A 114549-nucleotide genomic window follows, 5' to 3' on the forward strand; every position below is an offset into this window, starting at 1 on the left:
CTGACGGTCACTGATCCGGCCGCGCTCGCCCGCACCTTCGACCTCGGAACCGTGCGCGGCTCCCTGAACGGCCTGGGCACCGACGGCATCGCCGTCACCCGCGACGAGGCCGACCGGCGGGGCCTGACGGCGGGGGACCGGACACGGCTCACCTTCACCGACGGCACCACGAGCACCTTCACCGTCCGCGCGGTCTACGGCCGGTCGGAACTCGCCGGCGACTACGTCGTCAGCCGCTCCGCCTGGGCCCCGCACCGCACACAGGACTCCGACCGGCTCGTCGCCGTGTCCCTCCGGCCCGGCGTGAGCGCCGAGGCGGGCAAGGCAGCCGTCGAACGGGTCGCCGCCCGGTACGGCGACCCGCAGGTGCAGACCCGCGACGAGTACGCGCAGTCCTCCGCGGGCGCGATCGACATGATGCTGACGCTCGTCTACGCGCTGCTCGCCCTCGCGGTGCTCATCGCGCTCCTCGGCATCGCCAACACCCTCACCCTGGCGATCCACGAGCGGACCCGCGAACTGGGTCTGCTCAGGGCCGTCGGCCAGACCCGGTCCCAACTGCGGGCCATGGTCCGCTGGGAATCGGTCCTGGTCGCCGCGTTCGGCACGGCGGGCGGGCTCGCCCTGGGCGCCTTCCTCGGCTGGGTGCTGGTGAAGGCCTCCGACGGCGAGAGCGGCACCGCGTTCGCCTTCGCGCTGCCACCGGCGCCCCTGCTCGTGGTGGCCCTGGTGGGGATCGCCGCGGGAGCACTCGCGGGACTGCGCCCGGCTCGACGCGCGGCCCGACTGGACGTCCTGCACGCCATCGCCACCGAGTGAACCGACTCCCGCAGGCCACCGGGGGCGGTGGCCGGGTCGCCCCCCGGTCACCGCCCGCTGCCCGCCACGCCCCGGCCGCCGCCAGGTCGGCTGGGGCGTGGCGGACGTCCGCTCGGCCGAGCGCGGCAGACGAGGCCGACGCCGTCAGCCGACGACGGCGGACCCGGCCGGAGCGTGAACGGGCCGGATGCCCTCGAGCGCGGAGGCGGCCTCGGCCAGGCGGCGCGCGGCCTGGTCCGCGGTCACGAGCGCCGGCACCCGGGCAGGCACCGCTATCGAGGGGGCGGCGGTCGGCAGGGTGAACCAGACGACCTTGCCCTGCTCACCGTCCGGCCGCGCGCCCCAGCTCTCGCTCATCGCGGCCACCATCGCCAGCCCCCGGCCCTCGGTGGCCAGCGGCGCGATGGCACCCATGTCCTCCATCACCGGAAGGCGCGGGTCGTGGTCGCGCACGGAGACCGTGAGCCGCTCGAGCAGCAGTTCGAGCTCCACGGTGCACAGCTTGTCGGGCCGGGCGTGCTGGTGGACGTTGGTCAACAGCTCCGTCACACCGAGCGCGGCCCGGTCTATCAAAGGGTCCAGATGCCAGTAGCGCAGGTGCGCCGATACGATTCTGCGGACCTGGCCGATCCGCGACGGCAGGGCTTGGAGCTCCACCGTGCAGTGCCTGCTTGGGTGACTGATCACGGCTGCGACTCCCCGACGTTGAGGTCCGGAAGAACACGAGGTTTCGGATGCAGCAGGACGCCTGCGTGACATTGCCGCCTGCTGTCTGGCCGGCGGGCTGGTTCGCAGCGTTATCGCCGGTAAACCCTGAGTGACGTGAGACCAGCGTGACCCACGGGGTGGGGTCACGCAACTCGCCTCGCTCAGCCGCCGCGCCGGGCCGCCCGGCGGACGGCCTCGACGAACCGGCGGGCCGCGGGCGGCCCCGTCTCGCCCGGTGCGGGGTCGTGGTCGCCCAGGGTCAGCAGGTACCGGTTGCCGCCCAGGTCGGCCAGTGCCCGGTCGTCCGGGGCGTACCAGGGCTGGGACGCGCGCACCGACCGCACCGGCGCGCTGTCGATCTCACTGCCGTAGCTGGTCAGCAGCTCCAGTCTGCCGTCGCGGATCCGGACCAGTCCGGCCCGGGTGAGTGAGCGCAGGCGCTTGTCGATCCGTACGCCCGTGGCCGTGAACTCCGGTTCGGCCATCTCCCCGCCCCTTCGTGCGTGTCGCCGGCTCCCGCTCCGCCCGGTCCGTCCCCGAGCCGGCCCGGCTCGTTCGAGATCGCTGGGGGTCCCTTCGAGGTTCCTTCGAGATCTCACGGGCCCCGTCGGGTACTTCGTCCCGCCGTGGTGCAGTCTGCACGCCATCGGCACGGAGCACCAGTGCGTGGGGAGCAGTCGCGGGCGGCACCCGGCGCACTCGCGCGAACGCGCCCCCGACCCGTACGCCCCCGCGCTGCGGCCCGCTTCGGCGTGGTGCGTTCCCAAGCCTCTCCTTGAGCCGCTCAAAGATGCGTTTATGCAGGTGAGAAGCGTGTTGAAGGTGTCTATCATCGAGGGCGTCCGGCCGCGCGGGACGCCGCCGGCGCAACAGCGTAAGGAGCCCGCCGTGAGCACCACCGAGCAGCGCCGGACCGGCGACACCCTCGACGTCGACCGCAGCGACAGCGGATACCGGGACTGGCTGAAAGAAGCCGTCCGCAAGGTGCAGGCGGACGCCAACCGCTCGGCCGACACCCACCTGCTGCGCTTCCCGCTGCCCGAGGAGTGGGGCGTCGACCTGTACCTGAAGGACGAGTCGACGCATCCGACCGGCAGCCTCAAGCACCGGCTGGCGCGGTCGCTGTTCCTGTACGGCCTGTGCAATGGCTGGATCCGCCCGGACCGCCCGGTCATCGAGGCCTCCAGCGGCTCGACGGCCGTCTCGGAGGCGTACTTCGCGAAGCTGATCGGCGTGCCCTTCATCGCGGTCATGCCGCGCACGACCAGCGCCGAGAAGTGCCGCCTGATCGAGTTCCACGGCGGGCGGTGCCACTTCGTGGACGACCCGCGCACGATGTACGAGGCCTCCGCCGCCCTCGCGGCCGAGACCGGAGGCCACTACATGGACCAGTTCACCTACGCCGAGCGGGCCACGGACTGGCGCGGGAACAACAACATCGCCGAATCGATCTTCCGGCAGTTGGAGTTGGAGCGCTTTCCGGAGCCGGCGTGGATCGTCGCCACCGCGGGCACCGGCGGCACCTCCGCGACCATCGCGCGCTACGTCCACTACATGCAGTACGACACCCGTGTCTGCGTCGCCGACCCGGACAACTCCTGCTTCTTCGAGGGCTGGACCACCGGCGATCCCGACGTCACCTGCGACAGCGGCTCGCGCATCGAGGGCATCGGGCGGCCGCGCATGGAACCGAGCTTCGTGCCCGGGGTCGTCGACCGCATGATGAAGGTGCCGGACGCCGCCGCCGTGGCCGCCGTACGGACCCTGGAGCGGGCCATCGGCCGCAAGGCGGGCGGCTCCACCGGGACGGGCCTGTGGAGCGCTCTGAAGATCGTCGCGGAGATGCTTCGGGAGGGCCGCCGGGGCAGCGTCGTGACCCTCCTGTGCGACCCGGGTGACCGCTACCTCGACAAGTACTACTCCGACGCCTGGCTGGCCGAACAGGGCCTCGACAGCACCCCGTACACGCGGACGCTGGAGTCGTTCCTGACGACCGGGGCGTGGCCGGCCTGAGAGGGTACGGACGGCCGGACGGTCCGGGGCGGCCGGGCACGCCGGGTTCCCGCCGACGGCTCCCTCAGCCGTCCGCCTCGTCCCCGGGCTCGCCCGCCACCACCAGCCGCAGGTGCTCCGAGACCTCTGCGCGGGCCTCCGCGGGCAGCCCCGCGTCCGTCACCAGTGTGTCGACCCGGTCCAGCGCGGCGAACGAACTCAGGCCCACCACACCCCACTTGGTGTGGTCGGCGACCACCACCACCCGGCGCGCCGACTGCACGAGGCGCCGGTTGGTCTCGGCCTCCGCCAGGTTCGGCGTGGACAGGCCCGCCTCGGCCGATATCCCGTGCACACCCAGGAACAGCACGTCGAAGTGGAGCGCCGCGATCGCCTGGTCGGCCACCGGACCCACCAGTGAGTCGGACGGGGTGCGGACCCCGCCGGTCAGCACGACCGTCGCCGCGCCCTGCCGCTGACCGGAGGTGCGCTGCGCCGAGTGGAAGACGTCGGCGACCCGGACCGAGTTGGTGACCACCGTCAGATCGGGCACGTCGAGCAGGTGCTGGGCCAGCGCGTACGTCGTCGTACCGCCCGAGAGGGCGATCGCCGTGCCCGGCACGACCAGACGTGCCGCCGCCCGCGCGATGTCCTCCTTGGCGGTCGGTTCCAGACCCGACTTGGCCTCGAAGCCCGGCTCGTGCGTACTGGCCTCCACCACCGGAACCGCGCCGCCGTGCACCTTCTCCAGCACGCCCTGCCGGGCCAGCGCGTCCAGATCGCGGCGCACCGTCATGTCCGACACGCCGAGCTTCCGGGTCAGCTCGTTCACCCGGACACCGCCGCGGCGCCGGACCTCGTCCAGGATCAGGGCCCGCCGCTGCTCCGCGAGGAGGTTCTGATTCTCACTCACGTGTGCTCCGGTTCCTTTCGCCTCAAGCCGTCCGACCCGCCCCGCGCACCCGCCGACGACGGGAAGGTCCGCCCTGCCCCGGTACGCGGACGTCCCATCCTTTCACGGGGCGGTCCCCGCCGCGCCGGCACCCGACCGACGCGAACATGCCACCTTTGTCCTCCCTGTGCGCGGCTCCGGTCACCCGGATCGGGGAGATTCGGTGACGAGGGATGTGCCGCGTGCCACGGGAGGCGATCCTGGTGTCCGCACGCACACAGACCGACATGGACACAGACCGACGGACGCGGTACGGGGGAAGTGCGAACAGTGGAACGTGCGCAGCGGCATCCGCGGACCGCCGGGGCGGACGGCCCCGCCGCACCCGACGAGCCGGCCGAGTGCGCCCTCGAACTCCTGGTCCACGGCGTCGGCGGCACCACGCCCGAGAAGATGCTCGACGCCGCGCGCACGGTGCGGATCACCGGCGACGACACCGCGGCCGTCTTCCGGCGCGCCGAGGACGTCGACGCCGAGGACCGGCCGGAGGAGCAGCGCGGCACGCCGGTGCCCGAGGCGTACGTCTGGTGCAACCTCACCTCGGGCAACGGAGCCCGCGCCCTGTGGCTGTTGCTGCTGCCGTTCATGGTCGTCAACCTCGCCCACTGGATGCGCCCCGGCGCCCCGGGCCGCCCGCGCGCCGTGAGCCTGTACGGACTGCTCGTGCGGCTGGCCGGCCTGACCCTGACGGTGCTGCTCGTCGCCGCGGCCTGCGAGGTCGCCCTCGACCTCACAGCCTGGCAGTGCGCGGGCACGCACGCGTGTGCCGCACGGCACTCCTGGCTGGGCTTCCTGTCGCCCGCGGCCGGCGGCTGGTGGAGCGCCCCCGGCCGCCGCCTCGCCCTGGCCGCCGTGGTACCCGCCGCGCTCACCGGGCTGCTGTGGTACCTGGCGCACCGCACCTGGAGCGCCTACGAGTCCACACAGCCGATCTCCCGCGACCCGGAGCCGAAGGACGACACCGGCAGCGGATCCCTGAGCCGTCCCGGCTTCTGGTACGGGCGCCGCCTGGTCGCCCGGCTGCGCGCCGCGCACACCGCCGCGGGCCTGCTGACGGTCACCGCCACGATCGCCGTGCCCACGGCGGCCCTCGACCGCGGCCCCGGCGGTTCCCCGGCCCTCGACACGGCGGGCCGACTCCTGCTCACCGCGCTGCTCGCCGGTTCCGCCGCCGTCGTCTGGGTCGTCTGCCGCCGCGGCCGCACCGAGCACCTGCTCGACCGGCAGCTGGACCGCCATCTCGTGCGGCGGCTGCCGCTCGGCGCCCTCCTGCTGCTCCTGCTCACCGCCGTGTACGCCGGATGGTCGCGCCCTGGCTGGGAGTCGACCGGCCGGCTGGCGGGCGACACCGCCTTCGGCGGCATCATGCTGGGCCAGGGCCTCCTGGTCGTCGCCCTCGCCGCCGTCGCCCACGAGCTGTACCGCACCCGCCCCGACCCCCGGGCCGCGCTGCGGGGCCTGGGCGGACCCGCGGTCGCGATGCTGGCCTGTGCGCTCGCCGGCGTGATGTCCGGCGGGGTCTGCCAGCGCGTGGCCGACTGGCTGGACGGCACCGGCACGTCGATCCCGGGCCCACCGGTCCTGCTCACCTGGCAGGCGTCCGTCATCCCGCCGCTGCTCGTCGTGCTGCTGTTGCTCTGCGGCCGACTGGCCCGGCGCGCCCGACGGCTGGCCCGCGCCCAGCGTCCCGCGGTGGAACGCGACCATCCCGGCGAGCCGTCCGACCCGGAGCGCACCCGCCGGATCGCCCGCACCCGGGCGATGGCCACGCTCACCGACGACGGGCCCCTCCTGGTCGGCGCGACCTCGGCCGTCACCCTCCTCCTGGGCGCCGGCGCGCTCGTCGGCGCCCTCGGCACCGACCGGACACCGGCCGGGGCCGCGGCGGGAACCCACCCCGTCCTGCACGGCGCGGCCCAGATCGCGCAGGCGCTGGGCTCCTGGCTCATCGGACTGGGCTTCATACTCTTCGTCACCTGGGGCCGGCGCGCCTACAAGGACGCCTCCGCCCGGCGCACCATCGGCATCCTGTGGGACGTCGGCACCTTCTGGCCGCGCGCCGCGCACCCCTTCGCCCCGCCCTGCTACGCCGAACGTGCCGTGCCCGACCTCACCTGGCGGATGGCGACCTGGACCCGGGCCACCGGCGGACGGCTTGTGCTGTCGGGGCACTCCCAGGGCAGTGTGCTGGCCGCCGCCGCGGCCTGGCAGCTCACCCCGTCGGTCCGCAAGCGGGTCGCCCTGCTGACCTACGGATCCCCGCTGGAACGGCTCTACGGGCGCTGGTTCCCGGCCCACTTCGGCCCGGCCGCGCTCGGTGCCCTGCACCGGGACGTGGACTGCTGGCGCAACCTGTACCGGCTCACCGACCCCATCGGCGGCCCGGTCCGGCTGCCCGGCGACTGCGGCCCCGAGGTGGACCGCGCCCTGCTCAAGGACCCGCTCGCCTACGGCCGCACCGCGCGCCATCCGCTGCCCGCCCCGATCCTGGGCCACTCCGACTACCAGGCGGACCCGGCCTTCGACGAGGAACGACGGTGGCTGCTGGCCCGGTTGCGCCCGGACCTGCCGGCGCCCCGCCACGGCCGGCCCGGCGTCCCGGCCGGTGAACCGCACACCGGTCCGGAGGCGCCGGGCGGACCCGGTGCTCAGGGCAGCGCGGGCAGGTCCTCGGCGTAGAGCAGCGTCAGATCGTCCGTGCTCGGTTCGGCGAGCTGGGCGACCCGGCCGGCGTGCCGCTCCACCATGGCCTCGAAGGTCTGCCGCGCCGTGCGTCCGTTGCCGAACGCGGGGCCCTTGGGGATCGCGGTGAAGTAGGCCACCAGGGCCTCGGCCGTGTCCGGAGCGAGCCGGTACTCGTTCTCCTCCGCCTGCTGCTCCACGATCCGCAGCAGTTCGTCGGGCCCGTAGTCGCTGAAGGTGATGGTGCGGGAGAAACGGGAGGCCACACCCGGGTTGACGGACAGGAAGCGCTCCATCTCCGCCGTGTAGCCGGCGACGATCACCACCACCGCGTCCCGCTGGTCCTCCATCAGCTTCACCAGCGTGTCGATGGCCTCCTTGCCGAAGTCGCGCCCGGCGTCCTCCGGGGAGAGCGCGTACGCCTCGTCGATGAACAGCACGCCGCCGCGGGCCCGTCCGAACGCCTCCTGGGTGCGGATCGCGGTGGATCCGATGTGCTCGCCGACCAGGTCGACGCGGGACACCTCGACGAGATGACCCTTCTCCAGGACACCGAGGGAGGCCAGGATCTCGCCGTACAGACGGGCGACCGTGGTCTTGCCGGTACCGGGGGAGCCGGTGAACACCAGATGCCGCTTGACCGAGGCGGCCTTCAGCCCGGCCTGCCGGCGGCGCCGGCCCACCTCGATCATGTCCGTCAGCGCGCGCACCTCCCGCTTGACGCTGTCCAGGCCGACCAGCGTGTCGAGTTCGCCGAGGACGTCCTTGGCGGACCGCGCGGGCGCCTCCGGCTCAGCGGTCACCAGCGGCTCCTGCTCGGTGGTGCGCTGCCCGGGGATCGCGCCCAGCAGCCCCGAGGCCGGGGGCGCGGTCTGCACGGCCGTCTCCCGGGCCACGAGCGGACGCACACCGCCGCTCTCGTCGCTGGTGCAGTCCTCGACCACGGGGCCCGACCCGGTCCCGGCGTCCGGCCCGCCGTCCGCGAACTCGTAACCCCCGCGGGCGCACCGCTCCGTACGGCACTTCTTCAGCGTCGTACGGCAGCCGTCGATCACATGGAAGCCGTAGCCTCCGCTGCCCGTCACCCGGCAGTCCAGGAAGCTGCCGCGACCCCCGGCGGAGACGTAGAAACCGGCCTCGGCGGGGGAGGCGACCGTGCACCGCTCGATGGTGGGGTCGGCGCCCTTGGTGACGATCACTCCCGTCTGGATGTCGTCCACGGTGCAGTTGTTGAGGGTGCCGCCGCTGCCGTGGTCGCGGAACCAGGCACCCGTGGCCGCGTCCTTGATCCGGCAGTCGTCGAGCTGCGCGGTGGCGCCGTCGCTCACCGACACCGCCGTGTTGCGCACCTGGGACAGGTCGCTGTCCACGACGTCCGCACGGGACCCGCGGTCCAGCACGAACAGCGCGTCGGGCACGTCGTGCACCCGGCAGGAGTCGAGCACCGCGGTGGCGCCGTCGCTGACCCACACCGCGGGGTAGTCGCCGGTGCTGTCGAAGATCTCGCACTGGTTGGCGTCCACGCGCGTGCCCGGATCCCACACCGACAGGCCGTTGCGCCCGAACTGACGCACCGTCGTCCGCGTCAGCGTCAGCACGGACCGGGAACGCAGGTCCACCGCGTTCTCCGGGATGTCGTGGATACGGCAGTCGGCCAGCGTCAGCACGGCGTCGGTCTCGAGCGTGACCCCGTCCGAGGCGGTGCGGTGCACATCGCAGTCGGTGAGGTGCCCGGTGGCCCGGCCGCTGATCTGGACGCCGCTGCCCCGGACCTCGTAGACCTCGCAACCCACCGCTTCCAGGGCGGAGTTGTCGCCGGTCGCCGTCAGACCCACGCCGGAGGTGTGGTGGATGCGGCAGTTCTCAAGCCGGGGGTGGGCACCACCGCGGACCGCCACGCCCGACTGCCCGGCCGCGACGACCTCGCACTCCTCGAACACCCCACCGCCGCCGTCGAGCACGGCGATGCCGATGCCCGCCGGGTTGTCGATCGTGCAGCGCCGCACGGTGGGCCGGGCGCCGCCGCGCACCTCGATGCCGGCCGCGGACCGGGTCACGATCCGCACGTCCCTGAGCTCCGGCGCGCCCTCCTCCACCAACAGGGCGGGCGCGGTGGCGTCCTGGCCCTCGACGTGCAGGTCCTGGACGACCGCGGAGGCGCGCACGGTCAGGGGCACGCCCTCCGTGGGGGCGATGCGCACCGAACCGGGGGCGCCCTCGGGTCCGCGCAGGGTCACCGCCCGCTGTACGACGAGGTTCTCCCGGTAGGTGCCCGGGGCGACGGTGAGCACGTCACCGTCGGCCGCGGCCTCCAGGGCGGCGGCGAGCGATGTGTACTCACCCGTGCGGCGCCGCCACCGCGATGTGCCGGTGTGCGTCACCTGGACCGTGCCCTGTGCCATGGCGCTGCTGTGCCCCCACCTCGTCGTACGCGGGTTGGTTGATGCCGAGTGCGTCGGCCGGTCCACCGTAGCGTGCGCGCGGACGCTCGGTTGACCGGATCCCTTGAGCGCAAGCCCCGTCCTTCAGGACGGGGTCAGCTCATCCTTGGCGCGGAGCCGCGCAGCGGCGGAGTTCTCTGCCGCTGTCGGTGGCGTGCTCTATGTTGATCGCACCAGTCGAAGGGGGTGTTCTCATGCTGTCCGGTCGCCGCTACCTGCTCGATCTCTCGCCCGAACAAGAAGAGATGTGCGAGGAGTTCGGCGGCATCTGCCGGTCGGTGTGGAACACAGCTTTGGAGCAGCGTCGGGAATATCGGCGGCGCGGGGCGTGGATGAACTACGTGCCGCAGTGTGCCGAGTTGGCCGACGCCAAGTGTGAGCATCCGTGGTTGAAGGCGGCGCCGTCGCACGCGTTGCAGCAGACGCTCAAGGATCTGGACCGGGCCTGCCGGGATCACGGCACGTTCAGGGTGCGGTGGCGGTCGAAGGCACGTTGGTCGCCGTCGTTCCGGTTCCCCGACGCCCGGCAGATCAGCGTGGAGCGGCTGGGGCGCAAGTGGGGCCGGGTCAAGCTGCCGAAGCTGGGCCGGGTCCGCTTCCGCTGGTCCCGCCCCCTGGGTGGTGAGATCCGTTCCGCGACCGTGTCCCGCAAGGGCGGCCGGTGGTTTGTGTCGTTCCTCGTGGACGACCGCGCGGCCACTTGCGAGCGGCACGCCATGCCCGGTACCGCCGTGGGCATCGACCGGGGGGTCAAGACCGCCGTGGTCACCTCGGACGGCGACTTTTACGGCCGGCCGTTCATCACGGCCGGCGAGATCGTCCGGTACCGGCGTCTGCAACAGCGCCTCACCCGGTCCAAGCGCGGCAGCGCGAACCGGCACAAGACGATCAGGGCCATGGGCCGCATCATGTCCCGGGTGTCGGACCGGCGTGGGGACTTCTGCGCGCAGACCGCGGCCCGGATCGTCGCGAAGAACGCCCTGGTGGTCCTCGAAGACCTGCGGATCAAGAACATGTCCGCCGGCGCGTTTGGCACCGTGGCCGAGCCCGGCCATAACGTCCGCCAGAAGGCCGGGCTCAACCGGGCCATCCTGGACAAGGGGTGGCACCGCCTCGAACTCGCCCTTGCCGACGCCGCCCGGTACACGGGCACGCGCGTGGTGAAAGTCAACCCCGCGTACACGTCGCAGCGGTGCTCCGTCTGCGGCTTCGTCACGGAAGGAAACCGTGAGAGCCAAGCGGTCTTCCGGTGCAAAGCCGCAGGCTGCGGATACCGCGACCATGCCGACGTGAACGCCGCGAAGAACATCAAGGCCGCAGGACATGCGGTCTCAGCCTGTGGAGACCTTGGCACCAGCCGGTCCGTGAAGCAGGAACCCGTAAGCCGGGCGACCGGCCGAACCCCCTCATAGGGGAATCCCCGAGCTTCAGCCCGGGGAGGAAGTCAACAGAGCCCAAAGGCCGTCAGCTGCCGGTGCCGGTACGGCCCCAGTCCGGACCCGCGCGGTCCCAGGCCTGGTCCCAGCGCGCGTACCTGCGGCGGACCAAGCGCCAGACGATCAGCCGGCGTATCCCCTCCACCAGGCCCGCGGCCAGCGCGGCCGCGCCGCATCCGGCCAGCACGGCGTGGGTCGTGGCCGTCGCGGAGTCCAGGGGGCGGGTCACCGCGTCGCCGTGCGCGTCCGTCCACAGCGTGAAGTGGTCGCCGGGGTGGGGGGAGCCCAGGCCCGTCGTGACGGGGCCGTGCCGCCGGGTGCCGTCGGGGGCAGTCCACTGGGCGAGGACACGGCTGCGCAGGTCCCGTGCCGGGGATATCTCCGGGTCGGGATCCAGCCGGCTGAGTCCGCGCACCACCGTGGCCGTCACCGGGTGCCGGGCATGGAGCTGTTCGCGCACGGACCGCTGAAGGGCGTCCTGCGCCACGGAACCGACGAGGCAGCCGATCACGGGTGCGCCGACCAGGACGAGCAGCAGCGCCACCAGGGCCACCCAGGCCTCGACGAGGTCGGTCCCGCGACGCAGCGGGTTGTGCCGCCAGCGCCAGAGTCCGCTGATCGCTCGCACCGTCTGCCACACCCCCCTTCCCCTCCGTGATAACCCCGCCCCGGACCGATTCGCCCTCTTGTCGGCCGAAGAGAGAGGGAAATCACCTCGGGCCGTGAAGTCTCACGAACTCCTCACGGTGGTCCAACGACCGTTTCCCGTACCGGGGTTCCCACCGGTGGCCGGGGGTCGGCGGAGGTCATTCGAGGATGGTGACCGGGTCGCCGAGCCGGATGGCGCCGGTGGACTCGGGCACCAGGTTCTGACCGAAGATCAGTTCGCCGCCGAAGCGGCGGTGGCGGCCGAGGGTGCGCAGCGGCTCCTTGCCGTGGGCGCCGGTGGCCTGGTCGGTGGTGGTCACCACGCACCGTCCGCACATCTTGACCACCCGGAAGGAGACGTCCCCGATCGCGATGCGCGTCCAGTCGTCCTCGGCCCAGGCGGGGGTGCCCGCCACCACCACGTTGGGCCGGAAGCGGTTCATGGGCAGCGGGCCCTCGTCCGCGTGATCCCCCTCGGCGATCAGGGAGTTGAGGGAGGCGAGGGAGGAGAGCGTGGTGAGCAGCAGCGGGAAGCCGTCGGCGAAGCTCACCGTCTCGCCCGGCAGGGCGTAGTCCGGGTCGACGGGCCGCCGTGTGGCGGGGTCGTCGAGGTGGACCAGGCGGACGTCCTCCCCGGCGAGGCCGCTGCACCAGGCGTGGGCCGCCTCGTCCGCCGGGACGGCCTCCACCTTCTCGCCGAAGATGTCCACGGTCACCGTGTCGCCCGGCGGGGGGACGGGCACCACGACCGGGGTGCGCCCGGGCGCGGAAAGGCGGAGGCCGTCGCCGGGCCCGGGCTCGGCGACGGCCAACGCGAGGTGTGGCTGCTGGCGTTGGGTGACGACCTTTCCCCCGTCGTCGATCAGCGCCCAGCGCCGGTCCCCGGCCAGCCCCCAGGGCTGGACGACGGCTTCCACGAGCGTGACGGCTCGCAGCGCCTTGACCGGGTGGATGTGTATCGCGTGCAGTTCCGCGTTCCCCATGACCTCATCCTGCCAGTCGGCACGGACGGCCGGGGAGCGGATCAGTAACCGCGGTACTGCTGGTTCCCGTACGGGTCCGGGTAGGGCCCGGGCGCCGGGGCCGGAGCCGGGCGCGGGGTGGCGGGACGCATGGCCTCGTAGCCGGTGCCGGGCGCCATCGGGCGCGGTGGCTGCGGCTGCTGCTGGCCGGGGTACCCGCGCGGCGCGGAGGCCTGCTGCGGGATGTAGGCCGTGGGCGCCGGCTGCGGCGGGACCGGCTGCGGCGCCTGCGGATAGCCGTAGGAGTGCTGGGACGGGGCCGCCGGCAGTGCTGGGAGCGCGGAGGGCAGCGCGGGCAGATGGCTGCCGGTGCTCATGGGGCTGCTCGTGGGCAGGTGGCTGCCCGCGTCGTAGGGCCCTGGAACACGGATGGGGGCGATCTGCGGGGTTCCTCGCTCGGCCACGAGCGAGTCGTAGATCGGGGTGTCCGGGAAGGAGGCGGAGTAGTAGCCGCCGCCATAACTGGAGCGGGGGGAGGTCATGGCCATAAGTAAAGCCCACGATGTGCTGGTTGGGGAGACCGATAAGAAGGTTGTTTTCCGTGTCGGCGGTGACGTGAGGTCCTCAATATGAGCGAACTTGGCCAAAAAGGGGCAGCAGGCGAGGTTTGGATGATGTATAAGCCGACCTCCGGGCCGGGGTTACCGGTGGTCGGCCAGGGTGTTCCGGTGCTTCGCATGGGAGTTCCGCGTCACCGGGCTTAGGTTGGTCGGGTAGTGAGCCGACGGGGACCGCCGGGGCACGGCCGGTCCGACACGTGATGGGGGCGAAGATGTCGATGTCCATGCCGAAGGGGTCGAACACGCCGGTGCCCGCCGGCGCCCTGCGCGTCGAGGTGGGCTGGCGCGGCGGGCCGGGCGTCCCCGACGCCGACGTCTCGGCGCTGCTGCTGGTGGGCGGAAAGGTCCGTTCCGACGCGGACTTCGTCTTCTACAACCAGCCGGCCCATCCCTCCGGCGCGGTCCGGCACGAGGGCAAGAACACCCTCGGCGGCCAGGTGACCGACACCCTGCTCGTCGACCTCGGGCGGGTGGAGCCCACGGTCGAGAAGGTGGTGCTGGCCGCCTCCGCGGACGGCGGCACCTTCGCCCAGGTGCCCGGCCTCTACATCGAGGTCCGGGACACCGCTCGGGGCACGGTGGCCGCGCGGTTCGACAGCACCGGGGCGAGCGTCGAGACGGCGTTCGTCCTCGGCGAGTTCTACCGCCGCCAGGGCGCCTGGAAGTTCCGGGCCGTGGGCCAGGGCTACGGCAGCGGACTCGCGGGCCTGGCCACGGACTTCGGTATCACCGTGGACGAGCCGCAGCACACGCCGCCGCCCCCGGCACCGGCCCCGCCGCCACCCGGCACGCGGGCACCCGGGATGGCGCCACCACCCGCGCCGGCCCCCTACCCGGCCGCGCCCCCGCCGCCGGTCGGACCGCCCGTTCCCCTGCCGCCGCCGGTCGCACCCCCCGTCACCCCGCAGCGGCCCGGCACACCCGCCTCCCCGTCCGGCGCACCCGCGCCCACCGTGCCCGCGTTCGCCACACCCGCGTCCGCCGCGGCCCCGGTCCGCCTGAGCAAGGTGACGCTCACCAAGGCGGCCCCCTCGGTGTCGCTGACCAAGCAGGGCGGAACCGGGGGCGCCATGCGGGTGAACCTCAACTGGCAGACGCGCAAACAGTTCTCCGGCTGGGGCGGCAAGCGCGGCCGGGCGGTGGCCACCCACAGCGACATCGACCTCGACCTGTGCGCCCTCTACGAGCTGTCGGACGGCCGCAAGGGCGTCGTCCAGGCCCTCGGCAACGCCTTCGGATCGCTGCACCGGCCGCCGTACATCCACCTCGACGGCGACGACCGCACCGGCGCCGTCACCGACGGCGAGAACCTCACCATCAACCTCGACCACCGCGGCGACTTCCGCCGCATCCTCGTCTTCGTGACCATCTACGAAGGCGCCCGCTCCTTCGCCGACCTGCACGCCACGGTCACCCTCCAGCCGCAGCACGGCGCCCCCGTCGACTTCTCCCTCGACGAGTGCACGGTGCCCTCGACGGTGTGCGCACTCGCCCTGATCAGCAACATCGGCGGCGATCTCGTGGTCCAGCGGGAGGCCCGCTACCTGGTGCCCGAACGCGGAGTGAGCCCGCAGCGCACCATCGACCGCGCCTACGGCTGGGGCATGAACTGGACCCCGGGCCGCAAGTGAGCCGTCCCTGCTCACCCCTCGTCGGGCAGGGCGTCCGGACGCGCGTACGTGCGGCCCTTCCAGGCCGCACCGCGGCCCCGGTAGTGCTGCACCGCCGAGTCGACCGTCATCAGCAGATAGAGGAACGCGGTGAACGGCAGCAGGGGAGCGAGCCACAGGGGCTGCCGGTAGTAACGCAGCATCGGCACGTACGTCGCCGTCATCACCAGCCAGGCCGCACCGCCGGCGAGCGCCGCCACCGCGTCGCCCACCGTCAGGCCGGCGGCAAGCGCCACCGGCGGCACCAGGTACACCAGCGCCAGCCCGGCGACCGTGCCGAGCAGCAGCAACGGGTTGTGGCGCAGCTGCGCGTAGGCGCTGCGCGAGACCATCCGCCACAGGTCGCGCAGCCGCGGATAGGGGCGCACGCTGTCCACCCGCTCCGCGAGCCCCAGCCAGACGCGGCCGCCGCCGGCCTTGACGGCCCGGGCGAGCGCCACGTCGTCGATCACCGCCTGCCGGATCGCGTCCGGGATCCGCACCCGTTCGGCGGCCTCGGCGCGCAGCAGCACGCAGCCGCCCGCGGCCGCCGCCGTCCGCGACCCCGGGCGGCCGATCCGGCGGAAGGGGTACAGCTGCGCGAAGAAGTAGACGAAGGCCGGCACGACGAGCCGCTCCCACAGGCTCCGCACGCGCAGCCGCGCCATCTGCGAGACGACGTCGAAGCCCCCGGTGCGCGCCGCCGCCACCAGCAGGCGCAGGCTGTCCGGGGCATGGGCGATGTCGGCGTCCGTCAGCAGCAGGTAGGCGGGGCCACGCGCGCGTGCCAGGCCGATGCCGTGCCGCACGGCCCACAGCTTGCCTGTCCAGCCGGCGGGCGGGTCACCCGGTGAGGCCACGGTCAGCGGCAGTCCGCCGTGCCGCCGCGCCAGTTCGCGGGCCAGCTCCCCGGTGCCGTCGCGGCTGCCGTCGTCGATCAGGAAGACCTCCGCCCGTCCCGGATAGTCCTGGGCGAGCAGCGAGGGAAGGCTCTCCGGCAGGACGGCTGCCTCGTCCCGCGCGGGAACGACGACGCACACGGACGGCCAGTCGTCCGGGGCCGGATCCGCGGAGGGTGGAAGTCTGACGTCCGTACGCCAGAAGAAGCCCTGGCCGAGCAGCAGCCAGAGCCAGGCGGCGAGTGATCCGACGGCACTCCACTCGATCACGCTCACCCGCGCAGTCTGCCCCACCCGGGCGGCCGGTACGAGGGGATCGACTATCGTGGCCGGGTGAAGATCGCGCTCATGGACTCCGGAATCGGGCTGCTGGCGGCCGCGGCCGCGGTACGGCGGCTGCGTCCCGACGCGGAACTCGTGCTCTCCCTGGACCCCGCGGGCATGCCGTGGGGCGCGCGCACGCCGGAGAACCTGACCGAGCGCGCCCTGGCCGTCGCCGAGGCCGCTGCCGCGCACCGCCCGGACGCCCTGATCGTCGGCTGCAACACCGCGACCGTGCACGCGCTCACCGCCCTGCGCGCCGCCCTGGAACCGGATCTGCCGGTCATCGGCACGGTGCCGGCGATCAAACCGGCCGCGGCCGGCGGTGGGCCCGTCGCCATCTGGGCGACGCCCGCCACCACCGGCAGCCTCTACCAGCGGAACCTCATCCGCGACTTCGCCGACGGCGTGCCCGTCACCGAGGTGCCTTGCTGGGGCCTCGCCGAGGCCGTGGAGCACGCGGACGAGTCGGCGATCGACGAGGCCGTCGCCGCGGCCGCCGCGCTCACCCCCGCGGAGGTGACGACCGTCGTCCTGGGCTGCACCCACTACGAACTGGTCGCCGACCGCATCCGGGCCGCGGTCCGGCGACCGGACGGCCCGCCGCCGGCCCTGCACGGCTCGGCGGGCGCCGTCGTCGCCCAGGCGCTGCGCCGGATCGGCGCCCGGCCCGAGCCGGAGGCCGCGGCCGAGGGCAGCGTGACCGTGCTGCTGAACGGCCGGGAGGGCGACCTGCCCCTGCCGGCCCTGACCTACGCGGAGGGCCGTCTCCTCCAGCAGATCGCGCCGGCCCGCTGAGGTCGGGCCGACCGCCGGACGAGTCCCGTCCGGGTGTGGCCGCCCGGTCCCGTCACCCTGTGCGACGCAACGCTACCCGCGCGGCGAAACCTGAGTAACCTCGTGGGTATGAGGGACCACCCCCACCCCGAGAACACTCCCCATCCCGAGGTGTGGACCGGACGGGCCACCAACCGGATGCAATGGGTGCTGGCGCTCGTCGGCGCCGCCTGCTTGGCGCTGGGCGTCGAGCTGGCCGTCGACTCCGCCTGGACCTCCGGCGTCGCCCCGCTGGTGATGTCGGTCGTCGGGTGCATCGCGGCCGGGCTGTTGGTTCTCTTCGGCACCCTCGCCTTCGTGCACGTCGCCGTGCGGGTCGACCACGAGTGTCTGGAGGTGCGCTGCGGGCACATCGGCCTGCCGCGCCGCCGTATCCCGCTCGCCCATGTCGCGGGCGCCGAGTTCGTCCCCCACGTCACCCCGCGTCACTGGGGCGGCTGGGGCTACCGGTGGCGGCCCGAGAAGGGCACTGCGGTCGTCGTCCGGCGGGGCGAGGGCCTGGTGCTGCGCCTGTGGGACGGTCATACGTTCACGATCACCATCGACAACGCCGAGACGGCGGTGCACGTGATCAGGGCCCGCCTTCACCCGTCGGCCCCTCGGTCATGACTGGCCTGACCTGCCGTGGAGGACGACCGGCCTGATCGGTCCGGCGCGGATGACCGGCCGTAGACTCCCGGAATGACCGTCACCGCAACTTCCGTCGACGAGTCGGACCGGCTCGACCCGCGGGCCGCCCCCGCGCCCTGGAGGGCGAGGCTCCTCCGGCTCCTGCCCGCCGCCGCGGCGGCCCTGTCGGGCTTCCTTCTCTACCTCAGCTTCCCCCCGCGCCCCCTGTGGTGGCTGGCCCTGCCCGCCTTCGCGGTCTTCGGCGGGGTGCTGCGCGGCCGCACCTGGAAGGCAGGCCTCGGCCTCGGCTACCTCTTCGGCCTCGGCTTCCTGCTGCCGCTGCTGGTGTGGACGGGAGTCGAGGTCGGCCCTGGTCCGTGGCTGGCGCTCGTCGCCGTGGAGGCGGTCTTCGTCGCACTGGTGGGCGCGGGTGTCGCGGCGGTGTCCCGACTGCCCGTCTGGCCGCTGTGGGCGGCGGCCGTGTGGATCGCCGGCGAAGCGGTACGCGCACGCGTGCCGTTCCACGGCTTCCCCTGGGGCAAGATCGCCTTCGGGCAGGCCGACGGGGTGTTCCTGCCGCTGGCCGCGGTGGGCGGCACCCCGGTGCTGGGCTTCGCGGTCGTCCTGTGCGGCTTCGGCCTGTGCGAGGCCGTCCGCCTGGCGGTGCGGGGGCGGCGCCGGGGAGCGGTACGGCGTCCGGCCGCGGCCGCGGCCCTGCTGAGCGTTGCCGTACCGGTGGTGGGCGCGGTGGCCGCGCGGCCCCTGGTCAGCGACAAGGCCGAGGACGGCACCGCGACCGTCGCCCTCGTCCAGGGCAACGTGCCCCGGGCGGGCCTGGAGTTCAACGCCCAGCGGCGTGCGGTCCTCGACTACCACGCGCGCGAGACGGAGCGGCTGGCCCAGGCGGTGAAGGCGGGCAAGGCCGCCAAGCCGGACTTCGTGCTCTGGCCGGAGAACTCCTCCGACATCGACCCCTTCGTCAACCCCGACGCGCGGGCCGTGATCGGCATGGCCGTCAGGGCGGTCGGGGTGCCGGTGTCCGTCGGCGGCGTCGTGGAGCGGCACGGCGCACTGTTCAACGAGCAGATCCTGTGGGACCCGGTCCAGGGGCCCACCCAGACGTACGACAAACGGCAGATCCAGCCGTTCGGCGAGTACCTTCCGCTGCGCTCGCTGCTCGGAACGGTCAACAAGGACTGGACGTCGATGGTCCGGCAGGACTTCAGCCGCGGCGACAAGCCGGGCGTGTTCACCATCGACGGCACGAAGGTGGGCCTGGCCACCTGCTACGAGGCGGCCTTCGACTGGGCCGTGCGCGACACGGTCACCGCCGGCGCGCAGATGATCTCCGTACCGAGCAACAACGCGACCTTCGACCGCAGCGAGATGACCTACCAGCAGCTTGCCATGTCCCGGATCCGCGCCGTCGAGCACAGCCGTACCGTCACCGTCCCGGTGACCAGCGGCGTCAGCGCGATCATCATGCCCGACGGGCGGATCACGCAGAAGACCGGCATGTTCGTGCCCGGCTACCTGGTCCAGAAGGTGCCGCTGCGCTCCTCCGAGACGCCCGCCACCCGGCTGGGCACCCTGCCGGAGGCCGCCCTGGTACTGGTCGCCGCCGGCGGCCTGGGCTGGGCCGTCGGCGCCGGACTGCGCGGGCGGCGCGCCCGGGGCGTGTGACCGTACGCCGGACGTGCGCCCCGCGGGCGCCTCGCGGGATGCCGTGGTCCCGGGTGCCCGCCCGCTAGGGTCGGCTCCATGGCCACTCCCGACTTCATCCATACGATCAGGGCCTCGGCCGGCACCCAGCTGCTGTGGCTGCCCGGAGTCACCGCCATCGTCTTCGACGACGACGGCAGAGTGCTGCTGGGGCGCCGCTCCGACACCGGCAGGTGGTCGGTGATCGGCGGGATCCCGGACCCGGGCGAGCAGCCGGCCGCCTGCGCCGTACGGGAGGTCCACGAGGAGACCGCGGTGCACTGCGTCCCCGAGCGGGTGGTCCTCGTCCAGGCGCTGAAACCGGTCACCTACGGCAACGGCGACATCTGCCAGTACATGGACATCACCTTCCGCTGCCGTGCGGTGGGCGGCGAGGCGCGGGTCAACGACGACGAGTCGCTGGAGGTGGGCTGGTTCGCGGTGGACGCGCTGCCCGGACTGGACGAGTTCGGCCTGTTCCGGATCAAGCAAGCCATGTCCGACGCACCCACGTGGTTCAACCCCACGGAATGGAACTGAAGTATGGGCCGTGCCCATATGTGGCGCGGCGGGCGGCCTGCCTAGGGTCACCCCATGACCTCGCCGCTTCCCGCTCCGCACACTCCCTCGCTCGACCTCGGCGGCCGCATCGCGCTCGTCACCGGCGCCGCCGGCGGCATCGGCCGCGCCTGCGCGCTGCGGCTGGCCGCCGCCGGAGCGAGGGTCAGAGCCGTCGACCGGGACGCGTCGGGACTGGACGCGCTCGCCGAACGGGCGGGCGCGCTGGCCGACTCCCTCGAACTCCTGGCGCTCGACCTCACCGACCTCGACGCCGCCGAGCGGGCGGCCGCCGGCACCGACGTGCTCGTCAACAACGCCGGGCTGCAACTGGTGCGCCCCATCGAGGAGTTCCCGCCCGAGGTCTTCCACACCGTGCTCACCGTGATGCTGGAGGCGCCCTTCCGGCTCGTCCGCGGCGCCCTGCCGCACATGTACGGGCAGCGCTGGGGCCGGATCGTCAACATCTCCTCGGTGCACGGGCTGCGCGCCTCCGCCTACAAGTCGGCCTACGTGGCCGCCAAGCACGGCCTGGAGGGACTGTCCAAGACCACCGCCCTCGAAGGCGCCCCGCACGGCGTCACCTCCAACTGCGTCAACCCCGGCTACGTGCGCACGCCCCTGGTCGAGACGCAGCTCACCGACCAGGCGCGGGCCCACGGCATCTCCGAGGAGCGCGTGCTGTCCGAGGTGCTGCTCAAGGACAGCGCGGTCAAACGGCTGCTCGAACCGGAGGAGGTCGCCGAGGCCGTGGCCTACCTGTGCGGCCCGCAGGCCTCCTTCGTCACCGGCACCTCGCTGGTCCTGGACGGCGGCTGGACCGCGCACTGACCGACCGCCCCGGTCCCCCTCCGCATCCGGGTTTTCCACAGGCTCCACGAGAGGACCGGCCGATGGGCGATCCTGTGGGCATGTCCAGCGATCACGTGCAGTCCACCCGGCGCCCCGCCGCCAGGACTCCAGCCGGCAGCGCCGAGACCCCCTTCCTCGAACTGCTGGCCCGGGGCGCGCCCACCGCCGCCTACGAACAGCCGGTGCTGCTCGCCCGCGCCGAGGGCCGGCCGGCCGAGTCGATCGACGCGCTCGAACAAGCCAGACTGCTCGCCCTGCGCGTCCGCGCGGAACTGGAGGGCCGGCGGCGCCGCGAGGCGGAGCTGTCGGCGCTGTTCGAGACCGCCCACGACCTGGCCGGCCTGCGCGACGTGGACGCGGTGCTCCAGGCCATCGTGCAGCGCGCCCGCTCGCTGCTCGGCACGGACGTGGCCTACCTCACCCTCAACGACCCCGCCCACGGCGACACCTACATGCGCGTCACTGCCGGCTCGGTGGCCGCCCGCTTCCAGCAACTGCGCCTGGGCATGGGGGAGGGGCTGGGCGGCCTCGTCGCGCAGACGGCCCGCCCCTACGTCACCGACGACTACTTCAAGGACGCCCGCTTCCAGCACACCGGAACCATCGACGGGGGCGTGCAGGACGAGGGCCTGGTCGCGATCCTCGGTGTGCCGCTTATGCTCGGAGCGCAGGTGATCGGCGTCCTGTTCGCGGCCGACCGGCGGGCCCGCGTCTTCGAACGGGAGCAGATCGCCCTCCTCGGCTCCTTCGCCGCCCTCGCCGCGGCGGCCATCGACAGCGCCAACCTGCTCACCGAGACCCGCTCGGCACTTGCCGGCCTGGAGCGGGCCAACGAGATCATCCGCGACCGCAGCGGTGTCATCGAGCGCGCCTCCGACGTCCATGACCGGCTCGCCGAACTCGTCCTGCGCGGCGGCCAAGTGCACGACGTGGCCGCCGCTGTCTCCCAGGTGCTCGACGGCACCGTCGAGTTCACCGAGGCCACCGCCGTAACCGCCGACGCCCTGGAGGCCTCCCGGGCCGAGGGACACGCGGTGCCGCACGGCCCGGACTGGATCGCCGCCGTCGCCGCGGGCGGTGAACTGCTCGGCGCGCTCGTGCTGCGCGGCCACCCCGGCCTCGACCCCGTCGACCAGCGCACGCTGGAGCGGGCCGCGATGGTCACCTCGCTGCTCCTGCTCGCCAGACGGTCCGCCGCCGAGGCCGAACAGCGCGTCCGCGGCGAACTGCTCGACGACCTCCTGGACGCCCGCGACCGCGACCCCCGCCTGCTGCGCGAGCGCGCCGTCAGACTGCACGCGGACCTCGACGCCACGCACGTCGTGCTCGCCGCCCGCCTCGACACCCCGTCCGCCGACGCCGAGCAGGAGGCCGCCGCCCGCCGCCGCCTGTGGTCCGCGGCCTTCCACCTGGCCGCCACCCGGCACGGCCTGGCCGCCGCCCGCGACGGCGGCACGGTCCTGCTGCTGCCGCTGCGCCGCGGGGACAGCGCGACCCAACTGGCCCGCCGCACCGCCCGTCACCTCGGCACCGCGGTGCGCGAGGCGGTCACCGTGGGTGCCTCCGCCCCCGTCGAGAACCTGGCCGCCCACCCCGAAACCGTCGCCGCCGCCTACGAGGAGGCGCGGCGCTGCCTCGACGCCCTGCGGCTCCTGGGCCGCACGGGCGACGGCGCCGCCGGCCAGGACTTCGGCTTCCTCGGCCTGCTCCTTGCCGGTGACCGGGACATCGCCGGCTTCGTCGACCGCACCGTCGGCCCGGTCGTGGCCTACGACGAGCGGCGCGGCACGGAGTTGATACGCACCCTGGAGGCGTACTTCGCCTGCGGCGCGAGCCCGGCCCGCACCAAGGACGCACTGCACGTCCATGTGAACACCGTCGCCCAGCGCCTGGAGCGCGTGGGCCGGCTGCTCGGGCAGGACTGGCAGACCCCGGCCCGCGCCCTGGAGATCCAACTGGCCCTGCGCCTGCACCGCTTGTCGGCACCGGCGCAGAGCTGACCCCCGTACGCGAGCGGACGCACGGGGGCCGGCCGGACCAGGGGGAGCGGGCGGGGGCAGAGCGCGGGCTGGGGTCAGACGGTGCGCGCGCCGGCGGCGCGGGCGGACGTGGTGCCGGCGTCCGCGGAGGCGTCGACGTCGGCGAGGTCGCGGTGCCGGGTCTCCTTGGCCACTCCCACGGCGATCAGCGTCAGCACGGCCGCCGCGATCACGTACAGGGCGATCGGGGTGGAGCTGCCGTAGTCGGCCAGCAGCGCGGTCGCGATCAGCGGGGCGGGCGCGCCGGCGGCGACGGAGGCGAACTGGGCGCCGATGGAGGCGCCGGAGTAGCGCATCCGGGTCGCGAACATCTCGGCGAAGAAGGCCGCCTGCGGGGCGTACATGGCCCCATGCAGCACCAGGCCTACGGTCACCGCGAGGACGAGCGGGCCGAAGCCGCCGGTGTCGATGAGCCAGAAGAACGGGAACATCCACAGGCCGACCCCGGCGGCGCCCAGCAGGTACACCGGGCGGCGCCCGACCCGGTCCGACAGGGCACCCCAGGCCGGGATCACCGCGAAGTGCACCGCGGACGCGATCAGCACGGCGTTCAGCGCGGTCTGCTTGGAGACGCCGGCGGAGGTGGTGGCGTAGACGAGGATGAACGCGGTGATCACGTAGTAGCTGATGTTCTCCGCCATCCGCGCCCCCATCGCCACCAGCACATCACGCCAGTGATGCCGCAGCACGGACACCAGCGGCGCCTTCTCGGTCCGGTCCTCGGCCGCCTGCGCCGCCCTGCGGGTCTCGGCCTGCGCCAACGCCTGCTGGAACACGGGCGATTCATCGACGGAGAGCCGAATCCACAGACCGACGACGACGAGTACACCGGAGAGCAGGAACGGAATGCGCCATCCCCAGGTCCCGAAGGCGCTGTCGGAGAGCACCGCGGTCAGCAGCGACAGCACACCGGTGGCGAGCAACTGCCCCGCGGGCGCGCCGGTCTGCGGCCAGGAGGCCCAGAACCCGCGCCGCCGGGCGTCCCCGTGCTCGGACACCAGCAGCACGGCCCCGCCCCACTCACCGCCCAGCGCGAACCCCTGGACCAGACGCAGCACGGTGAGCAGCACCGGTGCCGCCGAGCCCACCGTCGCGTGGGTGGGCAGCAACCCGATCGCGAAGGTGGCCCCGCCCATCATGAGCAGGCTCAGCACGAGCAGCTTCTTGCGTCCCAGCCGGTCACCGTAGTGCCCGAACACCAGCGCGCCCAGCGGTCGCGCCGCGAACCCGACCGCATAGGTCAGGAACGACAGCAGCGTCCCCACCAGCGGATCCGAGTCCGGGAAGAACAGCTTGTTGAACACGAGCGCGGCGGCCGAGCCGTACAGGAAGAAGTCGTACCACTCGATGGTGGTGCCGATGAGGCTCGCGGCGACGATGCGGGGGAGGTTGGCCGGCTGCGTCGGGGGAGCGGGCGGTGGGGAGGCCATGGGTGCCACTTCCTCGTATGCGGTGGGGACGGGTAGGTGTCGGCACACGGTAGGAAGGGGCACGTCAGGCGCACATGTGGCGAGCCAACATAGTCTGGCGGCTGGCTATGCGTGCGGCCACCATGCCCGTCCGCGGAGCGGCGGTCAGGGGCTCGAGGAGGGCCGGATCGAGGGACGTCCGCGTTCTGCGATGCGGCCGTTGAAGAAGGTTTCTTCGGCATCGAGTTCATCGATCAGCTTCAGTAACGACGCGACGCGTTGGGCATACGGGCCGGCCAGTGCGGTCCGCTCCATCGGGGCTCGGCCGTCGATGCCGAACAGGCCGGAAGCCGGGGTCAGTATGCTGGCCTTGGCCAGCACGGCGCGCACCTGGGCCTTCAGACCGGACCGCAGTGCGACGAGCTTGGCCCGGTAGCGCACCAGCTCCCGCAGCTCGCGTACCTGGGGGGCGATCCAGGCTTCCGGCAGCCGCCCCATGCGCAGCAAGTCCGCCAGGTCCGCGGCGTCGCGGATGTCGTTCTTCACCCGCCGGTAGGCGAACCCTTTCACGCCCAGCGGGTGTGCCAGGTGCACGCGTGCCCCGGCAGCCTGCAGGACATCGGCCGCCCAGTACCAGCCGGAAGTGGCCTCCAAGACCACGTCCGGATCGTGTCCGGCCTGTTCGATCTGCAGACCGAGCCCACCGGATCGTTGAGGATGCGCACCGCACTCAGTTGCACGCCGTCCTCGGTCTGACGCACGATCACGGACCTCCTGCGGTGCAGGTCGACACCGACGTACTGATGTCCGTTGTACTCGCTCACCTGAGGGCCTCCTTCGCCGTCACGCAGTAGGTAACCGGGACCTACCCAGGCACCCGCGGCGGGCGGGGACTTCGCCCCTTCATCGCATCAAGGCAGGCTCATCCGGGCCGTGTTACGGATCTGTTGGTGCGTCCCCGGTCGGCGAGGATCTCGAGGGCGGCGGCGTTGGCCGCTTCGGCCGTCTTGAGTTGGAGCCAGTCGGATGACTCGAGCAAGGTGTCCGGACGCCACGGCTGCCCCAGGGTGACGGTTCGGAAGAGGCACCATTCGCGCAGGCGCCGGGTCAGGAAGGGATAGCGCGTCGTGGCCTGGGTCATCTTCTCGGCCCAGGGTTCGTAGGCGGAGCTGGAGTGGAGGTCGGTAGCCCGGCGGTCCAGGTGCCTTAGGACGGCGGACTGGGCCATCGTCTGGTCCGGATCTGTGAGAACCTCGCTGACTAGTGCCGCGGCGGGCAACGTTTGCCCGTCAAGGAGCGGCGTCCGGTGCGTGCTCTCGGTGTGCCGGCCGGAAGTCCTCGTACTGGATGTACTCGGGCTTTCGGCCGGTGCGGCGAGAGGGCGTGCCGGGCGTCGCGACGGGGCAAACGTTGCCTGTCGCGGCACTAGGTCGACCTCGTCGGCCTCCGTTACCTGCTCCAGCTTGCTCAGGTAGGCCCAGAAGCGGAGGTGCTCGGCCGGCTCCTCCTCCTGCGGGGCGTCATGGTGATGCATGCGGCCTCCTCCTGTCCGCTCGGGCCGGACCAGCCCGCTGGCGGCCGCGGCGACGGCGGCGGGTGGCCTTCTCCGCGTCGATGAACGCGTAGCGCACGGCCACTTCGTCGACTCCCTCGCGAAGAAGGCTGCGGCCTTTTTCGCGAGGGAGTCGATCGTCTGCTGCTGCTCTCGGTTCTCCCGCCGCAGACGGCGCAGTTCTTCCTTCTCTTCGCTGGTCAGAGCACTCGCGGCCCCCTGGCCCCGATCCGCCCTGTCCTGGTTCACCCAGTTCCGCAGGCCCTCCGGGCTCACCCCGATCTCCCGGGCGACCTCGGTGACCGTCTTCCCCGACGAATGGACCAGCGCGACCGCGTCCCGCTTGAACTCGGCCGTGTACCGCTTGCTCGTGTTGCTCACTACCTGGAACTGCTTCCTGCGGGACCGACCGTCCCAGTATCAGGCTGTCCAGCCCCACGGGGGAACTTCAATGGACGGAGCTGTAGCTGGCTGGCGGGAGAAAAAGCAGCGACGGCAGGCGGGGGCATAGGCTTCAAGGAGGAGCGTACGTGCAGGAAGAGGCGTGCGTGGAGGCGTAGTGGGGGCCCCAGAACTCCGGTGACCGATTGTGCGCCCTCAACACGCCCGCAGGAGGTACGCCATGGATCATGAACCCTTGCCCTCCCCAGACCATGCTGAGGTCCGCATCATCGCAGCAACGCCAGAGGTCGCCCGTCGCGTCGCACACGTACTGCGCTGGTGCTTCTCCTCGACCGAACAACGCAGCTACCCAGCCGGCCGCGGAGGAGCGACCCGCCTCCACCTCACCATTGACACCGCTCATACCGCGCAGCCCGCACGCTCCTGGCTGGCCTCGAGCACATCATCCTTCGCGGAACGCGATCCCAGCGACGAGGTGTGACCGGACGGTGAGAACGCGAAGCCGCCACCGCATCATCGCCTGCACCGTCGGCCACAAGCCCTGGAGCGACAGTCATGACGACACTCCGTGAACGCAAGGCCTACCGCAAAGCGGTTCTCCGATCTCTGTACGGGGCCGTCGAATGCAATCGCACCGAGGTCAGTGGAGCGACACTCCGCGACGAGCTCCACGTGCCCGACGAAGATCTCACCGCGGCCTGCGCCTTCCTTGTCGGCGAAGGACTGCTCACCGTCGAATGGACATCGCACAACACCCCCGCCACCGTCTCGCTGACGCACGACGGCATCCGCATCATGGAGGAGGAAGAAGAGTCAGAATCGACTACTCAGGGTGACCGGTAAAGGGATCGTCCTCGAATGTTTGGCTGCCGCTGGCCATCCGCCCTCGTCCAGATCAGGCTTCGCCAGACGGGCGAGGGAGCGCAGGCGGCAAACGGCCGCCCCGGATCCCACGGCGTCGGTGTCCGCCCACTCAGCGGAGTCTCCGTCCCGGGGCGGTCTACTCGCTTGCATCGCCGGACGTTGAGGATGAGCGAGCAGCTTTACAGCGGGATCCGCAAGGCCCGGCAGGCCCTGTGTCGATCACGTGGGACCTGATGCGGCAGGGTGAGGTGCTGCGGTAGGTGGTGCTGCGTCTCTGACCGCCCCGTTCCTCCTGTTTCTGGCAACGATTGACAATCGCTTCCATGTCGGAACGGTATAACCCAGGCAAACGGATCGCCTTCGATTCGATGGCGGAAGAGAGTCGGCGACGGAAACGTTCGGGACCGCCCGGAGAACCCCCGGTGATGATCTCCGCACCTGCCCTGAAATGGCCGGTTAGTGGTCAGGGTGCGCGGCGCCCGAGTCGACCTCACACGTCTCGTGAGTAGCGTGATCGTGCGTATTGACATGCCCCGTTCCACATGTGAGCGTTCTGCGACTGTCCCGATCCATCTGGACAGATAACGTCGATCCCAGGGGGGGGACGCCATGAACTGGTATGTCGAGGTCCTCAAGAAGTACGCGGTGTTCAACGGGCGGGCGCGCCGCCAGGAGTACTGGATGTTCACGCTGTTCACCGTGATCATCTCCATCGTGCTCGCCATTGTGGACGCCGTCATCGGAACCCAGGCACTGGACTGGATCTACACCGTCGCGGTCCTGCTGCCGACTCTCGCTGTGACGGTTCGCCGCCTGCACGACACCGACCGCTCCGGCTGGTGGGTCCTCATTGGGCTCATCCCTCTCGTCGGCTTCATCGTGATGCTGGTGTTCCTGGCCACCGAGGGCACTCCGAGGGAGAACAAGTACGGCGCGAACCCGAAGGAGCCCTTGGCGCACATCTGATGTCAGTCGCGCTGGAACAGGTCAGCGGAACCGGCGCGCACAGCAGAGCCCCGGCCTCGGCCGGGGCTCTTTCGCGGTTGCTGCCGGCCCCGCAGACGGCCCGGAGCACAGGCAGCCCACTTCCAGCAGGCTCCGTTCACCTACTGTGACCCGCGCCTTCTCAAGAGCCGAGCGCTGTCGGGGGACGTCTGGAGGAATCAGCCTCTGCTCCACGCACAGACGCGCGAAAGGCCCGCCGGAGCAGGTTCGGCAGGCCTTCGCCGACGCTGTAGTTCAGCCAGCGTCCCGCTCACGTGATCGGCGCCGCTTCGGTCGAGGGCGGATGTGGTCGAGGACCGCGCCTGCAGTCGTCACCACGACAATCACCAACATGAGGGTGGAACCGATCCTTAGCAGCCCCTCGCCATATAGGGCCTGGTAGCCGAACCAAGCCATGGCGAGGCAGGTCATCAGGCCGTTGCCAAGTCTCCTAAGGCGCGGGTCCATGCGCACTCCCGAGTCAGGTACGCCCGCGAACCGGGGCTCCTGAGTGTGGCATGGACCTTCCCCCTGGCTTTGACTAGCTCAGATGCCGTGCACTTCCGTCGTTGTCGGTCGGCGTTGGTCATTAATGGCCACCTCGGGACGGCCCACAGACGGCCCCGTCCCAACAGCCGAGGGCCTCGCCCCTGGACGAGGCGCCTCAAGCCGGCAGGACCGAGTCGGTGGATTTACAGTGCTCTCAAGATGAGCGAGCTGCACACCCGCTGACCTGGACAAACTCAAGGACTCGCGCCCAGACGCCTACGTGCCGTCCACACGTCGTCCGTAGCCCCAACGGCCCGCACCTGCGCCTCGAACATGGCGGGTGAGCTCCCTACCTGCTCCAAGCCTCTAGCGTGCCCGACGGGTCGGCCCAGTCCCTGCGACTCTCCCGGCTACGCTGGCGCGGGAGCGCCCCGCAGCGCGTGGCTGCGGGGCGCCTTGTGGGGTTCAGTCGATGAGATACCGCCCGTTGTACGTACCGCCCTTGCAGGTGAAGTTGTTAAGGTCGAGCGTTCCGCCGCCCTCCCTGCACTGAGTACCGCTGACGGGGTTTGGACCCTGTGCGGTGGCGGTGGCGGCGCCTGTGAGGCTGAGTCCGGCGAGGGCTGCCGTAGCGATGACGGCGGCGAGGATTCGTCGACTGCGCATTTGGTTCCCCTTTCACGGATTGCCTCGGCTGGGCCACTAGCCAGCTTGATCTCCACCCATGTGGGTGGCACGTCATGTTGCGCCATTCGGGTGACAGTGCTGGCGGGTGCGGGGCCGGTGACGCGACCCGTCGGACAGGCCCTAGAACGAAGAGACCACCCCGGCCGGATGGGTGGTCTAAGCCAGACGACAAGCGACGCGACAAGCCACTAGCGGCTCAGGGCGCCAATCCCGTGACCTCGCTGCGGAACTCGTGCCACTCGGCCGGCTTGTCGCGGAGGAAGAGGCGTAGGTCGGGAACGACCTCACGCGATCGAGGACGGCCCAGCGCAGACCAGTAGCCGAGCGGTCGTTGTTGGTCGTCCTTGGTCGCTGTGGGCCGCCCTTCGACGGCCCACAGACGGCCCCGCAGGGCGACCCGTCAGATTTACAGGGGGCTCCCCTCAACCTCTCTCACCTGCGGCTTCTCCATCACTGGAGGTCGCTGGGGCACACCTGGGGGCAGAGACCCCGAGAACACCGCTTTAGGAGAGTGCGGCTGCCGATCCTGGCCGAGCTGGTAGAACGCTGACCTGCCCTTCCTCGCGCCCTCGACCGTGGCTCCCCGTGGTTGCCCGAGTCTTCCCGTCCGATCTGGCACGGCTGTGGCACGCAAGACGATGTTCGGCTCTGCCGGGCACAGCTCATGTCGAGCGGGGAACTCAAAAGACCCAGGGTCATGCGCCGTCCCGTACGCCCGCTAACCTCTCGGCGTGACGAGAGAGCAAGGCCCCGAGACTGTCCCGATTGGCCGTCGAGCGTGGGTTGTGGTCGTCTCCGTCGCATTGCGTGCTCTGCTCGGCCTTGCTGTCTGGGGAGTCGTGACTCTGGCGCTTTGGCACTTCGAAGACGGGGTCGATAGAACGCTCGCCTTCGCGGTCCAGGTGTTCGCCGCTGCCCCGATGCTCGGGCTCTACATTGCCGAGCCACCGCGCCGGCGTGTTGGATGTGCCGTCGCTCTGGTGGCCGTGCTCGTGATGGCAGTGCTCGGCTTTGCAGTGCAGGCGTGGCTCTCCCCCACGCTCCATGTGGGGTTCCAGGTAGGCGAGATTGTCGGGGTACCCGTTGGTGCAGCCCTGTTCGCCTTGCTCGTCAGCCGGGCTAAGGCTGCCTGATCGCCCACCTGGGCTGCCGACCGCCCGGTACCCCGCTCTAGTCACCTCGGTTACGGCGGGTCTACCGGTCGGACTTCGATCCAGGCTCTGCGCGGCCTGCTGTTCCCCGGCGGCTGGATAGGCGCTCAAGCTCTGCAACTCGGTCCCGCAAGTCCCCGAGTTCCTGATCGAGGCGCGGCGAGACGAAACGGCCGAATCTCGAGATCTTGGGGTCTCCGGGGCGACGCTCCCCACCTGGCGCATAGGTGAGACCGAGTGCCGTGGTGAGCCGTCTCCACATGGAAGGCTTCGATGCAGTCACGGGCAACAACTTAGCGGGAAGACATCAGGTTGGCGTAGCTAGTTTGGAAGACCGCGTACGCGGATGGTCGCTGGCCTGGCAAGTTGCTGACCTGCCCGTTCGAGCGCAGATCGCCGTGAGACATCTGGCCGTGAATTCGGCCGGAACCATACAGTTTGCTGGTTGATGGTGGGGGCGGACGATGAAGTTCTGGAGCAGCAAGAAGAAGCTGCCGACACCGACCGAGGATGCTGCCACGGCGGCTCGACTCGTTGAGCGCTGGTTTCGCAGCATGGATCCTGTCGGCGACGGCTGAATGTGGGTTCTGGATCACTTTTGGTGCCAGAGCCACGGAGGGTCACCAACTCCGCGATCATGAACGGTCGTGACCGACGACCTCCTCCAGGACCTTTGGCTCCACCAGACCACCGACGTCGAAGTCAGCGACGTCACCATCAGCGCCAACCGCGTCACCGTCCACGCCGCCACGACCAGGTTCATGCCGCGTGGAGGACGCGTTTGCGGAGCAGGTCGAAGTTGGCGCGGCCGAACATCTGACGCTTGATCATTTTGATCTTGTTGTTGTGGCGCTCGACCGCGCCGGAGCTGTAGCGCAGAGTCAGCCCGGCGACGAACGCGTCGAGGTCCTGCAGGAGGCCGGTGGCGAAGGTCTGCAAGGCGGGGACTTCGTCCTGTTGGACGCGGGTGATTCAGTCTTTGAGTTGGTGGCCGCGGCGGTTGTTCATGAGCTCGGCGAATGCTCTGACGTGCTCGGCGGTGCGGGCGAGCGCCGGGACGCGCGCGAGGATCTCCTTGAGCTGCTGGGCGTCGTCGGCGGCCAGCCGGTCGGGGTGGCGGGTGATCCACCTGGTCACGTCCCGAACGGAGGGTTTGCGGCGGGGCGGGTCCTGGTGCGGGAACGCATCCCGCAGCCGCCGCACGTAGACGCGGACGATCTGCTCCTGGCCTGGGTAGCCGCGCTGCCGGATCTCCTCGAACAGGCGGCGGGCGACGGTGCAGCCCTCGGCATACCGCTGGTTGAGGTGGGGCTTGTAGGGGTCGAGGATGCTGGTGCGCCCGGTCCAGCGGCCGACCAACAGTTCGTCCGGGTCCGAGGCGTGGGCCAGGCGGCGGACGGTGCCGCGGGCCAGTCCCAGTCGCCGGCCGATGGCGCGCAGGCTGACGCCCTCACGGATCAGGGTGTGGACGCCCGCGTGCTGTTCGCGGACGCGGTCCGACAGGCGTCCGGTCCGGCGGGGCTCAGCAGTGGCGGACGGCAGGGACACGTGCTGGGTGGGACCTGCCGGTGGTGGAGGTTCGGGAAGCAGAGTGCGGTTCTGGAGCACGGTCTTCTCGACGGCGTCGGCGAGGTTCTGCCAGAGGTGGGAAGCGGTCGGCGACGTGGATGGCGTCCGGAGCGCCCAGCCGTGCGGCCTCGGCGTAGGAGGCGGAGCGGTCGCGGCAGATCACCTGCACTCCGGGGTGGGCGGCCAGCCAGGAGCGGACTGTCTCGACGGTGCGGTCTGGCAGCAGGTCAACGGGACGACGGGTCTCGATGTCGACCAGGATGGTCGCGTAGACGTGGCCCTTGCGCAGGGCGAACTCGTCCATCCCCAGCACTCGCGGCGCCGGCGGCGCAGGCTCGGGGAGGGCACGTATCAGCCTGAGCAGGGTGGAGCGGCTGACCGGGACGGCGAAGGCCTCGGCCAGGCGGGAGCCGGCCCGGCCGGCGAGCATGAGCCCGAGCCGTTGCAGCGCAGCCTGGAGCTGTTGGCTTCGTCGTCCGTACCGGAAGCTGACGCCCTCGACCTGCTCGACGAAAGTCTCCTGCTTGCAGGCTTGTTGGCGGCAGCGAAACCGGCGGACCCGTAACTCGATCACGACGCGACGCTGGGCCGTCGCGCTGTCGTCGAGCCGGCGCACGTAGCTGCTGTGAACGCGGCTCGAGGGCGTCCCGCACGACGGACACTCCGCACCCGCTCTGGTCGTGGCGGCGTGGACGGTGACGCGGTTGGCGCTGATGGTGACGTCGCTGACTTCGACGTCGGTGGTCTGGTGGAGCCAAAGGTCCTGGAGGAGGTCGTCGGTCACGACCGTTCATGATCGCGGAGTTGGTGACCCTCCGTGGCTCTGGCACCAAAAGTGATCCAGAACCAGCGTTCGGCCGTCGTCGAGACCAAGCCCCCTCCAACCGGGTGTGGGGCGACGGCGGACGCGGAGCGCAGCCGGCTTGATGAAGTACGCAGCCTCGCCCGCCACCTCTAAATTCGATTGCCGCCTGCCCACGGTCTGCGCTGATACTTCGACATGAGCAGAATCGCACAGGTCATCGTGTTGGCGCCTAACGCGGACGAGGTGATGGAACCGTTGACCCGGCCGGATGACTCGCGCAGTTGGAAGGGCCACTTCGAGCCGCTCGAGCTGTTCATTGGTGGATGGGTGATCGAGTTCAACCGGGTACGTCCGCGGTCGGGGCTGCTCCGACATCTGGAGTCCCTTGCGTGGCCGGACCCGGCGAGCGTGCAGGTGCTGATCCATGACGAGGAAGACGACTGCTTCGGGCTGTGGATGATGCGGGACGGCGTGCTGGCCGAGGTGCCGATCCCCGGCCATAGACGCCTGCACCCTCCAGCGCCGATGACCCATGAGTTCCCGCCCGACCCGGGCCTGCTGTGGCGGACAGAGACGGCCGTGCCAACCGGTTTCTCGACAGAGCGCCAGGACCAGCGTCCCGCCTGGTAGGGCCACTCAGCTACTGAAGATTGAGTGATGTCTGGGTCTGGCCGACCCCGGAGAGTAGGCCGACATCACGAGTTCAAGTTCAGTAGCCCACTTCCAGCGGGCTCCGTATGTCTGCTGCGGTCTGCGGGTTTCCTTCGCCCTGGCGCTACGGGGGGACACATGGGGGAGACTCGCTGTGGCGCCTCGCAGAGGGTCTGTCGCCCACGGGGGATTTACAGACCGCGCGGCCCCTCGCGCTGTGCTGGTCGTTCCCGCCCCACAGGTGCCCCACGATGCGCCTGGAAGCGTCGCAAGATGACCGGAGGAACGGTCCCCCTCCACGGCGGAACGGAGAGTGCTCCGCGGATGGGACCGAAGACGACTCGCGGCCGGTGAGTACGCCCCCGGTGGCAAGCTCCCGGACGATGCTCAGAACTTGCTCAAGAACCGTGCTGATCTGCGGGTTCAGTGGAATCGTGATCGCTCCAACCAGCGGCATGGTTGATCGTTCTACGAGAGGTGGGGGCCATGTTCATCGGGAAACACAAGCGAGCATTACATGTCCTTGCGGGGCTGGCCCTGGCCGGGGTGCTTACTGGTTGCAGCTCGACGACGGACGGCAGTTCCTCAACGTCGCAAGGGGTCTCCGTGACCGTGATCAACGACGGGCACGAAGACATACAGCTCTTCGGCTGCCTGCTCTGCACGGACAAGGGTGTCCGCCTCGTCGGCGACCCGGACGCGGTGTCAGCACGCCGCGGCGCCGGCAGCTACTTCGGTTGGACGGAGACGCGTCACTGGCCGGTGAAATACACCGTGTCGCTGCACGGCGTCACCTCTATCTGTCCCGCCACGACCAACCCGATACCCAACGTCTCCCGCAACTTCTCCGTCACCTACAACGTGACGGACGCCGGGCAATGTCTGCTCCTCACCAGGGGCGTCGACGGCTGAACATTGGACAGGGTGTGGAGAGGTTTTACAGACCGCCCAGTCCGATGCGCTGACCTGCACAGATGTAAGAGCTTGCAGACCTTGCCCCACGGACACCCCACACAAGCGTTTCCTTGGGCAGCTAGTGGGTCGGAGATCCAAGGAGCCAGGAGGTGAGGGCGCGCGCCGCGCCGGCACACATCCCACCCACCGCAGCGCGCAGCAAGGTGCCCTACTGGAGCTGGGCCAGAAACTCCTGCGCCGTGATGCAGGGGCCGTCAATGGTCTTCACCACGGGGATCACCTCGTCGTCGTGCCAGACGACCGGTGTGCCCACCACACCGAAGGACTCGAATGTCCCGATTGATTCACCGGCCCAGGTCATGTACCTGTTGTCGGTGACCTTTTGGTCGAAGTCCGCGGATCTCAGTTGGTCCACCTCGCCGGCCAGGGACAGCAGCACCGATGCGTCGGAGAAGCGGTCATCGGTGACAGGCGGTTGGGAGGCGAACAGCGTGCCCAGGTACTCGATGAACTGCTTCTGCCCGACGTCACTCGCAGCGGCGAGCGCGCTCAGGGCACGCTGAGAACCGTTACCGCCTGCGGCGTCGTCGATCGTCGCCGCGAAGTGGAACTTCACGACGAACTTGCCCTGGTCTGCGGCCTGGCGGATCGTCCCGAGGAGATTGTCCGCCATGCGGTGGCTAGCCCGGTCGCGCAGCTCGATGAAGACCTGGAGCACGTGGGGTGAGTCCGGATCTCCGTAGTAGAGCGTGCCGCCACCGGTGCCGGTCGTGTTGGCTGGCTCCATAACACGAGCCTGGCACGGATGGTACGAACGAGCGCGGCCGCTGAGCCGCACGTATGAACCTCGCGCTCTCGGGGCGCCAAGGGGGAAGCCGCTTCCGCCCGGCGGATGACGCGCCGCGGGCCTGCGCGTCATCGACTGGGGCCGCACCAGAACGGCCCGCTACATCGAAATGACCCGCCCCCCGGCTCCGCCGCCCCCGCACGAGCAGCCGCCGGTGTTCTGACCTGCGGCACCACGACCGCCCGGACAAGCAAGAGGAGCACGCCTGCGCAGGCGTGCTCCTCTTGCTTGTCCGGCGGCGGCGCCGCCCTGCGATGGTCGCGCGGCGAAGCGGCTCCTTCTTCACGCTCTTAGCCGGAGAGCTCCGGCACTGGGCAGATCTCCAATGGCTCGTCCGGCCGCCCGGCCACGGTGCGCCGGTGGATCCACCGCTACCACGCCGACGGCGTCCCGGGCCTGGCCGGCGGGCCGAGACTGGATAAGCGCATCCGCCGCCTGCTGACCCCCGGGCCATGGACCGTCCGCCGGATCCACCACCGCCTGGGCAGGCCGGGGAACGCATGAACGGAGGCGATCATCACCGGTCGGCCTTCCCGATACGCGACAAAATCGTGCGGGACCTGTCCACCGCATGCAATCTGGAGATGGGAGGGGTGCCACCCAACCGCAAGCGGCTGGGTAGACGGGGACACGGCCGGTGGAGAACGGCCCGCCACAGACGCGGCTCGTTGGGCGACACGACCGGGCGAAAGGCGTGAAACTCGATGGACGAATACCCGCTGATTTCGGACCACGGGCTCATTGGTGATCTGCAGACGGCCGCACTGGTCTCCACCGAGGGAACGATCGACTGGTTCTGCAGTCCGCGATACGATTCGCCCAGTATCTTCGGAGCGCTGCTCGATCGCGAGAATGGTGGCCACTGCAAGATCAGTCCTCGTGTACAGACGTACGCGAAGTGGCAGCACTATTTTCCGGACACCTGCGTGTTGGTCACCAGATTCCTCACCGAGCAAGGCGTGGGTGTGGTAATCGATTTCATGCCCGCGTTGACGGGCAAGCCGACGAAGAACCACCAGTTGGTACGTTTAGTGCGGTGCGCGCGCGGCGACATGACGTTCGACATCGAGATCGCGCCCCGGTTCGACTACGCACGGCAACCGCATGAGATCACCGCGACCGCAGAGGGGTGGGAATTCGCCAACGGGGATGAGCGTCTAGCCGTACATTCGCTCGGCGACAAGTGTGTAGGCGAAGGGCGGATCCGCGAGGGCGCGCTGCATTTGACTGCAAGGCTGAGGGCCGGCTGCGCCAGCGGGGTGCTGCTGGAGACGGACCCCGATGGTCCGCCCCGCATCATCCCGCTGGAGGAGTGCGACCGGATTCTGGAGGACACTGTCAACTTCTGGCAGGACTGGTTGGCGCATTCTCGGTATACAGGTCGGTGGCGAGAGATGGTCAACCGCTCAGCTATGACACTCAAACTCATGACCTATGCCCCCTCCGGGGCCATGATCGCGGCTCCCACGACCAGCCTGCCGGAACAGATCGGTGGCGAGCGTAACTGGGACTACCGCTACGCCTGGGTCCGCGACACCGCCTTGTCCCTGCACGCTTTGCTCGGGATGGGCTTCACCGAGGAAGCCGTCGCATTCACGGACTGGATGGGTGACCGCGTCCGGGAACAAGCCGGTGCAGGGGGACACCCTCTGAAAGTCATGTACCGGGTGGATGGCTCAGGGAATCTGGGAGAGGAGACGTTGGACCATTGGGAAGGCTACCGGGCCTCCGCTCCGGTACGCATCGGCAACGGCGCCGCCGACCAGTTGCAACTCGACATCTACGGTTCGGTGCTGGACTGCCTCCAACACGCCGACCAGCGTGGTCTGCAGACGAGCTACGCGAACTGGCAGGCGCTGACCCACATCGTGGACTGGGTGTGCGACAACTGGGAGCAGCCCGAGGCGGGTATATGGGAAACCCGTGGCGGGGACAAGGATTTCACTTACGGGCGGGTCGCGACCTGGATTGCCTTGGACCGGGCCATCCGCATGGCAGCCGCCAGAGGTCGTCCGGCCGAGCAGGGCCGATGGATCCACCACCGAAATGCCGTTTACTTGCAGGTTATGGAGCGCGGCTGGAATCGGGAGCGGGCCGCGTTCACGCAATACCTCGGCAGTGACGTCCTGGACTCCTCCCTGTTGGTCATGCCGGCGGTGGGGTTTATCGCGCCCCACGACCCACGCTGGAAGTCTACATTGGACGCGATCAAGAAGGATCTGGTTTCTGACAATCTCGTTTACCGCTATGATCCGGCCGTTTCCCCGGACGGGCTCCGCGGTACCGAAGGTACTTTCTCCGCATGCAGCTTCTGGTATGTCGCAGCCCTCGCTCGCGCGGGTCGTCTTCGAGAAGCCCGGCTCGTATTCGAGAGGATGCTCACGTATGCCAACCATCTCGGACTGTACGCCGAGGAAATCGGGCTGACCGGCGAACAGTTGGGAAACTTCCCCCAGGCGTTGACCCACCTGACCCTCATCAACACCGCGCTGACCCTGGACGCCCACCTTGATGATGCCGCCGTGCCGGTCATCCCCCGCACCTCGCCCTTTCCCGGGCCGTACTGGGTGTCCGCTCGGTAAACTCATCGATCAGGCTGGCGTCATCGAGCCGATGCAGCACTGCCATTTGCAGGCGGCCCCACATCCCGGCTCTGGACCGGATCACGAAGCGTCGGTGGGCAGGAAGCAGGAACCCACTGAGACGGTCAGCCGGCCGTGGCAGGAATACCCGTCCTTCAGGGCGGGGCAACGCGCTGTGCCGGGACCGGAGTCCTGGATCGTCGCCGCCGGACGGGCGGAGACGCTAAACGCCTCGCTGGGCGCAGGTAGTGCAGCCGCCGCCGGGCTGCGGGCAGTCCGAGCCAGTCGCCAAGGATGGCGTAGTGGGGCGAGGCGGTGTGGGCGACGGAGGAGGTCATGCCGGAGACGGCGGCATTGGCTTCGGCGGCGTCGGCCCGCTGCTGAAAGCCCCGACGTGTAACTGTCCGGTGTCTTACTGCGCAGGGCGGCCGGGCTCCGCCCATGCTCGATCCGTTTGTGGTCAGCAGTCGGGCGTCGTGCGGCCGAGTAGCTTCCACCCGGACTGCCAGGGGCACTCGTTGCGTGCGTTGAGGCTGATGTTGAGGAAGGTGAGACCGGCGTCGGCCACGCTGCGGGCGGCCCGACACATGCGGGCTGTGTAGTTCTGCTCGGTGAGGGCTGCCGGTGCGCGGGTCATGGTGCCGCCTCGCCTAGGCTGTGTTTGAGATGTCGATCAACACAGGTGTTGATCGACATTTCGGGTACCGCATAGCGTCAGGGCGGTGGAAACAACGCACCGGCCCGCCGCCCGGGTCATCTGCCTGGACGCTGCCCACCGCCTGCTTCTTTTGCACTGGCGGGATCCGTTCGACGGGACATGGCTATGGGAGCCGCCCGGTGGCGGCATCGAGCTTGGCGAGACGCCGCTGGTGACGGCACGACGTGAGCTGATCGAGGAAACCGGACTCGACCCGGCTGCCGTCCTTGACCGGTCGGTGCTCGTCGACCGTGATGTGCAGTGGAACGGCAAGCGGCACATCGGGACGGAGCATTTCTTCGTCGCTCAATTTGCGGAAGAGCAACCATCCCTGGTGCGTACCGGCCTGCTCCCCGACGAGCAGGCCAACCTGGACACGCACGCCTGGGTCGCATGGTCGGATCTGGACTCACTGCCGGACCCGGTTGAGCCGCCGCAGTTGCTGACTGTGCTCGGCACCCTGGTGCCGGACGGTCCGTGGTCTGGCCGGGATTCTGCATGAGATGAGGTCACAGCGATTGCCGTATGAGGGTGAGCTGGACGGTGGCTTCGTAGCGGACGGCGAGTTTGTCGTAGCGCGTCGCGACGCCGCGGGCCTGTTTCAGCAAGCCGATCCGATTCTCGACCTTGTGCCTGCGCTTGTACACCTCGCGGTCGAAGCCGGGCGGGCGCCCGCCCGCCGAGCCCCGGCGGAGTCGGTGTCCGATCTGGTCCCGCTTCTCCGGAATGGTGTGCGTGATCTGCCGCCGGCGCAGGTACTCGCGGATCTCGCGGGAGGAGTACGCCCGATCGGCGAGGACATGAACGGGCCGGGTCCGTGGGCGGCCCCCGCCGGTCCGGGGTATACGGATGCGATTCGTCACCTCGGTGAACAGCGGGGCGTCACCTCGCTGCCCAGCGGTGACGGCCGTGGCCAGGACATGGAAGGAGGAGTCGACGGTGAGGTGGATCTTCGTGGTCAGGCCGCCGCGCGAGCGGCCGATGGCGTGGTCGTCCGGCTCGGCCGCCAGGGCGTCCGGGCGCGACCGGCCCGGATCGCGGTCCCCCTTTTCCCAATCTCGTCCTGCTGAGCCGGCGAAAACCCGTAGTCACGCACCTGTGCCTCGACGACCACATGATCATCTGGGGGTTGGTGCGTTGATCACTTGAGGGTGCCATCGTTTGTCGACACTCGTGGACCGGATCAGCGCTCCCACGCTTGCCCGGCCACTGGGATCTCTTCATCAGGAGGGCCGCAGAGCTAGCCTGAACCCGATGGTGATCGCGAGCCCTCCGGCGTGCGCCCCCGAGCTTGGCGGCGGCTGGCTCAGGCGTCTTGGCGGTCGGACTCGGAGGCTGGAAGCGGTTCGCCGGTCTCAAGGAGGGTCTTCAGGCTCGACAGCAGGGCGGGCCAGCCGTGCTGGATCATCGTCCGCAGGGTGCTATCGGGCTGGAAGCCGTCGTGGACGACGGTGAGTTTGACCATCTCGCCGATGGGTTCGATGTCGAAGCTCACTTTCGACCTCTGCTCCGCGGCCAGTTCGGCGAGCACCTCTTCGCTCACGTCTGCGGCCTTGGCCCACTCGAGCGTGAAGGTGTGCCAGGTGTAGGACAGGCGGCGGTAGGGGTCTGATTCGAGGACGACCTGGTCGGGGTGGGAGGTGCTCGTCTCCCGTTCGGTCCAGGACATGGGGGATCCCGGCTTCCAGTCGGAGTCGAACTCCACGCCCCAGTAGCGGCGGGTGAAGGCGGGGTCGGTCAGGCCGCGCCAGAGCTGCTCCGGCGTGGTGTGAATGTAGGTGGTGTAGACGAAGGCGTTGCTGTCCACGGTTGTCGTCTCCAGTGCGTTCTTCAGGTCGGCGAGTGCGCGCACCCGCTCGCGGTCGTAACGGCTGATCCATCGCTCGGCGATGGAGTTGATCGGCTCGGCGTTGAGGTAGTGCAGCTTCTCCCTCCCCTGGCGTACCACGGTCACCAGGTTGGCCGCCTCCAGCACGGCCAGGTGCTTGCTGACCGACTGCCGCGCCATGTCCAGCCCTGAACACAGCTCCCGCAGGCTCTGCCCGCTGCGGGCATTGAGGCTGTCCAGCAGTCGGCGCCGGCTCGGGTCGGCCAGCGCCTTGAAGACCTCGTCCATCGGCACCCCCAGATATGCACCCAATCAGCTGCACATCACATTAGGCAGCCGTCCGGCTGCGTGTCAATCCAGCCTCCGGGTGGACGGTTCTCGGCAGCGGGGGCCGGTCAAGTACTCGGCGGGACTTCCCATGGGTGGCAGGCTTGCCTCAAGTACGGCTCCGCGACCAGCCGGAGGCCGCATCCGGGGAAGTGTCCGGTCTGCTGGAGCGGCTGGCTGAGCCTGGACCCGCTCGATCCGCGCGGCGTGCGGCACGCCCTGGTGGTCGTCCTCGCCCTGACCGCGTGCGCGGTGCTGGCCGGGGCGAGTTCGATCTTGGCGGTGGGCGCGAGTGGATCGCCGACACGCCGGCCCATGTGCTCCGACAGCTCGGCGTCCCGCCGGATCCGGTGCTGCCCGGGCGGCAGCTGCCCTCGGAGTCCGCTGTGCGGCGGCTGCTGGCCCGCGTTGACGGTGACGCGCTGGACCGGGTGGTCGGCCAGTGGCTCTCTGACCGCCGCCCCGTGACGGCCGAACCCCGCGCGCTGGCCGTGGACGGCAAGAGCCTGCGCGGCGCCGCCAGGGCAGGCGGCCGGAGTATCGACCTTCTCGCTGCCCTGGAGCATGCGACCGGTCTGGTGCTGGCACGGCTCGATGTCGGCGACAAGACCAACGAGATCACTTGCTTCCAGCCGCTGCTCGACATTGTCGCCGACCTGGCCGGAGTCGTGGTCACCGCCGACGCGCTGCACACCCAGCACGAGCACGCCGCCTACCTCCTCGGGCGGCAGGCGCACTACATCTTGATCGTCAAAGGCAACATGAAGAAGCTCCGCGACCAACTCAAGTCGCTTCCCAGGAAGGACATTCCGCTGCAGTGTCGCGTCCGGGGCGTCGGCCACGGGCGCTCGGAGATCCGCCGGATCAAGGTCGCCACTGTGAACAACCTGCTGTTCCCCGGAGCCCGCCAGGCCATCCAGATCAAGCGGCGCCGAACGGACCGCAAGGCCGGCAAGACCACGTTCAAGACCGTGTACGCGGTCACCAGCCTCACGGCCGAGCGGGCCGTGCCCGCCGGCTCGCCGGCTGATCCGAGGACACTGGCAGATAGAGGCCCTGCACCACATCCGCGACACCGCCTTCGCCGAGGACGCCTCCCAGTTGCGAACCGGCAATGCACCCCGCGCGATGGCCACCTGGCGCAACTTGGCCATCGGCGCGTGACCAACATCCCGGCCGGCCTGCTCAGCAACGCCCGCGACCCCCGGCGACCGCTCACGCTCCTCGGACTTTTATGGCCACCACCTTTGTCGATCGGATGGGGAAACTCGGTTGAACGGTTGCAGCCCCTCTTGTAGCAATGCCCCGTGATACATGGCGAGAAGATCGGGCTGCGTGCCCGACACGAAAGCGACGTCCTAGTTCTGCACTCCGAGCTCTACGACGACGTGGCCACACGGTCACGCGCCGACTCTCGCCCGTGGCGACCCATCCCACCAACTTCGGGTCTCTCGCCCTTCGCCGTGACCGAACCGTCGGATGAGGCAGCGTGCTTCTCCGTTGTGGAGCTGGAGACGCAAGAGCTGGTCGGCGAGGCCCTGCTCTGGCGCATCGACACACACAACCGGGCGGCTCACATCGGGATCGCCCTGCGACCCGCATTCCGCGGCCACGGACTCGCCGTCGATGTCCTGCACACGCTGTGCGAGTACGGATTCGCCGTACGCGGACTACAGCGCCTGCAGATCGAGACACTCACGGACAACACCCCGATGCTCGCGGCAGCAACCAGAGCCGGGTTCACGCGGGAGGGAACGCTGCGGCGCTCCGCCTGGGTCTACGGCACATACGCAGACGAAGCCATCCTCGGCCTCCTTGCGAACGATTGGACGCCCCGGACATGAAGATCTGGAGTCCGGTCTCGCGATAGAAGGATGCCGGCAAACAAGGCAAGGTCGAACTTTGACGAGGCCCTGCCACGACCCGGCGCGGGCGCAGAAGGTCCGGGAGAACGGGATGCACTCTCGATTGACTGTGCCCATTCGGGCGCGGGGTCGCGTGCTGGGTGTCGCGGTGTTCATCCGAACCGAGAACCTGTCACCGTTCCAGGAGGATGGTTTGCTCCTGGCCGAGGAGCTCGTAACCCGGGCCGCGCTGTGCTTGGACATCGCCCGCCGATACGCGTGCGAACGCACTGCCGCCCTTGCGCTGCAGCGCAGCCTGCTGCCACGCCGTTTGGCCGGGGTGTCTCGGCCGAGGTGGCCTCGCGTTACCTGCCCGCCGACTCCGACGCCGGCGTCGGGGGCGACTGGTTCGACGTGATCGAGCTGTCCGGCGCGCGGATGGCCCTCGTGGTCGGGGATGTGGTCGGACACGGCATCAAAGCCGCGGCGACCATGGGTCAGCTGCGTACCGCCGTGCGCACACTTGCGGACCTGGAGCTGCCTCCCGACGCGTTGCTGGCCCACCTCGACTACATGGTCCGAGGCTGGCCGAGGAAGACGCCGACGGTCCGGACGAGGCCCTCGTGGCCCTGGGCGTTACCTGTCTGTACGCCGTCTATGACCCGGCCACACGACGGTGCACGAGGGCGCGGGCCGGGCATCCGCCGCCCGAATCACCGATCCACAGGGGCAGGTCACCTTCCCCGCCCTGCCCGCAGGAGCCCCTCTCGGCCTCGGGATGGGCATCACTTCCGAGGCCGTGGAGCTGGAACTGCCGGAGGGCAGCACGCTCGTGTTCTACACCGACGGTCTGGTCGAGACCCGCGACAAGGCCAGGGCCAGCCTCCGGCAGGCAGAGACGATCCAGCCGCCCTCGGGTGTCACTCGGACCGTCGTCGCCCTCGCCGACGCCTGCGAGGACGAGCATCTCGTCCTCGCTGCGGAATTCGATCCTGACAACGCCCTGATCCCATTGCGCCGGGTCACTCTCGAAGGAATCAGCAGTTGGGCCACCGACGTGGAGGCGCTCGCACCCTTCGCCGAGACTGAAGCCCGCAACCGTCTCATGGACGCCACCGGGGGCTGGCCGATCCTCCTGGACGCAGCACTCGCACAGGCTCGTCAGGGCCGCCGCGTTCCCACGATCTGCAACGGTCGCCACGCGCTACGACAAACTCGCGGTCCGATACGAAGCGACCGTCCTCGTCGCTGCCATCAACGAGTGGCTGTGACCTGCGGCCGTCGAGCGGTCGGCGCTTTGCTCCCGTGCTTGTCAGTGCCTCTTGGCACCATGCGCGCATGAACACAGACAGCAAAGAGAAGAAGATTCTGTCGGCGTTTCTCGCGGCACAGCGAGCCGGCGTGCTGGCCATTGTCGACGGGCTCGACATGCAGGCACTGACCACGTCGGTCCTGCCGTCCGGCTGGACGCCCCTCGGTCTCATAGAACATCTGGGGCACGCGGAGAAGCACTGGTTCGAGGAGGTCGTCACCGGAGCGGCCGAGCCGTTGCCATGGTCCGATGCCCCTGCCCCGCTGACGACACCGCGCGCGCCGGAGGTGGTTTTCGCATTCTACGACGACCAGTGCCGCCGTTCCGACGCAGTGATCGCCCGCACCCCGTTGTCGGCACCCCCGCGGGGTCGTCACCCCGAACCCATGGGAGACGAACTCGCCGATCTACGCGGGATCATCCTGCATGTGATTGAAGAGACCGCACGGCACGCCGGCCATCTGGACATCGTCCGCGAACTCATCGACGGACAAACGGGACTTGGACCTCGCTGAGAACCAACTCGTAGCCCAGCCCGACACCCGGCCCACACTTTCGATACACGCCCTAGACGGCCTCGGTCTCACGGCATCCCCTGACATGCGCACACTCCTGACCGATCTAGCCGCCCTCGACGAACCCCTGCCATGGGACGACCTGGTGGAACTCCTGCAGGACTCTCACCCCGCACTGCAACAGGCCCTGGAAAAGCTGCGCATGCTCGACGTCCTTGCCCAGGACGAACAACAGCTCTACCTGCTGGACCCGACCGTCCGCCGAGCCTGGCCGCCGCAACCGCACGGCAAGGACTCCTCACCCGCCTGAGTATGCTTCCGGTGTCAACAGTGACCCCGGGCCACTCCGCAGGGCGACCTGATTACGGCTATCCCGGGGCGCATCCAGGCCGTCCAGCGCGGGCATACGGATGGGGATGTCCACCAGGCGCACGTCCGGCTGCACCGTGCTGATGGGTCCACCGCAGGCGGCTTCACTCGGTCGCCCCGGAGGCTGGCCGCCACACCACCGAAACCGCTCCACGTCTGGGAGTCCGCGTTGTTGCGGTCCTCGGCCGCTCGCGTCGGCTACCGCCAGTGCGAACAGCGCGTCTCCCAATTCTTCTGCTTTGGTGCCGTTGCGACCATCGATCGCCCCGGAGGGCGACCGCTAGACGTGGATGAGTGCGCCGCTCAGGTAGTCGTCCACGAGACAGCCGCCGTCGAAGACCATCCCGATCGTGTCGTAGGGCCATTGGGCACCCGGCAGCCCGTACACGGTGGCCAGCAGCCGGGGCAGCCCGGACACGGCGAGGCCGGTCTCCTCTCGGCATTCGCGCACAGCCGTCTCCCAAGGCCGCTCGCCCTTGTCCATCGTTCCGCCGACCAACTGCCAGGGATGCGCGGGGGAGTAGACGGAGTGCAGCTGGAGCGGTCGGTCGCCCTCGTCGGTGAAGTAAAGGCACGCGAACGCGGTGGCCTTCAGGACCGTCTCGGCGTACTGCTCGGGCGGCAGCCACGTGGTGCTGTTGTCCGTGGTGCTCGCGGCGGTCGGCTCTGCGAGCCGTGTCATCCGCATCAGTGCCGGGCTGCTCGTGAAGACGAACTCGCGGTAGAGCGGTGCCGCTTCCACGCTGGCGTTCAGCTCGAACAGCGTCACGTGCGGTTCGCGTCCAGGGTGCTCATCGCCTGTCCCACCCCATCTGCGAGTACAGGTGTCCAGCGAGCACCCCGTCGATGGCCTGGCGGGTGTAGGGCACGACGGCGGACGGGAGATCCTTGGGGTTCCACCACCGCCACTCCACGCACCGGTCGGGCTCCAGGACGGCAGGTGTGCCGGACCAGGTGCGGGCCCGGAAGACTAGGCCGATACGCGGGCGAGCGGACGGCGAGTCCACGAGGTGGACGAGGTGCACGAGCTCGACGTCGCCCGGCTCGATGATCAGCCCGGCCTCCTCATGGGCCTCCCTGATTAGGCAACTGATCGCCTCCTCCCGCTCGCAGTGCCCGGCCAGGAAGTGCCACGTGTTGCCCGCGTAGGCCGAGTCGGGGTGGCGCAGGCCGAGGAGGATCCGGCCGTGGTCGTCCTCCAGGTAGAGGTGGACCCCGACGATGTGGAGCTCGGTCCCCTCCGGCGCTTCGTCGCGCAGCAGCCGGGCCCTGGCCGTCGGGCGACTGACGGGGGGATTCTCGGCCGCGTGCCGGCGGATCAGGTCACCTAGACCGGGACTCAGGTGCAGCTGCTTCAGTGCGTTCGGGGCGAACCACCGCGGCAGCACCCCTTCTTGCAGATCCACGGTCTCCGGATCACCGCGCCAGCGGCCCTCGAAGACCTGGATCGGCACGGCGAAGCCGTCGACGCTCGTCTCCTCCTCCAGGGCGTACAGCGTCAGGTCATCGATCTCCAGGCCCGGGACCTCTTCGGCGAGCTCCTGCCGCAGGGTCGCCTCCAGGCTGACGTCCTCCATCGTGCGGCCGCCCCCGAGGAGAGCGAACGTGCCAGGGGCCCAGATTCCTTCACGCTGGTTCCGCAGGTGGAGCAGGTATCTGCCGTGGCCGTCGTGGATCAGAGCGGAGGCGTTGACGGGCTCCGGCCGCCCGTCGAGGCCATGGTCTCTGGCATCCAGGAGCTTGGCGCGCAAGGTCGGGGACCTGACGTCGCCGAACTCGAGCCACCGGGCGCCGGCAACCTCATCGTCCGGCAACCTGAGCTGCGGATGCTGCTCGGGCACGAGGTAGAAGACGAAGCAGAAGTCGAAGTGCTGGTGCGAGCCTTCGCCCTTGGCGGGGTTGGCGTCGATGCCGTGGACGTCGATGTCGATCGGAGCGCCGAGGAACTGCGGAGCCAGGCACAGGTCACCCGGCCAGATGCCGGTCTCCTCGCACACTTCCCGCAGCGCCGCGGCCAGGAGGGTCCGGTCGTCCTCGACATGGCCGCCCGGAGCGAGGAGCAGCCCTGTGACCTTGTGGCCGATGTGCAGAACGCGTTGCTCCCGGTCGATGACTGCCGCGCTGCAAGTGACGTGACCGGGGAGCGTGGCACGGCCGGCCGGGTCGTCGGCGCCCTCCAGGAGGGACATCAGCCCGGCGAGGGATGCCCGCTCGTGCGGATGCCGGGCCAGGTACGCCTCGGCGGTCGCGCGGATGTGGGAATGGGTGAGCGGCACGTCATCACCTCGGGACGGGGTAGGAGGGGCGGGGGACGTCCACGGCCGTAGGCGCGGCCGCTTTGGTGGGGCGTACTGAGGTGGCGCCGGGGCCGCTCATACTGGGGTCTCGCGCTTCTCGCCGTCCGATTCGGACGTGATCTGGTAGGACAGCAACTGCTGGAACAAGCCCGGCTGTTGGGAGAGCCGGAGGTAGGTGCCCTCCTGGACGATCCTGCCTTCGTCGAGGACCACGATGCGGTCGGCGACGGCGACGTTGGTGATGCGGTGGGTCACCAGCAGCACCGCCCGGTCCCGGGCGAGTTTCCGAAGCCGCTGGAAGATGCGGTACTCGGCGCGGGGATCCAGGTTCGCCGTCGGCTCGTCGAGGACCAGCAGACCGGCCTGGCGGAAGAACGCCCGCGCCAGCGCGATGCGCTGCCACTGACCACCGCTGAGCTCCTCCCCGTTGAGCCACTCGCGGGCCAGGAGGGTGTCCAGGCCGGCGCCGAGCTTGTCGACGACTTCGTCGGCGTCGGCCGCCTCGCACGCCTCGCGGACCGCCGCGTCGCCGCGCGCCGTGGGCTGTCCCTGGGTCACGTTCTCGCGCACCGTCAGCGGCCAGCGCGCGTAGTCCTGCGGCACGAGTGCGACCTGCTGCCACAGCGCCTGCGGGTCGGCCTCGCCGGTGGGGACGCCGTCCCAGAGCACCTGACCGCCCGTGGGCAGGTAGAGACCGCTGACCAGCTTCGAAAGCGTCGACTTGCCCGAGCCGTTGAAGCCCACCAGCGCGGTGACCTCGCCGCGGCGCAAGGTGAGGGAGACGTCGGACAGCGCGTCGCGGTCCTTGCCGGCGTACCGGTGGGTGACCGACTTGACCTCGATCGTCTCCGGCGGCTCGGGACGGTGCGGGCCCCGGCGCATACGGAAGCCGCCGGCCTTGTCCAAGAAGCCGCTCCAGTCGTCCATGTACAGCCCCGTGCGCACGGCGCGCGCACCGACGGCCACCAGACCGCGGACCGACATGCCTACCGTCTGCAGGGCGAAGACGGCCGTCCCGGCATGCCCGACGGTGATACGGCCGGTGGCGAGCAGCCACACGACCGCCGCCCACACCACCGCCGACCCCAGCCCTCCGCACACCGCGCCGACCAGGGACATCCGGGCGCCCTTGTCGGCAGCGGCCCGGTCCTCGCGGTTGATCCGTGCGACCGTGTGCCGGTACCGGTCGGACAGGAAGTCGGCCATGGTGCCGGCGCGGATCTGGTCGGCGGCGTCCTTGGTGTAGATGTGCCAGCGCAGCACCGACAGCATCCGGTTGTCGCCGTTGCTGCGCAGATTCGCGAGGTACCGGACCCGCGCGGCGCTGACCTGGGCCAGAGCCTGCGGCAGGCTGGCTGCGGCGAGGAGCGGGAGAAGGACCCAGTGCACGCCGGTCAGCACAATCGCCCCGGCGAGGAAGCCGGCGCCCGAGGCGATCAGGTCCTGGCCCTCGTTGATCAGGTCGCCGGTGACCTGGGCGCCGCGGTCGGCGGCTTCCCGATCGCGGTTGAAGTCGGGGTCGTCGTAGGCGCACAGCTCGACCTCGGCGCAGCCGGCCAGCAGCATCTGCTCGGCCTCGCGCGACATCAGCGGGCCCACCCGGGAGGACAGCCAGTTGACAGTGATTCCGAGGAGCGCGCGCACGCCGGCGGCACCGGCGAGCAGGGCAACCGAGGGCCACGCCTGGAGGAGCCGGTGGTAGACGTCTCCGCTGCGCAGCAGGGCGGTCAGGGTGCCGGCGATGGCGACCAGGCCCAGGGCCTGCATCACGCCGGTGACGGTCTGGCACAGCAGGAGGCCGACGGTTGCTCGTCGGTCGACGCGCCAGGCGAGGCCCAGCGAGCGGCGCACCAGTTGCGGCAGGCGCCGTGCCATGTCCCGCATCCGAATCGAGCGGCCGGCCGCCTCGCGGCTGCCGGTCAGGTCGACGTACCGCATCTGCGGCTCGGGAGCGGGCACGTGCGAGGTGCCACCACCTGGTGCGGGTGCGGGCTGTTCGGTAGACGGAGTGGAGGGAGCGAAGGGGGACACTGCGGGGGTGGTGCGCGGTCCCGGAACGCTGTCGCGTGATGCATCGGTGGGCTCACTCATGCCGCCCACCCCGCATCCGGACGTGCTGAGCTGGGCCTGCCGTCAACGTTATGCGTGATCACGCCGGGCCGCCGTTCGAATCCGGGAGGCTGTTGCAAGGGGGCAGGCGTGGGGTGCATGGCGTGTCCTCCGTCTGGGCGTCGGTGTGGCACGGATGCTCTAAAAACGCGCTGGATCTGGTCCCGTCACGGCCCGATCGGAGGGCATTTGGTGAACGGGAGTACTAATGCCGGGGGCAGGGCGTGCGCGCTCTGGGCGGTCGCGACTCAAACTCGTTCGATCAGGGCGGTTCACTCCTTCAGGGGGTTGTGGACAGCTGAGCTGAGCACGATAGGTGTCGTATTTGCACGACAACTGTCGTCATCCACGTGCGGCCTCCTGGTGCAGGTGCTCTCGGGTCGGCCTGCGCGAGTCGCCGAGAAACGGCGTTGTCGGTGCACTCTGCCAGGGTGTGCGTCGTGGATGAATTGGTGGAGCGTGTCGACGGTCAAGATCGTGTGGTGGGGGTGGTGAGCCGTCGGGAGGCCATCCGGGAGGGTTGGCTGCATCGCGTCGCCGTGACGGTGTGTCGTGATGATCGTGGCCGGATCCTCGTCCATCGGCGGTCGGAGCAGGTGTCGCGCTTCCCTGGGCTCTATGAGGTCGTGGTCGGTGGCGCCGCACATGTCGGCGAGTCCTATGAACGGGCCGCCGCGCGGGAGCTGGCCGAAGAGCTGGGTATTCGTGCGCTGCCGCGCCTGCTGTTCACGTTCATCAACCGCAGCGGTTTGAGCCCTCACTGGCTCGGCGTGCACGAAGCCGTGGTGCCGGACGCCGTGGTCCCCGATCCCGATGAGGTCGCCTGGCATGGCTGGCTGACCGAGCCGGAGCTCGGCTCGGCCCTGTTGGAGTGGCGCTTCACCCCCGACAGCCACGAAGCCTTCAGCCGGTATCGCGCGTTCCGGAGCGCGCAGTCCTGACCTCTCTCGCCTCTCGGGCTGGGATGCCTGCTTGCGGCCAACGGACCTTGCGAGAGGGAATGTTCGTGATAGGGAGTACGGATGTTGGGTCGACTCCCGCTCGTTGAGCAGCTCGATGGCTTGCGGTCCGTGCTCTCCCGGAACGAGGTTCTGACCGACGTGATGACCAGGGCGGCGACGTTGGAGCTGCCCGGCTGGTATGTGACGGCGGGCTGCCTGTTCCAGACGGTGTGGAACGTGGTCACCGGCAGGCCCCCGACCAGCGGTATCAGGGACTACGACATCTTCTACTTCGACGGCTCCGATCTGTCCTGGGAGGCGGAGGATGCCGTGATCAAGGCGGGGCAGGAGGTGTTCGCCGGGCTGCCGGCCGAGGTGGAGATCCGCAACGAGGCCCGTGTGCATCTCTGGTACGAGCAGAAATTCGGCGTGCCCTGTCCGCCGCACGGGTCCACCGAGGCCGCGATCGGCTCGTTCGCTGCGACGACGTGCTGTCTGGGGGTGCGGCTGGAGCCCGACGGTGAGTGGCGTGTCTATGCGCCCCACGGGCTGTCCGACGTGTTCAACCTCGTAGTCCGACTCAACCCGGTGCTTGCCCCGCGGGACGTCTATGAGGCCAAGGCGGTGCGCTGGAAGGACGAGTGGCCGGAGCTCACCGTGCTGTCGTGGCCGGGCTGACGCTCGGATGCGAGTGGTCATGCGGCGAGTTCCTCTCCGGCGGACCAGTTGTCCGTGACGGCGGCCCGGAGTGGCTGCGAGATCCATGCGGGGCGTCGGAGGTAGGTGCTGAGAGCGCGGTCGGCGTCGCGCAGTCGCTGGACGAGCGGGGCCAGACGCTTCCGCGCCTCGGGCGGGTCTGCAGCTTGGAGGAGCTGCGAGGCGATGTCCAGGACAGCGCCGGCGGCCAGCGAGTCTGCGGGCGGTGCGGTGTAGGGCTTGAAGGTCTTCTTCTTGCCCGGGGTGTTGAGCAGCGGCTCGGCCTGCGCGATGCGGGAGGTGTACTCCGTGTCGAGGGCGGTGGCCAGGCACGGTGTGCTGGCGTACTCGCGGGCGACGGGCCAGGTTCGGAAGACCACGGCGACCGTGGCGCGTAGGTCGGCGAAGTAGTGGGCGGCGGGGATCGGTGCACCCGCGCTCATGGCTGTCTCGGGGCCGTCCGCCGTGAGCAGGTCCACGAGCTGTTGTTGGAGTTGTAGGAGCACGGTCATGGTGACCGTGTGGGGTTCCGCGGAAGGCGGATCAAGCCGGGTCAGGTCGGTGGCGCAGGCTGTTTCGGGCTGGTGCTGTGGTGTCGGCCGGGTCGGGAAGCGGCACTGCCAGGGGTGGAGCGTGTCGTCGGACAGTCGCGCGATGGCGTTGGCGTTGGGCGGTGGCGACCAGGCCGGCGTCCGCGCCGAGGACGGTGAACACGCTGTTCCAGCGACGGGTGGATCTGGGTCAACAGGCCGTGCAGCCGGTTCGCGACCCTGGTTGCTTCCCCTGCGAGGTCGTCGTCGAAGCCGACGATCATCTCCAGCTCGGCGATCGTCTCGTCCTCGCCGTCGATCGCCCGCAGCGTGTGCGGCATGGCTCGGGCCGCGTCCGCGATGATGAACGCGTCACGGGGGCATCGGTCTTCGCCTCGCCTGGATAGAGGTCGGCGATCCGTCGCATCGTCAGCCCCGGCAGATAGGCGACCGGGCAGCCCATGTCCCGTGCTACCGCCAGCGGCAGGGCGCCGATCGAGGCCGGCTGGTCGACCACGACGAGCACCGTCCCGTGCTTGGCCTTCAGCTTGGCGAACAGCTCGCGGAGCTTGGGCTCGGTGTTGGGTAGGCGCTTGTCGAAGGCTTTCTTCCCGGCGGGGGTGACGGCGGTGGCGTGGTGTTCGCCCTTGCCGACGTCCAGGCCGAGGAAGACATCGATGTCGCCGGTGTCGATCGCGTGCAGGCCCCTCCATCACGCTTTCGTCCGGCCTTGCCAGGGCACCGAGCTGCCACATCCACGTTACGGAGAGCTCTTCCAGCTCGGGTGAAGCCGGTGCTCAAGCCCCTCATCAGCGGTCCGTCGATGCCTCCGGACCCGGTGACACCACCCCCCGGATCATGAACAACAAGGGGGGGAAGTCATGCCGGACCCGAAGGCCGGAGGCCCCATTGCGGAGCCACGAAAAAGGTAACGGGGGGAAGCGCCGCACCCTGTGACCAGCGTAGCGACGTACCACTCCATCCGGGCCGAGGACGACCTGTACGTCCGCGCGCCGGTCGCGGTCCGGAGTCCACTGCTCCAGCCGCACCTTGGTGACGTTGGGCAGGGCGGCAAGACTGGGGGTCGTCGCTGGGGTAAGGATGGCGTAGCAGGCGCGTGATCTGTCGGACAATGGACTGGTGTGGATGTTCCGAGAAGGGACGTCCTTGGGCCGGAGTCCAGACGAGAGTCCCGGCCCGATTGCGGTGGGCCGGGATTCTGTGTTGTGCGCCTGGCCGGAGGGCGCCGGCCCGATTACGGCGGGCCGGGGTGGTTCTCCACCATGCGCATCACGCGGTTGCTGATTTTAGTCTTCGTCGAATCCGTCGAATCCGTCGAATTCGCCCTTCTCGTGGTGGCGCTTGACGACACGGAAGCTGCCGACTACTCCGTTCTTGACCCTCACGCCGTCCTCCATCTCCTCGTGGTACTTCTTGTGGTGCTCGCCCTTCTCGTGCTCGTCCTTCTCGTGCTCGTCCTTCTCGTGCTCGTCCTTCTCGCAGTTCTCGTCCTCGTCCTCGTCCCTGAACTTCGTGCGGACGTTGTTCGCCTCGCTGTGGGGGCCGACGGTGGCGACGGGGGCACCGTTGTCGCAGGTGACGCCACGGAAGAACTCGACGGTGTTGCGGCTGTCGTTACGGATGTTGAAGCTCCTGGAGCCCAGGCCGCTGACCACGGTGATGCAGCCGTCGGGGCGGCCGGAGAAAGTGCGCTCGTTGATGTGGATCCTGCCCTCGTGGTGGCGGCGCTTGCCGTGCTCGCCGCGCTCGCCCTGCTCACCGCGCTCGCCCCCCTCGCCGCCGCGGCCGCCGCCCTCGTTGCCCTTGCCCTGTCCGCCCTCGCCGCCCATCGGGGCGTAGGCGGGAGCGGGGGCCTGCTTGACGACGGCCGGGGCTGTCTGGGGCGCGGTGGCGGCGGTGGCGTAGGTGATGCCGGTCGCGGTCAGTGCCGCAGCGGCCGCGATGGCCGCGGCGGTCGCGTGGGAACGGTTCATGATCATGTCGCTTGTTCCTTCTGAGGCGGAGACTTGTTCCTTCTGAGACGGAGAGAGCAGCGCCCGCTGTGGCAGCCGGTGCGTGATTGAACGTACTAACTCCCCCTATTGCTGTCATATCGAGCAAATCGGGATGTGCGGTTTCGTGGGGCTGATCGGGTATGTAGAGGTCCTTTACGCCGCTCCGAAGGAGGGCTGAGGCACCGTCAAAATCTGCCTTCCTTTTGGAGATTGAACGACAATTAGCCCTTGCAGGTGATCTTCTGGCGTCTGCTCACCCGCCATGGCGGCGGGTTGCCGGGAAGTGTCGGCGAGTCGCTGCTTGACATGTGGTCTGGCGTAGGTTCCAAGGAGGCCATGTGAACGGTGGCTGTCCGGCGAACGCGGCCTGCCCCGTGCGCGCCTGGCGCCGCTGGAAGCAGGCCGTGCCGTCGAGCGCCAGCACATGGTGGCGGATTCCGGCGATGCCAGTACCCAGCGTCTCGTCGGCGCCGCTGACTCCGTCGTCGGTGACCTCGATCGACAGCCGGTCACCGTCGCGTGCGACGCGGACGGACGTGACCTGCACGACGGCACCGAGGCCCGGCTGGTGGCCATCGCGATGCGGCTGGGCCTGGCCCGTGAGTCGCTGAGCGAGGACGCCCAGACGGTGGCCAGACTCTTGGAGGAAGCGCATGAGAGTACCGAGGAGGCCATGGCGGAGCTTCGTGTGGTGATCCGGACGATCTACCCGCCGGTCCTCGCCGATTGCGGCCTCGCCGGGGCGCGGCGAGCTGATCTCCGATGGACGCGGCGGCATCGGCTACCTTCTCAAGGACCGGGTGAGCCGGGTGGGCGAGTTCATCGACGCGCTGCGGCGGGTCGCCGCCGGCGGTACCGTCATGGACCCCGAGGTGATCAGGCAGCTCCTCACCCGTCACGCCCACGACCCGATTGCCGCCCTCACGCCACGCGAACGCGAAGTTCTCGCCCTGATGGCCGAAGGAAAGGACAACGCCACGATCGCGGCCCGGCTCGTCATCACCGAGAACGCCGTCCACAAGCACATCGGCAACGTCTTCGCCAAGCTCGGCCTCTCTCCGGCCGACAGCGGCCACCGCCGCGTCCTCGCAGTCCTCACCTATCTCAGCCGCCACTAACTAAGAGGCCGCGCGGATAGGCGTGGTGGTGCACCCGGCAGCAAGGCAGGCACAGGTCTTGGCAATCATGGAGTTGCGACGCTCTGTGATCACCGGGGAGACCTGTGCCTGTACTGCCATCATGGCTGACCGAACCGCTCTGGGACCAATTCGCCGCGCTGCTGCCCGAACGGCTGGCCTACGACCCGGGCCATCCGCTGGGCTGCCACCGCCCCCGCATCAGCGACCGGATCGTCTTCGACAAGCTGCTGCAGCTCCTGCGCTTCGGCTGCTCGTACCGGGCGATCGCCGATTCGACCTGCTCGGCCACCACGATCCGCAACCGCCGCGACGAGTGGATCCGGCTCGGCGCCTTCGCCCGGTTCAAGCAGATCGCGTTGGAGTCCTACGACCGGATCGTCGGCCTGGTCCTCGAACAGATCGCCGTCGACGGCTCGATCACCAAAGCCCCCGCGGCGGCGAGGTGACCGGGCGTTCCCCGGTCGACTGCGGCAAACAGGGCTTGAAACGCTCCGGAATGACGGATGGTTACGGCATTCCACTGGGCCGCGTCCTGGCCGGAGCCAACCGCCACGACTCCCCGCTGCTGGCCCCGACCCTGGACCGCCTGGGCGACCTCGGACCGTTACCCGACGACGTCACCGTCCACCTGGACGCCGGCTACGACTCCGACACCACCCGCGCCCTGCTCGACGAGCGTGGCCTGCACAGCCGGATCGCACACAAGGGCGAGAAGGCGCCGATCCAGGCAAGCCAGAGGTGGCACGTGGAGCGCACCCATGCCTGGCAGAATGCCTTCCACCGCCTCGCCCGCTGCTACGAGCGCCGGGCCACCGTCATCGACGCCTTCTTCGACCTCGCCGACGCCATCATCACCGTCCGCAGCCTGATCCGACGCGCCTGGACCACCCACCGCTGGCGCAGCCGGCCGCATCGCCGTCAGTGACCGCCCTTGGTCATACCTGCCGGCCGCCGAGGTCGTCGGCATAGTGCTCGATAGCGCGCCGGTAGTCCTGCACCCGCCGATCGCTGCTGGTGGCCGCCAGCACCTTCAGCAGCACCCCCACGGCTTTTCGGCCCTCCCCGGTGTTGTACAAAACCATCGCCAAGAAGGCCTGCAGGGCCGCATCCTGCGGGAACTCCTCCAGTCCCAACCTCAGGGTCTGCTCCGACAGGGCGTACCGGCCCAGGACACGATAGGTGCTTCCCAGCCCGAGGAAAGCGCCGTGACGGTCCTCCTCGGGCAAGCCCGGCCCGGCCAGGGCCCGCTCGTAGAAGGGAACGGCCTCGTCCTCCAGACCGAGCACATCATGCACCCAGGCCGTCTGGTAGGCGATCTCAACATCGTGCGGATACTGCTTTGCCAATATCAACAGCTGCTCCCAGGCCTGCACACTCTGCCCCTGCTGGCGCAGCCGTATCGCCTGTGACAGCGCTGCATCCCGCTCGTGATCACCGTTCATGGCGCCTCACGCTGACACAACACGACTCGGACAGCAAACGACCACCCAGCGTAGTTGCCCAGTGGATCGAGTCAGCGATTCATCGCCTGCTGGCAACGACCCAATCTGCGCGGCCTCTAAGAACACCAACAGAAAGAAGACCAACAAGCAGAAGACCAGCACCGTCCCTCCGTGCGACCGGAGCGACCTCGCGCGCACACCCGAAGGGACGGACCGGCCGGACGCACCAGCGTCCCCGCCGGCTGCGCTCCCGGCGGACGAGATGCATCCAGGGATCCAGCTGCTGCTCGAGATCGGAGCGAGCCGTCCGGAACTCCTGCTGACCGGGAAGGTGCTGACCGATCAAGGCCGCGTGGCCACCGTGATGCTGGAGGCCGGCTGGAGCAGCGAGCAACTGCGCCACATCATCACCGACCAGCCTTTGCCGCACCCGGTGCGCACCACGGTCGGTGCGATCATCGCCGCTCGTCTGCGGGCTGCTCAGGCCTACCCGCCGCCCGCCACGCTGGACAGCCGTCACCGCCGCGGCGACGTCCTGGAAGACGAGCCACGGGGGCGGGTGTCGGCCGAGCGGTCGGCCACGGCGTCCGCCGCACGCACGGTGACCGAGGCCCTGACCTACCGGGCGCTCGTCGAATGCGCCGACTGCGGCGTTCCCGGAACCGCCCCCGGCGAAGACCTCTGCCCGGCCTGCCTCGGATGGCCGCCGTGCCGAACCTGCCCCGGACCGACGCCCCGACGGGCCCACCCCGAGGGCGATGGCCGCTGCACCACCTGCGCCACCGCATCGACCCCACCAGCCGGAAGGAAGCACCCCATGACCACCTACGCACCACCGACGGCAGGGATCACTCAGCAGCTGAGCCCATTTGCGCAGCAGCCGCAGCAGCCGCAGCAGTGGGAGAGGAAACGATCCCGCGCCGTGCGCAGCGGGCATGTCTGCTGCGGCTCCCGTTGCGCGGCCGGATGCGAGCCTGTCCTGATCCGTGAACGGACGGGATGGGGGTGGATCGACTGGACAGTCCCGGCCGATGGCAGCCTGCCCGAACAACCGCACCGGGTCGCCGTGTTCACCCCGATCGCGACCCGGTCCCAGCGCCTCAGCCTGCGCTGGCTGGCCAGGCGTCCGGCACACCGGATCCGCCTCGGTCCCGTCACCGTACGACCGGCCACGACCGTCGTCACGGCCCTCACCCTGGCGGCGGCCACGCTCGCACTCATGCACGGCGTCCCCCTCAGCATCGTTCTGCCGGCGGCCGCTCTAGCCCCGCTGCTCGTGGAGCACCTGCCTGACCGGCTTGATACCCGCGCCGGCGAGCACGCCCGGATTGTCGAGGTCGAGGCTGCCTGCCGCTACCTGCAGCGTCTCGCCGCTCTGCACGCCGGCCTCGTCCAGGCGGCCGCCGGAAACGACCTCTACGAGGTGAGGCGCGCCGTCGAGATCGGCCACCACCAGCTGTTCGACACAGCAGACCTGCTCCAGCGTCACGACACCCGCTCGGCCTCCAGCGAGCTCATCGCCAGGGAGCGGCTGATGCTCCAACTCGCTGTTCAGACCCGCCAGATCGTCACGCCCACGGACGGCGACGCGGCGGCTGCCCGGCACGACCGGTTCGGCGGGCAGCCGCCGCTGGGTCCCTATCCGCCCGGGTCCCGTTGGCGGCCCCAGCCCTCAGGGGGCCTACTGGTTCCCCTCAACCCCGAGGCCATCAAGTGATGTTCGCCTGCGTAGGGTACGAAGTCTGGGCGGACTTCCGCAGACTGCTGACCGGTGTACGTGCCCCGCGCGCTCTTGTTGGCGTCCAGTCCCGTCGTGGTCTTCGGGACACCGGCGGCCGCGCGGACGGACTGGGTATCGATGATCACGAGGGACGGGTCCTCTAATCGCCGGGCCCTCTCCCGCACCTGGCAGCGCAGAAGTCTCTGGATCCGCTGGTCAAGACCGTCTTCGCGCCACAGGCCGAAGTAATAGAACACCGCTGACCGGGCCGGGAAGTCGTGGGGCAGGTAGCGCCACTGACAGCCCGCCCGGTTCTGATAGAAGATCGCGTTCACGACTTCCCTCAGATCGCAGGCCCCGGGATCACCGGTCGCCGACCCTGCCACCCTGTCCTGCTTCCAGGCCGTGATCATTGGCTCGATCAACGCCCAACGCTCGTCCGACAAGTCACTCGGACACGGTCTTCGACCCATGCCCGCATCCCAGCATGCGCATGGCCGATGGCCGGCTCGTAAGACGAACAGTCCCACGATCGAGCGATCACGAACCGAGGAAAACCGGACTTAACGTCCTCTCAGATCACCCAATTCTGCTGAATACCCAGGGTGAATAGCCCCGTTGCGAAGTGCCCCAATTTGGGGTCGCGGAGATCTTGACGGCGCTTTACCTTTCCCAACAGACTTCCCACACCTTGGGTGCCTCGCCCGACTGACACCCCCGTCTCGGGAGGGCGCGCCAGATGGAGGAAACTCGATGAGGAGTCCCCGCAGAGCGCGGCATTACGCGCTCTTGCTCGCAATTCCCTTGGTGGTCACCATGAGTGCCCTTCCGGCGCTCGGCGCCCCCACGAGCCAACCGGTCACACCCGACCGCGATTCCAGCACCGCCCAGAACGGTGTCGCACTGATGCGCATCGTCGTCCCCGATAAGTCGGGGGTGGACAAGCTTGACGCCATGGGTGTCGATTTGGCCGAATACAGTAAGCCGGTCGACAACGGCATCGAAGTGCACGCCGTCCTCAGCCCTGATGAGACAGAGAACCTGCGTGACCAGGGCTTCGACGTCCAGAACCCCATTTCGGACCAGGGCGATTACAACGCGAACATGCGCGCCCGTTCGCAGGCGGTCGCGATCGAGGCCGCCGACGCGGCCGAGGCTGACACGCTCACGCCCCTGCGCGCCGAGTGGTTCACCAGCCTCAACGACCAGCGGTTCCTGTCCGTCGAGGTGAAGTCCAGCGCGACGGACGCGCAGACCGTCCTCACCGCCTCTTGGGACAGTGGCAAGGGCACCGAGCCCGGCTCCGGCGGGACGGCGACGATGTCCCGCTTCACCGACGCCGGCGAGTACATGTACCACCGGTTCAGCGCGCCGTTGGCGATCACCGAGGCCCCCGCCACGGTCACCGTCACCAGCAGCCGCGGCGGCACGATCACCGTGCCAGTGACCAAGTGGCTGGGTGACCCGGTCAAGGCGCCGAGCCCGAACTACGTGTCGGACTTCGTCGACCACTACATGGACCCGACCGAGGTCACCGACCGGGTCGTCGGTCTCGCCAAGGAATTCCCGAACATCTCGGAGATCATCAATCTCCCGTACAAGACGAACGGCTACCGCCGCCAGGCGCAGGCGCAGTTCGGCACGGGTTCGGGGACCGCGCTGGCGAGCACGTTCTACGTGACCTCCAAGGCGTACGGCAGTGAGGGCGGCAACGACCTCAGCATCACGCTGAAGGACCCGGGAGCGAACAACGCTCCGCTGTCGGTCGCGGTCAACGGCAAGGAATTCGTGGTCAGCCTGGCCACGGACGCCTCCGGCGCGATCACCAGCACCGCGGGCCAGGTCGTGAACGCCATCAACGCCAACGCGGCGGTGTCGACGCTGGTGACCGCCAGCCTCTACCGGACCAGCAATGGCACCGGTGTGGTGGCCGCGGCCCCGGCGACCCCGCTGACCGACGGCCTCAAGGCGCCGGCGAGCGTCTCGCGTGAGCCGTTCCAGATGAAGGCGATCCGGATCGGCAAGCACCGGGACGGCTCGAAGACCGGTGTGTTCCTCTACTGCCAGGAGCACGCGCGCGAGTGGGTGACCCCGATCACCTGCGTGGAGACCGCCGAGCGGTTGCTGCGCAACTACGCGCGGGACGCGAACACCAAGAAGCTGGTGAACGACCTTGACATCTTCATCATCCCGACGATGAACCCCGACGGCGCCCACTACTCAATGTACGACTACAACATGCAGCGTAAGAACATGGTCAACTACTGCGCTGCGAACAACGCGGACCCGGCAAGCCGCAACTCCTGGGGCGTCGACCTCAACCGCAACTTCTCCGTCGGCAGTGGCTTCGACGGCTACACCGGCGGCAGCACCAGCTGCACCGGAGAGACCTACTCAGGTCCGTCGGAGCTGTCGGAGCCGGAAGCGCGCAACGAGGTGTGGCTCGCGAACAACTTCAAGAACATCAAGTTCGCGATGAACACCCACTCCTACGGCGGCTACTTCATGTGGCCTCCGGGAGCGTACAAGTCCGCCGGCCGTGAGGTGCTGCCGCGGACGGACATGGGCACGGAGAACTACTTCTGGAACGCCTCCACCCACATCCTGTCCGCCGTCCAGGACTGGCGCGGCACCGGCATCCAGCCGGGACGCACCGGCCCCGTCGTCGACGTGCTGTACTCGGCGGCCGGCAACAGCGCCGACGAGTTCTGGTACAACAACGGCATCATCGGCTGGGACTTCGAAGTCGGCACGGACCTCTACGACCCGGCCACCAAGAAGTACAACGCGGTCGGCTTCCAGCCCCCGTTCAGCGAGGGCCACGAAGAGGCCATGGAGTTCTCCAACGGCCAGATCGGCATCCTCGATGTCGCCCGCGCCTACGACAAGGACCACCAGCAGCCCACGTCGAAGCTCGCGGTGACCGACGCGTCCGCCACCTCGACGACGTTCACCTTCACCGTGGACGAGCCGGCGAACATCTACTACACGCTCGACGGCAGCCGCCCGACGATGAACTCGCCGAAGCTCGCCGCCGCGGGCATGCGCGAGGGCGCCGAGAAGATCACGGTCCACAAGAACACCGTCGTCCAGTGGTTCTCCATGGACCTCGCGGGCAACTACGAGCGGAACTACAAGCCCGACGGCAACGGCAAGAACTACAACAAGCAGAACGTAACGGTCGGCCGCACGAACTAACCCTCCGCTGACCCTCGGCCAACCAGCCCCGGCCCGTGCCACCCAGGCACGTGCCGGGGCTGTCTGCTGAGGTGCAACCGCGATGCCGGTCGGGAACGTGCCGGATGCAGCCCGTCGGCCCACTTCACCGGGGGACGCCAGAACACCTCGGGGTCAACGACTACCTCGGCGACGCGCGATCCGATGACCTGGTCGAGGTTGCCCGCGCCCTACGCACCTGCGCGCGGCGCGCACTCCGAAGGCCGACGAAGTCCGAGCCGCTATGCGAAGGGTCGTCGCTAGCCTCCGGTGCGCGGGGCGCCCGGACATGCCGCGACCTGAGCGTCCGCAGCCTTCACGGCGGTACGGTCTCGCCATGCCTACGCCGACCCGAGCCGAGGAAGCCCTTGCGTCCGTGCTGGCCGGCGTTCCACGCCCGAGCGAAGAGAACGGCGATCTACGAATCCTGGACTCATGGACTGCGGGCGAAGACACGATCTGCGTGGCCTATCAAGGCTGGTGGGAAGACGGCACGATCGGTCTGCGCCGCCCGATCGATGACGACTTGCCGGTGAGCTGGGTCGTCGGCCAGATCCTCGACGCCGAGTTGGGCGAGCCTCCTGGCGGCATGATCGAAGGCGCAGAGCCAGACAGCAGGGGCATTGTCTGGTGGCATGGCGAGCCGCCTGAGTGGTGGAAGAACGCGCTCCTCAATCCCGCCCGCTGACCGTTGCGACGTACTGGTGCGCCGCAGTACCGACCAGATGCCCTCGACCGGGTTGAGGTCCGGAGCGTAGGGCGGGAGTTGATAGACGGTGAGCCAGTCCCGTTCGGCGATGTAGCGGCGCATCCCGGCCGTCAGGTGGGTGTTCAAGTTGTCCCAGACCAGCACGATCGGGCCGCCGAGCTGCTGGTGCGCGGTCTGGATCAGATCGCGGTAGTCCTTCCAGGAGAAGCCTTTGCGTCCGACGGGTCGGGCATCTGGGCAGGGCCGGTAGATCAGCCGGGAGCGTTCGCCGGGTTTGTAGCAGACCAGGGCGGCGACGGATAAGCGCCGGCGGGAGCGCCCCCGCACGCGTATGACGGGAGTGTGGCCCCGTCGGGACCAGGTGCGGGTGGTCGGCGGCGTCATCGAGAAGCCGGCCTCGTCCTCGAAGACGAGCCAGGCACCGAGCGCCGCCACGGTCCTTCCACCTGGGGCCAGGTCTCCTTCACCCAGCCGGCCACCGCCGCCTCGTCGCGCTCCACCGCCCGGCGGGCCGGTACCTGGCAGCTCCAGCCATGCCTCTTGACTCGGTACTCAACCGTGATGCAAGGGGCCCGCGGCGACCCGTGCGTCCGGGGTCACAGGTCGTTGCGGTCCTGACTGTCACGCCAGTCAGGACCGCAACGACCTGGTTATGGCTGGTTGCCGGTAGGTCTACTTAACCGTATGTTGAGTTTTCCGCAACACATGCCTAGGGTCGTGCCCCGTGGAAACCGACGACGTCCTCGACGGCGCACCGAACGCCGACACCGCCGCCCGCGTCCGCGAGGTCATCGCGGCCGCGGCCGTCAGCCAGCGCGAGTTCGCGCGCCGGGTCGTCATGGATCCGTCCAAGCTCTCGCGTTCGCTGAGTGGCACCCGCCGCTTCACGGCCGCGGAGCTGGCGCGGATCGCCGACGAGGGCCGGGTCGACGCGGGCTGGCTGCTCGGCACCCGTCCCCGCGAGAAGGCCCCGGCGCCGGCCGCCGAGGTCGAGGGCGGGCGACCGCTGCAGATCGTCCGCGAGACGGTCCGGCTGATCGCGGAGCACGGCTTCCACGCGGTGCGGGTCGCCGACATCGCCCGCGCCTGCGCCACCAGCAGCGCCGCGATCCACTACCACTTCCCCGGCCGCGCCGAACTCCTCGAGGCGGCCGTGCGCTGGTGCATGGACGAGGACACCGCGGGCCGCGCCGCCCTCCTCGCCGAGGCGGACGACGCGGCGGCGGAGCTGCGCCAGCTCATCGCCCTACAGACGCCGCGCACCGCGCAGCAGCGCCGCCAGTGGGCGGTGTGGCTCGACCTGTGGTCCGAGGCCGCGCGCTCCACGGCGGTGGGCCGGCTGCACTCCGAGTACTACCGGCAGTGGCGGGAGACCGTCGCCGACGTCGTACGCCGGGGTGTCGCACAGGGCGTGTTCCGCGCCGGGGCCGACCCGCAGGCGGCGGCGCTGACGCTGACCGCGCTGATCGACGGCCTGGCGACGCACGTCCTCTCGGTGAGCGGCCCGTCGGCCGACCGTGCCGCGGACGCGATGCACGCGGCGCTCACCACCCACGTCACCCACACGATCCTGGCTCCGTAGCCCTGAGCGGCAACAATTCGGGAGGCCCCCACATGCCCATCACCGAGAACGTCATCATCACCTGCGCGCTCACCGGCGCGGGCGACACCGTCCGCAAGAGCCCCCACGTGCCCGTCACCCCGGAGCAGATAGCGAGGAACGCCGTGGAGGCGGCCGCAGCCGGAGCGGCCGTCGTCCACATCCACGTACGCGATCCGGAGACCGGCGACCCGTCCCGCGACCCGAAGCTGTACCGGGAGGTCGTCGAGTGCGTCAAGGAGACCGGCACCGACGTCGTCATCAACCTCACCGCCGGCATGGGCGGCGACCTGGTCATCGACCCGGACGACCCGCTCACCCACCTCCCTGGCACCGACCTCGTCAGCGGCCTGGACCGCCTCCCGCACGTCGAGGACCTGCTGCCCGACATCTGCACGCTGGACTGCGGCTCACTCAACTTCGGCGACGGCTCGAACCTCTACGTCTCGACGCCCGACATGCTCCGCGCGGGCGCGCGGCGCATCCAGGAGCTGGGCGTGCGGCCCGAGCTGGAGATCTTCGACACGGGTCAGCTCTGGTTCGCCAAGCAGTTGCTGGCCGAGGGCCTGCTCGACGACCCGACCGTGTTCCAGCTGTGCATGGGCATCCCGTGGGGCGCGCCCGCGGACCCCGGGGTGCTCCAGTCCATGGTCAACATGCTGCCGGACGGCGCGCGTTGGGCGAGCTTCGCGCTCGGGCGGATGCAGATGCCGTGGGTCGCGCAGTCGATCCTGCTCGGCGGGCACGTCCGGGTGGGCCTGGAGGACAACCTATACCTCGGCAAGGGCAACAAGGCGACCAACGCCCAGCTCGTCGAGCGGGCCGTGAGCATCACCGAGTCGATCGGCGCACGCGTCGCGACACCGGACGAGGCCCGCGCCACCCTCGGCCTCAAGCCGCGCAAGTAGCCCGCCGCGACGACGAAGGATCCCCCTCATGAACACACCCGGGACGACCGCACCCGAGAACGTCCGCCGTGTCGCCTGTGTCGGCGCCGGAGTCATCGGCGGCGGCTGGGTCGCCCACTTCCTGGCGCGCGGCTACAAGGTGACCGCCTGGGACCCCGCACCCGACGCCGAGGACAAACTGCGCCGCCTGGTCGACGCGGCGTGGCCGGCCCTCACCTCGCTGGGCCTCGCCGAGGGCGCCTCGGCCGACCATCTAACCGTGGCCGACACCCTCGAACAGGCTGTGGCCGGCGCCGAGTTCGTCCAGGAGAGCGCGCCCGAGAAGCTCGACCTCAAGCGCGATCTGCTGGCTCGCCTGGACGCGGCGACACCGCCCGGCGTCGTCATCGCCTCCTCCACCTCCGGCTATCCGATGACCGACATGCAGACCGCGGCCGCGGACCCGTCGCGCCTGGTCGTCGGCCACCCGTTCAACCCGCCCTACCTCATTCCGCTCGTCGAGGTGGTCGGCGGCGAGCGCACCGACGCGGCGGCGGTCGCCTGGGCCGCCCGCTTCTACGAGGTGGCGGGCAAGTCCGTCATCACGATGGACAACGAGGTGCCGGGCTTCATCGCGAACCGCCTCCAGGAGGCCCTGTGGCGGGAGGCGCTGCACATGGTCGCGAGCGGCGAGGCGACGGTCCGGGACATCGACCTGTCGATCACCGAGGGCCCCGGGCTGCGCTGGGCGGTGATGGGGCCGATGCTGACGTTCGCACTGGCGGGCGGCGAGGGCGGCATGGCGCACATGCTGGACCACTTCGGCCCGTCGCTGAAGTCGCCGTGGACGCGCCTGGAAGCTCCGGAGCTGGACAAGGAGTTGTACGACGCCGTGGTGGCCGGCTGCGACGAGGCGGCGGACGGCCGCTCCATCGCGGACCTGGTGGCCGAACGCGACCGGGGCGTCATCGACGTACTGCGCGCCACCGGCCGCCTGGACCGCGGGGAGGGCGCCCGATGACGAACCTCCCGCTGTTCCGCGGCACCGTCCGCCCGGAGTGGATCGACTACAACGGCCACATGAGCGAGGCCTTCTACGTCCTCGTCTTCGGCCACGCCACGGACGCGCTGATGATCGAGACAGGCCTGGACTTCGGCTACCGCGCGTCCACGGGCTGCTCCCTCTACACGGTCGAGTCCCACATCCGCTACCTGAGGGACGTGCCCGAGGCCGCGCATCTGGCCATCCGCACCCGCGTGTTGGGTGCGGCGGCCCGCAAGGCGCGTTTCGTGCACGAGATGTACGTGGTGCCCGAACCGGAGTCGGACCCGGCGCCCGACGCGGCGCCGGTGGCGACGACCGAGCTGCTCGCGGTCCACGTCGACCAGCAGGCGGGCCGGGCCGCCGAGTTCCCGGAGCCGGTCCGGCACCGCTTCACGGAGCTGACCGAGCCGGCTCCGGACTGGGCGGGCCGCTCCATCGCCGCCGTGGTCTGACGCGCGCCGGGGCCCGGACCCTGTGCCGGGCCCCGGCGCCGCTGCCGGAGACCGGGCCCTGTTCGTGGGTGGGCCGGTTGACGAGGCGGTCCCGCGATCTCGGGGCGGGTCTTGGTGGGTACGTCGCGCGTCGCCTTTGCCGTCGGGGGTCGGATCCTGACGGATGGCGCCCTCGACCCCGGCGCGGAGCGCCTAGTCGCGCTGCCAGGTTCCGTCCTGTTGCTGGGCGTGGGCGGTGCGTATGGTCTCAGTGAGCTCACGGGGGTAGAGGCTGAGCCGGCGGCCCATTCGTGAGCTGGTGCAGTGCTCCTTGACCGGGCAGGGGATGCAGTCCAGGGCGGCGAAGGCAACGACGGTCTTGGCCACGCCCTCCTGGACGACGTCGTTCCAGGTGGCGCTGATCTTTCCGGCCGGACAGACGGCTCGCTTGCGATCCCAGTCGATGGTGAAGTCGTCTGCGGCGAAGCCTTGTTGGGCCTTGGCCTGGCGGGAGGTGTCGAGCAGGACCGGGGTGACCAAGGCGATGCCGTAGTCCTTGGCGGACGAAACGATCAGGTCGGCGCTGGGGTAGCCGGAGTCGAGGTAGTGCCGGGCAGGCAGCAGGCAGCAGGCAGCAGGCAGCAGGCAGCAGGCAGCAGGCAGCAGGCAGCAGGCAGCAGACAGCAGGTGGCGGTGGCGAAGGGCCTGGTGGATCGTGTCCAGGGTTTTGCTGTCCGGCAGGGCGGAAACGATACTGCGTGACCACGCCGCCGTACGACAGCGGACGAACGCGGACGCCTGCGGACCATCGGCGCAGGTGAGGAGTTGGCCGGCCCCAGGCAGAGCCCAACACTGGCCCTGGGCCAACGAGCTCTTCGACCTGGTGCACGGATCACCTCCCACCGTCTGAGAAGCCCTGACCGCCCCGCCCATAAGGGCCCGAGACCGCCGAACAGTGGAAGAGCTGGACAGACCAGCGGATACTCCCAGCCCGAACGGCCGGATCATCTCGACCACCGCCACAGGCAACCCTGAAACGATCAGCCCGGAATCAAACCGGTGGAGTCGGGTTCAGTAGCAGCTACGTGCAACACGATCCCGCTTTTCTGTAACGGTACTGTCCACGCATGGGCGATCGGGCTCCTGGGGGTACGCGGGCACCGTACTCTGTCCGACGGCAAGCGTGGGGCAGGGGGAGATATGCCAATTCCAGGCAATGGCGCCGAAGGTATTGAAAATCGGTCAATCGGCATCTATCGACTGATTTCCCGACTCGGTGCGGGTGGCATGGGTGAGGTCTACCTGGCCCACTCCCCGTCAGGTCGCCGTGTGGCCGTCAAGGTGGTGCACTCGCAACTGGTGGAGGATCCCCTGTTCCGGGCCCGGTTTCGTCAAGAGGTGGCGGCCGCCCGGCGAGTCAGTGGGGCCTTTACCGCCCCAGTGGTGGACGCCGACCCGGACGCCCGGCAACCCTGGATGGCCACGGTTTATGTGCCTGCTCCGACCCTCTCGGGGTATATCCGGGAAAATGGCCCCATACCTGTGGACGAACTGTGGCAACTCTTTGCCGGATTAGCCGAGGCTCTGCGCGACATCCACCGTGCCCAAGTGATCCACCGGGACCTGAAACCTAGCAACGTACTAATTACCGATGACGGGCCACGGGTCATCGATTTCGGTATCGCCAAAGCCATTGACTGCAGCGCCAGCGAAGTGCACACCAAAACCGGCCAAGTAATCGGAACTCCGCCGTTCATGGCCCCTGAGCAGTGGCAGGTACCGCCGGCAATCAGCCCGGCCGCCGATGTCTTTGCGCTCGGCTCGCTCCTGGTCTACGCGGCCACCGGCCGCGGACCCTTCGACTCGGATCATCCATATGTGACCGCCTACCAGATCGTCCATCACGACCCCGACCTGAGCGCCCTCCCCGATCCGCTGCGGCCCATCATCGAAAAGTGCCTGGACAAGAACCCGACCCGTCGGCCCACCCCGGATGAGTTGCTTACCGTGGTGCACTCTCGCCGCGCCACCATTACTGCGCCAGGTCCGACGGACCAGGGTGCGGCGAGCGCGCGGTACAGGCGTCGCAGCAAGCACGGTTTCACACGTGCCCTCACGTCTGGGCTCGCAGCCATCAGTCTGCTGGCCGTGGGGATTCCAGTCGTGCTGAACTGGCGACACGAGTCAGCCCAGCGGACAACCGACTCCGGCGCCGGGTACAACGCCGCCACCAAAGGCATCGCCAACGCCTCGGAGACCAAGGGCGGTACGCTACGGTTTGTCTCCGCCCAGGAGGCCGACTCCTGGGACCCTCAGCGCACCTACTACGGGTTCGTGTGGGACTTCGCCCGCTACTACACCCGCAATTTGGTCACCTTCGCTCCGCAGCCAGGGCGCAAGAGCACTGCCCTGGTGCCTGACCTTGCCGCCGGCGTGGCCAAGGTCTCCGACAGTGGCACGACGTACACCTACGCACTACGTGACGGCATCACCTGGGAAGATGGTTCGCCAATCACTTCCCAGGACATCAAGTACGGCATTGAGCGGGGCTGGGCGGATGATGTCATCTCCGGCGGCCCCGCCCACCTCCAGAAGGCCCTCGACCCGAACAAAACCTACAAGGGGCCATATAACGACAAGGATCCACAGAAGCTGGGCCTGCAGGCCATCGAGACCCCTGACGAGAAGACGATCGTCTTCCATCTGCCCGAGCCAAACAGCGACTTCGAGCAGATGCTTGCTCTGCCGACGGCGTCCCCGGTCAAACGCGAGCGTGACACTGGCAGGCTATACGAACTGAAACCCTTTTCATCGGGTCCATACAAGTTCGCCGCATATGACCCGCACCGCAAGCTGGTCCTGGTCCGCAACGAACAGTGGAACAAGGAATCCGATCCGATCCGTCCGGCGCTACCCGACCGCATTGAGGTCACTTTCGTCACCGATGCGAACGATATGGACAACCGTCTCCTCAGCGGTGAATTTGATCTCGACTTGAACGGGACAGGACTCAGTCAGGCCGCCATCTCCAAGGTGCTGGGGAACGCTGACCTCAAGGAGCATCTGGACAATCCGAGGACCGGATACATCAGATACGCAGCCCTTCCGAAATCAGTCAAGCCGCTGGACAATATTCACTGCCGCAAGGCCATCATCTTTGCCGTCGACCATAAGGAGCTCCAAACGGCCCGAGGTGGGCCAATCGTCGGCGGCGATATCGCTCCGAATATGCTCCCTCCGTCCATTTCAGGCTCCGACCGGACCTACGATCTTTACGGCGTGCTCGACAACAACGGCAAGCCGAACCTTCAAAAAGCCAGGAGGGAACTCCAGGCATGCGGCAAGCCGAACGGTTTCTCCACGACCATTGCCGTGCGTAAAAACATACCAGCCGAGCTGGACACCGCTACGGCCCTGCAGAAGGAACTGAAGAAAGTTAATATCACCACCACGATCGACCGGATCGACGGCGCCGCGACCTTTGGAGTATTTAAGTCACCCAGGGCAGTGAAGGATAGAGGATACGGCATCATCCTTGAGGGTTTCGCTGCAGATTTTCCAACCGGTCAGGGTTTCTTGCGATCCCTGGTTGACGGGCGATTCATCCTGGAGACGGGTAACATCAACTATAGCGAGCTCAACGATCCGGAGATCAACGCCCTGTTCGACGATGCAATTGCCGAACAGGATCCGGTCAAGGCGGGAAGAATCTACCAACAGATCAACCGCAAAGTCTCCGCGAGTGCAGCATACCTGCCCATCACTTATGAGAAGATCATGATGTGGCGCGGCCCCCGATTGGCCAACGCATACACCGCCGACTCCTATTATGGCCGCTATGACTATGTGTCGTTGGGTATAAAATAGGAAATTACCCACTGCACCGGCCCTCTTCAACGAGTTCACTGGGTGACAGCGGTTCCGTGATCGACCTGATCAAGATGAGGCTGCACCTCAAACGTCGTCTTCCGCGGTTGTCACTACAAGCCCGCCGCAGGGTCGCCGTCGCCGAGGCTTATCCACCAGTGCCCGTCATCCTTCACCAGCGGCAGCTCCTGCCGTTGACCGCTTTGCTTGTACGCCACTGTCACCGGGTTGAAGTAGGGAACGGATCCCTCCAGCACGGTGACTTCGACGGGACCGCCCGCTGCCTGGCCGTACTCGCGTACGTACTTGGCCGCGGTAGGCCTGGGCTGCTTGTAAGCGGGCCCGGCGAGCTCGGCGATTCCCTTCGCGTCTCTGTCCTTGAGTCGCTGGACGTAGACCCGTACGAGAGTGTCGACGTCCTCGGTCGTCTCCTGTACGTCGGGGTACGTGGACTTTTCCGCGCGCACCGTCACATCGACCTTGGGCGCGTCGGCCAGGGCATAGGGCTCGTGGAACCAGTTCCACCACACCCCCGCGGTGATCCCGACGACCAGCAGGCCACTGCCGAGCGAACCAACCAGCTTCCTCATATGCACCTTCCTCCAGTACCAGTTGGACTTGACGCGGTGAACGAGCAGTCGGCTCCCGCATACTGAGACGGCTGGCCGGCTCCGGAGCCGCTGTAGTACAGCACAGATGTACAGCAACCGTGGCGTCCGCAGCCGACCGTCACCAGCGCTCGACGACCGATTCACCAGCCCGGCAGACCTCAACGACCGTCCCGCCCATAGTTCGCATCGAGGGGGCGCGTGAGTGGCTGCTGAACTTGAACTCGTGACGTCGGGTGTTGGCAAGGCTGACCGCGAAGTGCCCCGTGGCCGAGAACGGGGCCTGCTGGTGGATCCGACAGACCGTGCGGCTACTCTCAGCCCACCGCAGCCTCGGTCGTGGCCAAGCCAACGCTTTGGTCTGTGAGGAGCATGTCCGATGGCTCGCACCACCCCGCCACGTCCGCTCGATGTCGAGACGCTGTTCCCGGAGGTGGCCGACTATCGGAAGACGGCCGTTCGCCTGCATCCGCGCCTCGGCGATCCGAGCGCGCGGGACAGCTCGCTCGGCGGACCCGTGCTCTGGCCGCTCTCGGAGCCCTAGCCCCACTGCGAGGACGACCACCCGCGCACGGCGTTCTCCCCTCCCGCCCAGGGACCGATCCCGCTCGTCCCGGTCCTCCAGCTATTCGCAACCGACGTGCCTGACCTGGCCTTCCCCAGCACCGCCGATCTACTGCAGGTGCTCTGGTGCCCCTTCGACCACGAGGGCGGCTACGTTCCCCGCCCCGAGATGTATTGGCGGGACAGCTCCCTGAGCGACCTACAGCCGGCCAATCCACCCTGCCCGACCGGCCCTGACAACGACTACCTTCCGGACCCGTGCGTCCTGCATCCTGAGCGCGTCACCGACTACCCGAACTGGGACCTCCCGGGCGAGGTTGCCGACGCGCTCGAAGTCAGGTTCGAACAGCTGGAGGAGGAAACCGGCTGGTCTTACTGGTCCCACCTCTCCGTGTCAGACGGCGTCAAGGTCGGCGGGTACCCGACGTGGACGCAAGAGCCTAACTGGCCGACGTGCCCTATATGCAGTGTGCGCATGGAGCATCTCCTGACGATCAACAGCTCCGAGTTCGACGGCGAGAGCTGGCGCACGTGGCTGCCCATCGAGGACACCCCGGCCACGGGAACTATCTGGGACCTTCCTTACGAACAACGCACCGAGATCCAATGCCCCCCTGGGCTCACGCTCGGCGACATGGGCGGCATCTACCTGTTCGAATGCACCAGCTGCCCCGACAGGCCCTTCGCCTACCGCTCAGACTGTTCTTGACCGCGCGCGGCTTCAATCAAAGGGCCATACCGGTGCCCGCGAGGCAGCCGTCGATCACTTCGGGGCGGTACTGCAGCATCTTGAGCTTGCGTTTCACGGCTCGGGTGATCTGGCCAAGGTCGGCGGCGGCGAGGTTGCCGATGCCGCCCCATGGCCGTAGCCGGTGCGGGGACAGGTCACCGCTGACCCGCTTCGAGCTGGCGGGGGACCGCTCCCGCCCGCCGAACCGGCCGCCGCCGTCGAACAGTTCGACTGCCCCACCTGCCGCCGGGAGCGGTTGAACCAGGCCACGGAGTGGCAGGCCAGGACACTCCCTAACCTGCCACTGCCTCACGAAGCCGTCGGCGTCTACTCGTGGCTGCCATAGGGGCGCGTGATGATCTCCATGCCATGCCCGGCGGGATCCATGAAGTACAGGCCCCGCCCGCCGTGGTGGTGGTTGATCTCTCCAGGCTGCTTCAGATGCGGATCGGCGTAGTACGTGATCCCGGCCTGCTGGATACGTGCGAGGGCCGCGTCGAACTCCTCGTCGGAAACGAGGAACGCGTAGTGCTGCATGACGATCGACTCCGCCGGGATGGCGGCGAAGTCCAGGGTGACCCCGTTGCTGGTGGCCACGGGAATGAACGGGCCCCACTCGGTCCCGACCTCAAGCCCCAGGATGTGCGCCAGGAACTCGGCCGACTCCCGGTTGTCCCGGGCATGGATGATGGTGTGATTCAACTCGACTGACATGTGTGGAATGCCTCCGCGAGGCAATCTCACGGGCACCTCCATGCCTCACCCAGCCGGTGACCGACACGCGATGCGTGCGCGTGATCCTAAACAGCAACGCTCACGCCGTCGAGGCGTCTCCCGAGGAAGTAGACCTTTTCGGCCACGGGGCGTCACGCATCCCCAGCCCAGGACGAGAACCGGCGACAGTTGAATACGCGAGCCCACCAGTATCAGCCCCCGGGCTGCCCACGTCGTCAGCAGCCCGTGGGCGGCCGGGCCGCCGACGACCAGCACATGCACGGGGACGTTGAGGCGGGCAAGGGCGGCGTCGACGACGTCGGGGTCCTTGTAGGGCCACCAGCCGCCGATCACGCACACGAAGGCTTGTCGGATGGGATGCGAAGGCCTCCCGGCCCGTCCGCGGTCGGTGTCGGTGAGGCGGCAGCTGGGGTCGGCGACGGCGAACGGTCGCACCTGGAGGCGTAGTCGGGGTAAGCGGGCCGCGAGGTCCTCGCGTACGGCGTCGGTGGGGGTGAGCACCCTGACCCGCCGCTCGCCATGGCGGGTCAGGCATCCGAGGATGCGGAGCGCGGTGTCCTCCGAGGTGACCAGCTCGTGCACGAACCGGACGTGGTCCCCGCCCAGCAGCCCGGCGGCGCCGTGCAGGGCCTCGCTCGCGCTGAGCACCACCACCGTGCCCGCACCTCCGGTCATGCGGCGGCCGGTGTGGACGCAGGCGGACTCTGTAGCCTGGCGTGGCTGTACGTCGGGGGAGCTGACCGTGGAGAACATCTTGTCCGTGGCCATCGGGGCCGCTATCGGCCTCATAGGGGTGATGTTCGGTTCGTGGTTCACCGCACGCCGACAGGACCGCATGTGGCTCCGCGAACAGAAGCTCAAGGCCGGGATCGGCTTCAACACGGCCGTAGTTCAGCTACTGGACTATCTGAAGGAAACACAGCTGAGTGACGACGGCCCCGGAGTCAACGAGTTGGCGAACCGGATGCAGGAGGCGCGCTCAGCCCTCTACCTGCTCTGCGCAAGCGACACCGTCGATCTAGCTGACGCTCTCGCGCGTCGGGTCTGGAGCACCCGGCCCACCGATGGCAGGGACGACCGCCGGGCCGAGTTCCGGGAGACGTTGGATCTCCTGCGTCGTTTCACCCACCAGCTCCGGCAAGAGATCGCCAGATCGTAGTTCCCAGTGGATCGGGACTCCTATCTCTGACACCAGGGGACAAGTGCCGGTGGCCTCGATGACCACGCAGTCGCTGTCCATGACGAAGCCGATCAGTACCGGTGCGCGCGTCTCCCGAGCCAGCGCGACCGCCAGCGGCTCGGCGTCGATTCCGGGCTCTCCGGGATGCTCCCACACCTGCCAGTGAGCCTTTGCCAACTTGCCTCGTGAGCTGATCAGTTGGTTCGACAGATGAGTGAAGCCCCTGGTAGACGGGTTCACGACCAAGATCACCCGGTACCCACCAGAGGCTTCGCATGCTTGTCTACCCGTGTGGGCTGGACGTGTCCAGTCGATCCCTGTCCTTCCTCGCTGCTCGCCTGCGAGAACACCGTCGTCGGATCAAGAGCCGCTGGCGTCGGCTCCTGGCCGGCCGTCAAGCCCTGCTGGTGTTGGCGCATCTGCGGAACGGAACCATGTACGCCCAGCTCGCGACGGGTTTCGGGGTCGGGACGAGCACGGTCTACCGCTTCATCAGCGAGAGGCCGTCGACCTGCTGGCCGCACTGGCACCGACCCTTGACGAGGCCGTCCGGGCTGCTTCGACGAAGGCGTACGTCCTGCTCGACGGGACGCTCCTGCCCATCGACCGGATCGCCGCCGACCGGCCCTTTTACTTCGGGGAAGCATAAGAAGCACGGCATGAACGTGCAGGTCATCGCCGATCCGTTCGGCCGGCTGCTATGGGCCTCGCCCGCACTGCCAGGGGCCGTTCACGACGTTCGGGCGGCCCGCGAACACGGCATCATCAACGCCCTCGACCAGGCCCGAATCCCTTGCTGGGCGGACAAGGGCTAACAGGGCGCCCGCGGTACGGTCCGGGTTCCGTTCCGCGGCCGATGGGAGACGCTTTCCACAGGTCAGCAGGCCGTGAACCGATCCCAGGCCAAGATTCGTGCCCTCGTCGAACAAGCCATGGCTACCCTCAAGAACTGGCGACTCCTCCGCAAACTCCGCTGCTCGACCACCCGCATCACGGGCCTGGTCCAAGCTGTCCTCACCCTGCGTCACGCCAGCTCACCCGCAGGTTGAAAAGACCTCAGTGCCCCGAAAGCCGTTCGTGCACGCTCAAGCGTTCCCGGACCTCGCCCAAGAACCTCAATTCCTCTATCCGGCACTGGGTTCTCGCCACAATGAAGTATCCCCAGTACCCCACCCGAGTCCCCGCTTCCATCGATCACGAGATGTGGGTGTCTGTCACCAGCGGCCATGGACGTTCCGGCGGACGACGAGGCGTCGACCTGGTCCTGTCGGCTACGTCATACAGGGATATCGAGACCGCGCACAATGGCACTCACGTCCTCGACGTGAGTGTGCCGGTCGGCCTCCGGCCGGTGAGGTGGGCTCGGCCCTACTCGCGGGAAGGTTCCGCAGTGGATCAGGTGCTCCCTGCGACGGCCGCGCCCATCCTGCTGATCGCGGTCTCCAGAACAGGGCGAGGCGTCGCGAAGTTGAGGCGGACGTGCCCGGCGCCGGCATGGCCGAAGGCGGTCCCGTCGGTGCAGGCGACCTGGGCGTGTTCCAGGAAGAAGTCGCGCGGGTTTGCCCGGATACCCAGCTTCCTGCAGTCGATCCAGGCGAAGTACGTGGCCTCGGGTACCTGAAATTGCGCTTGGGGCAGATGCTGGCGGATCAGGTCGGCCACCAGGAGCCGGCTGTTGGACAGGTAGGCGACGATGTCATCGAGCCACGGCTGACCGTGGCGGTATGCCGCGGTGGCGGCAACGGCTCCCAGAGTCCCGGCTCCCAGTTCGGCGCGGGGGCAGCGGTCATGCCAGGTCCGCAAGTCCGCAGCGTTGGACAGCACCATGTGCGCGCACTTCAGCCCCGCGAGATTCCACGCCTTCGACGCGGAGATGGCCGTGACCGTGTGTGCCGCTGCCTCCGCGGACACCAATGCATAAGGGACGTGCCGTCGACCCCCGTAGGTCAGGGGTGCGTGGATTTCGTCCGCGAACACACGGGATCCTCGTTTCTGGACGACCTCGGCCAAGGCCCTCAGTTCGTCCGCCTCTGCTACGGCGCCGGTCGGATTGTGGGGATTGCACAGGACCACGAGACCGGCGCGTTCTTCTAGAGCCTTCCCGATGGCTTCCAGGTCGAGTCGCCACCGATCCGCGGAGTGGATGAGCGGCACTTCGATGATCCTTCGACCCTTGGCGGCGGCGACTTTGAGAAACGGCGTGTACGCGGGAGTGGGGACGACGATGGGCGAGCCTGGCGGCGAGTAGTGTTCGATGGCCAGCGTGTAGCACTCGATGACGTCGGCGACTGGTCGAACGTGTGACGGGTCGACGCGCCAGTCGAAGCTGCGGGCCAGCCATGCCGCAGCTGCCACGGACGAAGCTCGGCTCACCGATGGTGACATGTAGCCCACGGCGCCTTGGTCGACCGCCGAGCGGAGCGCGTCGTGCACGGGCTCAGCGATCCCGAAATCCATCTCGGCGACGAAGGCGCCGATCGCACCGGGAAAGGTGGACCACTTCTCACCACCGACCGCGCGTAGGTGCGCCTCGGTGATTGCGTCCAGCTGTGCCACGGTGGGCATGGTCGTCTCCTCTTGGTCCGTGGCCGCTGTGTGGGCGGCCACCTGCAGGGCTGTACTCACCCGAGCCGGGCGGCACCGTCGGTTGAAAGAGCGATGGTTTCGGCGGTGGTGGACTCGTCGTGCTTCGTCATCCACCGAGCGCCTGCGCGCGCTCCCCGCCAGAAGTAGACGAACGAGATCAGCCCGACTATGAGTGAGTCCCACGGGGCTTTGAGCCAACCATGGCCGCCGAACGAGCCGAGTAGTGAGGCGATCGCGATGGCGGCCATGAACTCGAAGAACCAGAGGCCCGCTCCGAGCGCTCCCTGGCGGTTTCCGGTGCGGCCGAATGCGGCTACGAGTGCGTAGACGACGAGGCTGGCCAAGAGCAGCGGAAATCCACTCCGGATGACCGGCCAGCCCGACCAGTACACGATCATGCCGGCCAAGGTGAAGCTGACCGGTGCCACGACGGGGATGGTCCTGCTGATCCACGTGTCGCTCCGGAGTCCCTGCCGGCGGAAGACCATGACGGTCACGGACACGATCGCGTAGCCGATGGCGAAGAACATCCCGAGCGCGGAGGTGAGGTTGTGCCAGCTGGCGTAGAAGATCAGCAGGGCTGAGCCTACGACGAAGTTGAGCAGCAGGGCGTTCCGAGGCACACCCGACCCCGTATGCACGCGGGCGATCGCTGAGGGGAACGTGCGGTTCTGGGCGATGCCGTAGGTGGAGCGCGCATCCATGCCTGTCGTGGCGTACTGGGTCACGGCGGGTGAGTACACACCGTCGGCGACGAGGAGCCAACCGAGCCAGCCGAGGTTCAGCAGGAACGCGAGCTGTGCGAACGGGGAGTTGAAATTGATCCCGCTCCAGCCTTCCTTCTCCAGCATGGCGTGCGGCAACGCACCGAGGTAGGCAAGTTGCAGACCCAGGTAGAGGACGAACGCCGCGCCGAGGCCGAGGAGTGTGCCGAGGGGTATGTCCCGAGCCGGATTCTTCACCTCGCCGGACATCTGCGCCGTGTGGTAGATGCCGCCGAACGAGTAGATCAGGCCGCCGGTGACCACGGCGTTCAAGACGCCCGGCATGCCGTTGGGTGCCCAGCCTGGTCCGCCTGTGAAGTTGCTTGAGTCGAAGCCACTGGCGGTCAGGAGCGCGATCGTGGCCAGCGGGATCACGAGCTTGGGGATCGTCAGGAAATTGTTGAGCCGTGCCAGCTGCTTGAGTCCCCACCAGGCGACGAGTGTGAAGGACGCGTTGACGAGAAGACCGACGAGCAGACCCGGCACGGTGAGGCTGCCATCGGCGTAGAGCGCCGGCCACCAGTGCGCGCCGTACTGCAGGAGGCCGGCGACCTCGCTGCCGGCGGCTACCGCGACCTGGAGGAAGGTGAGCCAGCCGATCGCCGCTCCGAGCAAGGGGCCACACGCCTGCTGCGGCCACCGGATGTTTCCGCCGGACAATGGGCGGACCACCGAGAGTTCGATGTACACCAGGCTGACAATCAACGTCATCGCGCCCGCGATGACCCAGGACACCATAGACAGCGGGCCTGCGATCTGAGCGGCGTAGTAGGCGGCGAAGAGCCACCCGGAGCCCACCATCGCGGTGAACGTGAACGCGCCCAGTGAAAGTGGCCCCAGCACCCGGTGAAGGCGCTGGTCATTGACGTCTTGCGACTGCTGATCGATCATGAGTTCGTCCCTGAAGAGTTGGTGTCACGTTCCAAGTGCCTTTTCTGAACCTGCTGATCAGTGACCCGTCACCCTTGGGACGGAGGTCCGCCCGATCGGTACTTGTCCCCGAGACGCTCCTCCCAGTGGAGGTAGCGGACCATGTCGGCGTGCGTTCGCCGCAGCTCCTCGGGTCCGTGTCCCACGAGATCGGCTTCCTCGCGCGCCTGGAGGAGGTTGATGTCCGCGCCGTCGGATCCTTCGGCGAGTGGGTGCCCGCCGGTCGCCCATGCGGTGACACCGCCCTCCAGCACACGAACGCGGGAGTACCCGATCGCGCGGAGGGTGGAGGCCGCCAGAACGGCGTGCTCCTGGTCGTCCGACACGACGACGACATCGTCCATGGCGACGACGTGCCGTCCGACGCGACGCTCCAGGTCGCCCCGGGGCACCCACACGGCGTGTGGGATGTGTCCGGTGATGTAGTCGCAGCTCCGGCGGACGTCGACAATCCGCCGCGGTCGGACGGCACTGTCTGGAGAGAACATTTCCTCGACGGAGATGAGGCCGACTCGGTCACCCGCCGATGCCCGGCTCTCGGCATCTCCCGCCCGCTCTGCGTTACGGCCGTGGGTGGTGAGCGCGCCCGCTCGTCGCCACTCGTTCAAGCCGCCACGGAGCCAGACCGCATGGGGGTATCCGATTCCGCGCAGCGTTCGGACGGCGAACTTCGAGCGAGTGTCGTCGTCGGAGTAGCACACGACGAGGGCCTGCCGCACGGGCACCGTGTCGTCCAGGTAATTCGTCAGTTGCCCTGCCGGGCACGACACGGCGCCGGCTATCCGCTCCTTCTCGAACTCCGGCCGGGTGCGGACGTCCAGGACGTAGAGGAGATCACCTTCGTCGATGCGTGACAGCAAGGGCTCGACATCGATATGGCCGAGCCCCTCCGCATCGGCTGCCCGGCTCGCCAGTGAGGCGGCACGTTCGCGGGCAGCCGCCGTGGGGGCGGGCAACGGGCGTGGATCCGGGCCCTGTTCCAGTTCGCGACCCGACATCAACCACGCCATCGTCCCGTTCTCCAAGGCCTGGACGTTGCCGAGTTCGAAGCTGATGAGCAGATCCGTTCCGACGATGCTGCGGGTCCGGCCGGCGCAGTTCACGACGACAGTCTCGGGAGGGGCGTCGCCAAGGAGTTGGGAGAGCACGGTGGTGGTCAGCTCCCCGCCAGGAACGTTGTGTGCTCCGGCGATGTGTCCCTCCGCCTCGTACTCGGCGGGATCGCGCACGTCGAGGAGGAGGACGTTCCGATCCTGACGCAGTTCTTCGAGTTGGTCCGGCGTGATCTGCGGGATCCGCCGCTGCACCGCGAGGCGCTCTCCGTAGTCCTTGCCAATCACGTTCACTCCATAGGCCACTTCTTGGCCTTCGGCCTTCCATGTGGCGAGTCCGCCAGCTAGCGTCCGCACGTCGGTGTAGCCGAGGTCGGCAGCCGTCGACCGGGCGAGGGAGCTTCGGTGGCCGTCGTCGCAGTAGAAGACGATGGGCACGTCCCGCTTGCGGATGATCGTCGGCAGTCGCAGTTCGAGCTGTCCGCGCGGCAGGTTCGTGGAGCCTGCGATGTGGCCGAGAATGTATTCGCCTCGCTCCCGCACGTCGAGCACCGCGTGGGGTTCCTTCGAGGCCAAGAGCCCGACGAGGTCTGGTACCGAGAGGTCGGCCTGTCCTGTGGCCTTGTGGGCAGGAGGCATGTCAGAAGCTGCCTTTCAGAGGGGAGCTGAGGACGACCCCGCTCGTCGGCGCCGCATGAACCTCTTCGTGCAGGAACAGGAAGGCGCCGCGGCGCAGGACGAGGTTGACGCGGCCGCGCTCTGGTGGACCGGATGCCGCTTTCGGGGTATGGGCGTCGAGGACGACGACGTCCGCGTCCATGGATCGGCGCAGGATGCCTTTACGGTCATCGATTCGAGCCGCCCGAGCGGGACCGCCTGCCAGCAGCTCGGCGATCCGTTCCATGGTCAGTGCTCGTCGCGTCTGTGCTTCGGCCATGAGGAGCGTGAACGGTCCCGGGCCACGTGGTGTGTGGTGGGCCACGAGGTCGATCGTCCTGTCGGCGATGGCCTCCCAGATACTCTCCGGCCGGCACCAGAGCACGTCAGTGGAGACCTCGAGGCACACCTCGGCGCCGTTGACGGACTTGGCTCGGCCGGCCCGTCCGAGGGATTTGGGGGTCACATGGCTGACGACCACGAGGACGGGACAGCCCGCGCAGGCCTCCGCCCAGGCACTGAGCTGCTCGCCGTGGGCCGGAATCCGGACCGTGCAGTGCGACAGCTCGTCGAGCAACTCGGGTGTGGGGTCGGCCGCGTCCACATCGAAGACGCGCACACCGCGGCCGCGGGCTTCGCGGACATGTCCCGGCTCCGTCGCGGGGCCGATCCGTGCGATCAGGGCCAGGTCGAAAACGCTTTCGGGGAGCGCGAAGGCATCGATGGCCTCGGCCGGTCCCGCGTCGATCAGGGCGGTGGTGATGCCGTCCAGGCACAGTTCGACGGGGGCGTCGGGCAGATAATCCACGGGCGTCACCACTCCCGGGATCACATGGCCGCCGGAGGCGTCGATGGTCCGCCATGCCTTTGTGGTGACCGGAAGTCCGGAGACGAGCCCGGCGTCGAAAGTCAGCCCGTCGGCGGCGCACCCGGCGACGGCCCCGGCAAGTCGCCCGTTGACCAGTCGGCCGTCGAGTGTGCGGGTGGGTGGCCTCTCCATGGTCGGCATGTCAGCACGTCACCGTGTACATGGAGAGGTAGTCCTCGACGGTCTGACGCTCCAGGTCGTACTTGTGCCTGAGAGTTGTGTCGAGGTCCCCGCCGTAGACATGGATCGAACAGGACGGTGTGTCGCTCGGGTTGTGGATGAGGTGGATCTCCTCCTCAGGCGGGATGATGTGCATCACCGCACCCGGGAGGTTCTCCGCCTGGCCGGTGAACTCCAGTTCGGCGTGGCCGGGCCGGGACCCGTCGTCCAACCGGCGGTAGCGGGATTCCTGCTCCACGCCGTGTGCGACGCCGACGAGACCCCAGATCACGTGGTCGTGAATGGGAGTGCTGAACCGGGGCGGGAAGATCGTGGCCACCACGGTCCACGACTCGTCGGGGGCCTTGGCCAGCATGTGGGTCGTGTCGCCGCCCGCTCGGTTCGGCACCAAGTAGCGATCGTCGAGCCAGCTCATGTCCGACACGAGTCGCGCGAAGTGCGGCTTGGCCGCCGTCACGATCGTCCGGGCGTCGGGACGTCCGTCGATTGTGGAGTCCTTGACGATTCGGTCGAGTTGCTCGGTGAAGGCGTCGAGAGGGGCGACGCCCGTTCGCTTCTGAGGCATGGATGCGCTTCCTCGTAGGCCGCGGACCTGCTGTCCGCGTGTTTGAACGAGGACTCTGGAGCAGGTGACAGCCGTCTGTCAATAGTGACAGACCCTTGTGTTTCTTGACAGGGCTTAGCGATGTCGAGGAAGGTGGATGCGTGCAGAGTGCGATCGACATCAAAGGAGGGGCGCCGCGCTGGTTGCGCGACAGCATCGCCGAGGCGATGCTCGCCTTTATCAACGACGCCGGCGAACCGGTCGGAGCGCGACAGATCCGGGCCGGACTGGCCGAGTCCGGCCATGACCTCTCTGAGTCGACGATGGCCCGGCGGCTACGCGATCTGGATGCTCACGGATTCACCAGGCAGGTGGGCTCCAAGGGCCGCGTGGTCACCGCGCAGGGGGCGGAGTCGGTGGCCCGGATTCGCCGCAACAGCCGCGGGGCCCGTCTCATCGCCGCCACGGACATCCGCGACGCGGATGATCTGCTGAACCTACTCAAAGCACGGCGGGCCGTCGAACCGGAAGCCGTCAGGGACGCGGCCGCGCACACCACGTCCGACGATCTCGACGACCTTCGCGGACTCCTCGAGACCCACCGTCGCCAACTGCAACAGGGGGAACCCGTACAGCCGCTCCTGAGCATGGAGTTCCACCGGCGAGTTGCCGAGCCGGCCATGAATCCCCTAGTGCGCGCGATGCATCGGCTCGTGCTGGACACGAACCTCGAGCATGTCGACACCACACTGGACGTGATCCTCAGTGCGCACCACCACAGTGAGTCGAGTGTGACGGCTCATCAACAGATCATCGAAGCCATCGCGCGCAAGGACGATGTCCAGGCCGGAGAACTGATGCGGGAGCACGTGACGAACCTGCTCGAGGAGACGCAGCAGTTCATCGAGGCCCACGGCTCCGACCTCGTCAGCCACCTGCTGTTGGGGCACGGACACAAGGGGCAGTGACCAACCCGGCAGCCGAGGCGCCGGGTTGATGACACCGGGGCACAGCCCTGGAAAACCCACCTGCCCCAGACGCCTCGGGTCGCCGGGGGGGTGTTCAGCTGAGCGGCGTCGCTCAGTGGGGGACGAGTTCGAGGCGAACGGTGCTGTCGTAGGAAACGACCAAAGTGCGCCCTCCAGGCGAGGTCCATTTTGAAGGCACCAGGAACAGTCGGTTGTTCGCCTGGACGAGGAGGCGCAGGCCTTGGTACCGGTACCGGAGCTCGCTCCCCGGGCTCGGTGCGAGCTTCGTGCCGCTGGCGCCGGCGGGGAGGTCGCGCAGGGGCACCTTGGTGTACAAGATCACTTCAGGCCGGCCGGGCAAGGAGTCGGCGTCGTCCAACGCCCTGCCCAGCCCATAGGCGGCGGCAAAGCTGTTGGCGGTCCAGAACGCGCTGGCGATGAGGAGGAGGGTGATCCACGCCATGGCGTCTATGTGGACCGGTCGTGGGAGGTCATACCTGTCGGGCTACGGCCCTACGAGGACACTGTCGCGAAGGCACCACCCTCCCCACGGGACAGCCCTTAGGGACTCGGTGGTGTTGGCGCACCACGCGGCCGGCGGATGAAACCCGGTGGGCCCCGCCAGCAGGACTGACGGGGCCCATGAGCGCCGGTTCTACGGGTCGACCGGTATGTACGGGATGCCGCTGGTAATAATGCAGGACGGGGTCTGTCAAACGAACGGGCCTGGCTCATATCCGGTGGTGACGCGCTGTGATGACCTGCAGGGCGGGCGCTTTCGATGCCGCGGGCGGTGATCAGGGCTTCTCGGCGTAGTGGACGGCGCCCTGCCAGTCCACGATCACGACCGTCTCGTCGCCGATCACCCAGGCGTCGTGCCCCGAGGGCAGCACGGTCAGATCCCCTGCCTTCGCGTCGAACTCGGTTCCGTCGGCCATGTGGACGCGGGTTGTGCCTGATACGTGGTATTGGAAGTGCGGTGCCTCGCACCACTCGGTTCCTGCCAGGGGTTTGACGTCCTGGGACCAGCGCCAGCCCGGCTCGAGCACCAGGCGGCCGATGGTCCCGCCGCCCACGTTGAGGATCTCCGCGCGTCCGTGGTCGAAGGTGCGCACCTCGTCAGGCTTGCTGAAGTCCAGGTGTTCGACCCGCTTGGCCGCTTCCGCGGCTGCGGTCGGTGTGCCTTGCGGCCTCGCGCCGCCGCTCTCCTCGTCCCAGGCCTGAAGGCTGGTCTGCGCGGTGATCTGCCCGTTGCGCAGGTCCAGCATCGAGGTGGCCAGCACCGTCATGCCGTCTGGGTAGCGGCAGCGCTCGAGGTAGGCCGCGTGGCTGCCGTCGGCGGAGACGACGACCTGCTCCAGGCGGTGTTCCATGTCCCTGCTGCACAGTTCGTCGAGGAACTCGCCGATGGCGGAGGTCCCGGAGATCAGGTGCGGGTGGCTCGGCTGGTCGCGCCGGTCCACTACGGTCATCTGCGCGTGCTCCGCGTACAGGCTCCGCATGGTCGCGGCGTCGCGCTCCTCGATGCCGCGACGCAACGCCTCGACGTCGAACGTAGGCATGTCCTGCATAGTCATCGGGTTACCCGCCCTTCCTACGCGTGGTTCCCTACCGACAACGGTCCTCGCCGTGGGGCGCACGGTCAATTCGCAGGCCGTTGGACGATCCTCCCCGGCGCCCCGTGTCTCTCGCCGGTCTTCGGCGTCCACACGGACGACCTCGACGGTGACTGAGGATGATCCTTTGGAGTGGACACCCTGACAATGCCTCTTGAGGGTCCAGGGAGGGATGTCCAGGTGGGACGCAAGTCTCCGTATCCTGAGGAGGTCAGGAAGGGCACCGTCGCGCTCTACCGGGCCTCGGCCGTGAAGAGCACGTATGCGGCCGTGGCTGCGGATCTTGGCATCACCGCGGAGTCGCTGCGGACGTGGGTGCGCAAGGACGAGGCCCAAGCGGTGTCCCTCGGGTGAGGCGTCCCCGCTCACTGTGGAGATCACCAAGGGCGACAAGGCTGCGATCAAGGGTGTGCGCATGGCGGGAGTTGAGCGTCTGGACTGACGGCCCCTGGAGGTGAAGGGGAGGCATGGCCCCTGCTGGCTCGTTCATCTGGGGGGCCGGGAACAGGTGGCGCGGCAGCCAGGCGTAGACGCCCACGAGCAGCGATAGCGGGCGGGCGGTCAAGGGCGTCGATGGACCGCCTCTTCACCGCCGAGTGCCCCGTCGGTCCGCGGGAACCACCGGCAAGCACGCGGTGCGACGGCGTCCGAATGGTCCCGCAGCAGACAGGCCAGGTCAACCGACCGGCTTCAGGTCGGTGATCTTGTGGGTCCTCAGGTCGGACTGTACGGCGATCTTCGTGACCTCGGCGTTCTTGCTGTCGCTCCAGGTCAGGGTGACCAGGGTGGTGGCGCGCCCCGCGCCGGATCCTGTGTAGGCGACCTGCCACTTCACCGGGATGTTCTGGGCGAACAGAATGCCGTCCGCGTGCTCGCTGGCCTCGTAGGCGGCCACCTTCTTCCGGGCCGCGGTGGACAGGTAGAAGGCCTTCAGCGCGTTGGCCTGGGTGCCGGAGGCCGGGTCCTGGCCGTCCCAGGCGGCGTCGATGTACGCGCCGTAGAAGTCGGCGACGCGCTGGATGGCGTCGCGCGGGTCGCCCTGGACCGCAGAGGCGGACGCCGTATGGGCGGTGGCACTGTGGGCCGCACCGGTGCCGGCCAGCGCCGGTGTGACTGCGGTCAGGGAGAGGGCCGCCGCGACGGCGGCGGAGGTGATCAGGGTGCGGCGGCTGCGGACTCGCATGGACATGTGGCTGTTCCCCCAGTCGGTGGATGGCTGTTGTGGCACGTAGGACTGCAGACGCACCGCAAGCGGTTCCGGAATGTCCTGGAAAACTGTCACTATTCCGAAACACGAAAAAGGGTTGTGCCGCTTATCGGCCACTCGCCCGCCTGAGCTTCCCCCGCTGTGTGGGAAGTACCGACTAGGGCCAATACCAGTGACTTTGGTGGGTTCTGGTCGTTGGGTGGGTTGTGTCAAGGCCGGGTCAGGTGAAGCGTCGGGGGTTGATCGGTTCTCGGTCGGATCGCGTTGGGGGTGCCCTCAAACGAGCCGAGCACCACAGTCCACCACGGCCAGACACCCCCACGGTCCGGCTGGTCGGGCCAACCAGGGCCACTTCAACCAGCCGGAAAACAGCCTAAATCACCGGTATTGGAACTAGACCGTGTCGAGGTGCACCGCGGGCCTGCAGCCAGCTGCGGGCCCGCACCGCCGTCGCGAGCCCGGCGCCGGCAAGGCCCGCTCCCTCCGTTATGCGGGTCGCCCCCCGGGGCCGGCGTGCGGCGTGGTTGGCGGCGCGGGCGGCTGGAGTGGTCCTGCATACCGTCCTCGCCGTGCTGGCGGTAGAGGCTCGCCCAACGTGCGGCGGTGGTGTGGCTGACCTGGCGATCCGGGAGGTCGGTCCCCGGAGCGGCTCCCACAAGGGGCGCGAGCCGGATGCCCATACTCAGAGGGTGTGGCGGACGCCGTCTCGTCGTCCCTCAGGTCGAAGTTGGCGCGCGCCGTGTCTTCGAGGGCCGTCTCCAGGCCGAGCATGCCCAACTCCCGTATATAAGTGCCGAGATACCGGGGAACGTGCCCCAGTCGCGCGGACCGCGCATCCTCGGTCGCCGAGATGGGTCAGGACGGTCACGACCGTGCCGGAAGGTGATCGCCCACTGCCTTCGCCGACCTGGGCTTCGACGTCGATGCCGGCCCGCTGTTCCAGACCCCTGCGGAGGTGGCGCGGCAGGCAGTCGAGGCTGATGTGCACATCGTCGGAGTCTCGTCCACGACGAACTGCTCGAGCGGCTACGGATCCACCCGCCGGTGCGGCGGGAGGTTCGTGGCGCTGACGCGATGCCTGACCAGTGCGGTGCAATTGTGCATATATGATTCGCATGTGGACTATTTCGGTGGATTCCGGCGTCATAAGGGCAACCTCCGGGAGGAGCTGGCGCTCCTGGCACCCCTGGTGCTGACCGCCATCATCACTGTGCTGGCCTTTGTGGCTCCGAGTTATCTCTACTTCAGCCGCTTTCTCTCGCTCGCCCCCGCTTTCGCCGCCTCGGTGTGGCCGGTGGTCGGAACCGTGGCCATCGGCGTGCTCGCCGCAGCCATCGAAGTAGTGATCGCCGTGGCCACCGGCTATCCGACCGAGTCGCGCACACACCTGTTCACCCTCGCGGTGATCGCCGGCGCCACTGTCGCGGCCGCCTACGCCAGTCATGTGCGCCAGCAGCGGGAACAGACCCTCGCCGACGTCCGCTCCGTCGCCGAGACGACCCAGAAAGTTCTGCTGCGCCCCATGCCGCACCGCCTCGGCCGCTTGGACATCGAGGCTCTGTACCTGGCCGCCGCGGCCCAGGCCCGGGTCGGCGGCGATTTCTACGAAGCACTGGAGACAACCCACGGCCTCCGCCTGATCATCGGAGACGTACGCGGCAAGGGCCTCCCCGCGGTGGGCATGGCTTCAGCGATTGTCGGCTGCTTTCGGGAAGCCGCGTACGACGAGCCGGACCTGGCGCGGCTGGCGTGCCGACTGGACGTGAGCATAAACCGCTACACCCTGCTGCTGCCCGGCGACCATACGGAGTACTTCGCCACGGCCCTGCTCGCCGAGATCCCCGACGACGGATCGACCCTGGAGATCGTCAACTGCGGGCACCCCCCTCCGCTGCTGTTCCGCACGGGAGGGGTCCGTGAGGTCACCCCCACAGCGCCCTCACCGCCCATCAACATGGGTGCACTGCTCGGGAAGGACTACCGCATCGACACCGTCCCCTTCGCCGCCGAGGACCAGCTGCTGCTCTACACCGACGGCGTCACCGAGACCCGCGACCACACCGGCGCGTTCTTCCCGCTGGTGCAGCACGCGGCCCAGTGGAACACGGACTCCCCGTCCCAGCTGCTTGAGCAGTTGCACAGGGACCTGCTCCGCTACAGCCGTGGCCGTCTCGACGACGACATCGCGGCAATCGCCGTCCGCGCGGCGGCCACTAAGGCGTCGGCCAGGACGTGAAACGGGCCGGGCTGATCGGCGCCGGCATGTGCCCAGCGCGTGCGTGATCGACTACAGAACGCGAAGGCCTCCGCCGGTGTCCCGACCGCCGGACTCGGCGACGCGGTGAACATGATCGCGGGCCGCAGGCGGAGCATCATCACCGACACTCTCGGACTGCTGGTCGCGGACCCGGCCGCGGCCGCCCAAGCAGCGCAGCCCCCTTCGGGTGAGCTGGTATACGACCATCTGCCTGTTCAGCTCGGCGGGCGCGCCCGATGATCGAGTGGGAGAATGAACGGAGTCCCGATCACCGGATGGGGAGGGGACGCGCATGGAGATAAAGCCTCAGGCAGCCGTCATCCCCAAAGAGACAGACCATCTCGAACAGGGGAAGTACGGCCCCATTTTTCCTAGGACTCCGGCCTGTTACGGATTCACCATTGTGGCGACGGTCAAGCCCGGCCGAGCCGACGCCATTCGCGAATACGGTCGTGCGCTGGCCAAGGCGCTGGAGCAGGATCCCCATCTCCTCGCGCCGTTGAAGCTGCACTATTTGCGCTGGGTGCTCTTCGACGACGACACGCGCTTTATGTATCAGGGGATCTTCGACACCGACTTCGACAAATACACCGAGGACGCGATCGCGCTTTTCACGAAGGCTGGCGTGAACACGGCCTTCGAGAACCTTGAAGGGTTTCCAGAGGACTGGCGGACCAATCCCGAGGCGTTCATCAGGTTCGTTCGGGAACACCACTGTCCGAGCTTCATCGAATACGGCGAGTATCCGTATGTGACGGCGGACGAGATCAAGAAGGCTTTGCGGGCCAAGAACGCTCTGTCCGAAGTGCTCGACCAGATGCAATGAGCGCTGGTTGCGGCGCTGCTGTGCGAGCGGGCCGCCGTCCTGAGCACCCCCACGATCGGAGACGATCGAAATGAGCGAGGTCGAAACCGCGCGCACATACAACCAGAGGCACCTTCCGCGGAAGTACACGCCTGATGGCCGGCGGGTGAGTATCTATGTCTCGTGGAGCTATCCGGCCGAGGCGGGCCGGTACGCGACGGAGCTGGACAACCGCTTCTCGACCATGACCGAAGTCAGGCGGGTGGCGTGGCCGGCCTATGAGGACCCCAAGTGGTCCGACCTCCATCAGTTCCAGCAGGGCATCGCCGGGTCACTGGAGCTGTTCTTCTTGGCCTGGGTGCCGTTCCAGGACTTCGCCGAGGAGACGACGGGGCATCCTGTCCCGGTGTACCAGCACATCGATCAGGCCGGTTTCCACACGCCTCTGGACGAGCGTGTGCTGGCGGACACGGACGTTCTGTTCGTCTTCGGACTGGACCACATGATCACCGAACAGCATGCCCAACCAGAGGAGATTGAGGCTCTACGGGAGTTCCTCGCCCGCGAGGGCGTCAGCTTGGTCCTCGGCCCTCACCATGACGTGGGTGCGTCGGACGACCTGTCCGAGCGGGAAATGGAGTACCGCCACCACGGCGATCCCCTGGTACCCCGCCAGCAGCGGTTCGCCACCTACGTCAGAGACCTGATGAAGGGCCTGGGCGTGCCCATCGTGAATCGCTACGGCCTGCGACCCGCGACACGCGAGGGCAACCAGATCGCCCCTCTGTCCACGGTCAGGGACCTAGACACGAAAGGGTGGCTGGACGGAGTGACGAACTTCAACTTCCACATGCACCTGCCGCACTACGAGGTGACGACCGACGAGCCGGACACCATCCGCCTGCTCGCCAGGCAGCCCATCGACACGTCCAGGCCACATCCGTTCACCGAGGCCGGCAATACCGAATTCAACATGTTCCTGTGGATGCCCCCGAGCGGTGACCAGGCGGGCGACATACTCCTGGCGGATTCGACGATCTTCAGCTCCTTGTTCGGCGGTGATGACAGCCTGCGGAATTTCTGGCGCAACCTCGTCTCGAAGTAGTGCCGCAGGGAGGCGAACCGTGAGCGGGCCCGGGGAAGTCACACTGGAACTCGACGACATTCAACGCGGGATTCTCAGCCCGCGGCCGACCCCCTATGCCGCCACCTACCTCGCCTTCCGCGTCGACGACCCGGCCCACGGACGGGAGTTGATGCGCAGGGCAAGCGCGGTCGTGACCTCCGCCGCCGACTCGGCCAGCCCGCTCGGCGAGACGTGGGTCAGTGTCGCGGTCACCTCTACCTGCCTGGCGGCGCTCGGCGTGCCACGCTCGTCGCTGGACACGTTCGCCTGGGAATTCCGGCAGGGCATGGCCGCCCGCGCCAAAGCGTTGGGCGATGTAGGCGAGAGCAGCCCGGAAAACTGGGAGGCACCGCTGGGCAACCCCGAGGTCCATGTGGTGATCACAGCGGTCGCACCCGACCCTCTGCTCCTGGAGACGGCCGTGGACCGGGCTCGGCCAGCCTACGACAACCTCCCGGGTGTGACGGCGATCTGGCGTCAGGACTGCTACGCCCTGCCCACCGAGACCGAGCACTTCGGATATCGCGACGGTGTCAGTCATCCGGCCGTCGAAGGCAGCGGCATCCCCGGCTCGAACCAGCTCGAAGTCCCCCTGAAGGCAGGAGAGTTCATCCTCGGCTACCCGGACGAGCTCGGGGGCACCCAGACCCCGCTGCCGGATGCACTGGGGCGTAACGGAAGCTACGCGGCCTTCCGCAAGCTGCATCAGAGGGTGGCCGAGTTCCGGCGCTACCTGAAGGACAACTCCACCGACCCCAGCGACGAGGAACTGATCGCTGCCAAGATCATGGGCCGCTGGCGCAGCGGAGCCCCCTTGGCGCTCGCTCCGCGGTGCGACGACCCCGCCCTCGGCGCCGACCCGCACCGCCGTAACACCTTCCTGTACCAGCGGGACGACCCAGCGGGATTCAACACGCCCGGTGGCTGCCACATCCGACGGGTCAACCCCCGTGACACCTCGGTGGCCGGCGAGGTACGGCTGCACCGCATGATCAGGCGCGGTGCCGTCTACGGCCCGCCTCTAGCCGACGGAGTCCTGGAGGACGACGGATCGGACCGCGGCCTGATGTTCGCCTTCATCGGCGCACACCTCGGGCGCCAGTTCGAGTTCGTGCAGTCGGAATGGATCAACGACAGCATTTTCTTCGGAGGGGGCGACGCCAAAGACCCCGTCGCTGGATCCGCCGACGGCACCACCGGCTACACCATTCCCCGACGGCCGCTGCGGCGCCGCCTGGCCCCCCTGCCCCGGTTCGTCGTCACCCGCGGCGGTGAGTACTGCTTCCTGCCGAGCCTCAGCGCCCTGCGCTGGCTCGGCGATCTCCGCGACTGACGAAGCAGCGACATGTACCACGCCAAGGCGCCCCGCCGCCCCGAGGGGAAGTTCGATGGAAACCCTGCACATGGCGCTCAACGCCGTCACCGTGGTCTTCATCGCGGCCACCATGTTCGCCGCAGGCCTCGGGGCCACCGTCTCGGCACTGCGCGACGTCTTCACCAACGTTCCGCTGCTGTTGCTGGCGCTGACCGCCAACATGGTGATCATCCCGCTGCTCGGCTGGGGACTCGGAGCGCTCTTCAGCCTTTCCTCGGCCCCCACCATCGCGCTCGTCCTCGTCGCCTCGTCCCCGGGCGGTCCCTTCGGAGCGAAACTGGCCATGGTGCAAAAGGGCGACGTCATCGCGGGCGCAGGGATGCAGGTCCTGCTCGCCTCGGCCGGAAGCATCACCTTCGCACCGACCGTCAACGGCATCCTCACCGCCGCCGACATCGGCACCAACGTCTCTCTCGACGTCGCGGCACTCGTACGCACCGTCGCCCTGCTGCAACTCGTACCGTTCGCCATCGGCCTGCTCATGCGGCGCTATGCCACACCCACCGCACAGTCGTGGCACCCCACAGCAGCCGCCGTCTCCAACATCACCTTCTTGATCGTGCTCGCAGGGATGCTCCTCGGCAACTGGCGAGACGTCGTGGACCTCCTCGGCTCACTCACCCTCCTCGCCGGATTCCTCCTCGCAGCTGCCGCTTTCGCCATCGGAACGCTGCTCGCCACAGGACCTCCGGAGCGCCGCACCACTATGGGAGGAGTCGCCTCGGTCCGCAACGCCGGCCCCGCCCTGGCCGCCATCGGCATCGCTTTCAGCAACCAGCCCGCCGTCCTCGGCGCACTCGCCGGAGTCCTGCTCAGCGGGCTGGCAGCAGCCCTCCCGATCGCCACACTCCTCAGCAGAAGGCGAAGCACTCCCGGGACACCAGCCGAACCTGGCGACCAGGCCGGCCCGTCAGATACTCCGGAATGATCCTTCTCGGTGCGCTGCGACTCATCCCGCTCCTCGCGATCCCTGCCGGGGCGGCGTTCTGATCGGCGGACGCCCTTACGCCGAAGATCTGCGTCGCCGCCCCTGGCAGGAAGGCCGCCACGGAACCTTGACCGTCAGGCCCGGGACGCCTGCTGTTCGACGACGATCTCCCGCTTGAGGATCTTTCCCGTCGCTCCCTTGGGGAGCCCATCGGTGAATGTGACGATCCGCGGATACTTGTAGGCAGCAACCCGCTGTTTGACCAGTCACGTATCTGGCCGGCGGTGGTCTGTGCACCGTCCCGGAGCGTCACCACGGCGGCCACCTCCTCCCCGTGGGTCTCGTGCGGCACGCCTACGACAGCGGCTTCGGCGACAGCGGGGTGTTCGTAGAGCACCTCCTCGATCTCGCGCGGATAGACGTTGTATCCGCCACGGATGATGAGGTCCTTCTTCCGGTCGACGATGAAGTAGTAACCGTCCTCGTCGCCACGGGCGAGATCGCCGCTGTGAAACCACCCGTCCCGGAGGGCTTCCGCGGTCGCGTCCGGACGGTTCCAGTAGCCCTTCATGACGTTCGACCGGGAGGGAAACGCCGCCGGAAACGGCCAAGTTCAACCGGGAGAGATCGTAGCCGTCAGGGATCCCGGCGTGGAGCAGAGCCGTGTACATCGTGGGAACACCGAGGAAGACGGTGACGCGGTCCCGGTGCATGATCTCCAGCGCTTTGGCCGGTTCGAACCGCGGCAGCAAGGTCAAAGTCGCCCCGGCAGCGATCGCGGTGTTGAGAGCACAGGTCTGTCCGAAGGCGTGGAACAGGGGCAGGCCACCGAACAGGACGTCGTTCGGCCCGACGTGGAGCAACGTCTCTGCAGCGGTGGCCGCGTTGGTCATCAGGTTGCGGTGGGTCAGCTCGGCGCCCTTCGGGATGCCCGTTGTGCCGGAGGTGTAAAGGATCACGCCCGTGACATCCTCCGCCCGGTCGACAACCTGGGGCATCGGGTCGGTGGCCTGCACCAGGGAGCCGAAATCCGTCGGGTTCGTGACCAGGCAATCGGCCCCGACCTCTGCCGCCGCCGCGGCGGCCTCGTCTGCGAACGGAGGGCATGCCAGCACGATCCGGGATCCGGAGTCCCGCAGCACGAAGGCTATTTTACGGGCCTTCAGCAGCGGATTCATCGGTACTACCACGCCGCCGGCACGAAGGACGCCGTAGTACGTCACAGGAAATTCGGTGGCGTTGGGCATGACCAACGCCACCCGATCATCCGGACGGACGCCCTTGGCGTGCAGCAGCTTGGCGACACGGGCGCTGCTGTCGTTCAGCTGGGCATAGGTGAGGGCCAGGTCGTCCTGACGAACGGCGACCCGGTCGCGGTCGGCCCATGCCGACTCCGCCAGGAGCGTGGCCAGGTTGTTCATTCGGTCTCCCCTGGGATGTGGGTGGATGACGGTGCCCGGAGGCGGCAGGTGCCGCCGAGGCCCGCAGGTTTCTGTGTCGCGATTCCATCCGGACGCTGACACCGCCGCCATGACGATCAGGTCGGTTGACAGGGCTGGTCGTGTGTACGGGTCCTCGTGCCCGCTGCTCCCGCAAGCCGGTCGTGTGCAACGAGGGAGGGCCGGTGCAGCGAGCAGGCGTAGTCGCACTGCGGCGGACCGAACAGGTGCGCACGGCCCGCGCCCTCCGATTTGTGGCCGGGTCCGAAGTCCGGAAAGACCCAGTCGACCGCGACGGTCAAGCGCCGCTGTGGCCGCAGGCCCAGTGGCGCCCGCCGTGCACCGCAGCGCATGCCGGCGGGCGCGCGGCCACGGCCCGGTCGAGTCGCGCGATCGCGGCCCGGCCCGCCGATGCCGAGCAAGGGGCCACGGCGATGCAGAGCGCGCGGAAGGTCCGTAGCGAGGTGGCTCCCCCGGGAGACCGTGTGCGGGGTGTCCCGGGTGGAGTGCCGCAGGGGCGTACATCCAAAGGTGACATCACGACAGGGGGATAGGGTGCGGCTGGGGGGAGTCCGCTCGGTCCATGCGAGCTGCGCCAAGGCGGATACGGTGCTCGCCCGAGGAAGGAGCTGGATGCTGCAGGCACTGGGGTTGGGCCCGGCCGAAGAGGCTGTCTACACGGCACTGCTGGCCCGCCCGACAGCCTCCGCGCAGGAACTCGCCCGGCAGACCGGGCGCGAGCAGGCCGAAACCGACAGCATCCTGCTCGACCTGGTGACACGCGGCCTGGTGGCGGTCGCCTCCGAGGCCGGGAGGGGGGCACCTGACTCGGCTGACTGCGGGGACGGCCTCCAGCCCGCCCGCTACCGGCTCACCCCGCCCTCGGTGGCCCTGGCCCCGTTCCTCGTCGAGCAGCGCAACACGCTGCACCGGGCCGAGACCGCGTTCTCGATGCTGACCGAGCAGTACCGCAGTACCGCCGCCCACCCTGCGGGCAGCGTCGTGGAAGCGGTCGTCGGCGTGGAGCAGGTCGCCCACCGGTTCCATCAACTGCAGCGCGGCGCCCAGCGGGAGTTGCTTGTCTTTCTCGTCGGTGCGCCTGTCGCGGTGCCGCGCGAGGATGCCGACTTGTCGGAGAGTTTCGCGCTCGACCGCGGAGTCGATTTCCGGGTCGTGGCGGCCAAGAACTATCTCGACGGTCCCGAGGTGGTGAGGGACGTTCAGGCGGCGATCACGGCGGGCCTCGAGCTGCGCCTGGTCGACTCACTGCCGCTGAAGATGGTTGTCTCGGACCGGGAACGCGCCATGGTGCCACTGGATATGGCGGACTCCGGCGGCGAGCCGAGCGCCATCGTGGTGCACGGCAGTGGCCTGGTGACGGCCCTGGTCCAACTTTTCGAGAAGGAATGGGCCGAGGCCCGGCCGCTGTACACCACCGCCACGGGTGTGCACGCGGAGCCAGCGAACGATCAGTGGCCGACCGAGGGGGAACTGGAAGTCCTCGGCTTGCTGCTGGCAGGATTCTCCGACCGGCGGGCGGCCACCCAACTCGGCATCTCCATACGTACCGTGGAGAGAAGGACACGTCGTCTGCTGGACCTTGCCGGCGCGGATTCGCGCCTGCAACTCGGGTGGCACGCCGCACGTGCGGGCTGGCTCTGACCTCACCGTGGAGTCTTTGCCTGTGATCGAGCCGGAGGCATCCACCGGAGTGGCGGCGAGGACACGACGATGGCGAGCCTGCCGGTGAAGTCGCCTTTCATGGTGCTCTGTTGACCCACGGTGCTGGCGACCGGTGGGCGGTGATCTCGACGGCGTGCACTGCGCCCGCGTCCCCTTCGGCCAGATCGTCCGGCCTGCCCTCGCTCAGGCCGGGCGTACCCCACCGGCCAGATCGGAAGCCTCACCGTGTCGACGAAACCCGTTGATGTGACGGCGTGACGGAGACCCGTCATGCGGGCAATCCGCCACCCCACGGCGCCCCCACGCAATCCGCATGTCTGCCAGGCTGCAGCCCCAGCATGGCATGTTCACGGCGTCAACTAGGAGATTCATGCGCCCCACAACGCGTATAGCCTTGGGCGCGGCGAGCGCCGCCGTCCTGGCCGTCACCGCGATCGCGCCTTCAGTGGCGGCGGATACGCCGCCTGACGGCACCTCGGGGAAGAGACCCGTCGTCGGCAGCGGGACCGCAGCAACGGGCGGCAAGCAGGTGACGGTAACGCTCGTCACCGGCGACAAGGTACTGGTGACCACGGACACGTCGGGCCGCAGTTCGGCGGCTGTGCTGCCCCGCGACGACGGTACGCAGCCGATGGCCCAGACCTATCAGATGGGCAAGGACCTCTACGTCTACCCGGAGGACGCCTCCCAGGCGATCGCCGAGGGCAAGGTCGACGAGCAGTTGTTCAACGTCACAGGGCTCATCCGCCAGGGATACGATGACTCACACACCGACACGCTGCCGCTCATCGCCACCTACCGGAACGGCGTGAACGTCGCCGACAGCGCGCCGGCGGCTCCTCGCGGGGCCCAGCGGAGCCTGAGCCTCCCAGCCGTGAACGGCGTCGCGCTCAGGGCGGGCAAGGACACCGCAGCCAACTTCTGGCAGGACATCACCAACACCCGCTCGCGTTCTGGCTCCACGGTGAACAAGCTGTGGCTGGACGGCAAGGTCGAGGCCACGCTGGACCGGTCCACCAAGCAGGTCCATGCGCCGGAGGCCTGGGCGGCCGGCTACGACGGCAAGGGCACCAAGGTCGCCGTGCTGGACACGGGAGTGGACGCCGAGCACCCGGACCTGGTGGGCCGGATCGCCGCGTCGCAGAACTTCACGGACTCCAAGACCACCGACGACCGGGTGGGCCACGGCACCCACACAGCCTCCACTGTCGGCGGGTCCGGAGCGGCAAGTGACGGCCGCAAGAAGGGGGTGGCCCCCGGTACCTCCCTGCTCATCGGTAAGGTCCTCAACGACCAAGGCTATGGCCTGGATTCCTGGATTATCGCGGGTATGCAATGGGCCGTCGACCAGAAGGCCGACGTCGTCTCCATGAGCCTGGGCAACCCCACGATCGGCGACTGCACCGACCCGATGGCCCAGGCCACGAAGCAGTTCTCGCAGAACACCCACACCCTGTTCGTCGTCGCTGCCGGCAACGCCGGCTCGAACACCGAGACCGTCTCCTCGCCCGGCTGCGTGCCCGGCGTGCTGACCGTCGGTGCGGTCGACCGCGACGACACCACCGCGTGGTTCTCGAGCCGCGGTCCCGTGGCCGTCACCCACACTCTCAAGCCCGAGATCGCCGCCCCCGGCGTCGACATCTCGGCGGCCAATGCAGGCGGCCGCGGCATCTACGCCTACCAGACGATGTCCGGCACCTCCATGGCCACCCCGCATGTCGCGGGCGCCGCGGCCGTCGTCCGCCAGGCCCACCCGGACTGGACCGCGCAGCAGATCAAGGCCGCCCTGGTCTCCTCGGCCCGTACCGGCGGCAAGGTCGCCGGTGCCGACCAGACCGGCGGTGGCGTCCTCGATGTCTTCGGCGCGGTGAACCAGAAGGTGCTCTCCGCGCCCGCCGTCCAGGCCGGCAGCTACAACTGGCCGCAGAATGCCTCGGACCGCACCACCGTGCAGGTGCCCTTCACCAACACCAGCGGCAGCGACCTCACCCTGAACCTTAAGGTCAGCGGCGTGCACGGCAACGACGGCAGCGATGTCCAGTCCGGCATCGTCAAGCTGGAGGAGGGTAAGGTGAGGGTCCCCGCGGGAGCCACCGCTCAGGTGCCGCTGCGGATCGATCCCACCGCCCATCTGAAGGACGCCCAGTACGGTGCGGTCACCGGCCGGATCCTGGCCACCGGCGGCGATGTGCACGTCTCCGTGCCCATCACGCTCTACGTCCAGCCGGAGACGGTCACCCTCCGGGTCAAGGCCATCGACCGCAACGGCAAGCCCGCGACGGGCACATCCTCCCTGGACCTCGTCAGCCTCGACACCAACAAGGGCGAGCGCCGCACCAACTCGGGTGCCGCCGACCAGACATACAGCGTGCGCCCGGGCGACTACGCCCTCAGCAGCTTCGTGGCGACGTACGACGCGAACAACGCAGCCGAATCGGTCAGCTACCTCGCGCACCCGCAGCTTCGGATCACCGGTGACACCACCGTCGTCCTCGACGCCCGCAAGGCCCACCGGCTGAGCCTGCAGACCGACCGCCCCTCGACGGTGGACAACACCACGTTCAGCTACGCCCGCACGTGGGACGACACCTGGCAGATCAGTGGATCGCTCACGGCCGTCAACACCGTCCAGAAGTTCTACGCGGACATCGAGGGACGTGCCAAGAACGGCACCTTCGAGTTCCGGCCCACCTGGCGGGCGACCGGCTCCGAGAACGGCTCGTCCTACGTCTACAACCTGTCGTTCCCGACCCAGGATCCGCTGCACTCCGACCAGGTCTACAAGCCCAAGGACTCCAAGCTGGCCCAGGTCACCGAGACGTGGAAGGCCATGGGCCAGGAGGACGACTACATCGATGCGATGTTTATCCGCCCCTCCTGGAGCAGCAGTGCCTACGTCCCCGTGAGCCCGTTCGGCGCGGTCCATGTGCCCGGTACCCGCACCGCCTACTACACGACCGGCGACGACGTCTGGTCCCACGGCGCGATGACCAGCTTCCCGTTTGCCGCGTTCATGGGGGACCAGGAGCGCACCTACCGGGCCGGACAGCGCAGCGCCGAGGAGTGGTACGGCGGCCCCCTGCGGCCGGCCGCGCCACGCGACGCCGACGGCAACCTGATGCTGGCCGCCGAGCGGCAGGGCAACCTGATCGGCGTCCAGACCGCACTCTGGCTCGACAGTTCCGGCGACCACTGGTCCTACGGCGGGTCGTTCGGCGACCTCGGCAACCTGGTGCTGAAGCGCAACGGTGAGCAGATCGCCACCAGCGCCTGGCCGTACGACGTCTTCACGGTGCCGGACGAGGATTCCGCGTACGAGCTCACCCAGAACCTGGAGAAGATCCCGTCTTCGGACCGGAACTGGCTGCGCTCCACCGCCGTCACCACCACCTGGAGCTTCCGCTCCCACCGGGAGCCGGACGTCTACTCGCGCGGCCTGCCGATCCTCTTCCCGGCGTACGACGTGCCGGTGGACGGCCTGAACACCCTGCCGGCGCAGAGCGGCATCAAGGTCGGTCTGTCGGTCGAGGGCCACGCGGGGTACACCCCGGGCGCGATCAAGGAAGCCTTGCTGTCCTACTCCTACGACGACGGCGCCACCTGGACCCAGGCACCGACCGAGCAACAGGACGGCAACTGGACGGCCGTACTCGACCACACCGGCGCCTCCGGCAAGCAGGTCACCATGAAGGCCACCTTCACCGACGCCAACGGCAACGCGGTCACCCAGACCATCAAGCGCGCCTACGACGTGCGGTAACCACACAGTCCGGCCGGGCGGTCTCCCACCACAGGCGGCCCGCCCGGCCGGTCGGCTTCGGCGGAGTACGGTTCCCGTACAAACTAGACCCATGGGTGGGCAGGTAACGGCAGGGGAGTCCCGTGCCGCGGTCGGGCCGGGTCCGTCGCTGGTCTGCCGGTTGGACGGTGCTGTCAGCGGGTTCGACCTGTCACAGCTGCTGTCCCGTCTGCTGCCGACAGTGGACAACGGCCGCGGGTCGCAGAGGAACACCGTTGCTGCGGGCGGCTCGCCGGCTGACCTAGCGCGTCGCTGGCGCCGCCTCGCCGAAAGCCATGGCTCCGACCATGGCAGCGATCGTTGCGCACGGCGGTCGCAGCACAGACGACCACGCCTTCAGCGGCCGCACGACCTCCTCGTGCGCGTGCGGGCCGTCTCGGTCAACCCCATCGACGCCAAGACACACGCCCGCCTGCCGGCCGGACACACCCGCGTCCTGGGCTGCGACGCCGCCGGAAGCGTCGAAGCCGTCGGGGCCCAGGTCACCGGCTTCCGCGTGGCGGACGAGGTCTACTACGCCGGAGACCTCACACGCGACGGCACCAACGCCGCCTACCACGCCGTGGACGCCCGCCTCGTGGGCCGCAGCTCGGCCGCCATCCAGCTCACCAAGGCACCCACGAACCTGCGCGTCCTGGCGACCGCCTCCCGCGACGAGTCCCGTGACTGGGCCTTGGCCTGCGGCGCCGACGGCGTCGTCAACACCACCACCTGGTCGACGAGGTCAGACAGGCCACACCCCAGGGCGTGGACTACATCCTGTCGCCCGTCAGCCGGAACAACGTCGCCTCCTTCGCGGAGCTGATCGTGCCGTTCGGGCACATCGCCGCCCTCGACTCCCGCGAGGACCTCGACATCCTGCTGCTCAAGGACAAGTCGGTCTCCTGGCACTGGGTCAAGGTCTTCACCCGGCCCGTCTAAGGGCAGCGGCCAGCCGGCAGTGCCCATGATGGACGACGAAGAGAATCCCTTCGGCGCCCCGAGCCTCTACGGCCTCCTTGTGCCGCGAGTACATCCCAGGAATCCCCCTGCTTCAGCTGGGAGAGGGTTCAATATTCGTCGACGATCTGAGAGTGGAGTCCCACGAACCCCGCGCCTCAGGATCCTGCCGAGGTAGGCGGAGACCTCACCGTCGTCGACCGCCGGCGTGGCAGTTCGCCGACGTGATCGACAAGGCGGGCCGGGTACGCCCGGCTGCAAGGACTACGCCGTGCCCTGGGCAACGACGCTGCCGGCCAGGCGACAGAAGGCGAGGTGCTGGCGCTGGGCTCGGGTGTCGCGGACGCCGCTGCGGATGGAGAGGGCTCCTCTACCGGATCCGGATCCGGCAGTGTGTCAACGGCGAGTTCTTCCGCCCGCCGCGGGGGCGACGACCCCTACCTCCTGGCCCCTGCCGTGCGATGCGACTGGACCCGATTCCTCCAACTCGCCGCCCCGCTGCAGAGCTTGCTGGGGCGATGAGGGTGACCGGAACACCGTCGCCCGCGCCAGACATCGGTGCGAGCGTATCGCTCTCCTCACCGGCTTCTGCGGCCGCGGGGCATCAGCGACTCCACCGGGGCCTTGCGGCGCCAGACGCGGCCGAAGCGGGAGCGCAGGCTCTGTCCGGGGCCGGTCCCCACGTTTCTCCTGTGGCGCCGCATGAAGTTATGGGAACTGCGCTCCTACGACCAGGCCATCAAGCTGGAGCGGGATCGCCCCACCGGCGGTTGTCCCGGCCGCCCACCAGGCGGGCGGCTCAGATCCCTATCTGACGACCGCTGGTTTTGGGCCGAGTCTCCAAGAACAATCATTGGAGATCCGCCCACATGGAAGACTTTGAACCGTTCCGGGTTCTATAGGGACTCGATCATTTGAGAGGATCGAGTCATGGCACGTTCTTCCCAGTACCCGCTTGAGCTGCGCCGTCGTGCGGTGCGGATGGTCGCCGAGGTGCGGCCGGAGTACGACACCGAGTGGGCCGCGATGAAAGCGGTCGCCTCCAAGCTCGGGATCGGTACGACCGAGACGCTGCGCAAGTGGGTACGGCAGGACCAGATCGATGCCGGCATTCGGCCCGGCACCACGACGGAGGAATCTGCCGAGCTGAAGCGGCTGAAGAAGGAGAATGCCGAGCTGAAGCGGGCGAACGAGATCCTCAAGGCCGCGGCGTCTTTCTTCGCGGCCGAGCTCGACCGGCCACACGCACGCTCGTAGCGTTCATCGACGAGCACAAGGGCCGCTTCGGCGGCGTCGAGCCGATCTGCCGGGTCCTCACCGACCACGACTGCAAGATCGCCCCGTCCACCTACTACGCCCACCACAAACGCCAGGCCACGCCGACGGCCCGCACCGTCCGCGACACCGAGCTGAAGACCCTCATCACAGAGGTATACGAGGCCAACTACCGTGTCTACGGCGCCCGGAACACGGCGCCGCACCTGGGTGCGGCGCGGTTCCCGTGACCCCACCGATCGCCGCCGGCTCTCGCCGCACTGGACTTCCTTGATACCGGGGCTGGACTGACCGGAGGAGGCTAACTAGGCCCTCTCAGGGGGCAGGGGCAGGGGCAGGGGCAGGGGCAGACGCCGACGGGGTGGTCGCCGCTGGATCTGCGGCAGTAGCGCCCAGAATGGACGTCATGGTCTGCAGGTGCCCGTGTTGGCTGCCCAACTTCTCGCTGCCCCACATCACCGCTGGGCCGATGAGGGCGGTCAGCGCAGCGGGAGCGACTGCTGACGTGGGCAGGCCGGCGGCGACAGCGGTAGCCACGATGACCGCCGCCGCAGTGCTGCCCGCGAGCACGACCCACCGGTCCTGCCTGTCCTCTCTGGCAGTGACCAGGTCAGCCGCCTCCTGGGGCAGGTCCGCCTCGTCCAGCATGCCCATCCATCGGCCCTGCACCGACCGGTCAAGCAGGGTGGCGAGAAGCTGCTCAAGTCGGGGAAGAGAGCCGGGCCCGTCCCGCAGAACGTTCGACATCTCCGTCTCGAGCGCCTGCTGGACCCTCGCGAGGTGCGGTCGGAGCGCGGCGCGTCGTCGCTCGCGGTCGACCCCATATTCGGCAAACCATCCCAAGCGGTTGGAGTAGCGGGTGACCTGCCGGTCAAGTTCCAGCAGCGGGAGGCTGTCCTCGGCAGCTTTCCAGCAGCTTCGGAGGAGCCGGGCAAGAGCGACGGCAGAGGTGAGTGGAAGGCTCTCGCCGATCCGCCGCCGATAGAGGTTGCGCGACCGGTAGACCCACAGAACGGCCGCACTGGCCAGGCCGGCGGAGAGGGAGAAGAACTGCAGTGTGTTCTCCCGGGCAAACTCCGGGTTCTCCGAAGCACTGGGGTGGACGGTCAGGACAATGCCGCCGAAGGCCAACGCTCCGATCAGCGCTGGAGGAAAGAGGATGAAGAGTGCGAACCAGGTCTCGATGCCGACGGACCGGCGAACCCCCCTACACCAATGCTCCTGCAGTTTCGCCGGCGCGGAACAGACCGGCGCTCGCAGAGGGCGGCAGTGCTCAACGACGTCGGTTGTGCTCGGGAGGAAGGCTCTCGGCACGCGTTTGGCGATCCGTGCCGGTATCCACCATCCCTTCCAGACGTCGAGGATGTCGAGCACCTCCATGACGGGCCGGTAGAGCACCCCCGCCACGAAGGGCGGGAAGAACGCGAACACCGTCGGCTCGAACCACTGCACGCCATAACCCCCACTCCGAACGAACCGATCGTTGTGATTACCACATTGGCCGAGCTACCCCCATATTGATCACGTGGGAATCCTGGCAGCCCGCCCCGGCAGCGTCCGGCGATCCTGGCCGATCGGCTGAGAGCCGCCGTACGTCACGCAAGAACCCCGCTGCTGGAGGCGGGTGAGGAACCGAACGACCTCTTCCTGTGCCGCACGGCGGGCCGGGCTTCCATCCTGATCGGGACTGAGCGGTGGCGACCCAGTGGTGAGGGGCTCTGCCCTGCGTCGAGGGTGACTCCCTGGGGAGGGCGACTCGGGGGCAGTGGGGCGCAAAAGACGCGGAAGTCGATTATTTCGTGACGTCAGTCACAGTGTTTCTCGAATTAACCGGTGCACTTAGTAGATGCGTCATGGCGTACATTTGAGTATTTGTCCGTCTTGATCTGTATGTGGATCCTGCGGTGTGTGTCGGAATTCCGCCCAGCCGACCGACGTGCTCATTGCCCCCCGTTGTAAGGCTTCTGACGCTGCGACAGCTTTTCCTCCTGTCGCTGTGTGGGGACCGGAGGCCTGCGCACGGCCCTGGCGAGGTCCTGAGATCTACGAAGCCACGTAGTGGTGGGACCCATTGCGTGCCCTGTCGAGCCGTTCTAAGAATGTCGACCCACAGGACGTCGCTGCAGTTCGGAACCGGTGTTCACGCCGAGTCGACCGCGCGCTGTGGCGCTCGGCGTCACCGAGTGAGTAGGAGCCCCCCACGTGAAGTCGTCCCGAATGTCCCCGAGGTTCCTCGCCCTCGCTCTCGGCCTGGGTCTGGCCTCCAGCGCGCTGGCTGTGGCAGTGCCGGCGAGCGCCCAGCCGGCCGCCACCCCCTCCGATTCCGCTGATACCTCCGTGGCGGGGTACGACGGGTCGGCTGAGGAGGCCGCGAACAACAAGGCGTTCTTCGAGGCCGTGCTCAAGTCGGTCGCCGAGAAGAGCGCCGCCCAGACGAGCGGGCAGGCGGTGACCCTCCACTACGACGCCTCCAAGGCGCCGAGCTTCCGTTCGCAGATATCGAGCGCGGCCGAGATCTGGAACAGCTCCGAGTCCAACGTCAAGCTCGAGGAGGCTTCGAGCGGTTCGAGCAGCGCCGACTTCTCCTACTCCGAGGGCAACGACTCCCGTGGGTCCCACGCCTCCACCGACGGTCACGGAAGCGGCCAGATCTTCCTCGACTACACCCAGATCCAGCAGAACGACTCGATCCGCGTCGTCACCCACGAGACCGGGCACGTCTTGGGCCTGCCGGACAACTACAGCGGGCCGTGCAGTGAACTGATGTCGGGCGGTGGCCCCGGTCCGTCCTGCACCAACCGCTACCCGAACGCCACCGAGCGCGCGCGTGTCGACGAGCTGTGGGCCAGCGGAGGTGCCCAGGCCCCGGGTGCGGGGAACCAGTCCGCTGGCGGCCCGAGTGCTGCACCGTCGGCACCGTCCGTGGCCCCGGGCGCAGGGAATCCGTCCGCTGACGGCCCGAGCGCTGCATGGCCGGTACGGCCCGTGTGGCCGGGGCACGGTCCGTCGCGTCCGCACCACCGCACGCCCTGGAACTGACCGCGTTCCCACTCATCGCGCGCCCAGGCATGAGGTCGGGTCGGAACTCACTAGTCGATCTTGATGATCGCCTGGCAGAGGGTCGTCTGGGGCAGGCGTCAAGCATCACCCGACGCCGACCCGTCAAGCATCAACTGAGTCTCGACACGGTCGCGTGGGGCTTGAAGTTGTATGCACAGGCGGGTAGTTCGCTCTCTTGGTGGTGCGCGAGTGGGAGGAAGAGCACCGGTCGGATCGTCCACGTGATGCGGGTGCAGTCCTGGGTGACCGTGACCGTGCAGGACTCGGAGCGCAAGAGGGCTCGTCGCGTTGCGATCCGCCCCTGGGACAGCCAAGCCCATGCCGCGTCGGAGGCGTCGGAGTCCAGTGCCGGTGAGATCGTGCGGAGTGTGACCGCGACCCACCTGTCTGCCTGAGGTGCCGAGTAGGCGTCGAAGGATGCCCGGAGTGCGGCCGGCTGCTCCTGGTCGGTGAGGTCTTGGGTCCAGCACTCGCACCAGAAGCCGCGGCGGGTCTCGTTGATCAGCACAGGTGCTCTCCCGTGCGGGCGTCTGTGAAGAGTTCGGCGGTGACCGTGTGGCCCTGGTTGCTGTCGTGGACGACGACCCGGTGAGCAATCACGCTCACCATTCCCAAGCCCCGGCCGCGCTCGGCGTCCTGGTCCTGGTGCTCGACCTTCGGGGTGCTGCCCGCGCCTCCGGAGGGGGCTTGACCGCCAGGCGTCGTCGCAGGCCACAGCCCTATAGGCCGCTGTTGGACGAGTGTGGGTCCACACTTAGAAGCTGTTGTCTTTCCGATCTTGAGTGGTGCCCGTCGAACGGACATGCATGGTGTCGACGAGGTCAGCATCAAGGAACTGCCGGACGGTGGTGACCCCGCCGCCGAGTCGGACGTCCTTGCCCTGCGCGCCGCTTCCCGCGCCCGTTCGAGCACCGTGACCGGGTCGCCGTCGACGTGGTGTCGGAGAGCGTGAACGACGGACGCCTGTGGTGGGTCAAGACGAACACCGGAGTACGGAACGGGGGCTCCTCCCCCCACCAGTCGCGCCACTCATGGCCCTGTCAGGTCCCGCGCTGAGGCCCGAAACTGTTGCGGCCCATGCGGCGTTCGGCTTCCGCAATGCCGACAACCAACCGCTACGGACACGTTGCGTCACCACCCGGCGAGCCCGCGGACACCTCCACACCGCTCAACTTTAAAGACCCGGTTTACGAGCGTGACGGCCCTACCCGGAAAGCCAGCATCGTGTCGACCGGGCCGACCTGGCGAACCTGCGGGGCCGAGACGAACGGACGGAGCATGTCGCAGAGACGTTGCCGGTGGCCGTCCCGGAGCCGCTGCAGGAGGATCAAGACGCGGCGTCCCTCCGCATCCTCGAGCTTGAGCAGCGGACCGATCCTAGTGCTGGGCACCGCCGTGGCCGTGGCCAGCCTGTCGAGCCGGACAGTCCTCCATCGCAGTTTCTCGCGGACATGCAGCAGGCCACCATCGATGATCACCCGCATTCGAAGCAGACCAAGGCACAGAAGGCCGAACACAGCGCCGACGACCGCAGCCGACCAGAAACCATCCCCCGGGATCGCTGCCCAGACAAGCGCCCACACAGCCCCGAAGGGAAGGCTCGCCAACTGCCACCAGGGCGACAGCCCGATCCGAACGGCAGTCGCACCAACAGCAGGCTGATGAAGGCTAGGCATTGGGCCACCTTAGCTTGGCGTTTAACCTCGCTGGGCTTGGTGTTCCTTGATCGATTCGGCGCGTTTGACGGTCTTGCCGACGTCGTGGCGTCTGGCCCGTTGCTTGTTCTTCGAGCCGGGAGGCCGTCCGGGCCCTGGTCGGGACGGTTTCGGTGCGCTTGCCGGGCGGGCTGCTGTCGCGCGGACGTTGCGAAACCCCCGTCGTACCCGGGCGGGGGTGAGGCGGCGGGGTTCCGCGGGCCGTTCCCAGGGGCGACGGAGGTCCTCGGCGAGGGGCCGGGCGAGGCGGAGCTGGGTGTGGGCGGCGATGATCAGCCAGGTTCACAGGTCGGCCGTGTCGGGATGCCTGACCTTCGGGGCAGTCCAGCCCAGGGTCTGTTTCATCAGCCGGAAGGTGTGCTCCAGGTCGAAGCGGCGGAGGAAGGACTGCCACCAGCGGTCCACGTCCGCCGGTGCGGCGGCGGTGGCCGAGCACCACAGCCAGACCGGTTTCGGGTCACGGTCACCGGGCAGGTGCTCGACCTTCATGTGGAGCAACGTGCTATGCAGAACGGGAAGTTCTTCCTTGGCGCGGTTCAGCCAGGGGCCGCGGTGGGTGAGCCGGGGGTGTATCCGGTCCCAGGCCGTCGCGGTGGCCGTGCCGTAGCGGGTGGTGTCCGTGGCGGTCGTGACGTCGGGCTCGTGCCAGCTGTCGGGCTTCTTGAACGTGAGGACGCCGCCGTGCCGGCGGGGGCGCCCGCCCCGGGGGCCCGACCGGGCGGGGCCGGGGTCGCGGAGCATGACCCGGTCCGAGCGCAGGCGCCCGACCAGCACGACGGGCAGGTCGGCGAGAGCGTGGGTCAGGTAGGCGACGTCGTAGCCGGAGTCCATCACGATCAGGATGTCCGGGTCGCCCGGTCTCCAGTGGCCTGCGCTCGTCAACCGCTCGATGACATCGTGGAGTTGGACGGCCGTGACGGTGGTCGCGTCGTCGGCCGGGCCCAGGCGGACCGCGTCCAGGAGAGCGACCCAGGAGGTGCGGCCGGTCTCCAGGGCGGCGACGAAGGAGTAGGGCCAGCCGGGCACCAGCTGGTCCGAGCTGCGGTCGCCGCGTCCGTAGACATGGCAGAAGAGCCGGTCGCCGCTGGTGGGAGCGTCGGGTCGCAGCCAGTGCGACACGTCCACGGCAAGCACGATGCGCCCGTCGGCCGCCTTCGGCAGCGGCAGGCCGGCCAGTGCGCGGCGCAACCGTGTCGGCTCCAGCCAGCCCCCGTCCAGGGCTGCGTACAGCGCGCCGTGCCCGCGCCGGTGCTCGACCGCCAAGGAGAGCTCGACCAGGGTTTTCACCGGCCCGTCCACGCACAGCACCGCGTCGGTGAGCTCGAAGAGCGCGTCCGCACGGCTGTAAAGGCAGTCGTAGAACTCGACACGAAAGTGGGACAGGACGCCCAGTGCGGCGTCGGCGGTACCTGCAGGAGCGAGACTCTTCACCAGCGGCCGTTCCTTCACGCGACGTTGCTCGACACCTCGAAGCGTGAAGAACGGCCGTCCTGCTGTCCCTCGAAGAACACGAGATCAGCGGGTCGAGTGAACCGGCGAGGTTAAACGCCAAGCTTAGAAGCTGTTGTCTTTTCGATCTTGGGAGATGCGCGTCGAACGGAAGTCTCGATCGGGTGGTCGAGGGGCGCTGGACGCATACGAACAGGGCCTCCTGAACAGCTCGTTGGTGTCGAATCACCGAGCAGCAGGAGGCCCTGGTGCAGCAGTCTTGCGTGCCGATGGCCGGGCAGTCCAGCGCGGTCACCTGGGAGTGTGACTGCCTGGCTCACCGGTTCGGAAACGCCGCCGACAACGGGACGCGGCAGCCGCACTACCCGACGGACATGACGAACGGGGAGTGGGCCGTGGTCCGTCCGCTGCTGCCGGTGCCGGGCTGGATGCGCGGCCGGGGCGGCCGGCCGGAGGGGTACTGTCACCGGGCGATGCTCGATGCGATCCGGTATCTCGTGGACAACGGGATCAAGTGGCGGGCGATGCCCGCCGACTTCCCGCCGTGGGACTGCATCTACGCATTCTTCCGCCGCTGGCGCGACAACGCCCTGGTCAAGGAGTTCCACGACCGGTTGCGCGCGAGGGTGCGCGAGGAGCTGGGGCGGGATGCGGAGCCGACGGCCGCAGTGATCTACTCGCAGTCCGTCAAGGCGGACGCCGTCGTCGGCGCGGACAGCCGGGGCTTCGACGGCGGCAAGCTGATCAACGGCCGTAAGCGGCATGTCGTGGTCGACACCCTCGGCCTGCTGCTGGGCGTGATGGTCACCGCCGCGGATGTCGGCGACCGCACTGCTGCCCGGGTCCTGCTTGAGCAGGCGGCAGACGCACACCATCGCCTGGCCCTCGTCTGGGCCGACGGCGGCTACACCGGCAGCCTCGTCGAGTACTGCCTGGCCACGTTCGCCCTGGTCCTGGCGATCGTCAAACGCAGCGACGACATACGCGGCTTCGTGGTGCTGCCCAAGCGGTGGATCGTCGAGCGCCTCTTCGCCCACCTGATGCGAAGCCGCCGCCTGGTGCGCGACTTCGAGCGACGCACCACCAGCGCCGAGGCGATGGTCTACTGGTCGATGATCCTTCTCATGACCCGCCGCCTGGCCCGGCCACACCCACAGCGAGGGTGAACCGGCCCGGCTGCTGCTCGGCCAGCCAGCCGCGGGCCACCAGGCGTTTCGCCTTCGACCGCAGTGCCTCCACCCGCGCCGGCACCACGTCCATGCCGAACAAGGCGGCCATCTCCTGGCAGGTCAGCGGCCCTTGATGGAGCCGGGCCCGGTCCGCGAGCGCCGTGAGGATGCGCTGGTAGTCCACCGACAGCACCGACCAGGCCAGCCCCTCACGCCACACCGGCACCTGCGACTTCGGCTTCGCCCCATCCCGGAGCGCCGACTGCACCTCCGCATCCCGCGGGTCCTCGGTGACCTCCGCCTCGGCGGTGGCGTCGTCGTCCGGAGCCAGCACCGTATCGACCCGCCTGCGGGCGATCGCCCACTCCTGCCACTCCAACTCGGCCGCAGCAAGCTCGGCCTGGATACGGTCGGCCTCCTCCCGCAGCCCGTCGACCCGGCGTCGAGCGGCAAGCTCGTGCTGTTCCAGCAGTCCAACAACCGACGGCATCCGCGACCTCCCTGGGAACGACGACCCGACAGGCCACCACTCCCACGGAACCACCACTCCTATCCCCGACCAGCGGAAACACGGCGATCACGTCCGGAAAGACAACAGCTTCTTAGTCCACAACTCGTAGCATGCGCATGAGCATTGCTCTGATCAGAGCGGCAGCACTGCCGGTCAATCGTCGAGGCTGCGGGGGGCTGCGTGAGGACCATTGGAACACTGCGCAGTTGTGCGGAGAAGCACCTGCAGACCTACACAGATCCTCGGGGGCCCAGAGCCTTCCGCACGTATGACTGGCAGGGCGATCCGGAACGACTGAGTCCGTTGGACTGCTTGGCGCCGGCTCTGCTGAGCGTTCGCATGGGCTATAAGACGTCGTCTCAACTGGTGTCGGAGTGACAGGAGTGCAGCTTGGCCAGTTCAGATGGTCGGGGGTAGGGATGCGTTAACGGGGTGGAGTGGGGCGTTCCAACCGCCAGATCACGTCGATGCCGCTGTCTGAGGGGGCCGCGGGCGGCGTCACCTGCTCGCGTCGGACTTCGGTGAAGCCGAGCCGGCGCGGGATGGCGCCGCTGGAGGTGTTGGCCAGGTCGTGTGCGATTTCGAGGTATGCCACGTCCGGCAGGGCGAATGCCTGGGCCACCATGGCTGTCGTCGCTCGCGTGGCGATGCCCTGGCCGGTGACGGCAGGGTGCAGCCAGTACCCCATGTACCAGCCTTGGGGTTCGGCGCCGCGGTAGGTCGAGCACATGCCGATGAGCCCGCCATTCCTGGTAATGGCGAAGTTGTACGCATCGCCGCTGTCCCACTTCGCGTCGGACTCTGCGAGGAAGTCGCGAGTCTTCTCCTCACTGTGATGGGCGACCCACGGCATCCACGGGCGGAGGTGGTCGAGGGACTCCTCGACCAATTTGAACGCCAGATCGAAGTCGCTCTGCCCGCGCCAGCGTCGCAGAGCAAAGTCTCCGCACTCGATGATCTGCTTCGGCCGTTCCATGGCGGTCATGATCGCCGGACAGTGCGGCTCGCTGCAACGGGATATGGAGGGATCGGTCGGCTCTCTACCTGGCCAGACGCCGGTAGCAGATCAGGGTGGCAGCGATTCCGGCGAAGGCCAGGAAGTGTTCCGCCTTGCGCTCGTAGCGGCGGTGCAGACGGCGGCACCCGGCAAGCCAAGCCACCGTCCGCTCCACAGTCCAACGGTGACGGCCAAGACGCTGGGAGGAGTCAATGCCCCTGCGGGCGATGCGCGGTGTGATGTTCCGGGACCGAAGCCATCGGCGCAGGTGATCGTAGTCGTAACCCTTGTCGGCATGGAGCTTGTCGGGCCGTCGTCGACGGGGCCCGCGGCGGGAGCGGATCGGTGGGATACCACGGACGAGGGGTTCGAGGCCCTGGCTGTCGTGGGTGTTGGCGGCGGAGACACCGATGGACAGAGGCAGACCGGTCCGCTCGGTGATCAAGTGGATCTTTGAACCCTTCTTGCCGCGATCTACGGGATTCGGACCCGTCAGGTCCCCCCTTTCGCTGCCCGCATGTTCACTGAGTCGATCGCGCACCGCGACCAGTCCAGGGCGCCGTGGGCTCCGAGTTCGTCCAGGACCAGCCGATGGAGCTTGCCCCACACCCGCGCCCGACTCCACTCGGTGAACCGCCGGTGCGCGGTCGGCCCCGACGGGCCGAAGCCTGGCGGCAGTTGACGCCATGTACAGCCCGTCGTGGCCACGAACACGATGGCCGCCAGCACCTGCCGATCCCCATACCTGCGCCGACCGCCGCCTTGGGGTCGTACCGGAGCCGCCGGAACCACCCGCTGGAACAGCTCCCACAACCCGTCCGGCACCAGACGCTCCACCATTGCCATCACAGCCATCAGCCTATTGATCAAGCCAGTTGAGACGATCTCTAAGCAGGTAGTCCCGCTGTTCCACCCTGACGGCCCCGGGGCTGAAGTCTTGCAGGCCATGGAAGCGGTGCTTGCGGATAAGGCGTGTACGACAGCGGACTTTTTGGACGTGACGCTGGATCCGTCGACGGGACCCTGGTCTCTGGTCGATCGAGCATTGGTCGCTACAGGTGAAGCCGGCGGTACAGGGCTGCCCGACTTCAAGGCCGTTGCCGTTACCAAGATCCTTCACCGGAAGCGGCCTAACATGGTGCCGATTTTCGACAGCAGCATCTACCAGTTCTACCTCGGTCAAAGGCCAGTTCCCGGAGCCTATAAGGACACCCCTCGGCGCTTGTGGCCGCTCCTGCAAGCAGACCTACGCGGTCACCGGGATTGGATCCAAGACCTGATCGTCCCCTTCCGCACGCCTGACGAAAGGCCTCTCAGCCTTCTTCGAGCGGCAGACATCGTTATCTGGGAGCACACCGCGAACGGATGCGCCGCGTGACGGTGCCTTGCTCGAACGTACACGGCCCGGCTGGTCGTCACGCCCGTCAACGACGAGACGATGGTGTTCAGCGGCGTCTGCCCGCGGTGCGGTTGTGCCTGCACGTTCGTGGCCGCCCGGCGGGCGTACCGCTGGAGGCCACGGGGCCGGTTGCGCGGTGTCGTCGGGATCCCGGTGTACTGCACATGTACGACCGAGCACCCCGGCAGCCCGGTGGACGAGAAGGGCTGCGGGGCCTACTGGAACGTCAACCTGGACCGAACATGACGGCCGCCCCCCGCGGCCGCCGTCGCGACTGGCGTGTCACGGCCGGGCCCCGGGCGACCCTCGCCGACCGCCAGGCGGCCCGCCGCGCCCAGCAGTTGCTTGCGAACGAACTCCCGTTGGCCCGTAAGGCAGCACAGGCCTGGAGCCACGGTCTCGCGGGACTCTTCGTCGGCCTGCTCGGTTTCAGCCTGGTCAAGGGCCGCACGGACGTCAGCAATCTCGCCACGCCGTACGCGGTGGGTGTGGCCGTGGCGCTGGTGCTGTCCCTGCCGTGCGGGGCGTCGGGCGCATACCTCCTGCTCCGCGCGGCGCACGGCGCGCCCAGGTTGACCCGGCTCCCGGTGTCCACGGGCCTCCTCGAGGCCGACGACCACCTCGAAACCCTCCGTACGGTAAGGGCGTCGCGCTGGGGCATCGGTCTCACCCTGGCCTGCGGTGCCGCGATGGTGGGCGCGGTGGGGCTGACCTGGTACGGCCCCGTCCAGGACGACCCGAGTCTGCTGGTCAGGACTCCGTCGGGCAGCTTCTGCGGCGAGAAGCCACGCGTCGCTGGCGGGCGTCTGACGCTGAAGACGGATACGGGTGAGATAACGCTGGATCTCACAAAGGCCCTGTCCCTGACCGCGGTCGACACCTGCCCGGCTGCGGCCGGGACCGGCGAGTGAAGTTCCTCCCTGCTCGTGGACAGCGGATGTTTTCGCTGCGGGGGCGAGGTCTTGGGTCGCCAGGACTCTGGTTTCGAGCGGGAGCAATGCTCATGACTTGTGGATCGGTCCTCGGGCCAGCACGCGAAGGGCGTACCTTCCCGAGGGATCGACTGATGGTCATCGAGTAGGCCCCAGACGGCTGTGCAACTGAAACGATAGGCCGGGGCAGGGCGAGCCCCCTCCGGCGACCCATCGTGCTCGTATGTCCGGAAAGCGGAAGGCCGGCTTTGGGCGGTCGAGAACGTTCTTCTGCAACAGGATGAAGAAGGACTCCATAGCCGCGTTGTCGCCTGCCGCCCCCACCCTTCCTATCGAACCGGCCATCCCGTGGCCAACCCGGCTGACCGCCACCTCGACCTGGACTGTCACCTGGTTGGTCACCGGCGGGGGAGCCGAAGCCGGGCAGTTCGCCCGCAGCCCGGCCAACCCCCGACCACGGCGGCTGTAGCGTTGACGGAAACGGAAGATGCGGCCGCGCCTGGTCTGGCAGGCGCGGCCGGGTATGGGTGAGGGCCCGAGCCAGTCAGGATGCTCGGACCCTCACCGTGTTCGCGTATCCGCAGGGGAACGGACACGCATACACGTGGCGGCCTGCTTAGCGATCTTTCCGGCTGTTGGATACGGGCCGCTCGCCCATCACACTGCGCTCGAGCTGGCCGACGATCCAGCCGGGACCCGTGGCCGGTCACCAGGAGGGGTGAAGCCGGCCATCCAGGCTTGGCCAGGAAATCGAACGCGTGTCCTAATGGCGGGCGTGGAGCACGCGACTTTCCCCCGAGACCTGATGCAGCTCCAGGCGGACTGGCGCCGCACCTACGAGGCCCTGGCCGCGCCCAGCCCGGCCCGGGCCACTGTGCTGCGCCGCCGGCTGCAGTGGCTGTCCGTCCGGCTGTGGTGACATCCCTACCGGACCGGCCCGGGACGCATGCCGGCCGCCCGAGCCGAGCTGCGCCACGAGCCGCGCGCCTGGCGGGAGCCGTCGTGAACCGGCGCCCGGAGCACCTGACCGAGCGGGAAGAGGAGATCCTGCGCTGTGTCAGGCGGTGGATCGAGGATAGGGGTGAGGGGTGAGGGGCCGTCGGTGCGGCAGCTCGCTCACGCCGTCGGGATGCGCAGCACCCTCGGTCGTCTACCACCTGGCCAACCTGGAGCGGTCGGGCGTGCTGATACGTGATGGCCGGGGCTGGAGCACCTGCCGCCTGGGTCACTGACCGGCACCACGCGGGCTCAACTGGGTGCGCACCGCTGTGACCAGCTGTGGTCGGCCCTGTGGTCGGGGCAGGGCGCAGCGGCTGCACCAGGGCGGGCAGGGGCCACGCGGGGCGTCTCCGGGGCCGGTGAGTGGCTCCAGCTCACGGTGCTGCCGGGGTCCCGGACGGGGCGCCACACGGGCTCCGCAGGGCCGCCCTGCAGCACGTCGGCCAGCGGCGCCACCAGCACGGGGACCTCGCGCATGAAGCCGGCGAGCGCCAGATCCGCGGCGGCCGCGCGCAGGGCCTTGATACGGGTTTTGATTCCGGTGGGGCCGGTGCCGTCCAGGACGAACAGCAGTCGCGGGAAGAGCGGGTAGTGCCGCCTCCATTCCTCCTGCCAGGGTTCCTGGAAGACCTGCCGCTGCCGCCTGCCGGGCGCAGGCGCGGGCACGTAGTGGTAGAGGCGGGCATAGGAGTTGAGCTTGGCGGCCAGGCGTTCGGGGCCCATGGTGGCCCGGTCGACTTCCACGAAGGCCCGCAGCATCGCCCCGCCGTCGCCGTCCTCACGGCCGCACCGGTAGTACAGCAGTGCATCCGGGATGACGGCTTCACCGCTTCCGATGGGGTGGTAGACCTCGGGGATCCAGTCCAGCGGCCGGCACAACTCTCCGCGCTGCCGCGCGTCCTTCAGGAAGGCCAGCGCCGTCTCGGTGACCGTCAGCGCGTGTCCGACCTGCAACCTTACGGCGGTCCGGTCCGACACCGTCTTCGACGGCCGCCGGCCCCGCAACTCCGGCCACTCGCAGGCGATCTGCACGCCGTACTGGGTGGGGAACCACACCCGGGTCCGTCCGGCCTGCGGCAGCGTGATGCGGTCGATGAGCCCCTCGGTGCGTAGCTTGGTCAGCCGGCGCCGGGTCTGCTCGATCCGCACCCCAGGGCTGAGGATCAGGTGCATTTGCTCGGTCGTCGCCATCCGGTACTGCGCCAGTACCGCCAGCGCCATCCGGTCGCCACTGCCCGCGTCCACGTCCATCATCGCCCGTCCCGCTCCCTCTGTGCGGTGCGGCACTGTCCTGCACGGCGCCGCGTGTACAAGCCAGATCAGCCGATGCCCCCAACCGCACCACCGACCAGGACGACCCGACCACGGTCACGAAGCGACAACACCGCCCCAACCAGGCCGACATCCCCGCCGATAACCCCTCCGACAACTGCCCGCACGCGAACGCGGCCTGGGTGGCGTATTCGCAGGTCACCACACTGGTCCGGCCGTGGTCGGAAGCCCGACACCCCCTATGCACCTCTCGCAGCCGACCCCAGAACAGAAAAAAGGGAAGTGGGCGGGCTGTGGCTGGCGGTCGGCGCGGCGGGGGATCGGGCGCCCTCGATGTCTCGTTGCGCGTCGGCGGGGCCTCCGCGCTCCGTGCCGGGCGAGCCCGGCACGCCAGCAGGCGGAGCAACCGGCGGGCAGGGCGCAGCGGCAGCAGCAACAGGCCTGTCACGATGCCATGCCGAAGCGGCTGCCGTGGATGAGGCTCACCGTTTCCACCTGACCGCGAAGTCGGCCGGTCGTTCGGTGGTGCAGGGCTGGTGGGGGAGCGAGGAGACCGCCCGCCGCAAGTTGTCCTCGTGGATGGGGGAGTACGGCAGTATGCCCGGCGCCCGCATCACCCTCACCGGCGAACGCAGGGAAGCGTGTTGACGACGTGGCCGGGCGAGGGCTGATCGCCTGCCATGCTGTGCGCCATGGCTCACCGTCTCTACCCTGTCCGCGGCCGTGCGCTGCGGCAGATCCTCCGCTGGCACCGCAACGAGCTGCCGCCTGGCTTGCTGCCGCCCGCGCCTATCGAGGAGTAGGGGCCGGCCGGTGAGTACCGGGTGTCGACGCGCCGCCGCTAGGCGCCGTCTTCCGTAGCCTGCCGCGCGGCTTTCTTCACACTGGCCTCGACCTCGTTCCGTGGCTGGCCTTCATCCTTCGCATGCGCGGTGATCGGGGCGGGCCCGGGTGTGGCTGGCGGCTGGGGCGGTGCTCCTAGCTAGGGGGAGCAGGAATAGTGGTCGCCCTGCACACTTCCTCTTCTTCACGCTGAATAGGCGGGTGTGGGACATCTGTCGGA

94 protein-coding genes and 22 pseudogenes (1 of these 116 running past the window's edge) are annotated in these 114549 nt (G+C 68.7%); 62 read left to right on the forward strand and 54 right to left on the reverse strand.

Features of this window, described 5'->3' with window-relative positions; all coding sequences use genetic code 11:
- Positions 1 to 819, forward strand: the end of a protein-coding gene (locus ACIHCX_RS16105) for an ABC transporter permease (protein ID WP_400029730.1). It extends 1743 nt beyond the left edge of the window; 819 of the gene's 2562 nt are visible here — the last part of the coding sequence; its start codon lies off the left edge, out of view; its stop codon occupies positions 817 to 819.
- 144 nt (positions 820 to 963) lie between these two features.
- Here the strand turns inward: ACIHCX_RS16105 and ACIHCX_RS16110 are convergent, their stop codons facing one another.
- Positions 964 to 1506, reverse strand: a complete 543-nt coding sequence (locus ACIHCX_RS16110; RefSeq protein WP_400029732.1) for an ATP-binding protein — start codon at positions 1504 to 1506, stop codon at positions 964 to 966.
- A 182-nt stretch (positions 1507 to 1688) separates the two neighbouring features.
- Positions 1689 to 2012, reverse strand: a complete 324-nt coding sequence (locus ACIHCX_RS16115) for a hypothetical protein (RefSeq protein WP_400029734.1) — start codon at positions 2010 to 2012, stop codon at positions 1689 to 1691.
- 403 nt (positions 2013 to 2415) lie between these two features.
- On the opposite strand from ACIHCX_RS16115, the gene ACIHCX_RS16120 reads away from it, so the two are divergent.
- Positions 2416 to 3540, forward strand: a complete 1125-nt coding sequence (locus tag ACIHCX_RS16120; RefSeq protein ID WP_400029736.1) for a PLP-dependent cysteine synthase family protein — start codon at positions 2416 to 2418, stop codon at positions 3538 to 3540.
- Positions 3541 to 3604: 64 nt separating this feature from the next.
- Here ACIHCX_RS16120 and ACIHCX_RS16125 read toward each other — a convergent pair whose 3' ends face one another.
- A complete protein-coding gene (locus ACIHCX_RS16125; RefSeq protein ID WP_400029738.1) occupies positions 3605 to 4432 on the reverse strand; it encodes a DeoR/GlpR family DNA-binding transcription regulator in 828 nt (275 codons plus the stop codon).
- 309 nt (positions 4433 to 4741) lie between these two features.
- On the opposite strand from ACIHCX_RS16125, the gene ACIHCX_RS16130 reads away from it, so the two are divergent.
- Complete coding sequence (locus ACIHCX_RS16130) at positions 4742 to 7150, forward strand: hypothetical protein (RefSeq protein WP_400029740.1); 2409 nt, start codon at positions 4742 to 4744, stop codon at positions 7148 to 7150.
- On the opposite strand, the gene ACIHCX_RS16135 is transcribed toward ACIHCX_RS16130, so the two are convergent.
- On the reverse strand, positions 7120 to 9555 hold the full coding sequence (locus ACIHCX_RS16135; RefSeq protein WP_400029742.1) for a right-handed parallel beta-helix repeat-containing protein: 2436 nt from the start codon (positions 9553 to 9555) through the stop codon (positions 7120 to 7122). The two genes, ACIHCX_RS16130 and ACIHCX_RS16135, sit on opposite strands and share 31 nt — an antisense overlap.
- A 233-nt stretch (positions 9556 to 9788) precedes the next feature.
- Between ACIHCX_RS16135 and ACIHCX_RS16140 the strand changes: the two genes are divergently transcribed.
- Complete coding sequence (locus ACIHCX_RS16140) at positions 9789 to 11006, forward strand: RNA-guided endonuclease InsQ/TnpB family protein (RefSeq protein WP_400029744.1); 1218 nt, start codon at positions 9789 to 9791, stop codon at positions 11004 to 11006.
- A gap of 52 nt (positions 11007 to 11058) precedes the next feature.
- Here the strand turns inward: ACIHCX_RS16140 and ACIHCX_RS16145 are convergent, their stop codons facing one another.
- From ACIHCX_RS16145 to ACIHCX_RS16155, 3 genes are all read right to left on the reverse strand, one after another.
- Positions 11059 to 11658: a hypothetical protein gene (locus tag ACIHCX_RS16145; protein ID WP_400029746.1), complete on the reverse strand. Its 600-nt coding sequence runs from the start codon at positions 11656 to 11658 to the stop codon at positions 11059 to 11061.
- A gap of 178 nt (positions 11659 to 11836) precedes the next feature.
- Entirely contained in the window at positions 11837 to 12661 is an 825-nt protein-coding gene (locus tag ACIHCX_RS16150; protein ID WP_400029748.1) for an MOSC domain-containing protein, read from the reverse strand.
- A gap of 41 nt (positions 12662 to 12702) precedes the next feature.
- Positions 12703 to 13182 carry a DUF6643 family protein gene (locus ACIHCX_RS16155; protein ID WP_400029750.1) on the reverse strand — a complete coding sequence of 160 codons (480 nt, stop codon included), beginning with the start codon at positions 13180 to 13182 and terminating at the stop codon, positions 12703 to 12705.
- Between the two features lie 302 nt (positions 13183 to 13484).
- On the opposite strand from ACIHCX_RS16155, the gene ACIHCX_RS16160 reads away from it, so the two are divergent.
- Complete coding sequence (locus tag ACIHCX_RS16160) at positions 13485 to 14891, forward strand: TerD family protein (protein WP_400029752.1); 1407 nt, start codon at positions 13485 to 13487, stop codon at positions 14889 to 14891.
- 11 nt (positions 14892 to 14902) lie between these two features.
- On the opposite strand, the gene ACIHCX_RS16165 is transcribed toward ACIHCX_RS16160, so the two are convergent.
- On the reverse strand, positions 14903 to 16102 hold the full coding sequence (locus tag ACIHCX_RS16165) for a glycosyltransferase (protein WP_400029754.1): 1200 nt from the start codon (positions 16100 to 16102) through the stop codon (positions 14903 to 14905).
- Positions 16103 to 16141: 39 nt separating this feature from the next.
- On the opposite strand from ACIHCX_RS16165, the gene ACIHCX_RS16170 reads away from it, so the two are divergent.
- The 6 genes from ACIHCX_RS16170 to ACIHCX_RS16195 all read left to right on the forward strand — a co-directional run bounded on the left by ACIHCX_RS16170 (position 16142) and on the right by ACIHCX_RS16195 (position 22686).
- The gene (locus ACIHCX_RS16170; RefSeq protein WP_400029756.1) at positions 16142 to 16927 is read left to right on the forward strand and encodes a glutamate racemase; all 786 of its coding nucleotides are present in this window, start codon (positions 16142 to 16144) and stop codon (positions 16925 to 16927) included.
- Positions 16928 to 17035: 108 nt separating this feature from the next.
- Positions 17036 to 17575 (forward strand): hypothetical protein, encoded by a 540-nt coding sequence (locus ACIHCX_RS16175; RefSeq protein ID WP_400029758.1) that lies wholly within the window; start codon positions 17036 to 17038, stop codon positions 17573 to 17575.
- A 72-nt stretch (positions 17576 to 17647) separates the two neighbouring features.
- Positions 17648 to 19258, forward strand: a complete 1611-nt coding sequence (gene lnt / locus ACIHCX_RS16180) for an apolipoprotein N-acyltransferase (RefSeq protein ID WP_400029760.1) — start codon at positions 17648 to 17650, stop codon at positions 19256 to 19258.
- A 78-nt stretch (positions 19259 to 19336) separates the two neighbouring features.
- Complete coding sequence (locus ACIHCX_RS16185; protein ID WP_400029762.1) at positions 19337 to 19816, forward strand: NUDIX hydrolase; 480 nt, start codon at positions 19337 to 19339, stop codon at positions 19814 to 19816.
- Between the two features lie 54 nt (positions 19817 to 19870).
- Entirely contained in the window at positions 19871 to 20665 is a 795-nt protein-coding gene (locus ACIHCX_RS16190; protein WP_400029764.1) for a 3-hydroxybutyrate dehydrogenase, read from the forward strand.
- A gap of 80 nt (positions 20666 to 20745) precedes the next feature.
- Positions 20746 to 22686, forward strand: coding sequence for a helix-turn-helix domain-containing protein (locus ACIHCX_RS16195; protein WP_400029766.1), 1941 nt, complete (start codon positions 20746 to 20748; stop codon positions 22684 to 22686).
- A 74-nt stretch (positions 22687 to 22760) separates the two neighbouring features.
- Here the strand turns inward: ACIHCX_RS16195 and ACIHCX_RS16200 are convergent, their stop codons facing one another.
- The 3 genes from ACIHCX_RS16200 to ACIHCX_RS16210 all read right to left on the reverse strand — a co-directional run bounded on the left by ACIHCX_RS16200 (position 22761) and on the right by ACIHCX_RS16210 (position 26067).
- On the reverse strand, positions 22761 to 24155 hold the full coding sequence (locus tag ACIHCX_RS16200) for an MFS transporter (RefSeq protein WP_400029768.1): 1395 nt from the start codon (positions 24153 to 24155) through the stop codon (positions 22761 to 22763).
- Positions 24156 to 24299: 144 nt separating this feature from the next.
- The gene (locus ACIHCX_RS16205; protein WP_400029987.1) at positions 24300 to 24827 is read right to left on the reverse strand and encodes a transposase; all 528 of its coding nucleotides are present in this window, start codon (positions 24825 to 24827) and stop codon (positions 24300 to 24302) included.
- 229 nt (positions 24828 to 25056) lie between these two features.
- On the reverse strand, positions 25057 to 26067 hold the full coding sequence (locus ACIHCX_RS16210; protein WP_400029770.1) for a transposase: 1011 nt from the start codon (positions 26065 to 26067) through the stop codon (positions 25057 to 25059).
- 576 nt (positions 26068 to 26643) lie between these two features.
- Here ACIHCX_RS16210 and ACIHCX_RS16215 point away from each other — a divergent pair.
- Positions 26644 to 26931, forward strand: coding sequence for a hypothetical protein (locus ACIHCX_RS16215; protein ID WP_400029772.1), 288 nt, complete (start codon positions 26644 to 26646; stop codon positions 26929 to 26931).
- 630 nt (positions 26932 to 27561) lie between these two features.
- Entirely contained in the window at positions 27562 to 27918 is a 357-nt protein-coding gene (locus tag ACIHCX_RS16220) for a DUF805 domain-containing protein (RefSeq protein ID WP_400029774.1), read from the forward strand.
- Positions 27919 to 28890: 972 nt separating this feature from the next.
- Here the strand turns inward: ACIHCX_RS16220 and ACIHCX_RS16225 are convergent.
- Positions 28891 to 29091 (reverse strand): hypothetical protein, encoded by a 201-nt coding sequence (locus tag ACIHCX_RS16225; RefSeq protein ID WP_400029776.1) that lies wholly within the window; start codon positions 29089 to 29091, stop codon positions 28891 to 28893.
- Between the two features lie 752 nt (positions 29092 to 29843).
- On the opposite strand from ACIHCX_RS16225, the gene ACIHCX_RS16230 reads away from it, so the two are divergent.
- Complete coding sequence (locus ACIHCX_RS16230) at positions 29844 to 30245, forward strand: hypothetical protein (RefSeq protein ID WP_400029778.1); 402 nt, start codon at positions 29844 to 29846, stop codon at positions 30243 to 30245.
- 777 nt (positions 30246 to 31022) lie between these two features.
- Here the strand turns inward: ACIHCX_RS16230 and ACIHCX_RS16235 are convergent.
- Genes ACIHCX_RS16235 through ACIHCX_RS16245 form a run of 3 tightly spaced genes read right to left on the reverse strand, consistent with a single transcriptional unit; the run spans position 31023 to position 32616 of the window.
- Complete coding sequence (locus tag ACIHCX_RS16235) at positions 31023 to 31202, reverse strand: transposase (protein WP_400029780.1); 180 nt, start codon at positions 31200 to 31202, stop codon at positions 31023 to 31025.
- 33 nt (positions 31203 to 31235) lie between these two features.
- Positions 31236 to 31811: a hypothetical protein gene (locus ACIHCX_RS16240; RefSeq protein WP_400029782.1), complete on the reverse strand. Its 576-nt coding sequence runs from the start codon at positions 31809 to 31811 to the stop codon at positions 31236 to 31238.
- Positions 31786 to 32616, reverse strand: coding sequence for an ISL3 family transposase (locus ACIHCX_RS16245; RefSeq protein ID WP_400029784.1), 831 nt, complete (start codon positions 32614 to 32616; stop codon positions 31786 to 31788). The genes ACIHCX_RS16240 and ACIHCX_RS16245 overlap by 26 nt, the downstream gene beginning before the upstream one ends.
- Positions 32617 to 32832: 216 nt before the next feature.
- Between ACIHCX_RS16245 and ACIHCX_RS16250 the strand changes: the two genes are divergently transcribed.
- Positions 32833 to 33267, forward strand: a complete 435-nt coding sequence (locus ACIHCX_RS16250) for a hypothetical protein (protein ID WP_400029786.1) — start codon at positions 32833 to 32835, stop codon at positions 33265 to 33267.
- A gap of 627 nt (positions 33268 to 33894) precedes the next feature.
- Positions 33895 to 34200 (forward strand): hypothetical protein, encoded by a 306-nt coding sequence (locus ACIHCX_RS16255; RefSeq protein ID WP_400029788.1) that lies wholly within the window; start codon positions 33895 to 33897, stop codon positions 34198 to 34200.
- 211 nt (positions 34201 to 34411) lie between these two features.
- Here the strand turns inward: ACIHCX_RS16255 and ACIHCX_RS16260 are convergent, their stop codons facing one another.
- The gene (locus ACIHCX_RS16260; RefSeq protein ID WP_400029790.1) at positions 34412 to 34990 is read right to left on the reverse strand and encodes a thioredoxin domain-containing protein; all 579 of its coding nucleotides are present in this window, start codon (positions 34988 to 34990) and stop codon (positions 34412 to 34414) included.
- A gap of 402 nt (positions 34991 to 35392) precedes the next feature.
- On the opposite strand from ACIHCX_RS16260, the pseudogene ACIHCX_RS16265 reads away from it, so the two are divergent.
- Positions 35393 to 35542: pseudogene (locus ACIHCX_RS16265) on the forward strand (IS630 family transposase); the annotation flags it as partial.
- A 212-nt stretch (positions 35543 to 35754) separates the two neighbouring features.
- Complete coding sequence (locus ACIHCX_RS16270; protein WP_400029792.1) at positions 35755 to 37632, forward strand: glycoside hydrolase family 15 protein; 1878 nt, start codon at positions 35755 to 35757, stop codon at positions 37630 to 37632.
- On the opposite strand, the pseudogene ACIHCX_RS16275 reads toward ACIHCX_RS16270, so the two are convergent.
- Positions 37583 to 37732, reverse strand: a pseudogene (locus ACIHCX_RS16275) (IS5/IS1182 family transposase); the annotation flags it as partial. The gene ACIHCX_RS16270 and the pseudogene ACIHCX_RS16275 sit on opposite strands and share 50 nt — an antisense overlap.
- Positions 37733 to 38092: 360 nt before the next feature.
- A complete protein-coding gene (locus ACIHCX_RS16280; protein ID WP_400029794.1) occupies positions 38093 to 38269 on the reverse strand; it encodes a hypothetical protein in 177 nt (58 codons plus the stop codon).
- A gap of 85 nt (positions 38270 to 38354) precedes the next feature.
- Here ACIHCX_RS16280 and ACIHCX_RS16285 point away from each other — a divergent pair, with 85 nt between their 5' ends.
- On the forward strand, positions 38355 to 38831 hold the full coding sequence (locus ACIHCX_RS16285) for an NUDIX domain-containing protein (RefSeq protein ID WP_400029796.1): 477 nt from the start codon (positions 38355 to 38357) through the stop codon (positions 38829 to 38831).
- 7 nt (positions 38832 to 38838) lie between these two features.
- Here the strand turns inward: ACIHCX_RS16285 and ACIHCX_RS16290 are convergent.
- Together ACIHCX_RS16290 and ACIHCX_RS16295 are read right to left on the reverse strand one after the other, a co-directional pair.
- A pseudogene (locus ACIHCX_RS16290) lies at positions 38839 to 39330 on the reverse strand (IS5 family transposase); the annotation flags it as partial.
- Between the two features lie 305 nt (positions 39331 to 39635).
- Positions 39636 to 40445 carry an ArsR/SmtB family transcription factor gene (locus ACIHCX_RS16295; RefSeq protein ID WP_400029990.1) on the reverse strand — a complete coding sequence of 270 codons (810 nt, stop codon included), beginning with the start codon at positions 40443 to 40445 and terminating at the stop codon, positions 39636 to 39638.
- Between the two features lie 425 nt (positions 40446 to 40870).
- Here ACIHCX_RS16295 and ACIHCX_RS16300 point away from each other — a divergent pair.
- From ACIHCX_RS16300 to ACIHCX_RS16335, 8 genes and pseudogenes are all read left to right on the forward strand, one after another.
- Positions 40871 to 41425, forward strand: a pseudogene (locus ACIHCX_RS16300) (ISAs1 family transposase); the annotation flags it as partial.
- A gap of 447 nt (positions 41426 to 41872) precedes the next feature.
- A complete protein-coding gene (locus ACIHCX_RS16305) occupies positions 41873 to 42328 on the forward strand; it encodes a GNAT family N-acetyltransferase (protein ID WP_400029992.1) in 456 nt (151 codons plus the stop codon).
- Positions 42300 to 42746, forward strand: coding sequence for a GAF domain-containing protein (locus tag ACIHCX_RS16310; protein WP_400029798.1), 447 nt, complete (start codon positions 42300 to 42302; stop codon positions 42744 to 42746). The genes ACIHCX_RS16305 and ACIHCX_RS16310 overlap by 29 nt, the downstream gene beginning before the upstream one ends.
- Positions 42747 to 42766: 20 nt before the next feature.
- Positions 42767 to 42847: pseudogene (locus ACIHCX_RS16315) on the forward strand (SpoIIE family protein phosphatase); the annotation flags it as partial.
- A gap of 104 nt (positions 42848 to 42951) precedes the next feature.
- Positions 42952 to 43002 (forward strand): annotated as a pseudogene (locus ACIHCX_RS16320) (hypothetical protein); the annotation flags it as partial.
- A 50-nt stretch (positions 43003 to 43052) separates the two neighbouring features.
- A pseudogene (locus ACIHCX_RS16325) lies at positions 43053 to 43670 on the forward strand (SpoIIE family protein phosphatase); the annotation flags it as partial.
- Positions 43667 to 44155, forward strand: coding sequence for a DinB family protein (locus tag ACIHCX_RS16330; RefSeq protein ID WP_400029800.1), 489 nt, complete (start codon positions 43667 to 43669; stop codon positions 44153 to 44155). The pseudogene ACIHCX_RS16325 and the gene ACIHCX_RS16330, both read left to right, overlap by 4 nt.
- A gap of 85 nt (positions 44156 to 44240) precedes the next feature.
- Positions 44241 to 44465, forward strand: coding sequence for a hypothetical protein (locus ACIHCX_RS16335; protein WP_400029802.1), 225 nt, complete (start codon positions 44241 to 44243; stop codon positions 44463 to 44465).
- 339 nt (positions 44466 to 44804) lie between these two features.
- Here the strand turns inward: ACIHCX_RS16335 and ACIHCX_RS16340 are convergent, their stop codons facing one another.
- The 3 genes from ACIHCX_RS16340 to ACIHCX_RS16350 form a co-directional block, all read right to left on the reverse strand.
- The gene (locus ACIHCX_RS16340) at positions 44805 to 45293 is read right to left on the reverse strand and encodes an NUDIX domain-containing protein (protein WP_400029804.1); all 489 of its coding nucleotides are present in this window, start codon (positions 45291 to 45293) and stop codon (positions 44805 to 44807) included.
- A gap of 22 nt (positions 45294 to 45315) precedes the next feature.
- A complete protein-coding gene (locus ACIHCX_RS16345) occupies positions 45316 to 46800 on the reverse strand; it encodes an NUDIX domain-containing protein (RefSeq protein ID WP_400029806.1) in 1485 nt (494 codons plus the stop codon).
- Between the two features lie 96 nt (positions 46801 to 46896).
- Complete coding sequence (locus tag ACIHCX_RS16350; RefSeq protein WP_400029808.1) at positions 46897 to 48780, reverse strand: ABC transporter ATP-binding protein; 1884 nt, start codon at positions 48778 to 48780, stop codon at positions 46897 to 46899.
- A gap of 590 nt (positions 48781 to 49370) precedes the next feature.
- Here ACIHCX_RS16350 and ACIHCX_RS16355 point away from each other — a divergent pair.
- Together ACIHCX_RS16355 and ACIHCX_RS16360 are read left to right on the forward strand one after the other, a co-directional pair.
- Positions 49371 to 49871, forward strand: a complete 501-nt coding sequence (locus tag ACIHCX_RS16355) for an NUDIX hydrolase (protein WP_400029810.1) — start codon at positions 49371 to 49373, stop codon at positions 49869 to 49871.
- Between the two features lie 81 nt (positions 49872 to 49952).
- Entirely contained in the window at positions 49953 to 50549 is a 597-nt protein-coding gene (locus ACIHCX_RS16360) for a nucleotidyltransferase family protein (protein WP_400029812.1), read from the forward strand.
- 17 nt (positions 50550 to 50566) lie between these two features.
- On the opposite strand, the gene ACIHCX_RS16365 is transcribed toward ACIHCX_RS16360, so the two are convergent.
- From ACIHCX_RS16365 to ACIHCX_RS16375, 3 genes and pseudogenes are all read right to left on the reverse strand, one after another.
- On the reverse strand, positions 50567 to 51079 hold the full coding sequence (locus ACIHCX_RS16365) for a hypothetical protein (RefSeq protein ID WP_400029814.1): 513 nt from the start codon (positions 51077 to 51079) through the stop codon (positions 50567 to 50569).
- 185 nt (positions 51080 to 51264) lie between these two features.
- Positions 51265 to 51791 (reverse strand): annotated as a pseudogene (locus ACIHCX_RS16370) (IS110 family transposase); the annotation flags it as partial.
- A gap of 613 nt (positions 51792 to 52404) precedes the next feature.
- Entirely contained in the window at positions 52405 to 53097 is a 693-nt protein-coding gene (locus tag ACIHCX_RS16375) for a hypothetical protein (RefSeq protein WP_400029816.1), read from the reverse strand.
- Between the two features lie 595 nt (positions 53098 to 53692).
- Between ACIHCX_RS16375 and ACIHCX_RS16380 the strand changes: the two are divergent.
- From ACIHCX_RS16380 to ACIHCX_RS16390, 3 pseudogenes are all read left to right on the forward strand, one after another.
- Positions 53693 to 53770: pseudogene (locus ACIHCX_RS16380) on the forward strand (hypothetical protein); the annotation flags it as partial.
- Between the two features lie 91 nt (positions 53771 to 53861).
- Positions 53862 to 54230 (forward strand): annotated as a pseudogene (locus ACIHCX_RS16385) (LuxR C-terminal-related transcriptional regulator); the annotation flags it as partial.
- 104 nt (positions 54231 to 54334) lie between these two features.
- Positions 54335 to 55176: pseudogene (locus ACIHCX_RS16390) on the forward strand (IS5 family transposase).
- A gap of 10 nt (positions 55177 to 55186) precedes the next feature.
- On the opposite strand, the gene ACIHCX_RS16395 reads toward ACIHCX_RS16390, so the two are convergent.
- The gene (locus tag ACIHCX_RS16395; RefSeq protein WP_400029818.1) at positions 55187 to 55693 is read right to left on the reverse strand and encodes a tetratricopeptide repeat protein; all 507 of its coding nucleotides are present in this window, start codon (positions 55691 to 55693) and stop codon (positions 55187 to 55189) included.
- A 262-nt stretch (positions 55694 to 55955) separates the two neighbouring features.
- Here ACIHCX_RS16395 and ACIHCX_RS16400 point away from each other — a divergent pair, with 262 nt between their 5' ends.
- A complete protein-coding gene (locus tag ACIHCX_RS16400) occupies positions 55956 to 57410 on the forward strand; it encodes a hypothetical protein (RefSeq protein WP_400029820.1) in 1455 nt (484 codons plus the stop codon).
- 50 nt (positions 57411 to 57460) lie between these two features.
- Here the strand turns inward: ACIHCX_RS16400 and ACIHCX_RS16405 are convergent.
- Positions 57461 to 57886, reverse strand: a pseudogene (locus tag ACIHCX_RS16405) (transposase); the annotation flags it as partial.
- Between the two features lie 343 nt (positions 57887 to 58229).
- Between ACIHCX_RS16405 and ACIHCX_RS16410 the strand changes: the two are divergent.
- Positions 58230 to 60611, forward strand: a complete 2382-nt coding sequence (locus ACIHCX_RS16410) for a M14 family metallopeptidase (RefSeq protein ID WP_400029822.1) — start codon at positions 58230 to 58232, stop codon at positions 60609 to 60611.
- A gap of 703 nt (positions 60612 to 61314) precedes the next feature.
- Here the strand turns inward: ACIHCX_RS16410 and ACIHCX_RS16415 are convergent.
- Positions 61315 to 61722, reverse strand: a pseudogene (locus ACIHCX_RS16415) (transposase); the annotation flags it as partial.
- Positions 61719 to 61883 (reverse strand): annotated as a pseudogene (locus tag ACIHCX_RS16420) (winged helix-turn-helix domain-containing protein); the annotation flags it as partial. The pseudogenes ACIHCX_RS16415 and ACIHCX_RS16420, both read right to left, overlap by 4 nt.
- 179 nt (positions 61884 to 62062) lie before the next feature.
- Between ACIHCX_RS16420 and ACIHCX_RS16425 the strand changes: the two are divergent.
- Genes ACIHCX_RS16425 through ACIHCX_RS16440 form a run of 4 tightly spaced genes read left to right on the forward strand, consistent with a single transcriptional unit; the run spans position 62063 to position 65322 of the window.
- The gene (locus ACIHCX_RS16425; protein WP_361427046.1) at positions 62063 to 62920 is read left to right on the forward strand and encodes a TetR/AcrR family transcriptional regulator; all 858 of its coding nucleotides are present in this window, start codon (positions 62063 to 62065) and stop codon (positions 62918 to 62920) included.
- Between the two features lie 32 nt (positions 62921 to 62952).
- Entirely contained in the window at positions 62953 to 63846 is an 894-nt protein-coding gene (locus tag ACIHCX_RS16430) for a 3-keto-5-aminohexanoate cleavage protein (RefSeq protein ID WP_376412743.1), read from the forward strand.
- A 28-nt stretch (positions 63847 to 63874) separates the two neighbouring features.
- The gene (locus ACIHCX_RS16435) at positions 63875 to 64846 is read left to right on the forward strand and encodes a 3-hydroxyacyl-CoA dehydrogenase NAD-binding domain-containing protein (RefSeq protein ID WP_400029825.1); all 972 of its coding nucleotides are present in this window, start codon (positions 63875 to 63877) and stop codon (positions 64844 to 64846) included.
- Complete coding sequence (locus ACIHCX_RS16440; RefSeq protein ID WP_400029827.1) at positions 64843 to 65322, forward strand: thioesterase family protein; 480 nt, start codon at positions 64843 to 64845, stop codon at positions 65320 to 65322. Before ACIHCX_RS16435 ends, ACIHCX_RS16440 begins: the two co-directional genes overlap by 4 nt.
- Before the next feature lie 192 nt (positions 65323 to 65514).
- Here the strand turns inward: ACIHCX_RS16440 and ACIHCX_RS16445 are convergent, their stop codons facing one another.
- Positions 65515 to 66168 (reverse strand): transposase, encoded by a 654-nt coding sequence (locus ACIHCX_RS16445; protein ID WP_400029829.1) that lies wholly within the window; start codon positions 66166 to 66168, stop codon positions 65515 to 65517.
- A 333-nt stretch (positions 66169 to 66501) separates the two neighbouring features.
- On the opposite strand from ACIHCX_RS16445, the gene ACIHCX_RS16450 reads away from it, so the two are divergent.
- Entirely contained in the window at positions 66502 to 69168 is a 2667-nt protein-coding gene (locus tag ACIHCX_RS16450; protein WP_400029831.1) for an ABC transporter substrate-binding protein, read from the forward strand.
- A gap of 113 nt (positions 69169 to 69281) precedes the next feature.
- Here the strand turns inward: ACIHCX_RS16450 and ACIHCX_RS16455 are convergent, their stop codons facing one another.
- Positions 69282 to 69758 carry a hypothetical protein gene (locus tag ACIHCX_RS16455; protein WP_400029833.1) on the reverse strand — a complete coding sequence of 159 codons (477 nt, stop codon included), beginning with the start codon at positions 69756 to 69758 and terminating at the stop codon, positions 69282 to 69284.
- A gap of 397 nt (positions 69759 to 70155) precedes the next feature.
- Between ACIHCX_RS16455 and ACIHCX_RS16460 the strand changes: the two genes are divergently transcribed.
- Positions 70156 to 70320 carry a hypothetical protein gene (locus tag ACIHCX_RS16460; protein WP_400029835.1) on the forward strand — a complete coding sequence of 55 codons (165 nt, stop codon included), beginning with the start codon at positions 70156 to 70158 and terminating at the stop codon, positions 70318 to 70320.
- A 96-nt stretch (positions 70321 to 70416) separates the two neighbouring features.
- A complete protein-coding gene (locus ACIHCX_RS16465) occupies positions 70417 to 71049 on the forward strand; it encodes a DUF1963 domain-containing protein (RefSeq protein ID WP_400029837.1) in 633 nt (210 codons plus the stop codon).
- A 348-nt stretch (positions 71050 to 71397) separates the two neighbouring features.
- Here ACIHCX_RS16465 and ACIHCX_RS16470 read toward each other — a convergent pair whose 3' ends face one another.
- Both ACIHCX_RS16470 and ACIHCX_RS16475 read right to left on the reverse strand, forming a co-directional pair.
- The gene (locus ACIHCX_RS16470) at positions 71398 to 71784 is read right to left on the reverse strand and encodes a VOC family protein (RefSeq protein ID WP_400029839.1); all 387 of its coding nucleotides are present in this window, start codon (positions 71782 to 71784) and stop codon (positions 71398 to 71400) included.
- Between the two features lie 45 nt (positions 71785 to 71829).
- Positions 71830 to 72573: a hypothetical protein gene (locus tag ACIHCX_RS16475; RefSeq protein ID WP_400029841.1), complete on the reverse strand. Its 744-nt coding sequence runs from the start codon at positions 72571 to 72573 to the stop codon at positions 71830 to 71832.
- Between ACIHCX_RS16475 and ACIHCX_RS16480 the strand changes: the two genes are divergently transcribed.
- Positions 72548 to 72964, forward strand: a complete 417-nt coding sequence (locus tag ACIHCX_RS16480; protein WP_400029843.1) for a hypothetical protein — start codon at positions 72548 to 72550, stop codon at positions 72962 to 72964. The genes ACIHCX_RS16475 and ACIHCX_RS16480 overlap by 26 nt on opposite strands.
- A gap of 296 nt (positions 72965 to 73260) precedes the next feature.
- Positions 73261 to 74034: pseudogene (locus ACIHCX_RS16485) on the forward strand (transposase family protein).
- 346 nt (positions 74035 to 74380) lie between these two features.
- Here ACIHCX_RS16485 and ACIHCX_RS16490 read toward each other — a convergent pair.
- From ACIHCX_RS16490 to ACIHCX_RS16510, 5 genes are all read right to left on the reverse strand, one after another.
- Positions 74381 to 75550 carry a MalY/PatB family protein gene (locus ACIHCX_RS16490; RefSeq protein ID WP_400029845.1) on the reverse strand — a complete coding sequence of 390 codons (1170 nt, stop codon included), beginning with the start codon at positions 75548 to 75550 and terminating at the stop codon, positions 74381 to 74383.
- A gap of 56 nt (positions 75551 to 75606) precedes the next feature.
- The gene (locus tag ACIHCX_RS16495; RefSeq protein WP_400029847.1) at positions 75607 to 77226 is read right to left on the reverse strand and encodes an APC family permease; all 1620 of its coding nucleotides are present in this window, start codon (positions 77224 to 77226) and stop codon (positions 75607 to 75609) included.
- A gap of 68 nt (positions 77227 to 77294) precedes the next feature.
- Positions 77295 to 78956, reverse strand: a complete 1662-nt coding sequence (locus ACIHCX_RS16500) for a rhodanese-like domain-containing protein (protein ID WP_400029849.1) — start codon at positions 78954 to 78956, stop codon at positions 77295 to 77297.
- Position 78957: 1 nt separating this feature from the next.
- Entirely contained in the window at positions 78958 to 79794 is an 837-nt protein-coding gene (locus ACIHCX_RS16505) for a hypothetical protein (RefSeq protein ID WP_400029851.1), read from the reverse strand.
- A 190-nt stretch (positions 79795 to 79984) separates the two neighbouring features.
- Positions 79985 to 80587, reverse strand: coding sequence for a hypothetical protein (locus ACIHCX_RS16510; protein WP_400029853.1), 603 nt, complete (start codon positions 80585 to 80587; stop codon positions 79985 to 79987).
- 140 nt (positions 80588 to 80727) lie between these two features.
- On the opposite strand from ACIHCX_RS16510, the gene ACIHCX_RS16515 reads away from it, so the two are divergent.
- A complete protein-coding gene (locus tag ACIHCX_RS16515) occupies positions 80728 to 81534 on the forward strand; it encodes an FCD domain-containing protein (RefSeq protein WP_400029855.1) in 807 nt (268 codons plus the stop codon).
- A gap of 112 nt (positions 81535 to 81646) precedes the next feature.
- On the opposite strand, the gene ACIHCX_RS16520 is transcribed toward ACIHCX_RS16515, so the two are convergent.
- Together ACIHCX_RS16520 and ACIHCX_RS16525 are read right to left on the reverse strand one after the other, a co-directional pair.
- Positions 81647 to 81997 (reverse strand): hypothetical protein, encoded by a 351-nt coding sequence (locus ACIHCX_RS16520; protein WP_400029857.1) that lies wholly within the window; start codon positions 81995 to 81997, stop codon positions 81647 to 81649.
- Positions 81998 to 82331: 334 nt separating this feature from the next.
- A complete protein-coding gene (locus tag ACIHCX_RS16525; protein ID WP_400029859.1) occupies positions 82332 to 83096 on the reverse strand; it encodes a nuclear transport factor 2 family protein in 765 nt (254 codons plus the stop codon).
- Between the two features lie 234 nt (positions 83097 to 83330).
- On the opposite strand from ACIHCX_RS16525, the pseudogene ACIHCX_RS16530 reads away from it, so the two are divergent.
- Positions 83331 to 83483 (forward strand): annotated as a pseudogene (locus tag ACIHCX_RS16530) (transposase); the annotation flags it as partial.
- A 343-nt stretch (positions 83484 to 83826) separates the two neighbouring features.
- On the opposite strand, the gene ACIHCX_RS16535 reads toward ACIHCX_RS16530, so the two are convergent.
- Positions 83827 to 84339, reverse strand: coding sequence for a hypothetical protein (locus ACIHCX_RS16535; RefSeq protein ID WP_400029861.1), 513 nt, complete (start codon positions 84337 to 84339; stop codon positions 83827 to 83829).
- Positions 84340 to 84863: 524 nt separating this feature from the next.
- Positions 84864 to 84977: pseudogene (locus tag ACIHCX_RS16540) on the reverse strand (leucine zipper domain-containing protein); the annotation flags it as partial.
- A 497-nt stretch (positions 84978 to 85474) separates the two neighbouring features.
- On the opposite strand from ACIHCX_RS16540, the gene ACIHCX_RS16545 reads away from it, so the two are divergent.
- The 6 genes from ACIHCX_RS16545 to ACIHCX_RS16570 all read left to right on the forward strand — a co-directional run bounded on the left by ACIHCX_RS16545 (position 85475) and on the right by ACIHCX_RS16570 (position 90848).
- Positions 85475 to 86593, forward strand: a complete 1119-nt coding sequence (locus ACIHCX_RS16545; RefSeq protein ID WP_400029863.1) for a PP2C family protein-serine/threonine phosphatase — start codon at positions 85475 to 85477, stop codon at positions 86591 to 86593.
- A gap of 39 nt (positions 86594 to 86632) precedes the next feature.
- Positions 86633 to 86854 carry a hypothetical protein gene (locus tag ACIHCX_RS16550; protein WP_400029865.1) on the forward strand — a complete coding sequence of 74 codons (222 nt, stop codon included), beginning with the start codon at positions 86633 to 86635 and terminating at the stop codon, positions 86852 to 86854.
- A 52-nt stretch (positions 86855 to 86906) separates the two neighbouring features.
- Positions 86907 to 87440 carry a hypothetical protein gene (locus ACIHCX_RS16555; protein ID WP_400029867.1) on the forward strand — a complete coding sequence of 178 codons (534 nt, stop codon included), beginning with the start codon at positions 86907 to 86909 and terminating at the stop codon, positions 87438 to 87440.
- A 70-nt stretch (positions 87441 to 87510) separates the two neighbouring features.
- Positions 87511 to 88524 (forward strand): hypothetical protein, encoded by a 1014-nt coding sequence (locus ACIHCX_RS16560; RefSeq protein ID WP_400029869.1) that lies wholly within the window; start codon positions 87511 to 87513, stop codon positions 88522 to 88524.
- Positions 88525 to 88543: 19 nt separating this feature from the next.
- A complete protein-coding gene (locus ACIHCX_RS16565; protein ID WP_400029871.1) occupies positions 88544 to 89878 on the forward strand; it encodes a Dyp-type peroxidase in 1335 nt (444 codons plus the stop codon).
- Between the two features lie 55 nt (positions 89879 to 89933).
- Positions 89934 to 90848 carry a bile acid:sodium symporter family protein gene (locus ACIHCX_RS16570; protein ID WP_400029873.1) on the forward strand — a complete coding sequence of 305 codons (915 nt, stop codon included), beginning with the start codon at positions 89934 to 89936 and terminating at the stop codon, positions 90846 to 90848.
- A gap of 134 nt (positions 90849 to 90982) precedes the next feature.
- Here ACIHCX_RS16570 and ACIHCX_RS16575 read toward each other — a convergent pair.
- Positions 90983 to 92269 (reverse strand): annotated as a pseudogene (locus ACIHCX_RS16575) (AMP-binding protein).
- A gap of 651 nt (positions 92270 to 92920) precedes the next feature.
- Between ACIHCX_RS16575 and ACIHCX_RS16580 the strand changes: the two are divergent.
- The 5 genes and pseudogenes from ACIHCX_RS16580 to ACIHCX_RS16600 form a co-directional block, all read left to right on the forward strand.
- The gene (locus ACIHCX_RS16580; RefSeq protein WP_400029875.1) at positions 92921 to 93949 is read left to right on the forward strand and encodes a helix-turn-helix domain-containing protein; all 1029 of its coding nucleotides are present in this window, start codon (positions 92921 to 92923) and stop codon (positions 93947 to 93949) included.
- A 391-nt stretch (positions 93950 to 94340) separates the two neighbouring features.
- On the forward strand, positions 94341 to 97730 hold the full coding sequence (locus tag ACIHCX_RS16585; RefSeq protein ID WP_400029877.1) for a S8 family peptidase: 3390 nt from the start codon (positions 94341 to 94343) through the stop codon (positions 97728 to 97730).
- A gap of 91 nt (positions 97731 to 97821) precedes the next feature.
- Positions 97822 to 98574 carry an alcohol dehydrogenase catalytic domain-containing protein gene (locus ACIHCX_RS16590; RefSeq protein WP_400029879.1) on the forward strand — a complete coding sequence of 251 codons (753 nt, stop codon included), beginning with the start codon at positions 97822 to 97824 and terminating at the stop codon, positions 98572 to 98574.
- Positions 98517 to 98690, forward strand: coding sequence for a hypothetical protein (locus tag ACIHCX_RS16595; protein ID WP_400029881.1), 174 nt, complete (start codon positions 98517 to 98519; stop codon positions 98688 to 98690). Before ACIHCX_RS16590 ends, ACIHCX_RS16595 begins: the two co-directional genes overlap by 58 nt.
- A 948-nt stretch (positions 98691 to 99638) precedes the next feature.
- Positions 99639 to 100153: pseudogene (locus tag ACIHCX_RS16600) on the forward strand (transposase); the annotation flags it as partial.
- 145 nt (positions 100154 to 100298) lie between these two features.
- Here ACIHCX_RS16600 and ACIHCX_RS16605 read toward each other — a convergent pair.
- On the reverse strand, positions 100299 to 101435 hold the full coding sequence (locus tag ACIHCX_RS16605; protein ID WP_400029883.1) for a hypothetical protein: 1137 nt from the start codon (positions 101433 to 101435) through the stop codon (positions 100299 to 100301).
- A 750-nt stretch (positions 101436 to 102185) separates the two neighbouring features.
- Here ACIHCX_RS16605 and snpA point away from each other — a divergent pair.
- Positions 102186 to 103022: a snapalysin gene (gene snpA / locus ACIHCX_RS16610; RefSeq protein ID WP_400029885.1), complete on the forward strand. Its 837-nt coding sequence runs from the start codon at positions 102186 to 102188 to the stop codon at positions 103020 to 103022.
- A 130-nt stretch (positions 103023 to 103152) separates the two neighbouring features.
- Here snpA and ACIHCX_RS16615 read toward each other — a convergent pair whose 3' ends face one another.
- From ACIHCX_RS16615 to ACIHCX_RS16635, 5 genes and pseudogenes are all read right to left on the reverse strand, one after another.
- Positions 103153 to 103545 (reverse strand): hypothetical protein, encoded by a 393-nt coding sequence (locus ACIHCX_RS16615; protein ID WP_400029994.1) that lies wholly within the window; start codon positions 103543 to 103545, stop codon positions 103153 to 103155.
- Positions 103545 to 103721: pseudogene (locus ACIHCX_RS16620) on the reverse strand (ATP-binding protein); the annotation flags it as partial. The gene ACIHCX_RS16615 and the pseudogene ACIHCX_RS16620, both read right to left, overlap by 1 nt.
- A gap of 121 nt (positions 103722 to 103842) precedes the next feature.
- Positions 103843 to 104122: pseudogene (locus ACIHCX_RS16625) on the reverse strand (dihydrofolate reductase family protein); the annotation flags it as partial.
- Positions 104123 to 104230: 108 nt separating this feature from the next.
- The gene (locus ACIHCX_RS16630; RefSeq protein ID WP_400029887.1) at positions 104231 to 104719 is read right to left on the reverse strand and encodes a hypothetical protein; all 489 of its coding nucleotides are present in this window, start codon (positions 104717 to 104719) and stop codon (positions 104231 to 104233) included.
- 21 nt (positions 104720 to 104740) lie between these two features.
- Positions 104741 to 106150: pseudogene (locus ACIHCX_RS16635) on the reverse strand (NF041680 family putative transposase).
- Positions 106151 to 106455: 305 nt separating this feature from the next.
- Between ACIHCX_RS16635 and ACIHCX_RS16640 the strand changes: the two are divergent.
- The gene (locus ACIHCX_RS16640; protein ID WP_400029889.1) at positions 106456 to 107373 is read left to right on the forward strand and encodes an IS5 family transposase; all 918 of its coding nucleotides are present in this window, start codon (positions 106456 to 106458) and stop codon (positions 107371 to 107373) included.
- Here ACIHCX_RS16640 and ACIHCX_RS16645 read toward each other — a convergent pair.
- The 3 genes from ACIHCX_RS16645 to ACIHCX_RS16655 all read right to left on the reverse strand — a co-directional run bounded on the left by ACIHCX_RS16645 (position 107330) and on the right by ACIHCX_RS16655 (position 109739).
- A complete protein-coding gene (locus ACIHCX_RS16645; RefSeq protein ID WP_400029891.1) occupies positions 107330 to 107866 on the reverse strand; it encodes a hypothetical protein in 537 nt (178 codons plus the stop codon). The genes ACIHCX_RS16640 and ACIHCX_RS16645 overlap by 44 nt on opposite strands.
- Before the next feature lie 445 nt (positions 107867 to 108311).
- Positions 108312 to 108872 (reverse strand): GNAT family N-acetyltransferase, encoded by a 561-nt coding sequence (locus ACIHCX_RS16650; protein WP_400029893.1) that lies wholly within the window; start codon positions 108870 to 108872, stop codon positions 108312 to 108314.
- 55 nt (positions 108873 to 108927) lie between these two features.
- Positions 108928 to 109739 (reverse strand): IS5 family transposase gene (locus tag ACIHCX_RS16655; RefSeq protein ID WP_400029996.1). Its coding sequence is split into 2 segments (ribosomal slippage): positions 108928 to 109382 and positions 109382 to 109739, totalling 813 coding nucleotides; the frame shifts between segments, so codons are not numbered across the junction.
- 91 nt (positions 109740 to 109830) lie between these two features.
- Between ACIHCX_RS16655 and ACIHCX_RS16660 the strand changes: the two genes are divergently transcribed.
- The 3 genes from ACIHCX_RS16660 (at position 109831) to ACIHCX_RS16670 (ending at position 112134) form a co-directional block, all read left to right on the forward strand.
- The gene (locus tag ACIHCX_RS16660) at positions 109831 to 110262 is read left to right on the forward strand and encodes a DUF6308 family protein (protein WP_400029895.1); all 432 of its coding nucleotides are present in this window, start codon (positions 109831 to 109833) and stop codon (positions 110260 to 110262) included.
- A gap of 263 nt (positions 110263 to 110525) precedes the next feature.
- On the forward strand, positions 110526 to 111194 hold the full coding sequence (locus ACIHCX_RS16665; RefSeq protein WP_400029897.1) for a hypothetical protein: 669 nt from the start codon (positions 110526 to 110528) through the stop codon (positions 111192 to 111194).
- A 796-nt stretch (positions 111195 to 111990) separates the two neighbouring features.
- The gene (locus ACIHCX_RS16670; RefSeq protein ID WP_400029899.1) at positions 111991 to 112134 is read left to right on the forward strand and encodes a hypothetical protein; all 144 of its coding nucleotides are present in this window, start codon (positions 111991 to 111993) and stop codon (positions 112132 to 112134) included.
- A gap of 329 nt (positions 112135 to 112463) precedes the next feature.
- Here ACIHCX_RS16670 and ACIHCX_RS16675 read toward each other — a convergent pair whose 3' ends face one another.
- Entirely contained in the window at positions 112464 to 113468 is a 1005-nt protein-coding gene (locus ACIHCX_RS16675) for a replication-relaxation family protein (RefSeq protein WP_400029901.1), read from the reverse strand.
- Between the two features lie 489 nt (positions 113469 to 113957).
- Here ACIHCX_RS16675 and ACIHCX_RS16680 point away from each other — a divergent pair, with 489 nt between their 5' ends.
- Positions 113958 to 114134 carry a hypothetical protein gene (locus tag ACIHCX_RS16680; protein ID WP_400029903.1) on the forward strand — a complete coding sequence of 59 codons (177 nt, stop codon included), beginning with the start codon at positions 113958 to 113960 and terminating at the stop codon, positions 114132 to 114134.
- Positions 114135 to 114549: the final 415 nt, after the last annotated feature.

Origin of the sequence: Streptomyces sp. NPDC052043 (assembly GCF_044548235.1) — a bacterium.
Lineage (GTDB): Bacteria > Actinomycetota > Actinomycetes > Streptomycetales > Streptomycetaceae > Streptomyces.

Coding starts and splice junctions, on each gene's coding strand:
- ACIHCX_RS16115 (WP_400029734.1), bottom strand. CDS start 2,012: ATGGCCGAACCGGAGTTCACGGCCACGGGCGTACGGATCGACAAGCGC.
- ACIHCX_RS16135 (WP_400029742.1), bottom strand. CDS start 9,555: ATGGCACAGGGCACGGTCCAGGTGACGCACACCGGCACATCGCGGTGG.
- ACIHCX_RS16140 (WP_400029744.1), top strand. CDS start 9,789: ATGCTGTCCGGTCGCCGCTACCTGCTCGATCTCTCGCCCGAACAAGAA.
- ACIHCX_RS16150 (WP_400029748.1), bottom strand. CDS start 12,661: ATGGGGAACGCGGAACTGCACGCGATACACATCCACCCGGTCAAGGCG.
- ACIHCX_RS16155 (WP_400029750.1), bottom strand. CDS start 13,182: ATGACCTCCCCCCGCTCCAGTTATGGCGGCGGCTACTACTCCGCCTCC.
- ACIHCX_RS16160 (WP_400029752.1), top strand. CDS start 13,485: ATGCCGAAGGGGTCGAACACGCCGGTGCCCGCCGGCGCCCTGCGCGTC.
- ACIHCX_RS16175 (WP_400029758.1), top strand. CDS start 17,036: ATGAGGGACCACCCCCACCCCGAGAACACTCCCCATCCCGAGGTGTGG.
- lnt (WP_400029760.1), top strand. CDS start 17,648: ATGACCGTCACCGCAACTTCCGTCGACGAGTCGGACCGGCTCGACCCG.
- ACIHCX_RS16185 (WP_400029762.1), top strand. CDS start 19,337: ATGGCCACTCCCGACTTCATCCATACGATCAGGGCCTCGGCCGGCACC.
- ACIHCX_RS16190 (WP_400029764.1), top strand. CDS start 19,871: ATGACCTCGCCGCTTCCCGCTCCGCACACTCCCTCGCTCGACCTCGGC.
- ACIHCX_RS16195 (WP_400029766.1), top strand. CDS start 20,746: ATGTCCAGCGATCACGTGCAGTCCACCCGGCGCCCCGCCGCCAGGACT.
- ACIHCX_RS16200 (WP_400029768.1), bottom strand. CDS start 24,155: ATGGCCTCCCCACCGCCCGCTCCCCCGACGCAGCCGGCCAACCTCCCC.
- ACIHCX_RS16215 (WP_400029772.1), top strand. CDS start 26,644: ATGACGACACTCCGTGAACGCAAGGCCTACCGCAAAGCGGTTCTCCGA.
- ACIHCX_RS16220 (WP_400029774.1), top strand. CDS start 27,562: ATGAACTGGTATGTCGAGGTCCTCAAGAAGTACGCGGTGTTCAACGGG.
- ACIHCX_RS16225 (WP_400029776.1), bottom strand. CDS start 29,091: ATGCGCAGTCGACGAATCCTCGCCGCCGTCATCGCTACGGCAGCCCTC.
- ACIHCX_RS16250 (WP_400029786.1), top strand. CDS start 32,833: ATGAGCAGAATCGCACAGGTCATCGTGTTGGCGCCTAACGCGGACGAG.
- ACIHCX_RS16260 (WP_400029790.1), bottom strand. CDS start 34,990: ATGGAGCCAGCCAACACGACCGGCACCGGTGGCGGCACGCTCTACTAC.
- ACIHCX_RS16270 (WP_400029792.1), top strand. CDS start 35,755: ATGGACGAATACCCGCTGATTTCGGACCACGGGCTCATTGGTGATCTG.
- ACIHCX_RS16280 (WP_400029794.1), bottom strand. CDS start 38,269: ATGACCCGCGCACCGGCAGCCCTCACCGAGCAGAACTACACAGCCCGC.
- ACIHCX_RS16295 (WP_400029990.1), bottom strand. CDS start 40,445: ATGGACGAGGTCTTCAAGGCGCTGGCCGACCCGAGCCGGCGCCGACTG.
- ACIHCX_RS16330 (WP_400029800.1), top strand. CDS start 43,667: ATGAACACAGACAGCAAAGAGAAGAAGATTCTGTCGGCGTTTCTCGCG.
- ACIHCX_RS16335 (WP_400029802.1), top strand. CDS start 44,241: ATGCGCACACTCCTGACCGATCTAGCCGCCCTCGACGAACCCCTGCCA.
- ACIHCX_RS16360 (WP_400029812.1), top strand. CDS start 49,953: ATGTTGGGTCGACTCCCGCTCGTTGAGCAGCTCGATGGCTTGCGGTCC.
- ACIHCX_RS16365 (WP_400029814.1), bottom strand. CDS start 51,079: ATGACCGTGCTCCTACAACTCCAACAACAGCTCGTGGACCTGCTCACG.
- ACIHCX_RS16375 (WP_400029816.1), bottom strand. CDS start 53,097: ATGATCATGAACCGTTCCCACGCGACCGCCGCGGCCATCGCGGCCGCT.
- ACIHCX_RS16395 (WP_400029818.1), bottom strand. CDS start 55,693: ATGAACGGTGATCACGAGCGGGATGCAGCGCTGTCACAGGCGATACGG.
- ACIHCX_RS16400 (WP_400029820.1), top strand. CDS start 55,956: ATGCATCCAGGGATCCAGCTGCTGCTCGAGATCGGAGCGAGCCGTCCG.
- ACIHCX_RS16410 (WP_400029822.1), top strand. CDS start 58,230: ATGAGTGCCCTTCCGGCGCTCGGCGCCCCCACGAGCCAACCGGTCACA.
- ACIHCX_RS16430 (WP_376412743.1), top strand. CDS start 62,953: ATGCCCATCACCGAGAACGTCATCATCACCTGCGCGCTCACCGGCGCG.
- ACIHCX_RS16435 (WP_400029825.1), top strand. CDS start 63,875: ATGAACACACCCGGGACGACCGCACCCGAGAACGTCCGCCGTGTCGCC.
- ACIHCX_RS16440 (WP_400029827.1), top strand. CDS start 64,843: ATGACGAACCTCCCGCTGTTCCGCGGCACCGTCCGCCCGGAGTGGATC.
- ACIHCX_RS16450 (WP_400029831.1), top strand. CDS start 66,502: ATGCCAATTCCAGGCAATGGCGCCGAAGGTATTGAAAATCGGTCAATC.
- ACIHCX_RS16455 (WP_400029833.1), bottom strand. CDS start 69,758: ATGAGGAAGCTGGTTGGTTCGCTCGGCAGTGGCCTGCTGGTCGTCGGG.
- ACIHCX_RS16460 (WP_400029835.1), top strand. CDS start 70,156: ATGGCTCGCACCACCCCGCCACGTCCGCTCGATGTCGAGACGCTGTTC.
- ACIHCX_RS16470 (WP_400029839.1), bottom strand. CDS start 71,784: ATGTCAGTCGAGTTGAATCACACCATCATCCATGCCCGGGACAACCGG.
- ACIHCX_RS16475 (WP_400029841.1), bottom strand. CDS start 72,573: ATGGCCACGGACAAGATGTTCTCCACGGTCAGCTCCCCCGACGTACAG.
- ACIHCX_RS16490 (WP_400029845.1), bottom strand. CDS start 75,550: ATGCCCACCGTGGCACAGCTGGACGCAATCACCGAGGCGCACCTACGC.
- ACIHCX_RS16495 (WP_400029847.1), bottom strand. CDS start 77,226: ATGATCGATCAGCAGTCGCAAGACGTCAATGACCAGCGCCTTCACCGG.
- ACIHCX_RS16500 (WP_400029849.1), bottom strand. CDS start 78,956: ATGCCTCCTGCCCACAAGGCCACAGGACAGGCCGACCTCTCGGTACCA.
- ACIHCX_RS16510 (WP_400029853.1), bottom strand. CDS start 80,587: ATGCCTCAGAAGCGAACGGGCGTCGCCCCTCTCGACGCCTTCACCGAG.
- ACIHCX_RS16520 (WP_400029857.1), bottom strand. CDS start 81,997: ATGGCGTGGATCACCCTCCTCCTCATCGCCAGCGCGTTCTGGACCGCC.
- ACIHCX_RS16525 (WP_400029859.1), bottom strand. CDS start 83,096: ATGCCTACGTTCGACGTCGAGGCGTTGCGTCGCGGCATCGAGGAGCGC.
- ACIHCX_RS16535 (WP_400029861.1), bottom strand. CDS start 84,339: ATGTCCATGCGAGTCCGCAGCCGCCGCACCCTGATCACCTCCGCCGCC.
- ACIHCX_RS16555 (WP_400029867.1), top strand. CDS start 86,907: ATGGAGATAAAGCCTCAGGCAGCCGTCATCCCCAAAGAGACAGACCAT.
- ACIHCX_RS16560 (WP_400029869.1), top strand. CDS start 87,511: ATGAGCGAGGTCGAAACCGCGCGCACATACAACCAGAGGCACCTTCCG.
- ACIHCX_RS16570 (WP_400029873.1), top strand. CDS start 89,934: ATGGAAACCCTGCACATGGCGCTCAACGCCGTCACCGTGGTCTTCATC.
- ACIHCX_RS16580 (WP_400029875.1), top strand. CDS start 92,921: ATGCTGCAGGCACTGGGGTTGGGCCCGGCCGAAGAGGCTGTCTACACG.
- ACIHCX_RS16585 (WP_400029877.1), top strand. CDS start 94,341: ATGCGCCCCACAACGCGTATAGCCTTGGGCGCGGCGAGCGCCGCCGTC.
- ACIHCX_RS16590 (WP_400029879.1), top strand. CDS start 97,822: ATGGGTGGGCAGGTAACGGCAGGGGAGTCCCGTGCCGCGGTCGGGCCG.
- ACIHCX_RS16630 (WP_400029887.1), bottom strand. CDS start 104,719: ATGCCTAGCCTTCATCAGCCTGCTGTTGGTGCGACTGCCGTTCGGATC.
- ACIHCX_RS16645 (WP_400029891.1), bottom strand. CDS start 107,866: ATGCCGTCGGTTGTTGGACTGCTGGAACAGCACGAGCTTGCCGCTCGA.
- ACIHCX_RS16650 (WP_400029893.1), bottom strand. CDS start 108,872: ATGACCGCCATGGAACGGCCGAAGCAGATCATCGAGTGCGGAGACTTT.
- ACIHCX_RS16660 (WP_400029895.1), top strand. CDS start 109,831: ATGGAAGCGGTGCTTGCGGATAAGGCGTGTACGACAGCGGACTTTTTG.
- ACIHCX_RS16665 (WP_400029897.1), top strand. CDS start 110,526: ATGACGGCCGCCCCCCGCGGCCGCCGTCGCGACTGGCGTGTCACGGCC.
- ACIHCX_RS16675 (WP_400029901.1), bottom strand. CDS start 113,468: ATGATGGACGTGGACGCGGGCAGTGGCGACCGGATGGCGCTGGCGGTA.